The 100,531-nt window shown below is 37.8% G+C and carries 85 protein-coding genes and 3 riboswitches; of the genes, 65 read left to right on the top strand and 20 right to left on the bottom strand.

What is annotated here, in order from left to right; translation table 11 throughout:
• Positions 1 to 1,036: IS110 family RNA-guided transposase (locus tag BANA01_RS14100; protein WP_082799526.1), on the bottom strand; the 1,036-nt coding region annotated here is incomplete at its 3' end.
• 670 nt (positions 1,037 to 1,706) lie between these two features.
• Here BANA01_RS14100 and BANA01_RS14095 point away from each other — a divergent pair.
• The 10 genes from BANA01_RS14095 to BANA01_RS14050 all read left to right on the top strand — a co-directional run bounded on the left by BANA01_RS14095 (position 1,707) and on the right by BANA01_RS14050 (position 19,324).
• Complete coding sequence (locus tag BANA01_RS14095; RefSeq protein ID WP_063253575.1) at positions 1,707 to 5,147, top strand: glycoside hydrolase family 3 C-terminal domain-containing protein; 3,441 nt, start codon at positions 1,707 to 1,709, stop codon at positions 5,145 to 5,147.
• A gap of 193 nt (positions 5,148 to 5,340) precedes the next feature.
• On the top strand, positions 5,341 to 7,104 hold the full coding sequence (locus tag BANA01_RS14090) for a sensor histidine kinase (protein ID WP_063253574.1): 1,764 nt from the start codon (positions 5,341 to 5,343) through the stop codon (positions 7,102 to 7,104).
• A gap of 1 nt (position 7,105) precedes the next feature.
• Positions 7,106 to 8,593 (top strand): response regulator, encoded by a 1,488-nt coding sequence (locus tag BANA01_RS14085; RefSeq protein ID WP_063253573.1) that lies wholly within the window; start codon positions 7,106 to 7,108, stop codon positions 8,591 to 8,593.
• A 27-nt stretch (positions 8,594 to 8,620) separates the two neighbouring features.
• Positions 8,621 to 9,958 (top strand): ABC transporter substrate-binding protein, encoded by a 1,338-nt coding sequence (locus BANA01_RS14080; protein WP_235847141.1) that lies wholly within the window; start codon positions 8,621 to 8,623, stop codon positions 9,956 to 9,958.
• A gap of 192 nt (positions 9,959 to 10,150) precedes the next feature.
• Positions 10,151 to 11,470 carry an ABC transporter substrate-binding protein gene (locus tag BANA01_RS14075; protein WP_063253571.1) on the top strand — a complete coding sequence of 440 codons (1,320 nt, stop codon included), beginning with the start codon at positions 10,151 to 10,153 and terminating at the stop codon, positions 11,468 to 11,470.
• Between the two features lie 87 nt (positions 11,471 to 11,557).
• Positions 11,558 to 12,424, top strand: coding sequence for a carbohydrate ABC transporter permease (locus BANA01_RS14070; protein WP_063253570.1), 867 nt, complete (start codon positions 11,558 to 11,560; stop codon positions 12,422 to 12,424).
• Positions 12,424 to 13,317 carry a carbohydrate ABC transporter permease gene (locus tag BANA01_RS14065; RefSeq protein ID WP_082799525.1) on the top strand — a complete coding sequence of 298 codons (894 nt, stop codon included), beginning with the start codon at positions 12,424 to 12,426 and terminating at the stop codon, positions 13,315 to 13,317. The genes BANA01_RS14070 and BANA01_RS14065 overlap by 1 nt, the downstream gene beginning before the upstream one ends.
• 508 nt (positions 13,318 to 13,825) lie before the next feature.
• Positions 13,826 to 16,666, top strand: coding sequence for a family 78 glycoside hydrolase catalytic domain (locus BANA01_RS14060; RefSeq protein WP_063253569.1), 2,841 nt, complete (start codon positions 13,826 to 13,828; stop codon positions 16,664 to 16,666).
• Positions 16,667 to 16,951: 285 nt separating this feature from the next.
• Positions 16,952 to 18,169 carry an MFS transporter gene (locus BANA01_RS14055; protein WP_063253568.1) on the top strand — a complete coding sequence of 406 codons (1,218 nt, stop codon included), beginning with the start codon at positions 16,952 to 16,954 and terminating at the stop codon, positions 18,167 to 18,169.
• 195 nt (positions 18,170 to 18,364) lie between these two features.
• Complete coding sequence (locus BANA01_RS14050; protein ID WP_063253567.1) at positions 18,365 to 19,324, top strand: aldolase catalytic domain-containing protein; 960 nt, start codon at positions 18,365 to 18,367, stop codon at positions 19,322 to 19,324.
• Positions 19,325 to 19,388: 64 nt separating this feature from the next.
• Here BANA01_RS14050 and BANA01_RS14045 read toward each other — a convergent pair whose 3' ends face one another.
• Both BANA01_RS14045 and BANA01_RS14040 read right to left on the bottom strand, forming a co-directional pair.
• Positions 19,389 to 20,129: a metallophosphoesterase family protein gene (locus tag BANA01_RS14045; RefSeq protein WP_063253566.1), complete on the bottom strand. Its 741-nt coding sequence runs from the start codon at positions 20,127 to 20,129 to the stop codon at positions 19,389 to 19,391.
• A 12-nt stretch (positions 20,130 to 20,141) separates the two neighbouring features.
• On the bottom strand, positions 20,142 to 20,873 hold the full coding sequence (locus BANA01_RS14040; RefSeq protein WP_063253565.1) for a hypothetical protein: 732 nt from the start codon (positions 20,871 to 20,873) through the stop codon (positions 20,142 to 20,144).
• 296 nt (positions 20,874 to 21,169) lie between these two features.
• On the opposite strand from BANA01_RS14040, the gene BANA01_RS29920 reads away from it, so the two are divergent.
• Together BANA01_RS29920 and BANA01_RS14035 are read left to right on the top strand one after the other, a co-directional pair.
• Positions 21,170 to 21,319 carry a hypothetical protein gene (locus tag BANA01_RS29920; RefSeq protein ID WP_169803694.1) on the top strand — a complete coding sequence of 50 codons (150 nt, stop codon included), beginning with the start codon at positions 21,170 to 21,172 and terminating at the stop codon, positions 21,317 to 21,319.
• Between the two features lie 138 nt (positions 21,320 to 21,457).
• A riboswitch (cyclic di-AMP (ydaO/yuaA leader) is annotated at positions 21,458 to 21,598 on the top strand.
• Between the two features lie 191 nt (positions 21,599 to 21,789).
• Positions 21,790 to 23,259: an amino acid permease gene (locus tag BANA01_RS14035; RefSeq protein ID WP_063253577.1), complete on the top strand. Its 1,470-nt coding sequence runs from the start codon at positions 21,790 to 21,792 to the stop codon at positions 23,257 to 23,259.
• A gap of 58 nt (positions 23,260 to 23,317) precedes the next feature.
• Here BANA01_RS14035 and metE read toward each other — a convergent pair whose 3' ends face one another.
• A complete protein-coding gene (gene metE / locus BANA01_RS14030; RefSeq protein ID WP_063253564.1) occupies positions 23,318 to 25,612 on the bottom strand; it encodes a 5-methyltetrahydropteroyltriglutamate--homocysteine S-methyltransferase in 2,295 nt (764 codons plus the stop codon).
• 164 nt (positions 25,613 to 25,776) lie between these two features.
• A riboswitch (cobalamin riboswitch) is annotated at positions 25,777 to 25,957 on the bottom strand.
• Positions 25,958 to 26,103: 146 nt separating this feature from the next.
• A riboswitch (cobalamin riboswitch) is annotated at positions 26,104 to 26,281 on the top strand.
• Between the two features lie 160 nt (positions 26,282 to 26,441).
• On the opposite strand from metE, the gene BANA01_RS14025 reads away from it, so the two are divergent.
• From BANA01_RS14025 to ypfJ, 5 genes are all read left to right on the top strand, one after another.
• The gene (locus BANA01_RS14025) at positions 26,442 to 28,727 is read left to right on the top strand and encodes a ribonucleoside-diphosphate reductase subunit alpha (protein ID WP_063253563.1); all 2,286 of its coding nucleotides are present in this window, start codon (positions 26,442 to 26,444) and stop codon (positions 28,725 to 28,727) included.
• 27 nt (positions 28,728 to 28,754) lie between these two features.
• Positions 28,755 to 29,798 (top strand): ribonucleotide-diphosphate reductase subunit beta, encoded by a 1,044-nt coding sequence (locus BANA01_RS14020; RefSeq protein ID WP_174524424.1) that lies wholly within the window; start codon positions 28,755 to 28,757, stop codon positions 29,796 to 29,798.
• On the top strand, positions 29,779 to 30,273 hold the full coding sequence (locus BANA01_RS14015) for a flavodoxin domain-containing protein (protein WP_235847140.1): 495 nt from the start codon (positions 29,779 to 29,781) through the stop codon (positions 30,271 to 30,273). Before BANA01_RS14020 ends, BANA01_RS14015 begins: the two co-directional genes overlap by 20 nt.
• A gap of 107 nt (positions 30,274 to 30,380) precedes the next feature.
• Entirely contained in the window at positions 30,381 to 31,178 is a 798-nt protein-coding gene (locus BANA01_RS14010; protein WP_063253560.1) for a DUF2935 domain-containing protein, read from the top strand.
• Positions 31,179 to 31,784: 606 nt separating this feature from the next.
• Positions 31,785 to 32,621, top strand: a complete 837-nt coding sequence (gene ypfJ / locus BANA01_RS14005; protein WP_034676450.1) for a KPN_02809 family neutral zinc metallopeptidase — start codon at positions 31,785 to 31,787, stop codon at positions 32,619 to 32,621.
• Between the two features lie 46 nt (positions 32,622 to 32,667).
• Here ypfJ and BANA01_RS14000 read toward each other — a convergent pair whose 3' ends face one another.
• The gene (locus BANA01_RS14000) at positions 32,668 to 33,216 is read right to left on the bottom strand and encodes a hypothetical protein (RefSeq protein WP_034676448.1); all 549 of its coding nucleotides are present in this window, start codon (positions 33,214 to 33,216) and stop codon (positions 32,668 to 32,670) included.
• Between the two features lie 102 nt (positions 33,217 to 33,318).
• A complete protein-coding gene (locus tag BANA01_RS13995; RefSeq protein ID WP_063253559.1) occupies positions 33,319 to 34,227 on the bottom strand; it encodes an AEC family transporter in 909 nt (302 codons plus the stop codon).
• 132 nt (positions 34,228 to 34,359) lie between these two features.
• Here BANA01_RS13995 and BANA01_RS29915 point away from each other — a divergent pair, with 132 nt between their 5' ends.
• Genes BANA01_RS29915 through BANA01_RS13985 form a run of 3 tightly spaced genes read left to right on the top strand, consistent with a single transcriptional unit; the run spans position 34,360 to position 35,468 of the window.
• Complete coding sequence (locus tag BANA01_RS29915) at positions 34,360 to 34,506, top strand: hypothetical protein (protein WP_169803693.1); 147 nt, start codon at positions 34,360 to 34,362, stop codon at positions 34,504 to 34,506.
• A 52-nt stretch (positions 34,507 to 34,558) separates the two neighbouring features.
• Positions 34,559 to 34,846 (top strand): hypothetical protein, encoded by a 288-nt coding sequence (locus BANA01_RS13990; RefSeq protein ID WP_034676457.1) that lies wholly within the window; start codon positions 34,559 to 34,561, stop codon positions 34,844 to 34,846.
• Positions 34,847 to 34,889: 43 nt separating this feature from the next.
• Positions 34,890 to 35,468: a uracil-DNA glycosylase gene (locus BANA01_RS13985; protein ID WP_034676455.1), complete on the top strand. Its 579-nt coding sequence runs from the start codon at positions 34,890 to 34,892 to the stop codon at positions 35,466 to 35,468.
• A 52-nt stretch (positions 35,469 to 35,520) separates the two neighbouring features.
• Here the strand turns inward: BANA01_RS13985 and BANA01_RS13980 are convergent, their stop codons facing one another.
• Both BANA01_RS13980 and BANA01_RS13975 read right to left on the bottom strand, forming a co-directional pair.
• The gene (locus BANA01_RS13980; protein WP_169803692.1) at positions 35,521 to 37,533 is read right to left on the bottom strand and encodes an alpha-galactosidase; all 2,013 of its coding nucleotides are present in this window, start codon (positions 37,531 to 37,533) and stop codon (positions 35,521 to 35,523) included.
• Between the two features lie 305 nt (positions 37,534 to 37,838).
• Entirely contained in the window at positions 37,839 to 38,537 is a 699-nt protein-coding gene (locus BANA01_RS13975; protein WP_157411792.1) for a hypothetical protein, read from the bottom strand.
• Between the two features lie 325 nt (positions 38,538 to 38,862).
• Here BANA01_RS13975 and BANA01_RS13970 point away from each other — a divergent pair, with 325 nt between their 5' ends.
• Genes BANA01_RS13970 through BANA01_RS13960 form a run of 3 tightly spaced genes read left to right on the top strand, consistent with a single transcriptional unit; the run spans position 38,863 to position 42,433 of the window.
• The gene (locus tag BANA01_RS13970; RefSeq protein ID WP_063253556.1) at positions 38,863 to 39,447 is read left to right on the top strand and encodes an ABC transporter transmembrane domain-containing protein; all 585 of its coding nucleotides are present in this window, start codon (positions 38,863 to 38,865) and stop codon (positions 39,445 to 39,447) included.
• Complete coding sequence (locus BANA01_RS30610; RefSeq protein WP_063253555.1) at positions 39,444 to 40,646, top strand: ABC transporter ATP-binding protein; 1,203 nt, start codon at positions 39,444 to 39,446, stop codon at positions 40,644 to 40,646. Before BANA01_RS13970 ends, BANA01_RS30610 begins: the two co-directional genes overlap by 4 nt.
• Positions 40,643 to 42,433, top strand: a complete 1,791-nt coding sequence (locus BANA01_RS13960) for an ABC transporter ATP-binding protein (protein ID WP_063253554.1) — start codon at positions 40,643 to 40,645, stop codon at positions 42,431 to 42,433. The genes BANA01_RS30610 and BANA01_RS13960 overlap by 4 nt, the downstream gene beginning before the upstream one ends.
• A gap of 44 nt (positions 42,434 to 42,477) precedes the next feature.
• On the opposite strand, the gene BANA01_RS13955 is transcribed toward BANA01_RS13960, so the two are convergent.
• From BANA01_RS13955 to BANA01_RS13945, 3 genes are read right to left on the bottom strand one after another with little or no spacing between them, the layout of a single operon-like run.
• On the bottom strand, positions 42,478 to 43,326 hold the full coding sequence (locus BANA01_RS13955) for an AraC family transcriptional regulator (protein WP_063253553.1): 849 nt from the start codon (positions 43,324 to 43,326) through the stop codon (positions 42,478 to 42,480).
• A gap of 12 nt (positions 43,327 to 43,338) precedes the next feature.
• Positions 43,339 to 43,908 carry a cysteine dioxygenase gene (locus tag BANA01_RS13950; protein WP_063253552.1) on the bottom strand — a complete coding sequence of 190 codons (570 nt, stop codon included), beginning with the start codon at positions 43,906 to 43,908 and terminating at the stop codon, positions 43,339 to 43,341.
• Positions 43,909 to 43,928: 20 nt separating this feature from the next.
• Positions 43,929 to 44,843 carry a DMT family transporter gene (locus BANA01_RS13945; RefSeq protein ID WP_063253551.1) on the bottom strand — a complete coding sequence of 305 codons (915 nt, stop codon included), beginning with the start codon at positions 44,841 to 44,843 and terminating at the stop codon, positions 43,929 to 43,931.
• Positions 44,844 to 44,999: 156 nt separating this feature from the next.
• Between BANA01_RS13945 and BANA01_RS13940 the strand changes: the two genes are divergently transcribed.
• The 18 genes from BANA01_RS13940 to BANA01_RS13855 all read left to right on the top strand — a co-directional run bounded on the left by BANA01_RS13940 (position 45,000) and on the right by BANA01_RS13855 (position 70,483).
• Positions 45,000 to 45,689: a hypothetical protein gene (locus tag BANA01_RS13940; protein ID WP_063253550.1), complete on the top strand. Its 690-nt coding sequence runs from the start codon at positions 45,000 to 45,002 to the stop codon at positions 45,687 to 45,689.
• Positions 45,690 to 45,802: 113 nt separating this feature from the next.
• Positions 45,803 to 46,156: a hypothetical protein gene (locus BANA01_RS13935; RefSeq protein WP_063253549.1), complete on the top strand. Its 354-nt coding sequence runs from the start codon at positions 45,803 to 45,805 to the stop codon at positions 46,154 to 46,156.
• Between the two features lie 196 nt (positions 46,157 to 46,352).
• Positions 46,353 to 46,820, top strand: coding sequence for a PTS sugar transporter subunit IIA (locus BANA01_RS13930; RefSeq protein WP_063253548.1), 468 nt, complete (start codon positions 46,353 to 46,355; stop codon positions 46,818 to 46,820).
• 152 nt (positions 46,821 to 46,972) lie between these two features.
• Entirely contained in the window at positions 46,973 to 47,689 is a 717-nt protein-coding gene (locus BANA01_RS13925) for a (Fe-S)-binding protein (RefSeq protein ID WP_063253547.1), read from the top strand.
• 287 nt (positions 47,690 to 47,976) lie between these two features.
• Positions 47,977 to 49,401: a LutB/LldF family L-lactate oxidation iron-sulfur protein gene (locus tag BANA01_RS13920; RefSeq protein WP_063253546.1), complete on the top strand. Its 1,425-nt coding sequence runs from the start codon at positions 47,977 to 47,979 to the stop codon at positions 49,399 to 49,401.
• Between the two features lies 1 nt (position 49,402).
• The gene (locus BANA01_RS13915; protein WP_063253545.1) at positions 49,403 to 50,122 is read left to right on the top strand and encodes a LutC/YkgG family protein; all 720 of its coding nucleotides are present in this window, start codon (positions 49,403 to 49,405) and stop codon (positions 50,120 to 50,122) included.
• Between the two features lie 24 nt (positions 50,123 to 50,146).
• The gene (locus BANA01_RS13910; protein ID WP_326160899.1) at positions 50,147 to 51,112 is read left to right on the top strand and encodes a Gfo/Idh/MocA family protein; all 966 of its coding nucleotides are present in this window, start codon (positions 50,147 to 50,149) and stop codon (positions 51,110 to 51,112) included.
• A gap of 662 nt (positions 51,113 to 51,774) precedes the next feature.
• Positions 51,775 to 53,844, top strand: a complete 2,070-nt coding sequence (locus tag BANA01_RS13905; protein ID WP_063253543.1) for a bifunctional aldolase/short-chain dehydrogenase — start codon at positions 51,775 to 51,777, stop codon at positions 53,842 to 53,844.
• A gap of 296 nt (positions 53,845 to 54,140) precedes the next feature.
• Complete coding sequence (locus BANA01_RS30725) at positions 54,141 to 59,234, top strand: rhamnogalacturonan lyase family protein (RefSeq protein WP_082799527.1); 5,094 nt, start codon at positions 54,141 to 54,143, stop codon at positions 59,232 to 59,234.
• Between the two features lie 327 nt (positions 59,235 to 59,561).
• Positions 59,562 to 60,716, top strand: a complete 1,155-nt coding sequence (locus tag BANA01_RS13895) for a family 8 glycosyl hydrolase (RefSeq protein WP_063253542.1) — start codon at positions 59,562 to 59,564, stop codon at positions 60,714 to 60,716.
• A 128-nt stretch (positions 60,717 to 60,844) separates the two neighbouring features.
• Positions 60,845 to 62,425 carry a response regulator transcription factor gene (locus BANA01_RS13890; RefSeq protein ID WP_063253541.1) on the top strand — a complete coding sequence of 527 codons (1,581 nt, stop codon included), beginning with the start codon at positions 60,845 to 60,847 and terminating at the stop codon, positions 62,423 to 62,425.
• Positions 62,422 to 64,209 carry a sensor histidine kinase gene (locus BANA01_RS13885; RefSeq protein ID WP_063253540.1) on the top strand — a complete coding sequence of 596 codons (1,788 nt, stop codon included), beginning with the start codon at positions 62,422 to 62,424 and terminating at the stop codon, positions 64,207 to 64,209. The genes BANA01_RS13890 and BANA01_RS13885 overlap by 4 nt, the downstream gene beginning before the upstream one ends.
• 83 nt (positions 64,210 to 64,292) lie before the next feature.
• Complete coding sequence (locus tag BANA01_RS13880; RefSeq protein WP_063253539.1) at positions 64,293 to 65,951, top strand: ABC transporter substrate-binding protein; 1,659 nt, start codon at positions 64,293 to 64,295, stop codon at positions 65,949 to 65,951.
• Between the two features lie 185 nt (positions 65,952 to 66,136).
• Positions 66,137 to 67,111, top strand: coding sequence for an ABC transporter permease (locus tag BANA01_RS13875; RefSeq protein WP_169803696.1), 975 nt, complete (start codon positions 66,137 to 66,139; stop codon positions 67,109 to 67,111).
• A gap of 11 nt (positions 67,112 to 67,122) precedes the next feature.
• The gene (locus BANA01_RS13870; protein WP_063253537.1) at positions 67,123 to 68,052 is read left to right on the top strand and encodes a carbohydrate ABC transporter permease; all 930 of its coding nucleotides are present in this window, start codon (positions 67,123 to 67,125) and stop codon (positions 68,050 to 68,052) included.
• Between the two features lie 69 nt (positions 68,053 to 68,121).
• Positions 68,122 to 69,111 (top strand): endo-1,4-beta-xylanase, encoded by a 990-nt coding sequence (locus BANA01_RS13865; RefSeq protein ID WP_063253536.1) that lies wholly within the window; start codon positions 68,122 to 68,124, stop codon positions 69,109 to 69,111.
• A gap of 146 nt (positions 69,112 to 69,257) precedes the next feature.
• Positions 69,258 to 69,716 (top strand): VOC family protein, encoded by a 459-nt coding sequence (locus tag BANA01_RS13860; RefSeq protein WP_063253535.1) that lies wholly within the window; start codon positions 69,258 to 69,260, stop codon positions 69,714 to 69,716.
• A gap of 71 nt (positions 69,717 to 69,787) precedes the next feature.
• Positions 69,788 to 70,483, top strand: a complete 696-nt coding sequence (locus tag BANA01_RS13855) for an SDR family oxidoreductase (RefSeq protein ID WP_063253534.1) — start codon at positions 69,788 to 69,790, stop codon at positions 70,481 to 70,483.
• Positions 70,484 to 70,510: 27 nt separating this feature from the next.
• Here BANA01_RS13855 and BANA01_RS13850 read toward each other — a convergent pair whose 3' ends face one another.
• Positions 70,511 to 70,954: a cell wall hydrolase gene (locus tag BANA01_RS13850; protein ID WP_063253533.1), complete on the bottom strand. Its 444-nt coding sequence runs from the start codon at positions 70,952 to 70,954 to the stop codon at positions 70,511 to 70,513.
• Between the two features lie 202 nt (positions 70,955 to 71,156).
• On the opposite strand from BANA01_RS13850, the gene BANA01_RS13845 reads away from it, so the two are divergent.
• From BANA01_RS13845 to rhaA, 3 genes are all read left to right on the top strand, one after another.
• Positions 71,157 to 71,765 (top strand): hypothetical protein, encoded by a 609-nt coding sequence (locus BANA01_RS13845; RefSeq protein WP_063253532.1) that lies wholly within the window; start codon positions 71,157 to 71,159, stop codon positions 71,763 to 71,765.
• 167 nt (positions 71,766 to 71,932) lie between these two features.
• Positions 71,933 to 73,351, top strand: a complete 1,419-nt coding sequence (rhaB, locus tag BANA01_RS13840) for a rhamnulokinase (protein WP_063253531.1) — start codon at positions 71,933 to 71,935, stop codon at positions 73,349 to 73,351.
• Positions 73,352 to 73,372: 21 nt separating this feature from the next.
• Complete coding sequence (gene rhaA, locus BANA01_RS13835; RefSeq protein ID WP_063253530.1) at positions 73,373 to 74,626, top strand: L-rhamnose isomerase; 1,254 nt, start codon at positions 73,373 to 73,375, stop codon at positions 74,624 to 74,626.
• Between the two features lie 99 nt (positions 74,627 to 74,725).
• On the opposite strand, the gene BANA01_RS29540 is transcribed toward rhaA, so the two are convergent.
• From BANA01_RS29540 to BANA01_RS13825, 3 genes are read right to left on the bottom strand one after another with little or no spacing between them, the layout of a single operon-like run.
• Complete coding sequence (locus tag BANA01_RS29540; RefSeq protein ID WP_157411790.1) at positions 74,726 to 74,866, bottom strand: hypothetical protein; 141 nt, start codon at positions 74,864 to 74,866, stop codon at positions 74,726 to 74,728.
• Between the two features lie 26 nt (positions 74,867 to 74,892).
• On the bottom strand, positions 74,893 to 75,237 hold the full coding sequence (locus BANA01_RS13830; protein WP_063253529.1) for a spore coat protein: 345 nt from the start codon (positions 75,235 to 75,237) through the stop codon (positions 74,893 to 74,895).
• Between the two features lie 27 nt (positions 75,238 to 75,264).
• Complete coding sequence (locus BANA01_RS13825; RefSeq protein ID WP_063253528.1) at positions 75,265 to 75,540, bottom strand: hypothetical protein; 276 nt, start codon at positions 75,538 to 75,540, stop codon at positions 75,265 to 75,267.
• Positions 75,541 to 75,725: 185 nt separating this feature from the next.
• Here BANA01_RS13825 and BANA01_RS13820 point away from each other — a divergent pair, with 185 nt between their 5' ends.
• From BANA01_RS13820 to BANA01_RS13765, 13 genes are all read left to right on the top strand, one after another.
• Entirely contained in the window at positions 75,726 to 76,487 is a 762-nt protein-coding gene (locus tag BANA01_RS13820) for a DeoR/GlpR family DNA-binding transcription regulator (protein WP_063253527.1), read from the top strand.
• Positions 76,488 to 76,595: 108 nt separating this feature from the next.
• Positions 76,596 to 77,429, top strand: coding sequence for an SPL family radical SAM protein (locus BANA01_RS13815; RefSeq protein ID WP_063253526.1), 834 nt, complete (start codon positions 76,596 to 76,598; stop codon positions 77,427 to 77,429).
• Positions 77,430 to 77,677: 248 nt separating this feature from the next.
• Entirely contained in the window at positions 77,678 to 78,514 is an 837-nt protein-coding gene (gene rhaD, locus BANA01_RS13810; RefSeq protein WP_411834410.1) for a rhamnulose-1-phosphate aldolase, read from the top strand.
• A gap of 129 nt (positions 78,515 to 78,643) precedes the next feature.
• Entirely contained in the window at positions 78,644 to 79,603 is a 960-nt protein-coding gene (locus tag BANA01_RS13805) for an AraC family transcriptional regulator (RefSeq protein ID WP_063253525.1), read from the top strand.
• Positions 79,604 to 79,646: 43 nt separating this feature from the next.
• Entirely contained in the window at positions 79,647 to 80,972 is a 1,326-nt protein-coding gene (brnQ, locus tag BANA01_RS13800) for a branched-chain amino acid transport system II carrier protein (RefSeq protein ID WP_063253524.1), read from the top strand.
• A 236-nt stretch (positions 80,973 to 81,208) separates the two neighbouring features.
• Entirely contained in the window at positions 81,209 to 81,340 is a 132-nt protein-coding gene (locus BANA01_RS30605; RefSeq protein ID WP_268875087.1) for a hypothetical protein, read from the top strand.
• Positions 81,341 to 81,362: 22 nt separating this feature from the next.
• Positions 81,363 to 82,658 (top strand): MFS transporter, encoded by a 1,296-nt coding sequence (locus BANA01_RS13795; RefSeq protein ID WP_063253523.1) that lies wholly within the window; start codon positions 81,363 to 81,365, stop codon positions 82,656 to 82,658.
• Between the two features lie 95 nt (positions 82,659 to 82,753).
• Positions 82,754 to 83,962: a hypothetical protein gene (locus BANA01_RS13790; protein WP_063253522.1), complete on the top strand. Its 1,209-nt coding sequence runs from the start codon at positions 82,754 to 82,756 to the stop codon at positions 83,960 to 83,962.
• 56 nt (positions 83,963 to 84,018) lie between these two features.
• Positions 84,019 to 84,264, top strand: a complete 246-nt coding sequence (locus BANA01_RS13785) for a hypothetical protein (protein ID WP_063253521.1) — start codon at positions 84,019 to 84,021, stop codon at positions 84,262 to 84,264.
• Between the two features lie 244 nt (positions 84,265 to 84,508).
• Positions 84,509 to 85,291 carry a coiled-coil domain-containing protein gene (locus BANA01_RS13780; protein ID WP_063253520.1) on the top strand — a complete coding sequence of 261 codons (783 nt, stop codon included), beginning with the start codon at positions 84,509 to 84,511 and terminating at the stop codon, positions 85,289 to 85,291.
• 113 nt (positions 85,292 to 85,404) lie between these two features.
• Complete coding sequence (gene kynU / locus BANA01_RS13775) at positions 85,405 to 86,676, top strand: kynureninase (RefSeq protein ID WP_063253519.1); 1,272 nt, start codon at positions 85,405 to 85,407, stop codon at positions 86,674 to 86,676.
• Between the two features lie 97 nt (positions 86,677 to 86,773).
• Positions 86,774 to 87,622 carry a tryptophan 2,3-dioxygenase gene (gene kynA / locus BANA01_RS13770; RefSeq protein WP_063253518.1) on the top strand — a complete coding sequence of 283 codons (849 nt, stop codon included), beginning with the start codon at positions 86,774 to 86,776 and terminating at the stop codon, positions 87,620 to 87,622.
• A gap of 154 nt (positions 87,623 to 87,776) precedes the next feature.
• A complete protein-coding gene (locus BANA01_RS13765) occupies positions 87,777 to 88,592 on the top strand; it encodes an alpha/beta hydrolase (RefSeq protein ID WP_063253517.1) in 816 nt (271 codons plus the stop codon).
• Positions 88,593 to 88,608: 16 nt separating this feature from the next.
• Here the strand turns inward: BANA01_RS13765 and BANA01_RS13760 are convergent, their stop codons facing one another.
• The 4 genes from BANA01_RS13760 to BANA01_RS13745 all read right to left on the bottom strand — a co-directional run bounded on the left by BANA01_RS13760 (position 88,609) and on the right by BANA01_RS13745 (position 91,371).
• Positions 88,609 to 88,902, bottom strand: a complete 294-nt coding sequence (locus tag BANA01_RS13760; protein WP_063253516.1) for a hypothetical protein — start codon at positions 88,900 to 88,902, stop codon at positions 88,609 to 88,611.
• A 93-nt stretch (positions 88,903 to 88,995) separates the two neighbouring features.
• Complete coding sequence (locus tag BANA01_RS13755) at positions 88,996 to 90,258, bottom strand: cation:proton antiporter (protein WP_034674309.1); 1,263 nt, start codon at positions 90,256 to 90,258, stop codon at positions 88,996 to 88,998.
• A gap of 5 nt (positions 90,259 to 90,263) precedes the next feature.
• Positions 90,264 to 90,764, bottom strand: a complete 501-nt coding sequence (locus BANA01_RS13750; protein ID WP_034674274.1) for a cation:proton antiporter regulatory subunit — start codon at positions 90,762 to 90,764, stop codon at positions 90,264 to 90,266.
• 46 nt (positions 90,765 to 90,810) lie between these two features.
• Positions 90,811 to 91,371, bottom strand: coding sequence for a tyrosine-type recombinase/integrase (locus BANA01_RS13745; RefSeq protein WP_034674272.1), 561 nt, complete (start codon positions 91,369 to 91,371; stop codon positions 90,811 to 90,813).
• Between the two features lie 199 nt (positions 91,372 to 91,570).
• Here BANA01_RS13745 and BANA01_RS13740 point away from each other — a divergent pair, with 199 nt between their 5' ends.
• Positions 91,571 to 92,533: a 2-hydroxyacid dehydrogenase gene (locus BANA01_RS13740; RefSeq protein WP_034674282.1), complete on the top strand. Its 963-nt coding sequence runs from the start codon at positions 91,571 to 91,573 to the stop codon at positions 92,531 to 92,533.
• A 21-nt stretch (positions 92,534 to 92,554) separates the two neighbouring features.
• On the opposite strand, the gene BANA01_RS13735 is transcribed toward BANA01_RS13740, so the two are convergent.
• Positions 92,555 to 93,340 carry an alpha/beta hydrolase gene (locus tag BANA01_RS13735; protein WP_034674313.1) on the bottom strand — a complete coding sequence of 262 codons (786 nt, stop codon included), beginning with the start codon at positions 93,338 to 93,340 and terminating at the stop codon, positions 92,555 to 92,557.
• A gap of 377 nt (positions 93,341 to 93,717) precedes the next feature.
• On the opposite strand from BANA01_RS13735, the gene BANA01_RS13730 reads away from it, so the two are divergent.
• The 7 genes from BANA01_RS13730 (at position 93,718) to BANA01_RS13700 (ending at position 100,049) form a co-directional block, all read left to right on the top strand.
• A complete protein-coding gene (locus tag BANA01_RS13730) occupies positions 93,718 to 93,921 on the top strand; it encodes a Fur-regulated basic protein FbpA (RefSeq protein ID WP_034674280.1) in 204 nt (67 codons plus the stop codon).
• Between the two features lie 149 nt (positions 93,922 to 94,070).
• Entirely contained in the window at positions 94,071 to 95,696 is a 1,626-nt protein-coding gene (locus BANA01_RS13725) for an FAD-dependent oxidoreductase (protein WP_082799521.1), read from the top strand.
• Between the two features lie 12 nt (positions 95,697 to 95,708).
• Entirely contained in the window at positions 95,709 to 96,032 is a 324-nt protein-coding gene (locus BANA01_RS13720) for a 4Fe-4S binding protein (RefSeq protein WP_063253515.1), read from the top strand.
• Between the two features lie 17 nt (positions 96,033 to 96,049).
• On the top strand, positions 96,050 to 97,096 hold the full coding sequence (locus BANA01_RS13715; RefSeq protein WP_052106329.1) for an ABC transporter substrate-binding protein: 1,047 nt from the start codon (positions 96,050 to 96,052) through the stop codon (positions 97,094 to 97,096).
• Positions 97,097 to 97,131: 35 nt separating this feature from the next.
• Positions 97,132 to 97,899 (top strand): ABC transporter permease, encoded by a 768-nt coding sequence (locus BANA01_RS13710; protein WP_052106328.1) that lies wholly within the window; start codon positions 97,132 to 97,134, stop codon positions 97,897 to 97,899.
• Between the two features lie 12 nt (positions 97,900 to 97,911).
• On the top strand, positions 97,912 to 98,721 hold the full coding sequence (locus BANA01_RS13705) for an ABC transporter ATP-binding protein (RefSeq protein WP_052106327.1): 810 nt from the start codon (positions 97,912 to 97,914) through the stop codon (positions 98,719 to 98,721).
• Between the two features lie 116 nt (positions 98,722 to 98,837).
• A complete protein-coding gene (locus BANA01_RS13700; RefSeq protein WP_034674293.1) occupies positions 98,838 to 100,049 on the top strand; it encodes a GNAT family N-acetyltransferase in 1,212 nt (403 codons plus the stop codon).
• Positions 100,050 to 100,531: the final 482 nt, after the last annotated feature.

Genomic DNA, 100,531 nt, shown 5'->3' with positions numbered 1-100,531 from the left:
TCATCGTACAAATCATAAAAAATAAAATCTTCCTTAGTTTCTTATTTCCACGTTTATTAATACGATCACGGTATTGTGTATTGCCAGATTGATAGCGCATAATATCGATGCCAACGTAAGCGTTCAGTTGTTTCGCGTTCTTAAATCGGCGAATATCACCTAGTTCGCCAATAAGTCTGCACGCTGTTGTATCACCAATCCCTGGAAAAGAGCGTAATACGGTATATTCCTTTCTTCCTTCAGACAACATAACCATTTGTTTCACAAGCTGGTCTTTCTTTTCTATTAAATCCGCAATACGTTGGGCATAATCGCGTACTTGATTACAACGAATATCCGTTGGTTCAATGGCAGGATATGAATTTTTCGCAGCTTTTAATAACACGATGGCTATTTTCTCTGCACGTTCTGGTGAAAGTTTTTTACGTGTATTGCTTTTTAAACGATTTTTAATAATTGTCTTTGAATGAGCTAATAATAGTGCTGGATGTGGATACAATTGCACAAAATTTAAAAATAGCGCTGAACTCGGTGTAATAAGTTGTTCCAACTCTGGAAATGCAATATGTAAAATGGCATGCATACGATTGCGTAATAGAAAAAGTTCTTCATCAATCTCTTCATAATAACGAGTAATCGCCCGCATCTGTTCATAATAATCATTCTGCACGTACGTCGTTTCACGTTCCAATTTAAAGTGGGTTTTCGCTAACTCATGGGCATCGCTAATATCGGTTTTGTGTCGACGCATTGAAGCCATTTGTAGGTTCGCTTCAAGCGGGTTCATGCGACAGTATGTATGTCCGTGATCCCGTAGAAACTTTTCAACTGATTTTGAATAGACACCCGTCGCCTCAAATACGATTTCGGGGGCTTGTTCATCAAGAGCTGTTATTTCCTTAATACGAAGGTGTAGCTGCTCAAAATCAATGCGTGTATGATACAATTCCCCTTCAAATTCACATTGTCTATAGCCATTATAGATGGCAATGGTACTTATCCCTTTACTTACATCAAGAGCGATGACATGTTTCATATAGATACTCTCCTTTTATAACCAATCATAGAAGTCTTCACAGTGCCTTATCGATTCCATTTTCTTATACACGGTCTCTAGGACCCAACATACTAAACTGATTCAAACAAGGGTGTGAAGTTGGTCTGTTTAAGATACGGACTCTTACATGGTCCCATAGACGGATCGACCTTCCTTCACTTCTACTATAAAAAAATAGTAGCACAAACCATGGCCTTGGTTTGTGCTACTAATGTTAGTATGTTTAAGCTATTTTCAGAGCTAATTCCTAAATAAGAGAAATTTCTCCGCTTATTTTTCAAACTAGCTTTAGCGGCTAATAAACTTGTCCAACTTACGGGTGCTCTAGTAAAAAAAGTGAATTTAAAAAAGGCTTAGAGATATTTGCATCTCTAGGCCTTTTGACTGTGAAATATTCTGTAAGTTATTTGATATGGTCTGCGGTTTTCCGTTTTGCACCTCAAAAGTAAACCCGTAAAAATTTTTGCAGGGTTGTTCTTTTTTTGTTAATCCTTTTTTCGATTGTCCTAAAAAATACATACATAATCAAAAAAATAGTACACTTCTGTCCTGATATGGGATAGGCTATGATGTTTATATAGGAGACCGGTCCCTATCGAAAAAACAGAATTTTGAAAACGTTTTATATTTGGGGGAGGAAGTGAAAGGAATGAAGAAATCCCACCTCTTTAAGTTGGGAAAAAGAACACTATCAGTCATGCTTATTACTACGCTAACAGCAGGGTTGGTTAACTTCCATGCACCGGCGAAACAGGCAGAGGAGACCATTGTCTTTAAAAAACAAGTCGGCGGTGTATTTGATGGAATGCCGCTATTTGACGGTGTGCCTGAGCATTTAGATGAGTTTGTTGACACTTACTTTGAATACACAGGCTTAGAAGGACCAGCAGTTTATGCAACTGGTTCGAGAAATCATTACACGTTACAGCGTGGTGCAAATGCCGGAAAAGTTATTCCGGGTGCTCTTTCAGCAGCTGATAACGTTCAAGGAATTTCTACAGACTTTCCGGCATTAGTAGGAATGGGCCAAACCTGGAACAAAGATCTACTTTCTGATATCGGAAAAGTAATGGGAAGCGAAAAAATCAGTACTCTTAAAGTAAAACAAGGCGAATCGAACATTCATGGCGGTGCCAATGCTTCAGCGACCGTTGCATTTACGGTTGTAAGCGATATGCGGGTTAATCCATTGAGTGGGAGATTTGACGAGGGATTCTCGGAAGATGCTCATATGGCAGCTGAGATGATTGACGGTATGGCAGCAGGTCTTAGTGGAACGGACCAAGAAAAGAGTGACGATGGGTTCTGGATGCGCGCAGCAGTCGGAACAAAACACTTCTCTGTATATAACGCACAGTGGTTCCGCCAAAGTGCGAATAATAGTGCAGGTGCCCGTTCGATTTTTGAATATCAAACGCGCAGTCCTTTGAAAGCGCTTAGCACCGGTTCAGTTGCGGGAGTAATGACATCATTTGGCCGTACTAACGGTATACCTAACATTCTTTCCCCATATCAAATTCATGCTAATGATTTTTCTAAGTATGGAGTTTATAGTTCTCCGGACTTTAATGGTGACCAACTGGTCTTCCAAGGTGCACAAGGGAATGGCTACGACACGCAATATGCTACAGATCGAACAAATGCAACGATTTTAATGATTTTGGCTAAGGCGAACGCTGGTCGTCCGGGACCTAATGTGCAGAATGCATTGGACGATGTTGCAGCTTTAGTTGATGCTGTTGAGCAAGGCAAATATGATCTTACGAAAGAAGATTTAATAGAGGCTGCTCGTCCCCATGTAAACCAATTGGTTCGTGTTGGTGTCTTTAATGAAGTAGATGAAAATGGCATTCCAAAGAACTATCCTTTCGCACAAGAAGCGAAGGATGTAAGAGCAGTACCTGCAACGTTCAATGCACCTGAACATCAGGAAGTAGCTTTACGTGCAGCTCAGGAAAGTATCGTGCTGCTTAAGAATGATGGCACACTGCCTCTTGAAAAAAATAAGAAAGCTGCAGTTTCCGGTGTCTATGCAGATTCTAGATTCAAAACTACCTATTCGGTTGGAACAACACCAAGTATCGAAAACTCTGGTATCTCTCCGTTGTCGGCGATTATTAAAGCCAACGGGGCAAGCAATGTTTCTTACGACCCGGCAGTTAAAGTTGTTGCATTGAAATCCAAACTGAACGGACAAACCGTTTCAGCGGACGTTAACGCACTAGATGTAACAAAAGGTTCCCAGCTTGTTACGACTTCCGAAGCTTTAGATGTGACCAACCCTGCCCATTTGTTCGAGGTTTACAATTGGGGACAAGAAGGATATAGCTTGCGTTCAGTAAAGAACGGACGCTGGGTAACATCTCCGACAACCGCTAATGCAGCTGTCGAGAATTCAAATAATACACCATTAAATCTTACCAATAACGACTGGGATCTTGCACAGATGGTCGGACAAACGAGTGCAATCCCGCCAACCATTCGTGTGGAGAAGAATGAAGATCAATCGGTTTCACTGATCGCAAGCGGATTCCGCACTGGTTTCTCAGGGGATTTCACCAATTGGTATTATTCAAATGGACGATTTATAACAACAGGTTCTGATGGGAAATTGAAAACAGCTGCCTCAATCCTTGGTAATAAAGCAAATGCCGCTAACCGAAATGATGAGGTGAAATTTGAAGAAACCGTTGTTAAAGAAGTAGGCGCAGAAGCTGTCAAACGTGCAGAAACGGACGACTATGCGGTTGTTTTTGTCGGAGCAATTCCACGCCACAGTGCAGGGGAAGGAAATGACCGTTCTGACTTAAATATGAGTAATGCAGACTACGAACTAGTTGATAAAGTCTCTGCTGCTTTTGCTGCAAAAGGGAAAAAGACCGTTGTCGTGGTAAAAACAAGCTTCCCTGTTGGCATGGAAAAAATCCAAAACAATCCGAATGTATCTGCTATTGTATACCAGCCATATGGCGGACAGTATGAAAGCAAAGCGTTAACTCAAGTTCTATATGGTGACTATGCACCAACTGGCCGTTTGTCTTCTACCTGGTATGCAGATATGTCGTCATTCCCAGCTATTAGTAAATACTCTATCCCTGAGGGGAACACAACAATCAGTCTAGCAGATATCGACCCACGATTTGAGATAGATATGACGAATGCAGACCCTATTGAACAGAAGCTGACATATATGTACACAGAGGCAAAGGTTACATATCCGTTCGGATATGGTCTTTCATACAGCAGCTTCTCCTACAGTGATTTCACTGCACCGGTAAGTGCTGACGAAAAGGGTCCATTTGAAGTCAGTGTAAAAGTCAAAAATAACGGTAATGTAAACACCTCCGAAGTTGTTCAGTTATATGCAAAAAATAATAAATCAGTATATGGAGATTATGCTCCTCAAAAACAGCTAGTTGCATTTGAAAAAGTTTCCCTGGATGCAGGTGAAACAAAAACAGTGACCCTTTCTGTTGATCCTAAAGATTTAGCTATCTGGGATGTCAATAAAGGTGATTTCATTGTAGAAGAAGGAAACTATACGCTAATGGTAGGAAGTTCATCAAAAGATATTAAAGCAGAGAAGGAAGTCAAGGTAGCTGGCGAATCTCTTGCAGCACTGCCTGCAAATAAGCCGTTTAATGTGTTTGACCATGCCTTTGCTTCTAACGAAGTGGTTTATCATGAAGTATCTAAACAAAGAACCGCAGAAAATTTAAAAGCAGAGAAAGTGGTTGGCGGATATCATGCTGTCCGTTCGAAACAGAATGGATCTTGGATAGCATTGCCGAAAGTAGTTCTGACAGGCTCAAATAAGGTAACAGCCTCTGTTGCAAGTGATGTGGCTGGCGGTAAAATTACTTTGCATGCTGACTCTGTAAACAGCGTTCCTTTTGCAGAAATCAATGTTCCAACTACGGGCAAGAACACATATACCATTCAAAATGCCGGGGTAACGGTAAACGAGTTAGGCTATAAGGAGGTAACGGTCGATTTGGGTAAAAATGCACCAAAAGGACAGCATACGATCTATATAAAATTCCATGCACCGGACCTTCGAATTGATAGCCTCTCTTTTAAGGTTAAGTAAAAAGTATAACCTGTTTTAAATAATAGAAATACAGCCCTTGTCAATGGCAGGGGCTATGCTCTATTTTTCTATGAGACTCATTTAAAGTAAAAAATCATATAGTAAAACTCTAAATTTCAGTTTATGATGACAGTATAATAGTTACGTGCGGAGAATCTTAGGTGAATACATATTTTTGAAAAGGTGGACAATCATGAGAGAAAGATTCAGAAGAGTCAGAAACCATTTTCACAGTGATAAAATTAGATATAAATATTTTTTCATCATGATCTGTTTATCTATTTTTCCACTCATTTTACTAGGTTTTATTTCTTTTAATATTGCCAAGAATACACTAGTTCAAAATCAGTTGGAAACCACAGGAAATAATCTTCAGTCATATAGTGAGGTGACTGATCTATTATTTCGAAACATCATCAATATGGAACGTGTCATTTCATGGAGCACGAGTGTACGCCAGGAGTTAGTGGACAGTGCGGCTTTTTCAGAAATAGGAAAGAATGTCTTAGACGAGAATACAACAAAACGGATGCAAGATTTAATATCTAGCTATTTTATTGATACAGAAGATATTGATTCCGTTTGTCTTTTTGATGTTTATTTCCGTCCTGTTTGTTACGGCAATCATAATAGTATTGGAAGTTATGATACAAGCCACATCTATAAGGATATCGCAGATTCAGATTGGTATAAAGAAAGTGTACATGCACAAGGAAGACCGATATTCTACAGTTATAATGTCCTCGCACTTTCAGAAGATGATACCACTTTTTCATCGGTAAAGCTGTTACGTGACCCGCAAAATGTCTTTAATCCAAAGCAAATTGGCTTATTGGTTGTTAATATTAAAAAATCAATGTTTTCTAGAGTCATAAATGATGATAGTGAGAGTGTGATTGCTGTTATTGATTCTTCAAAGAATGAAGTAAATACCGTTTTTAGTAATCCATCCACGTTGGATTCCGATTTTGGTAGTGGGAAAGACATTCAGGCAACTTTTCAAAAATTGAAACAGCAAGGGTATCTAATTAGCAGCTACACAAATCAAACCACTGGTTGGACTTTCGCCAATATTACGAAAGAAAAGGACCTGCTTAAGCAGTCCAACAAAATTGGAATCATAACAGCGGGTATTTCTTCTATTATCGCTTTTATGGCGCTATTAATCTCTTTCATTCTATCAGGAAAAGTTGCAAAGCCATGGGTGCAGTTAAAGAGAATGACGATTGACTGGGCCAAAGGATTGTGGGGGTCTGGTGAAGACCATGAGACTGATACTATAGGAGCAATCGGAGAAACATTTCAACGAATAACGGTTGAAAACAAAGAGTTAAATGAGCGGCTTGTTCATTCACAGTTAAAAGAGCGGGAGGCTGAACTCCGCGCTTTACAAGCTCAAATAAAACCACATTTTTTATACAATACTTTGGACTCTATCTATTGGATGGCAATCTTGCAAAATAACCGTGAAATAGCAGAAATCGCAGTGGCCTTATCAGAAAGCTTTAAATTAAGCTTAAATAATGGAGAAGATAAGATTCCTATTGCAAAGGAACTGGAACATATCCACCACTATTTAACCATCCAAAATCTCCGTTACAAGGACCGCTTCCGGTATATCGAAGATGTAGATCCAGAATTACTAAATAAACCTATTCTTAAGCTTTTGCTGCAGCCGTTTGTAGAAAATGCCATTTATCACGGCTTAGAGCCAAAATTCGGGGAAGGCACAATTGAGTTAAAAGGAAGAATCTCTGGTGAATGGATACTATTCACGATCTGTGACGATGGTGTAGGAATAGAGGATCTGAACATTACAGAAAGTGGTTATGGACTTAAAAATGTCCGTGAAAGACTCCTATTGTTTTATGGAGAAGATAGTTCGCTTAACGTAACGAGTAAGGTAAATGAAGGAACATGTATAGAAATTAAATTTCGCGATGTTCGGGGGGATTAGATTGTTAAAAGCTGTTATTTTTGATGATGAATACATCGTTCTTCAAGGCTTACAAATGATGATCGACTGGTCAAAATACGGAATAGAATTAGTCGGAACCGCTAGTAATGGGTATGCTGCTATTGATCTTGTTGAAACCCACTCACCGGACATTATTTTTACTGATATTCGAATGCCTGGGATGGACGGCTTACAGGTTGTAGAGAAAATCCTCGCAGCAGCACCCGAGATTATATGTATCGTTTTTAGCGGTTTTAATGAATTTGAATATGTAAAAAAAGCGATAAAGCTTGGTGTTTCAGATTATTTAGAAAAACCAATTACCATTCCCATGATGGAGGAAACACTAAAAAAAATTCAAGAAAAAGTACAACAGCAGAAAAGCGTGTTATCTCTCGAAGAAAAATGGGAGAATAGCCGTATTGAACTGATAGAAAAAGCAACCCTGGGTTTACTCCTTGAAGGTGTGGAGGCATTACCTAAGTGGAGGAACAGCTTTGGTGAAGGGTCAAAGGATATTGTAGGGGTAACGGTCCTTGCGCTATCGGAGAAAATTCAAGAGTTGCCAAATGACTCATCGTATCTTCCAGTCTATGTTCGGAATGGAGCAGAACATTTGCTTGTCATCTTTCATTATCATGAGGATACAACAGAACTATGGAAGCGATTATTATATTGGCCGGGTGAAAATGGGATATCGATAGGATCTGGCCGTACCTATCAAAACCTAATTGATGCACCCAAAGGGTACAAAGAAGCACTGCAGGCATTAAGATATGGTCACTTTCTAGAACAGGGAGGATGGACACGATTTGAAGAGATTGGAGAGAATCCAAATATCCCTGGTGATTTATCTGAACTAGAAGAATCTATCATTTTCTATTTGCGTACTGGTGATAAAACAGGGCTATTTAAACAGCTTAGTGAATTTATTAGTAAAATTCAATCCCAGCGCTTAAATCCAGATTTGATCGAGAGGGAAATATTAAAGTTGATTTATCTAGGAATGGAAGTGGCAAAAGAAACAGGGGAAGATATATCAAAAATAAGTCAGGGAAATTACTTGCCCCATATCGAAATTAGGATGCTAAATACAAAGGAAAAAATGTTTAATTGGCTCAAGAATCAAATGGAAATGATTATGGATTGGTTCCTTTTGATTCGCAGGGATAAGAAGCATGAAGCAGTAGAAAAAGCCTGCGTTTATATTCAAAAAAACTTTTCTAAGGATTTGACTTTACAGGATGTAGCAGACTATGTGGGGATGAATCCTACCTACTTCAGTCTTCTCTTTAAGGAGGAGATGAAGATTTCGTATATTAAATATTTAACGAAGTTTCGGATTGAGCGTGCGAAGGAGCTTTTACTGGAAGGGTATAAAGTAGCAGATGTTAGTGAAAAAGTTGGATACCATACGTACCGCCATTTTTCTGAATTATTCAAGAAACAGGTTGGAGTAAATCCTGGACAATATCGAGATTCCTTTTAATACTCATTAAATAATAATCTACTACTAATGAAGAAAGAAGCGGGAATGAGTATGTTAATTGTTAGAAAAGTTATGACACCATTGTTAATCCTAGCGCTATTTATTGGCGTATTGACAGGCTGCAGGAGTAACGAAGGTAGTATATTAAATACAACCGATCCAAAAGAGAGCACCATTAGTATCTTAATTGATAATCAAATCGAACAGGATGGCATCAGGGCGGTTGCTGCAAAGATTGAAGAGAAATACCATATTAAAACAGAAATAGAAACACGCCCGAGCGGTGTTGAAGGTCATGAGGTCATCAAAACCCGATTAGCGACAGGTGATATGGCTGATTTGGTATTTTATAATTCCGGATCGCTTTTACAGGCGCTTAACCCAGAGCAATACTTTGTTGATTTAACACAGGAGCCTTTTATAAACAATGTAGAATACTCCTTTAAAAAGTCAGTAACCGTGAATGACAAAGTATTTGGACTTCCATTTGGGAATGCATTAGCTGGCGGATGGTTTTATAACAAAAAGGTTTATCGTGAGCTCGGACTTTCAGTTCCAAAAACTTGGAATGAATTGATAGCAAACAGTGAAAAAATTAAGGCTGCTGGTAAAACAGCAGTGATCGGTACATACAAGGATGATTGGACCTCTCAGCTAATCGTTCTTGCCGATAACCACAATGTCATTTCTCAAAACCCGACCTTTGCTGAGGATTTAGCTGCCAATAAAGCTAAATTTGCTACTTCACCTGCAGCATTAAGAAGCTTTGAGAAATTATCAGAAGTATATCAAAAAGGTTACTTAAATAGTGACTATAAAACAGCCACTTATAAGGATGGAATAGAAATGCTTGTAGATGGGACTGGTGTTCAATATCCAATTGTCTCAGGTGTTTTGTCAGTAATTAAACGGGATTTTCCAGATAGAATTAATGATATTGGATTTTTCCCTCAACCTGGCGACAGTTCTGATACAAATGGAATGACTGTCTTTATGCCTGCTGCGATTTATGTTAACAAGAATACTCAGAAATTAGAGGCTGCAAAAAAGTGGTTAACTTATTTTGCATCTTCCGAGGGAGTAAAAACCTTTCTTTCTAATAAAATTATTGTTGGTCCTTTAGCGATAAAGGGTAGGGAGGTTCCAAATAATATCATACCTGCAGTGAAGGATATGTTACCTTATTTTGAATCCGAAGACACCACTCCGGCACTCGAAAACCTTATCCCATTAAAGGGGCCAAATTTACCACAAATAACAGCACAAGTAGGCAGCGGTCAGCTATCTGCAAAAGCCGGTGCAGCATTATACGACCAGGATGTAGAGAAACAAGCAAAGGAACTAGGTCTCACAGGCTGGGAATAGCTAAATTATTTGATCAGACTTCTTTCTATTAACAAAGAAAGAAGTCTTTTTTTATGTACCTAATCCAAAAAAATCAGACGTATATCAAAAAAAAGCATCACTTAAAAACTCAGTTGAAAGCGCTTAAAATTAAAGTATCACCAAGTAAGAGCCAGTAATTTTAGAAGAGACACTTTATAAGGGGGAAAAAAGATGTTCAATACTCAAAGAAAAAAGTTAGTACCATTATTACTTAGCAGCGCACTAATGGCAGGAATAATAGCAGGCTGTAACAGCAAAGAGGAAACCACTTCAGGTGGGGGGAAGAGTTCAGAAACAGAAACGGTAACATTTTTAATTGATAACCAAACACAACTAGATGGAATTCAAGGGATCATTGATGAATTTGAAAAGAAAAATAATATAAAAGTAGAAATAGAGACTCGTCCGGGCGGCTCTGAAGGTGATAATATTATCAAAACTCGTTTAGCAACCGGGGATATGACTGATTTGGCTTGGATTAATTCAGGATCCTCGCTGCAGGCAGTTAATCCAGAGCAAAATTTCGTTGACCTAAGTAACGAACCTTTCATGGAAACTATCATGGACGATTACAAAGCAGCAGTTTCTGCAAATGGGAAAGTGTTTGGAATTCCGGGTACTCCAACGAATGCTGGCGGCTGGTTATATAACAAAAAGGTTTACTCCGACCTTGGCCTTTCTGTTCCAAAAACTTGGGACGAATTAATGGCTAATAACGAAAAAATTAAACAAGCTGGTAAAACAGCTGTTATTGGAACATTCAAGGATACATGGACATCACAAGTAATTGTACTCGCGGATAACTACAATGTCCTTCAAGAAAATCCGACTTTTGCCGAAGATTTTACTGCAAACAAGGCAAAAATCGCTACTACTCCTGCAGCACTCCGCAGTTTTGAGAAATTAGAAGAAGTATTTAAAGCAGGTTACATGAATAAAGAATTCCTAGCTACTGGCTATGATGCAGGGTTAAAAATGTTAGCGGACGGTGAGGGAGCTCATTATCCAATGATTACGTTCGCATTAGCAAATCTTGCAACAACCTTCCCAGACAAAATGCAAGATATCGGAGTTTTCGCTCAGCCAAGTGACAGTGCAGACAAAAATGGTTTAACGGTGTGGATGCCAGCAGGTATCTTTATTAACAAAAATAGTGAGCATATTGATGCAGCAAAGAAATTTTTAGAATTTTACGTTTCTCAAGAAGGTGTGACAATCTATTCATCTAAAATTCCGCCGACTGGACCGTTTGCCATTGAAGGTGTAGAACTTCCAGATGATGTTTACCCAGCCGTAAAAGACATGATTCAGTACTTTGATGCGGGTAATAATGCTCCAGCTCTTGAATTCTTGAGCCCTGTCAAAGGTCCAAGCTTGGAGCAAATTACAACACAAGTTGGAAGTGGAATTAGTTCTGCAAAAGAGGGCGCAGAGCTATACGATAAAGATGTTGAAAAACAAGCAAAACAACTAGGTCTTGAAGGTTGGTAAACAATCATTTTCGTCAATAATTCAGTGGCCCTGACTAGATTCTAGCAGGGCCACTATTTTCAAAAGGGTTGAAGGGAGGAACAGCAGGTGAATAAGTTAGCAAATAAAACGTATACGTACTACTTCTTATTACCAGCAGGAATTGTTTATTTTGTCTTTTTCTTGTTGCCAACGATTATGTCCCTGTTTTTCAGTATGACATGGTGGACATTAACAGATTGGGAATTTATAGGTCTAGAAAACTTTAAAACTTTTTTATCAGAACCATCTTTAAATATTGGTTTTAAAAACACATTAATATATGCAGTATTAACAAGTGGTTTGAAAGTTATTTTAGGCTTATTGCTCGGAGTGTACTTAAGTTCAAAGTTAAAAACAGTAGGATTTATTCGTTCCATGATCTTTTTTCCGACACTGTTAAGTACGATTGCAGTTGGTATTGCCTTTACGATGATGATGCACCCATCACAAGGAATTATCAATATCGTCCTTCAAGGATTAGGAATTGCCGGTCCTGACTGGTTAGGGGATACCGATATTGCGCTTTTATCTGTCGCATTGGTGGATGTGTGGAAAGGAGTCGGGATGGCAACCGTTATTTTTATTGCAGGTATTATGTCAATTCCACAAGATTATTATGAGGCACTTAAAATTGATGGCGGAAATGCGTGGCATAATTTTAAAAGTATTATAATACCGCTTAGCCGTCCTGCCATGAACACAGTTATTATTCTCTCTTTTATTGGCGGGTTACGTTCTTTTGATTTAATCTGGACGATGACAAAAGGAGGACCAGGATTCAGTACGGACTTGATTGCATCTATTATATATAAGCAGTATCAAGCTGGCTTTTTCGGCCTATCAACAGCAGGTAATGTTATTTTATTCATACTGGTTTCTGCCTTAGCATTCCCTCTATATTCGTATCTCAATAAAAAAGAGGTGGATTTGTAATGAGCAAGGTTGTACTTGGGGATCTGGAAACAAAACCTATTATAAATCGGAAAAATAAGACAAAAATAGGCAAGAAGCTATGGAACATTTTCATTGAAAGTTTCGGGGTCGTGGCAACATTAGCGATCTTTGGAATTCCCTTTTATTTTGTCATTATTAATGCGTTTAAAAATACACAGGAATCTTCTTTATTGAATATGAATTGGCCTAGTTCTTTTCATTTGATGGAGAATATCCAAGAGGTAATAACCGCGCGAGATGGAATGATTATTCGGGCATTTTTTAATAGTGTTATGATTACTGGATTGTCTATCATTCTTTTAATCGTCCTGGGTGCTGCTGCTGGATATGTTTTACAGCGAAAAGTGACGAAAGTGACTCCTTTTTTTAACTTTCTGATTCTAGCTGGGCTGATTATTCCCCCAGCTGTGGTTCCGACCATATGGGTACTGCAAGAAATAGGTTTGTTTAAAACACTGCCAGGAATCGTCCTAATAGAGGTGGCACTAAACTTGCCATTTACGATTATTTTGTATCGAGGATTCATGGTTACGATCCCAAGGTCACTGGACGAGATGGCACTAATTGATGGATGTGGAAGGTTTCGGTTATTCTTTAATATCATTTTACCGTTGTTAAAACCAGTTTCTGCCACTGTCATCGTATTGACTGCCGTTAGCGTCTACAATGATTTCGTAAATCCTTTATACTTTTTTCCTGGTGCAGAAAACGCCACATTACAGTTAACACTTTATAATTTCATGAGTATGTACATTACAAAGTGGAATTTATTGTTCACGAATGTCCTATTAATATCCATTCCACCGCTCATCTTGTTTATTATCTTCAACAAGAAGATCGTAGCAGGAATGACAGCGGGGTCAGTTAAGTAACAGGACTATCATATTATTGGTATTAACTATATATACAAAGGGTTGTGTTAATTTAGACTGTTGATTTCCGCCCAAGGCACTTCGCTTTCCGCGGGCGTGCCGGGGAGCCTTGGAATATCGACACTATATTGTTACCGTAATTTGAAGAGCCTGGGTTTATCGTCACTATCCTGGTCTGATTGTTCCAATAAATGGGAGAACCTAGGATTATGGGCACAATACCGGCCAGATTGTTCCGGTAAATGGGGGAGCTTTGGATTATAGGCACAATAACGGTCAGATTGTTCCGATAAATGGGGGAGCTTTGGGATTATGGGCACAAAGCCGGTCAGATTGTTACCGTAATTTGGAGACCGTGGATTTTTCGAGGAGTCTTCGTGCCTTATGCCTCCAATCAACAGGTGCAAAATTAACAATTTCCGTTAACACAGCCATAAAAAAATAGAATGAAGACCCAGTTTTGCAGTTCTTCTGTATGAATCGGGTCTTTTCCAATGGGGGGAACAAAATGGAATGGAAGGCAAAATGGATTTGGGATCAGAGCGGTGAACATCCAAGAAATCAGTGGTCATGTTTTAGAAAAACATTCACCGTTCCTTCTAATACTGGAATGACAACATTGTCACTATCCGCAGACACAAAGTATACGGTTTATATCAATGGTGAGCTAGTAGGATCGGGGCCAGTTCGTGGCTGGACAAACGAATGGTATTATGACCAGTACGAATTAAGCGGCTTAAAAGAAGGAGAAAATGTCATTGCGGTTTTAGTAAACCATTACGGAATGGGAACCATGCATTATATAGAAGGACGGAGTGGATTAATCGCTCAAATTGATTTCTATCAAAATAATCAGGTCCTTGATCAAATCCTAACGGATGAAAGTTGGAAGACCTCCAATCATGATGGTTTTGTTAAAGAATCGGTGAAAATGTCTAATTGTTTATCCTGGGCAGAAATTTATAATGCAGAACGATTTAATAATAACTGGGAACAGCTTCATTTTGATGACTCTTCTTGGCACAATGCTGAAATTATTGGTGCTTATGGGATGAGTCCTTGGAAAAATCTCGTCCCTAGGGACATACCCCATTTAACCAATGAACCTATTTATCCAAAAAGTGTTATAGCAAGAAAAGAAGTAAAACCGATTTCTCAGCACTTTTCTATTGATTTAAAACCGTCCTTTTTTCCCGGACAATTTGATAATAACTCTGGAAAAATCATGCAAGGTTATGTAGTCACTGAAATCCATGTGAACGACGATGTTGAAGGAGTTATGACCCTTACCTACGATGCACATGCAGAAGCCAAATGGGAGTTTAAACTAAACGGGTTAGAATATAAAACACAAAATGGAAAATATGAAACTGTTAATTTAAGAAAAGGTGCAAACTTATTAATAGTAGATGTAGGAGGGTCTTTTCATGAACCAACTATACATTTAGCTTTTGATTTTCCTGAAAAAGTACATTTCAAAGCACCTTTTTCCCAAAACGATACAAGATTTTCAGTCATTGGACCTTTCTACACTGAAACCCGGTTGCAAATAGGTAACCTTGTGCAAAATTTTGTCCCACAAAAAGAGGATTATTTACAGGTAAATACAGTTTCATCGCTTAGTGAATTAGAATTATTTAGAAAGTGGATTAAGGATATTCCCGAAACCCAAGTTTGTACGGATAATGTAAGCCTCCTTTCCATATTTAAAAAAGACATTAAAACACATTCTCTGAACTTCCAGCATCAAAATATGATACTAGCCAATCAAAGTTTTACAAATGTTCAGCCAATGGAACAAGGAGATACAGAATACCTAATTGATTTTGGTAAGGAATATTTAGGATATATCGAATTTGAACTAGAAGCTGCCAAAGGAACGATTTTCGATATTTTCTTGTTTGAAAGTATCCATCAGGATGGGAGAATTGAGCATACTTTTTCTTTGAATAATTCCTTGCGTTATATTTCGAAATACGGCAGGCAGCGTTATCGATCCTATATCCCGAGGGGTTTTCGGTATATGCTGCTTACGATTCGAAATCAAAAAAGTCCTTGTAAAATCTATCAAATCAAAGTAGATGTAACAACATTCCCAACAGGAAATGTAGGAACCTTTAGCAGTTCTGATTATCAATTAAACCAAATATGGGAAATTTCAAAGCACACGATTCGTATGTGTGCTCAGGATACGATTATTGATTGCCCAGCCTATGAACAGGCTCTATGGACAGGTGATTCGTATAACATTTCCCTGATGAATTACTATTCCTTTGGTAACTATGATCTTGTTCGGCGATGTTTAAGGTTAATTTCTAAATCTGTTTATCGTTCTCCGCTGCCAGAATCCCATGTCCCAAGTGGATGGCAAAATGTATTAACGGCATGGTCGATTTTATGGATGATGGCCTGCAGGGAATATTATCGATATTCTGGCGACTTAGAATTTATTAAAGAAGTCTACCCTGAACTTAAGTTGACCGTTCAACGTTTTCAAGAATTAATGAATGAAGATGGATTAGTGGAAATTTATGCCTGGAACATGTTAGATTGGGCCCCGATGGATACTGGACATAACATTATAACCCATCAAAATGCTCTCTTAGTCGAAGCTTTAAGACAAACAGCTTATCTAGCTATGACCATTGGAGAACACGAAGATGAAGCCAACTTTATAAAGCTAGCCAATAGCTTAAAACAGGCGATAAACAAACATTTATGGGATGAAGAGGAAAAATATTTTATTGATAGCATTCATGAGGATGGAGAAAAATCTAAAGCTCCCAGTATTCAAACCAATTTAATCGTTTATTTATCTGAATGCGCAGAAGGACAACGCAGGCAAATAATAGAGGAATATTTAACAAAACCGCCAAAAGATTTTGTGCAAATAAAAAGTCCTTTTGTTCTTTTTTTCTATTACCAGGCTTTAATGGGTTTAGGTGAAAACGAGATGATACTAGATAATATCCGGGAAATCTATGGTTTTATGCTGGAACATGACGCGACAACATGCTGGGAAGGCTGGGAATTGATTGACGGTGACTTTAGCCGCAGTCATTGCCATGCCTGGTCTGCTGCCCCAACCTATATTTTTGGTGTACTGTTTTTAGGCGTGAAGCCACTAGAACCAGGTTTTAAAAAAGTAGCGATATCTCCGAATTTAAATGGCTTAAAGTGGATGAAGGGGTCTGTGCCGATTCCACAGGGGAAGATTGATATCTACTGTAAAGATTTAGGGGAGTATATTGATTTGCAAATAACGATGCCAGACGAAGTAGAGGCGGAGATTGTCACAGGTACAAACACCAAAGTTCTAGTGAATGGTAAAGATTACTTATACGTATGAACTTATTAATCCGCACGCACAGTGATAATGACTTGTGCGTTTTTTTTGTTATGGAAATAATTTTTTATTTTTTAATATATTGTCACCAGATTATTATCATGTTACTATTAGTTGAAATTAAATCCCTTTAAATCTGGTCCAGAGAGGCCAAAAAGGCGAAAATAAAATTCATACATAATTTATTATGTCTATGAATGCCTTTTTGTCCTTTGGATGAAAGGGCATTTTTTTCGCTCAAAATCTTTTAATCGGAGTCCTGTGAGGCTCGAAAGGAGAACAACAAGAATGGATTATCGTAAAAAAACAGTAGTCGCGTCAGTAGCAGGTTTAACATTAGAAGGCATGGATATTATGTTTATATCCTTTGCGATGTCGATGATTATTGCGGAGTTTCATATCGATATGGCAGCAGGCGGACTTATTTCTTCCATTACTAATTTAGGAATGCTAGCTGGGGGAGTTATTTTCGGTATTTTAGCAGATAAATTTGGGAGAGTTAAAATATTTACCTATACGATTCTATTATTTGCGGTCGGAACAGCATTAACTGGTCTTGCACAAAATATTGAACAAGTATATTTATTTAGATTTATTGCCGGCTTAGGTGCAGGTGGAGAATACGGAATTGGGATGGCTCTAGTAGCTGAGGCTTGGCCAAAAAATAAACAAGGGCGCGCTTCCTCCTATGTAAGTGTTGGTGCCCAATACGGTGTTATTCTAGCAGCACTTCTTAGTGCGATGATTCTTCCGTCATGGGGATGGAGAGGGTTGTTCTTCGTTGGATTGGCACCGGTTATTTTCGCCTTTATCGTTCGAAAGAAACTAGACGAATCACCAGCATGGCTGGAATCACAAAAGAAAAAGCAACTCGTTCAGAAGCAGGGAAAACTTAAGCAATTATTTGCTACACCTAGAACTACAGTAACAACACTTGCTTTAGCAATCATGGCAACTGTACAAATTGCAGGTTATAATGGATTGATGATTTGGCTTCCATCCATGCTCCAACAATCTCAAGGCTTATCCGTTTCAAGCTCGGCGCTTTGGACGATTAGTACAGCAGCAGGGATGATTGCAGGTATGTTAACTTTTGGACAATTCATGGATCGGTTTGGAATGAAGCGTTCGTACGGAATCTTCTTATCCGCTTCTGCTATTGCAGTCTTCCTATATTCCTATGCTTCAGGCAGTACAGGACTTCTGATTGGCGGTGCAATTGTTGGGTTCTTCTCGAATGGAATGTTTGCAGGTTACGGAGCTTTAATTAGCAAATATTACTCTGTTGAAATTCGTAGTACAGCAACCAATACCATTTTTAACTTCGGTAGAGCCTTAGGGGGATTATCTCCTATATTAGTAGGATATATCCTGCAAAACGCAAATGTAACAGTAGCTATGGGATATCTTGCGGCACTTTATTGTATCTCCTTCCTAGCAATGATTACTTTGCAAAAAGGAAAAGGTAAACAGGAAGAAATCCATACTTTAACTGAAGCAGTGTGATGTTATAAAAAAGCCAATCTTTCCGACATACATGTTGGAAGATTGGCTTTTAATTTGTAAAAAAAAAGAATTTTTGGAAAATAGCATTGACTCGCTTGAATGAAACATGATATAAACACAGTAAGAATTTTAGTACTTTAAAGCAAAAGGCTTACAAATAATGACAAAAAAGGATATACAGGAGGAATTACTTTCATGGGACATCGTAGTAAAATTTTAGATTGCACCATTCGAGATGGAGGCTTAGTTAACAATTGGGATTTCAGTGTTGAATTTGTTCAAGACTTATATAATAGCTTAAGTGCTGCTGGTGTAGAGTACATGGAGATTGGTTACAAAAACTCCCCAAAACTACTGAACGCGACTGAGCCAAATCCATGGAGATTTCTAGACGATAATTTCTTAAAGGAAATCTTCCCTGAAAAAAAATCCACTAAGTTTTCTGCTCTTGTGGATATTGGCCGTGTAGATCCAAATGATATTTTACCACGTGATCAAAGTGTTTTAGATATGATTCGAGTCGCATGCTATATCCGAGAAGTTGATAAAGGATTAGAGCTCGTACAAATGTTCCATGATTTGGGTTATGAGACTTCACTAAATATTATGGCGTTATCGAGTGTACCTGAAAAGCAGCTTACCAAAGCATTTGATATGGTGAGAGAAAGTCCTGTAGATGTTGTTTATATTGTGGATTCTTTCGGAAGCTTAGATCCTGCGGATATCGAACACCAAGTGAAAAGATTCCAAGAATTAATCCCAAACAAAGAGCTTGGAATCCATACGCATAACAATATGCAGTTAGCATTCGCCAATACATTAGCTGCCATGCAAAATGGGGTTACATACTTGGATTCATCTGTTTATGGCATGGGCCGTGCTGCAGGTAACTGTAACACAGAACTACTTGTAAGCTACATCCAAAAGCCAAGCTATGAATTGAAACCAGTACTAGAAATGATTGAAAGGCACATGCTCGACATGCGCCAGAAGTGGGAGTGGGGTTACATCATTCCGTATATGATTTCTGGAGTATTGAATGAACATCCACGTGTCGCAATGGCTTATCGTGACAGCGCCGATCGTGATAAATTTGCAGACTTTTACGATAAGGTAACATCACCAGAAGTTTCTGTTTCACCAGCGACAAAATAATTTAGACTGAAAACAAGTACCTCTCATCTCAGAGGTACTTGTTTTGTGTTTACACATAAAATCTCTACTTTTTTAACCCTCGATATTTTGCTGTTGTTAATTCTTGAATATATTCCTCAAGCTCAGGCATTTCCATTTCTTTCGCTATCTGTATGGATGCCTCAATATCATATGGAACTCGAACAAGCTGTATCGAAAAAACTCCATTTTCACTTTGGTTATATTCTCCCTCAAGAATGGCGTAGGAGGCTTGCGTGAGGTCAAGCGGATTTCCTACACTGCCCACGTTGCATAATGTTTTCCCTTTAATATTTTGCTGGTAGGCATTATGAATATCTCCATAAAATACAACATCTGGCTCTCTTTTTCCTGCTATATTTTCTGTGTGGTCTGTGTTTTCGAACATACTTAAGCGACGTTCAAGTGCATCCCACGGTTGAATTCTTTCGTACACACTCCGCGGTGAAGCATGAAACATTCTGACTAGCTTACCGCTCATTATAAATTCTATTGAAAACGGCAGTTCTTTTAAATCATTCATTTGTACTTTCGTTAATTGGTTTTGGTGCCACTTGATGGTGTCGGACTCTTGAGGTTTAGGAAAGAAATCATCCCAATTGCCTCTCACCACCGTTTCACAATGCTTTTGAATCATTTGTATGGCCACGCTTGATTGTGGCCCTTTACCCACTAAGTCACCTAAGCAAATAATTCTCTGAATTTGTCTAGAATAGATGTCAGTCAGTACCGATTCTAGTGCAGGGATATTTCCATGAATATCTGAAATAATCGCGATTTTTTCCATTTAAAAAAACTCCTAACCATTTATATGAAAATAATTCTCCACTTGTCTCTTCATTTCCTGTAGATTTTCCTGAAATTGTTTATGCCGATGACCATTACTCCCTGAGGGGTGAGGGAATCCCTTCAAAGTATGTTTATTTTTATAACAGTGGTCAAGCACTTTGCTTACATTTACCCCTAAAGGGATCATCAATGGATGTTTGATTCTAGAGATATCCTTAATAAAATTATTTTTTACAAATTCCAATAGCATTTCCGTTTTTAATATATCTGGTCTTGAACCGTTAAAATTTTTATGATTGAAAAAGACTGCATGTGGAAGGATGGAGGTAGTGTAGACAAGATGACTAGCTGTTCCAAATAAATCGCTTGTTGAAGAAATGCCCAGGTATCTTGGCAAGTCAAGTTCATCCAACATCGTTATAAGGTTTTTTCTCATCGGTCCCTCGAAACTAGCACTTTTTTTAACCTGATGAAGGAGCTCCTCATCATGTAAATGTCTATTCTCAATCACAGTTGTATACGCTTTTTTCATCTGGTGTAGTCCAGGTGTAATCCCTGCAATAACAACACGAGCTTTCTCATTTATGTAGTCAAATGGGGTGTAATAAACTTCAAGTTTTTTCTTTTCATCTTTTTTCAATAAGAATGTGGAATTTAAAAGATCGTGATCCGATAAGGGCAAATCTAGAGAAACAATTTTTTCTTTATATAAATGGAATTTTGCTTCCGTAACCATTCCCATGAAAACTACCTCCAGTCAATACAAAGGTCACCTTTGTAGGCACAATATAAACATCATTACGCAAAAAAATCTGGCATAGCAAAAAAATTTTGCAGTAATAGCTTGTTAAGAATACTAAAATGTAGATTCCTACTAGGAAAAACATTTGGCACACTTATTGCATTATAAAAATACAAGATATAAAACATCTCTATGTTGCTAATGGTGAGAACCAGGGCATAGAAAACCTGATTTGATTTTACTGAAATATTAGGAAGGCTCGGTCTAAAAAAATCATTGAATAGGAGGGCATTAGTATGTGGGTCATTACGGTGTATTCAGAATCAAGTATTCGTATGTTTGAATTTGATAATAAAGAGGAAGCAACTGCCACTTACAAGAGTATAGAAGGATGTAAATTCCTCAGTGAAGTGATCTACTATAATGATTTTGATGTAGTTGAATAAGATTTTGGAAGAAAATTTCCTTTATAAAGAAGCATAGACAGTGTTTTAAAGGAATTTAAGATATTTTTTATATTTTTGTAAAAAATTATTTTACTTTTCTTAAAATAGTAACTATTATAATATTGAAAATAGTTTCAAATTTCTAAATCGCTGAAACCTATTAGGCACGGGGGAACCATATGGATGTAAACAATCCAAGGGGTGAATCCTTTTTAAGGTAGGGCTACTCAGGAGGCCCGAATCCGACAGCTAACCTCGTAAGCGTTATTGAGAAGGAAGGTGGAACTTGTGACCCGATTATTTAGTGTCTACAAGTTTATTTCCCGTGACTTGTAGACACTTTTTTGTCCATTTCTGGGTGTTCTATTATTAAGGGGTCCGTACATACGACAAGGTAATGCAATGATCTGTCTGTAATCGCTTTCTATTAAAAAATGAAAGGACTGAGGTACATGTTACCAGAACGTGAAATGGAAAAATTCCAGCATTCAGTGAATAAACAGCATGAACAAACATTAAAACGAGAGTTAAAATCCCGGCATTTAACGATGATTTCAATCGGAGGTGCGATTGGTACTGGACTGTTCTTGAGCAGCGGGGCAGCGATCAGTTCAGCCGGACCCGGTGGAGCATTGCTTGCATATGCAATAGTTGGCGCAATGGTCTTTTTTATCATGACTAGTTTAGGAGAAATGGCTGCTTTTATGCCTGTAAGCGGTTCCTTTAGCACATATGGCACAAAATTTGTCGATCCGGCATTTGGTTTTGCAATTGGATGGACGTACTGGTTTAGTTGGGCGATGACCATTGCAGCTGAGTTAGCCGCCTCAACGATGATTATGAAATTCTGGTTTCCGGATAGCCCTTCTTTGGTATGGAGTGGATCATTTTTAGCACTTATATTTCTATTAAATTATTTATCTGTTAAGGGTTATGGGGAAGGTGAATACTGGCTATCCTTAATTAAAGTATCAGCGATTGTTATCTTTATTATTGTTGGCTTACTGATGATTTTCGGCATTATGGGAGGAGAAGCAGTAGGGTTTAAAAATTTCACAGTGGATAAAGCTCCTTTTTCAGGCGGTATTTTAAGTGTATTTGTTGTTTTTATTGCAGCAGGTTTTTCATTCCAAGGTACAGAAATCGTAGGGGTTACCGCAGGAGAAAGTGAGGATCCAGCGAAAAATGTACCCAAGGCGATTAAAAATGTTTTCTGGAGAATCTTGATTTTTTATATTTTGGCGATTGCTGTAATCGGTCTTCTTATTCCTTATACCAATCCGAATTTACAAAATGATAGTGTGATGGTCAGTCCATTTACCCTCATATTTGAAAAGGCAGGGATTGCTTTTGCTGCATCACTTATGAATGCAGTAATCTTAACGGCCGTATTATCTGCTGGTAATTCTAGCTTGTATGCTTCGACACGGATGTTGTATTCGATGGCGAAAGCGGGACAAGCACCGCAGATTTTTGGGAAACTAAACGACCGTGGTGTTCCGGTTGCTGGTATGATTTTAACATGTGCAATAGGTGCGCTTGCCTTTTTAGCTTCATTTTTTGGAGATGGTACCGTTTATATTTGGTTAATGAATGCAATCAGTATAACAGGATTTATCTTTTGGCTGGGTATTTCCATCAGTCATTACCGGTTCCGTAAAGCTCTTATGGCTCAAGGGCATTCTTTAGATAAGTTGCCTTATAAGGCGAAATGGTTTCCGATTGGGCCGATCTTTGCGATTGCTTGTGGAATTATCGTCATCTTAGCTCAAAATTTCCAAGCCTTTCTTGCTGACCAAATTGATTGGGGCGGAGTGGTAGCAGCTTACTTAGGTATTCCATTTTTCCTAAGTTTATATGTTGGATATAAACTTATTAAGAAAACAAAAATGGTTAAACTTGAGGAAGTTGAGTTTGACTTTGACAAAAAATATAAATAATCAAGAAAAAACAGGCTCTTAGGAATACTCTAGGAGCCTGTTTTTTTCTAAGAAGCCTTTAGGAAACGGTTTGCTGTTGCTGTTGACGAAGTTTTCGAGCAGCTGTCACCATATTTTTTAATGAGGCAATGGTTTCGTTTTCATTTCGAGTTTTTAAACCACAGTCTGGGTTCACCCAAAATTGTTCTTTTGAAATAATCTCTAAACTGTCTTTTAAGATGGTGTCGATTTCTTCTACACTTGGGATCCGCGGGCTGTGTATATCATAGACACCTAATCCAATACCAAGTTCATAAGGATTTTGTTTTAGTGATTGAATCAATTCTCCATGACTTCTAGAGGTTTCAATTGAAATGACATCCGCATCAAGGGCACGAATCGGCTCTATAAAGTTATTAAACTCGCAATAACACATATGCGTATGAATTTGTGTTTCATTTCTGACACTAGAAGTCGCGAGTTTAAATGCATTTACTGCCCATGACAAATATTCGTTCCAATCCTCTTTTCTAAGCGGCAAGCCTTCACGTAAAGCAGGTTCATCTACCTGTATAATGGCAATGCCAGCACTTTCTAATGCTTGAATTTCTTCCTTTAACGCTAAGGCAATTTGATTGGCTACCTGTTCACGCGAAAGATCATCACGAACGAAAGACCAATTTAAGATGGTGACAGGGCCTGTTAACATTCCTTTCACATACTTAGACGTTAGCTCCTGTGCCTCCGCTACTTCCTCCACAGTCATTGGCGATGTCCACTCGACATCCCCATATATAATCGGCGGTTTCACACAACGTGACCCATAGGAAACCACCCAGGCTTTTTCTGTAAAAGCAAATCCTTTTAGCTTTTCACCAAAGTACTCCACCATATCGGTTCGTTCAAATTCACCGTGTACTAAGACATCAAGGCCAATTTCTTCCTGGATTTGAATCCAGCGTGCGGTTTCACTTTTCAAAAACTCAGCATATTCAGTATCTGTTATTTCACTTCTGCGCCATGCTGTACGAGTTCTTTTTACTTGTTCCGATTGAGGGAAGCTTCCGATTGTTGTTGTTGGAAATTCCGGTAATTGCAAAGCCTCTTGCTGTAATGGTTGGCGTTCTTTAAAGGGCATTGGACGTGTGAAATGCTCTTGTCTAACTTGTGATAAAAGCTCCTTCACACGTGGATTTTTCCTTGCCTCATGCTGCTCTAAGGCTTGAATGGCCACGATACTTTGTGACACACTTTTACTTCCAGACCAATTCTCATCTGAAACGAAGGATGTTATATGCGTTAACTCGATGACTTTCTCATCGGCAAAGGATAATGCGTTTAGTAATGTCTTATCCAGAGTCTTTTCAGATTTGGTTGTGACAGGTACATGCTGTAAACTGCAAGAAGATTGAACCCACGCTTCTTGTACACCGCTTAAGGATAAAATAGCTTTTGTCATCATTGCTTTTTCAGCTAAACTTGCACGCCAAATATCCCGACCATTTATGATACCAATTCCTAATACTTTATCTTGTGGGAACCCGTATTTACGGAGTGAAGCCATATTCTGATCAGCACCATGAATAAAATCAAGCCCAACTCCAGCGACAGGTAATTGTATGAGCTCTTCATACGCTGATAGTCCTTCAAAATAGGTTTGTAACATCAGTTTCGCTGCAGGTACTTCTTCAGCTAATTGTTTATATATTTGTTGAACTAGTTTGATATCTTCAGGTGCTAGTGAAAGGACTAATGCAGGTTCTTCCACTTGAATCCACTGAGCTCCAGCATCTACAAGTTGTTGGAGTACCTGAACATAAAGAGGTAAGAGTCTTAAAATAAATGAGGCTTTTGAAATTGAATCATACCCTTTAGAAAGTTGGACAAAGGTATAGGGGCCGATAATGGTCGGCTTTGTAATTAATCCTAGTTCGAATTTTGCTTCTAAAAAGTAATCTAAAAGGTAGTTTTGAGTTAATCTTAGTGGCTGGTCTTCATATTCAGGTACAATGTAGTGGTAGTTTGTATTAAACCACTTTGTCATCTCTGAAGCGACAACATCGTCAACTCCACGTGCCATCGAGTAATATGTCCTAAGATTTACCTTTTCGCCAGTCCACTTATAACGTGCTGGAATTAAACCGAACATAGTGGCAAGGTCCAGCATACGGTCATAAAAAGTAAAGTCTCCAACGGTAAGGATATCTAATCCTAATGATTGCTGATGCTTCAAATGATTCAAGCGAATGGTCTTCATCTCAAAGATAAACGCTTCCTCCGATTTCTCGCCCTTCCAAAAAGATTCCACACATCGTTTCCATTCTCGATTGCCGCCAATGTAGGGGTAACCAATAGCTGTACTAGCTAATTTCATTTACGATTCCTCCTTTATCTTTTCATATTTCCAAATACAAAAAAGCCATCTCCGACAACTGGAAATGGCTATACAATCAAGTTAAAAGTATGTAAAAAACAATACTGATCTTAACTCGTTTGTCGTACAAATGAATGTCACCACCTATTTCCACGTAGGTATCTGGTGTGTACTAGAGATTGGCAGGTCTCCTGGCTTATCATCAATGCTCCTCACACCTTCCCGTCAAAAGACAGTGGTTTGCGTGATTCACTCCGAATTACAGTTGCGGGACAGCGACGGAATTACACCGTTCTTCCCTTTTAAGCCAAGCATAAGCTTGGCACCAAATCTTACACGATATGTAATTGCAAATTAATATACCATATAAAAAAACTTTCGTACATCGTTTTCAGAGAATTAATTTTGTTATTGTCAAAGTGAAAATAGTATATTATAGTGGGAGCTATACAATATTTAGTGTTTGTTTTACTTGGAAACACTAAATATAGATAATGACCAATATAAATGGTGTCTATATAGACTTAATAGGGAATCTGGTGAGAATCCAGAACTGTACCCGCAACTGTAAGTGCTGACGAAATAATCATATCCACTGTCTACGGACGGGAAGGGATTTGAGTAGGGTGAAGCACAAGTCAGGAGACCTGCCATTTCTATTACGTATTATCTTCTTCGGGAGCTGGGAAGATATAACGAGGGTATCCTGCTATTACAGTGAATGAGCCTGTATACTAGATTATTCCACGTTATCAAACCCATCTTCATAGATGGGTTTTTTGTCGTTTCACTCACGAAGTTATTACCTAAAGAAATGAGGAACCTTCGCATGGCAATAAACAGTACTTATACAGAAAAGGCTTCAGTTTTAGCAGCTGTGAACAGTGCAACTGAAAAATATAATTTGGACTCCACTGAATTAGTTAAAAAGATTGCTGGTCTTGAAGACTCATCAATCTATGAACAATCTCTTTTCTATGCCTTAAATCAAATTTCAATGACCGACCCAAACTGGACCTTTCTAGCAGCAAATCTGTATTTACAGGAACTTTATCAAAATGCTTCAAGTAGCAGAGGGTACAAGGCTGAGAAAAAATACGGAGATTTTTACACTCTGGTTGCTGAATTAACTAGAATAGGAATTTATTCAGAGGAGTTAATACAAGATTATACAAAAGAAGAGATTGAATTATTAAGCGGAGAAATAACAGCTGAGCGGGACCATTTGTTTAATTACATAGGGTTGTTTTTACTGGCAGATCGTTACTTGGCAAGAGATTACGAGGGAAATCTATACGAGCTGCCTCAAGAACGGTTTATGATCATCGCCATGACATTAATGAGAAAGGAACAAAAAAGAACCAGGTTAAATCTTGTAAAAGAAGCATACTGGGCACTGAGTAACTTATATATGACTGTTGCTACTCCAACTCTATCAAATGCCGGAAAAAGTTTTGGCCAGCTTTCTTCTTGTTTTATTGATACCGTAGACGATTCTTTAGATGGTATTTATTTGAATAATTGGGATATTGCTAGATTAAGTAAGGACGGTGGCGGTCTGGGTGTTTATCTAGGAAAGGTACGTGCATTAGGTTCAGATATTAAAAAGTTTAAAGGTAATTCCTCTGGGGTGGTACCATGGATTCGCCTTATTAATGATACGGCTGTGAGTGTCGATCAACTAGGGCAAAGGCAGGGAGCCATCGCCGTTTATTTAGATGTTTTTCATAAAGATATTATGAATGGCTTTTTAGACTTAAAAACCAATAACGGAGACGAGAGACGAAAGGCTCATGATATTTTTACGGGAGTTTCGATACCTGACTTGTTTATGAAGAAACTAGAAGAGGTAGATGAGAACGGTCGAAGTGTTGGAGAATGGCATACCTTTTGTCCTCATCAAGTTAAACAAATTATGGGGTGGAAGGATCAAGATGGAAACCCACTAGGCTTAGAGGATTTTTATGATGAGAGTGATGAAAAGCTCTTTACAGAAAGTTATGAGGAAGCTGTAAATCATCCTCTTCTTCCAAGAAAAACATACCGAGCAATGGATATTATGGCAAGGATTATGATTTCTCAATTAGAAACCGGTACTCCATATATGTTTTATCGGGATGAGGTAAATCGTCAAAATCCAAACAAACATGTAAGAGGAAAGGGACTTGCGTCTATTTATTGCAGCAATTTGTGTACAGAGATTACGCAAAATATGTCGGCAACAACGATTGTGAGAGAATATAAGGATGAAGATGGAAATATTGTCATTGTTCGAAAACCTGGGGATTTTGTTGTCTGCAATCTATCGTCTATTAATCTCCCAAAAGCAGTAAAAGGGAATGTACTGGAAAGATTAATTCCGATTCAAATGAGAATGCTGGACAATGTCATTGATCTCAATACCATTTCAGTTGGACAAGCCGAGGTAACAAATAAGCAATATCGCCCTGTAGGTTTAGGTACATTTGGCTGGCATCACCTTCTTGCGTTAGAAGGCATCTTTTGGGAGTCTGAACAAGCGGTTGAATACGCAGATCGACTATATGAGGATATTGCCTATCTTACGATTCGTGCTTCGATGGAATTGGCGAAGGAAAAAGGGTGCTATCCAAAATTTGAAGGTTCGGAATGGCAATCTGGTCAGTATTTTGACCGTAAAGGGTATAAATCTGAACGTTGGAAGCAATTGATGGAGGAGATTTCGGGGAATGGAGTTCGAAATGGCTGGATGATGGCGATTGCTCCAAACTCATCTACGGCAAAGATTGGCGGTTCCACCGATGGCATTGATCCTTTGTATGCGGTTGAATACGCAGAGGAGAAGAAAAACTTCAAATTTAAAGTAACGGCGCCTGATTTGAATCATAACAGTTACAACTTTTATCGACGAACTAGGCATGTCTTGGATCAGATATGGAGTATTAGGCAAAACGCCGCCAGGCAGCGCCATATCGACCAATCAATTAGTTTCAATCTTTATGTTCGTCATGATATTAAAGCGGTAGAGTTACTAAATCTTCATAGGGAAGCATGGAGACAGGGCTTAAAAACCACCTATTACATAAGAAGCACGTCACAAACTGAGATAGAAGAATGTGAAGCATGTCAAAGTTAAAAGAGAAGAATGGAGGAGGTTTATTTGATGATTCATACACCATTAACCAAAATACAATTACTAAATCCTGACTTTCCAAACAAATCCACTGGAATTATTAATGGTAAGTCATCCGGGATTCTTAACTGGAATGATATTGCCTATCCAAAAATGTACGACTTATATCAGACTCTATTAGCAAATTTTTGGAAAGCGCAGGAAATTAATATGCAGGATGATATAAAACAATGGGATCTCCTAAGTGATCAAGAAAAAGATGTGTTTCTGCGTATCAATACACAGCTTGCTTCACTTGATAGCTTGCAGACCCCAACCATGTGTCAAGTCATGGATTATGTGAGTGACTCCAGTTTTAAAGCAATATTTGCTGTAATTTCACAACAAGAAGCCGTTCATAATGAATCCTATTCTTATATTTTAAGCTCGCTAGTTCCCATTGGCGAACAAAATGAACGATTTAACCAAGCTAAAAGTGATCAAATTGTAAAGAAACGAAATCAACTTATTTTAGATGCCTATGAGGAATTTAGACAGTATCCAACACCACAATCTTTATTTAAGTTATGCGTAAATTCCATTAACCTAGAAGGCATATATTTTTACGCCGGTTTTGCTTTCTTCTATCATCTAGCACGTCAGCAAAAAATGCTGAAAACAAGTACGATGATTAGTTATATTCAACGGGATGAAATGCAGCATGCCTACTTTATTGCTCAATTTCTTCGAATCCTGTTAACAGAAAATCCTGAGCTTCATACAGATGAAAATATTAACTATATCTACCAAACGATTAATGAAGCGGTTACGCTTGAAAAAGAGTGGGCTCACTATATTTTAGCTGATATCAAAGGAATCGATTTAGAGGAATTTGAAGGGTATATAGAATACCTAGCCAATAAACGATTGAGACAGCTTGGCTTGAAAAATCTTTATGAAGAAAGAAGCAATCCGATGCCGTGGATTCAAATTTTTGGAGATGAAATGATGAATGAGACAAAGTCGGATTTCTTTGAACAAAAGTCCAGAACCTATTCAAAGGTCTCACAATCCAATGGATTCGACGAACTGTAAATTGTCCGTTGCGATTGTTTATACGTCAGTATCTGGAAACACGAAAGAATTGGCTGAAGTGATTTATAGAATCTTTTTAACAAGGTCAGTCGTGATAGCTATTTATAGTATAGAAGAGTTTTCTTTATCTGACTTAAGTCACTATGATGCAGTAGCGATCGGAACGTATACATGGGGAAATGGTGACATTCCAAAGGAAATGTTGGAACTCTATCAAGCGTTTGAATCGATTAGCAGAAAGGACATCACGACTGCTGTATTTGGAACAGGGGACAGCATTTATCCGATGTTTTGTGGTGGTGTTGATCAATTTCGTGACATGTTGTATGTTCATACAAACTTAGCTGCGACCTTGAAAGTTGAGCTTCGGCCGCAAAGTCAGGATGTACAGCGTTGTGAAAAGTTTGTTGAATCGTTGCTTTTGCGTGCTAGTATGCATAGATATCCGCCAGTAAATGCGGTTATGAGCCAGTAAATCCGGTTAAGCAAATGATTTATCCGCAGACCTAATGTTCATAAGACGTGCCGTAGGAGAATAAATATCAATTTAGTATGGGTATTTTTATCCTAGGAGGAATGGACATGAATGAAGTTTTTGAAAGGTCAGCCAGATTTGAACACCGTTTTTGGCTCCAGATACTAGGTGACCATTCTAGATTTATTTTTGAAGCTCTTGCCCCGATTCAAAAAATTGAGATTGAGCAGGCAGCAAATTTTATAAATATATTCGATACACTTCTAGAACGCGCAAAATCCGCACCACTAACACAACTAACAGCTCAAGTGGAACCAGAGGTACTAAAATTACGGGAATTCAAATTAGAATTATTAAGAAAACACCTTGTCGGTAAAATCAAAATTCATCTATCACCAACTTTTATTAATCATATGGTAAATGAGTTAGAAGAATATGTAAGGATTTTAAATCATTTAAAAGAGGGTAAAGTCCCTCCCGTTTACCACGAACTTCATCATCACCTTCTTTGGTTATTAGACGCTGCAGGTCATTCAGATGCTATTTATACAAATTTAGATGGTGTTGAAAAGAAACTAAGAGAGAAAAGTAAGTTATTTAAGAAGGATTTTGAAGGTTTTTATCTAAAAGCAGTTGAGCTGGCAGGATACTTAAGAACCAATTTAACAGAATTTCCGGCTTTAACAAAAATGACCAATGACGCTCAATTAGAAATTAAATTATTTCAAAATTTTTTAACGGAGATAGAAGAGTTAGAACTAAGTAACCAAGCATTGGGAACATTTGCCCCGTTAATGGCTGATCATATGTACCGGGAAGAATGTTATTATCTAATGAAATTAGCAGAATCGGCAAACGTCGAACCGCCAAATTGTGATCCTGCAAAACCTCGACTGAAGGAATAAGCTTTCTAAAAATTTTATTGTCGGTTTTTAAGGACAAGAGGATAAAAAGTTGATGAAGGACAAATCAAGAAAGTTTCGGATGAGATTAGTCCTTCATAAGGGTGATGAAGGACAAATCAAGAAGGTTTCGGAAGAGACTTGTCCTTCATAAGGGTGATGAAGGACAAATCAAGAAGGTTCTGGCTGAGATTCGTCCTTCATAAGGTTGATGAAGGACAAATCAAGAAGGTTCCGGATGAGATTCGTCTTTCATAAGGGTGATGAAGGACAAATCAAGAAAGTTCCGGGTGAGATTCGTCCTTCATAAGGTTGATGAAGGACAAATCAAGAAGATTCCGAATAAGATCCGTCCTTCATAAGGTTGATGAAGGACAAAACAAGAAGGTTCCGGATCCAGATTCGTCCTTCATAAAAATATTTATAAGAAAAATCATCAATATCAGTCTTAAACAAAGCTAAAAAAATAAAAAACATAATCACCGCTAAAGTGTTCAGGATAACGAATTCCTGAACACTTTTTTGCGTCAATAAACCATGATGATTGTTTAATAAACATCAGAAAAGGGGAAACACTATTCATCATTAATACTGTAGGGGGATAAAATAATGATTTGGAAAGGAAGACGGCAAAGTTCAAACGTAGAAGATCGCAGAGGTATGGGCATGGGTGGAAAAACGGTGATCGGAGGAGGGCTCGGCAGTATTGTAGTCATGCTTCTCTTTGTTCTGCTCGGGGGGAATCCGGGGGATTTATTGAACAATACGCAAACTTCGAATAGTTCATACTCAATCCCTCCTATGAATGGTTCTGCACAAGAGGAGGAGTTGGCAGATTTTGTTTCTGTAGTCCTTGCTGATACAGAAGATGTTTGGTCCGCTGAATTTGAGAAAAGAGGCATGGTATACGAAAATCCAAAGCTGGTTTTGTTTACAGATAGCGTTCAGTCAGCCTGTGGAGCGGCTAATTCGGCTGTGGGTCCTTTCTATTGTCCGGGTGACCACAAACTTTATATTGATTTAAGTTTTTATCAGGAACTAAAGCAAAGATTCCAAGCACCTGGTGATTTTGCGATGGCATACGTCATTGCCCATGAGGTAGGACACCACGTCCAGACGCTTTTACATAGTGGTGAAAACGTATTACCAGCCGAAAAAAGGACCAATGAGTATTCGGTTCGATTTGAATTGCAGGCGGACTACTTGGCTGGTGTTTGGGCCCACTATGCTGAAGGGAAGGGCTATCTGGAATCAGGTGACCTTGAAGAGGCGCTTAATGCAGCACATGCGGTCGGCGATGACACTATTCAGAAAAAAGCACAAGGTTATGTAGTACCCGATAGCTTTACACATGGAACCTCTAAGCAAAGGGAGCGATGGTTTAATAAAGGATTCAAAAACGGTACGATAGAGGATGGAGACACATTTAACGCAGCGAATCTTTAGGGACTGAGCTGATATTGGATGGACTCTTCGCAGGGTCCGTCCACACTTAATTTAAAGGCAAGACTTCTGTAATCAGCAAAGAGTCCTCCGAAAAAATGCAATACAAATCAGTAATCATATTATGTATCCGTGTCTTTCGTATTACTAAGCCTTCGTGGCCCTGTTTTATAAGGCTTTTTCGAAATTCTGTATTAGCTTCTTCTTTATTTAAAAGGATGGCATTATCTTTCCATGTAGGGTTTCTTTTTTTAGCGCCTAAGTAATCACAATATATGTCACGATCCCTCATAAACAAATCAAAAGATTCCTCTGTCGTAGATTCATAAATTTTTAAACTAGGTTCATCTATATACACTTTATAGATAAAGCCGCTAACCGGCCTGTCGTATTGGATGACCTTTGATTCTCCATTCTCCCAGAACTCACTCTTAGATTCTTCAATCACTGTCTCAAAACCAATTGCGAAAGGTTTTGCTGCATTCATATCAGAAGTAAACCAAAATCCCATCGTATCGATATCGTTATTTAAATTTTGAACGACGGTTTCTTTATTAAAATGTTGAAAATTACTAATGGATCCATGGTAAACAATCATTTTCATAACCTCCACTATTAATTTACCCAAATTTTGAAATTCAATTTTATCTGAACAAATTTCAACCCACTAAGTACATACCTAGTGGGTTTCGAGTCTTTACTAAATAAAGTTAGCAAAGATATATAAAATAACGATACTTACTAAAATCGTTATATTTGACATTGTGGCAATGAAACGAGTGCTGTTGGTGCTATATTTAAATTCAACTGCAAAAGTTAGAGCAGAAGCTGCAACCGGCAGTAACAGTCCAATTAGAAGGGTATATCGAAACATGGTATTGAAGGGTAGGATAAAGTATAACGCTGAACCAATGATAAGACCTAAACCATATCGGAAAGCTAAGAATTTTATCATAGGTTTAATAAATTGTTTATCGAATTTAAAATTTAAAAAGAGACCTAATAACAATAATGACAACGGCATATTGGCTCCAGAGATTTTGCTGGCAACATTGATGATTATCGCTGGTAATTGGATATGGATTAGATTTAAAATACTAGCAATTAGATAGGTCATTAATGGAATAGATTTGCCCAATTTCTTCAGAATTTCCACAGGATTAAGCTTGAGACCTTCTTCTGAAAAATAGCTTGCAAAAATAAAGCAAATTCCAAAAACAACAAATGACGCCCCAACATCAAACATACTAAAATAAGTTAAGCCATCTATTCCCCAGATTGCATAAACTAACGGGAATGCAAATAAGCCTACATTAAACCCGGAGGAAAGCATAAGAAGAGAACCCTTTAATTCTCTATCTTCATTTTTAAAAACTAATAATCCTAGTAATGCAGTTATAATTCCATAAACCAGTACAATCACCGGTAATACGATTAATGAAGTTTCTATCTTTACGGAATCGAATGTTACAAGAACCAAGGCGGGAAGGGTAATTTTAAAAATAAGTTTTGATATCACTTCTCCATCTTTTTCTTGTAAAATATTTAGACGTTTTAATAAATACCCAAATGCAATGATAATAATAATATAAAGAAATTCTTGATTCATCTAAAAGCTCCTCTATGTTAGTTCCTTCTAATTAAACCATAAAATCAATCTAAAATGATAGATTTAGCTCTTCTGTATATTTCTGTTACACGCTATAGATAATATAACTGATTAACGAAAGGAGATGACAGAATGAAGACGAAAGATGATGTTCAAACAGGTGCAAAAGTAACATCGGATAATCAAATTTACGGAACACCTAATAGCAAAAGCAAAAATGGTACCGGTGACTCACCGAATGATAATGTTGGTAAGACTAAAAAGGGACTTGATCGTTAAGGAAGCAGCCAATTTATTTTGGCTGTTTTTTTACATAAAAGGTGAGGGCTGGATGGATAAAAAAAATCTAAGCGAACAAGAGTGGGTTTACAATTATCTTCACAAATGTAATAAACCCTTGCCTCTAGTTTTAGGTTCAAGAGGTACTTGGGGGATTAATGGAAAAAAGGCGATTATCTTAGTGGCATTTACCCTCCCCGATATTTCAGTTATGAGAGTTCTGCACAATGTTAGAAAAAATCCTATACGAGAAATGAAGTATAAAGATATCGTGTATTACGCGGTAAATATAGTAGCTAATAAACAAGTTGAATATGTAATTGATTATTGGAAAGAATAAAAAACATTCATTGAATGAAATACGAGTTCAGGAGATAAAAGGTATGTCTACATTTTGTCCTGAATTATGGCCAGAGGAACCAACCCCCGTTGACCTTGAAAATTGCCGTGAATGCGGTCTTTATCACCACGGGTCACGTATGGTCTGGGGTGAGGGAAATCCTGAAGCTCCGATTATGGTTATTCTTGATAATCCTGGTGCAAGGGAAGACCGTGCAGGGGACCCAGTAGTTTGCGGGACAAGACAAACATTACAACAAGCAGCAAGTGAAGTGGGCTTAAACAAAGACGACATGTACGTGACTTATATCCTTAAAAGAAGACCAGTGCGTGCTTATGAAAAGGAACAGGTTCGCGAAACCTGTATGATACATTTAGAACAACAGATTATAGAAAAAAAGCCAAAACTTATCGTATGCTTAGGAAATGTGGCAGTACAGTCCTTTTTTCGAAATTCAGAAGCGGATGTAAAAACATTACGAGGAACTTGGCACAATGTACAAGGCTGTCAAACCACTGTTGCTTACCATCCGCTGGCTGTAAGGCGCCGCCCGAACTTATGGTCATATTTTTTAGAAGATTTGACGTTCGTTGCAGAGCACTATCATAATTTGAAATTTTAAAAAATACAAGGGCACCCTTCAGTTTTAAAAGGGTGCCCTCGTTTTTTTTGTTTTATGAAACACGCCTCTTAGATAATTCTGCTTGTTTAGTAGATTTGGATTTGATTCGAGCAATAATAAATATTATGGCCACTGCAGCTAAGGTGAAAGAAACAATCAGAAGAGCAGTCATTTGAACAGAGGATTGGTCGTCTGAATGTCCTTCTATCGATTTTTTACTTTCACCCATACTGTTGGTTGCTGTTACTTTATAAGAATAGGTGACGCCGCTTTTTAGCTTAGCACTATTATCGATATAGTTTGGATCTGATAGGTCTGTAGCAATCGGTTGGTAGTCACTGCTTATACCAAGGATATTCATTTCTTTCCGAAAGACCGTATAGGAATCTGCCCCAAATGTCGGATTCCAGGTGAGTGACACAGAATCATTACTTTTCCTGTCCGCCAGCACCCAGTCTGGCTGGTTCGGAGCTTTCGTTAATTCTGTATAAAACGAATAGATTCCAATCTGTTTTTCAGTTTCTCCTGATATTGAGGATAGTTTCCAGTAATAACGCGTATCGGTATCAAGGTTCTTTATATCTGCAGTTGGTATAGAGACGGTCTGATCAAAAACAATATTTTTTAAACTTGGATCTGTCGCTACCTGAATGTGATAACTGTCGGCCTCAGATACTGTTTCCCAGTTTAATGTGACCTTAGAAGGGTTCAATCCAGTTGCGCCACTTTCAGGAGAGACAGTAAGTGCTGAAGCTGGCACTACATTAATTACCCTTGAAGCATGGGTGGATAGCTTGGCAGAGAAGCCCTTTGTCTTACTTCCTAAATCTTGATGACGCCACAAATCACGCAAGAATGCAGACCCCTCAATCCCCATATCTGCCCATTTAACACTAACTTCATGTGTAGACGAGCCCGTATTAAATAGGGCTATATTAAAGGACCCGTCGGGTAGGCTCTGGTAAAACACCTGAGTGTCGTTCTTTTTGTATAGACGCTTCCCAGCCACACCACTTTGATTGACACCTAGAATCTCATCATTGGTTAATAAACTGACCCCGAAATCATCCAGCTTTGTCAGGTCATTTCCAATAACAAACTGAGAAGCAGCAATCGCCCACAGAGAAACATAGGAAGTTTTCTCATCGTTTGTTAAACCATCCTTGCGGCCATTTGCCACATTCAGTGAATCTAAATCATTCCAGCCGCCAGGACCAGCATGCGGCTGCCACTCTGCGACATCATCGAATCTTCTCGTTATTTTTTTCCAAGAAGCAAGGTAGGGGGTCCCGTAAGCCTCGACATCATGGTCGGTGCGCCAGCCATTGGATAATTGTTTCCAGGTAGAGATATGTTTTATATCGAGGTTATTAGACAACTCCACATGTATGGGTCTGCCTGTTTTCTCGAGCGCCTTTGCCCATGCCTCGACATCAGCTATATCTTGATTTCTAACACCATCAATTTTTAGATAATCGACCCCATAGGATGCAAACAGCCTTGCCCATGAATCAATAAACTCCTGTCCACCAGGTTTCGCTAAATCGATGGCATACATTTCTTCATAATTAAAGTTTTTCTTTTGCCCTTTGCTAAAGTCAACGATATCTTTCGCATGATATGGTGTGCCTTCAATAGGTGTGTTTTGGTCCACCGCTGCTTTTGGAATGCCCAAAGTTACATAGTGGCCGAACTTCAATCCCTTATTATGAATATAGTCACCAAGTGCTTTCATTCCGTTAGGGAACTTCTTTGGGTCAACGGCCCACCTGCCATATTCATCAACGGTTTCCCGCCAATCCAACATATAATAATCATCAAGATTTACATATTCATATCCGTGTGACTTAAATTTTGCCGCCATGACATCAGCAGCCGCTTTAATCTTTTCCTCAGTGGGCTTTTTACGAATCGAACTCCAGCTGCTCCAACCCATAAAAGGGAGCTCTGCCAAATCATTATACGAAGAAGCTTCTGCTTTGTTTGGAGTTAAAACAGAGGTTGAAAAAATACCAGTCAGCCCAATTGAGAAGGAAACAAAAGTTGTAATTATTTTCTTAAGCATAAAATCCTCCCCAAAATAGATGTCTATAAGTACTATATTAATATAGAAAACTCTAAATTTTAATGAACAATATGTTCCAACATTGAATTTCTCTTTAATAAACAACTTGGATATATTCAAAACAAAAAGACTTAACCCCATGGTTAAGTCTTTTAAATCCATTTGAATTTGCTGCATTTTTTTAAGAACTTTTTCCTTTCACTTTTATTTTATATCTATTCAATCGTAAAGGATTATCCTTTTAATCCTTCATTTCGATTATTTTTCTAGTATGAAATTGTCTTTTCCTTTGTGGAAAAACGGCTTTACCCTCCCCTCATAATAAAAATGGGTTGGTTCCGATCACCTGGACCGATAAAATCTAATGCGGCAGGAGAGAATACCATAACTTTTCTTTTAACGCCCTCAAAAAGCATTCGAATAGGATCTATAACTTCAGTATTGAGAAAGACATGGCCTCCATAGATTATCCTCTTTTTGGCCCTCATTCCGAAGACAATGATATTCTTCTTTTTAACGGCTTGAGCAATGACACTTTCTTTCGGCTCCTCAATAAATGTCAATGGTACTGTTTCTGTTTGTAAAACTTCTTCTTCAATGGAAGCGACCATGCCAATTTCACGTTTATTTAAAACTAAGACGAATTCATATCCTGCTGCTGTTTTCTTTTGCACAACAGTCACTTCATCAGTAATAAACGTGACAATATCATCGGATTCTTTTGTGTTTGAGTTTGGGGAGATTTCTTTTTTTTTGATGACTCGAAAAAACGCTTTTGCTCCAATTTCTTCATCAGAGAAGTCAAATGGTTTTATACTCTGTGTGGGTACAAGGTATAAACTATTAACCTTCTCTTTGCTATTTAATTGGATACATAAAGCAACGTCTTCGTTCACCACCTTTCCCTCATTGTTGGAGAGCGTAGGGACATTCATTTTCATTCCTGGAAATTGAACGAAGATGTAGCTAAAGTTTTTCTTAGGCTGTACATCCAGAAGTCTCATAAACTCACAACCTTTCCGATATGTTACAAGGTTACTTACCTTGTTAATGTATAAATTCCACATAAAATCCTTTGTCCCTTTTTGGGTATGAAGAGTTTTCATCGTCACTTTCTTATGAAATGTGATGAATCCGCCCTATAATTGAGTATTTATGAGCAAATGCCCTATCGAAAAACAAAGAATCAAAAGTATTTGTCGTTATTTCAGTTACTTTACAATCTGAGAATTTAGCACAATAATCCATGAAAGATGATGGGGAAATCCATTGTGATTGGTTGAAGGGTACGTTATTCTAAGCATATTCCTTTATGAAGGAGGGGGTATGATGAGAAATAAACCTATCTTTAAGGATCATTTTCTTCTACATAAATGGAGTTATTTGCTAGGTACTATCCTTTTAATCTTTTCCCTCGTTTTGCAATTATTTGTTCCCGTTTTATTAAAAAAGTTCACAGATGGTCTCCAAAATGAATCCATTCCCGTTTCTGATTTATGGGAGTTATCTCTATGGTTTGTGATTGTCGGACTCGGTGCTTTCCTATTTCGCTCGAGCGGCCGCATATATATATTCAAGATGTCAAGAATCCTAGAGCGGGATTTACGTAGTTCATTGTTTTCGCATTGGGAGAGGCTGCAGGCTGAATACTATCAAAATCAGCGAATTGGGAATCTGATGGCTCATGCCGTAAATGATGTTAATATCATGAGGCAGATTGTGATGCAGGGATATTTCCAGATGGTCGAAGCAGCCGTACTTATTTCGATATCAGTTTTTATGATGGCTAGTACGATAAATCTTTATTTAACGTTACTGGTCCTTTTGCCTTTACCAGGTTTAACGTATATTGCCTATCGGTTCCGGTCAAAGATTCAAAGGCATTACAAGTACAAGAAGCGATCGGGACATTGACAAGCCGAGTTCAAGAATTTTGTTCTGGTATAAGTGTTATTAAAACTTATATACAAGAGCAAGAAGAACGTAAGAAGTTCACAAACGATAATCAGGCAAATGTCGAGGTCAATAAACAGTTAATCCGTGCAAATTCACTTTTCACCTCATTAAGTCAGGGCATTGTGGGTCTAAGTTATTTAATTTCCATTGTATTTGGCTCTATTTTAGTAATGAAAAGTACCATTTCTCTTGGTGATTTTGTTGCTTTTAATACCTATTTATCTTTGTTGATTGCTCCGATTGAAAACATAGGGAAGGTCATCAATCTTCTGCAGCAGGGAAAAGCCGCAGATAATCGTATTCGTCATGTTTTATCAACGGAACCTACCATTCAGGATGAAGAAGGGGTGACTTCTATTACTTCGATTCAAGGTACTATTATGATTCGAAATTTATCGTTCAAGTATCAAAGGAGTAAAGAAAGCGCATTAAAAAATATTACCGTTTCGATTCCAAAAGGAACTAGTTTAGCCATTGTCGGGAAAGTAGGAAGCGGTAAATCAACCTTAGTCAATTTACTCTTACGTTTATACAATCCTCCTAAAAATTCAATATTTATCGATGACCATGATATCCGAGATGTTCCATTAAAAACCCTACGATCATCGGTTGCATACGTCCCACAAGACAATTTCTTATTTTCCTCATCTATAAAAGAAAACATTGCCTTTGACCCAAATCCTTATGAAAATGAACAGGTATTTCATGCAGCAAGGCAAGCACATGTTTATCAAGATATTATGGAACTTCCAGAGAAATTTGAGACAGAATTAGGCGAAAGAGGATTATCTTTATCAGGTGGACAACGACAACGTGTGAGTATCGCAAGAGCATTGATAAAACCTTCTCCTATCATCATATTTGATGACAGCCTCTCAGCAGTAGATTCTAAAACAGAAACCAATATTTTAAACACACTAAGAACACAAATGAAAAGTCGAACTTCCATCATTATCAGCCACCGAATTTCTACGATACAAGAAGCAGATCAAATTATTGTGTTAGATAAAGGGGAGATTGTCGAAAGGGGAACACATCACTCTCTTTTAAAACAGAATGGAATGTACAAAAAAATGTTTACGCAGCAAACAACAGAGTTTTTGAGTCCATCACTTAATGGAAGAAAGATCCTCATCAAAAAAAGGAGGAGATCATGATTCGACGATTAGAAAAAGGAAGCCATTCTCAAATGGGGGACCGCCAATTATTAAAAGGAATGATGATGTTCGCGAAACCCTATCGAAAGCTCCTATTCTTTTCATTGCTGCTGACAGGATTTATTGTCATTGCCAGTTTAGCGCAGCCATTTATCATTAAAGTGGCCATCGACACTTACATTAGGATGAATGATTATCAAGGGATGATGTACTTAGGCATCATCTATTTCTTATTAATCATGGTCTCTTCTATTTGTACTTATTTCCAAAATAATACCCTGCAATTTACAGGGCAGTATGTAATTTATGATTTCAGGCAAGCCCTTTTTAAGCACTTTTCTATCATGCAGATGGATTTCTTTAGGCAAAATCCGATTGGAAGGTTAGTGACAAGGATTACCCATGATGTTGAATCTCTGAACCAGCTCTACTCTCAAGTAATTGTTAATTTAGTAAAAGAAGTATTAATGCTGATTGGAATTATTGCCCTTATGTTATATATGAGTGTAAAACTGACCCTGATCTGTTTTTTAGTCATACCTGTCATAGCCACCGTCACTTTTTATTTTAAAAGGGTATTACGTGATACACAGAGGAAGCTGAGGAGCATTCTTTCATCATTACTTTCCTATCTAGCTGAAAATCTCTCCGGTATGAGTGTCATTCAACTATTTGCCCGTGAAGGAAAACAACTGGAACGCTTTAATGAATTAAATGAGGAGCATTATCGTGCTGGGATGCGTCAAACGGTAATCAATTCGATCTTTAATCCTTCTATCGGCTTATTTGGAAATATTTCGCTTGCGCTATTAGTTTGGTATGGGGGGAGAAGTGTAGTAGATGGAACGATTACTTTTGGCACTGTGTATGCGTTTACACATTATGTCAGGCAGTTTTTTGAACCGCTCAGAGGATTAGCAGACAGATTCAACCAAATACAAGCAGCACTAGCATCAGCTGAACGGATCTTTGAATCGTTAGAAACGAAGCCAACAATCATAAATCCTGTGCACCCTAAGGAACTGCCGGAAAAAGTGAAGGGTAACCTTGTTTTTCAACATGTATGGTTTGCTTACAAGAATGAAGAATGGGTATTAAAGGATGTCCATTTTAGAATCAATCATGGGGAAACAGTAGGTGTGGTCGGTGCAACCGGTGCCGGCAAAAGTTCAATCATACAACTGTTGAACCGATTTTATGATCATCAAAAGGGAACCATCAGTCTTGATGGTATCAACATAAAAGATGTTCAATTAAACGACCTTAGAAGGCATATCGGAATTATACAACAAGATGCGTTTGTCTTTTCAGGGACTGTCTTTGATAACATTCGTTTAAATCATAACCATGTTAGTAAGGAAGAAATCATAAAAGCGGCAAAGGCTGTAAATATTGATCCTTTTTTTAGCAAGCTGCCGGAAGGATATGACACCATGCTGGGAGAGGAAGGTACCGTACTGTCGGCGGGACAAAAACAGCTGCTCTCCTTTCTAAGGGCCATGATTGCGGATAATGATGTACTCATACTTGATGAAGCGACAGCCAATATTGATACAGAAACAGAACAAGCGGTTCAAGAAGCTTTAAGAGAAATATCCAAGAATCGAACTACCATTATCATTGCACATCGGCTATCCACCATACTGCATGCAGATAAAATTATTGTCTTAGATAAGGGTAGAATTGTAGAAATGGGAAATCATCAACAGCTGCTAAACAACCAATCGGTCTACTATCAATTATGCCAAAATCGGAATAAAGGGAAGCAGGTAAAAGTTAAAAATTAAGATGAAATGGTATTGGATGGTCTTGAATCAAAACCATCCTTTTTCTATTGGTCTAATGTCTTTTGTTCATCACTGAATTGAGTAGGGGAAACTCCAACTATTTTTTTGAAAATACGACTGAAATAGAGTTCATCCTCGTAACCGACATTCTGACTTACCTCTTTGACCCTTATATCAGAATGAGCAAGAAGCTCCTTTGCCCGATCAATCCGTAAATGGGTCAAATATTCAATTGGACTGTAGCCAGTATTCTTTTTGAAAAGTCTGGAAAAGTGACTATTACTTAAGTCTGCCATCTTAGCCAAATCTGTTAAGGTTATAGCCTGATGATAATGATGACCAATGTAGTCAATCGTTTCCTCAATCACCTGTCTTGTGTCTTTAGAAAACGTTTGAGTATGGAAGTCCTGTATCAAGGTTAGTAATAGTTCTTGAAAGAGAATTTTTTGTCTAAAAGCAATCGTTGAACTTCTGCGTTTAGATAAAGAATTGATTTCATCGAATAAAAGGGCAACTCCAGAGCTGTTTTTAATGGAATACACTCCATGTAATGGAAATGGTATATCCTGAGGCTGTTTGAAATGCCATTGCTCCTTTTTCTCAATAGCACCTGCATGAGTAAACCGAATAAAATAAAACTCTAGTGGATTTGAAGAAGAAGATTTTTTGTCGCATATCATCCCAGGTGTAAAAACGATAAGTTTCCCGGGAGAAAGTTCATTTTTCTTTTCATTTATAATGATTTCGCCAGATCCTTTCGTAATAAACCATAAGGAATGATAAAAGGGCTTTTTTCCTTTTTTAACCCAATTTTGAGGACAAGTTTTGTAACCTGCTAGCAATAAGGAAAAGGTTAACTCATTTAGTTTAGATGTTAGGTTTCCAAGATCCATACACAAAGAGCTTCATCCTTTACTTGTATTCGAATTTAATTTAATCTCTTTTAGTTTTTGATATTGTTCATCTGGCCACCATGCCCCGCAATCATCTGATACCACACAGGCTGCACATTTCTCGATGTCATAAACCATCATACCGGTAATGGGAGGGGAATAGAGATGGAGTGTTACCATGTCCATATTATTAGAGGCTTTCATTTTATGGACGGCCTTTTTTGGGGCATAAAAATATTGTCCTTTATGGTGGTACTGATGAAACAATTCTTTCGGTAAGCTATCACCTTTAACTTCATAAACAGAATTAAGAGACGTGCCAGAAATCACTTGAATCCAGCCGTGGGAATTGCCATGATCATGAGGAGCACACTCTAACTGAGACCAATTCATCACAAGCAGCTCGACTTCATCATTTTTATATAGAAGCTTTCGGTTGTAAGGCTTTCCGTCAGAAGGTACTGGCAATTGTGCAAGATCATCAAGTTTCATATCAATTTGTAACAATGCCTCCTTTAGATCGGCTTTCGATGGGCTATTTAAAGAGTCTAAGGCATTCTTAATCTTAGCTGTCAATGTCATAAAGTCTCCTCCTATTGCCGTTATTTCTTTAATAAGCGTAACAACATAGGCACCAGCTGACCGTTAACGATAATCACTCCTATAATAATTATGATTCCGCCTGTAATACTTATGAGTAAAACTTTCTCTTGTAAAAGCAGAACTGCCGCAATTAATGTTGCAATGGGCTCCAAATAGAGAAACATGGAAACCTTGGATGCCTCTAGGACCTCAAGTGCTTTTCCCCAATACCAATAAGCAATTCCCGATACAAAGACACCGAGAAATAACAAATGTGCCCACTCTGAATGGTTTAACAATGAAAGGTCTTCCCAGCCTCTATTCCGAATAAGGAAGGGTGTGGTAAGAATCAAGCCTAGTAAGCACATATAAAACGTAACCACGAGGGGGGGATAAGGAATTTTTAAACTTTTTAAAAGCACAGAATAAATAGCCCAATTTAACGTGCTCAGAATCATGAGAAGGAAGCCTATATTCATAGCAAGCTGAAAGGATTGTCCACTTCTTGACGATGATATAATCAGAACACCCGTTATCGCCATTACCATCCCAACAACTTTTGTTAAACTTAACTTTTCATGTAAAAAAAGAATCGAGAGAATGACGGTAAAAACGGGTGAAAACGATATGAGCCAACCAGCTGCAGAAGCATTTATAGTCAGCAATGCTGTTGCCTGGAGTATTTGATGAATAAAAACTCCTAGTATACCAAGTACGATTAAATGTGGAAGATATTTAATCGAGACTTTTAGTCGATTTCGTTGCAGAAGAAGGAGCAACAGCAAAAATAAAGCTCCAATCCCAAATCGAATCACTAATAATGAATAAGGATCCAGCTTTCCTAGTACAGCTTTTGTGGACACAAATGAAACGCCCCAAAAACTAATTGCCATTAATGCATACAGTGAAGCAGTCAACTTCGAATTATTAATCATGCTGAACAGTCCTTTCAGCAAAAAGATAGTTATTTCATCTTATGCTTGTCCGTATAGAACATGATTTTTCTTTTTACGGGAAAACTAACAATGTATGGAGATCCTATCATTTATCTAAATAAGAAACATAAAGTGGAAAATCAGGGAGGCTAAGGTATGAGAAGGATAAATCCTGGTTCCGTCAATTCTTACATCCGATATGGAAATTTAAAAATACCAAAGAGCATACAAAGTGAATGCCCTCAATGCCGAAATGTTACCGAATTTATGATTAATGCAAACTTTCAAAGCAGCAAGAATGGAATACTAACGGAGTCCAGCTGCCCGACTTGTAAAAAATCAACCGTATTTATTATGATGACCAAGGATGGTCAGGATGAGCAAAATGAGCATGCAGACACATATATCTATGACATCCAAGCTTCAAAAAATCTCATTAATCATATAGAAAGTCTTCCTACTATTCCAAAAGACCTTATAAGAGCTTACCGATCTGCGATAAATGTATTCGAATCTAGAGAAAATTCAGCTACTGCAGTTATGGCAAAACGTGTCATTGAGAGTATCCTAAAACATTTTCTTAAAGAAAAAAGTAAAGGACAACCTTTATCCCAGCAGCTTGAAATCCTGCCAAATCATGTTGAATTGGCAAAGCCGATTCAATCTCTTAGCCACCTGCTCGCAACTGATGGTTCCTTACATCGGATGCTGGAACTAGAAACGGAAATGGATTATGAGACAACTGCTTTATTAATGGATTTGCTTGAAAGCCTCATTGAATATCTTTTTGTCTTGCCTGGAAAAATTGAAGTGACACATAATAAAATTATTAAAAAATTTAATTAACAACCGCCTGTGAATCGGAGTGATTCGAAAGACATAATCTATGGGTGTCATCATATTCTCCCACAACATACACTTTCTATAGGATGAAACTTAGACCTATAGGAGGGGATGAAATGCAGTCCGAAATGCAAAAAGCGATCGTCCTGGCGGAAAATATTAATGGTTTTATTAAATTTGTTCAAAATCAAAGAAAAATAAACAATTTTAGAATTGAAAACAATAAATTATTGCAAATTAAATATCTGATTGAGGAGTATAAGTTTCAAATAGTAGCAGATGAACTCATAAGAATAAACCAGTTTGATTGGGATGAAAAATACACGCTTTACTTAGTGGACCAATTTCAAAAAGGAATTACAATTATAGACGAATATGTCGAAAATAACTACAATGAATTATTTATCATAACCGCTAGATTGTACACATTAAAAAACCTATGCAACAGCTTTAGTAAAATAGCTTCATAACCATACCATTTCCGCACATTCACTAGTGCGGTTTATTATTTTTTTTAAAGGGTATAATCAAAAGTAAAGAAAATTTTAAAAAATCTGTCCTAAGCGTATGTTTTGATAAAGGAATAAAATTAGGGGAAAATAATAAAAGTAAAAACTTGTGAATTAAAAGAGTTATGCAAAAGTATTTAAAAAGGCGGTATTCAATATGTTTAAAAACCTATTCAAAAGTAAAAAGGCAGAAGTTGATACTTCGATTTTACAGCCATTAGAAGGCGAAATTGTCCCTCTAGATGTAGTACCAGATCCAGTATTTTCTCAAAAAATGATCGGTGACGGTTTTGCTGTAAATCCAACAAACGGGACGGTTGTAGCTCCAGTAGATGGGGAAGTAATCAGTGTATTCCCGACCAAACATGCAGTAAGCATAAAGTCTTCAGATGGCAGAGAAATTTTGATTCATGTTGGTCTTGAAACCGTATCTCTAAATGGAGAAGGCTTTACTTCGTTTGTAAGTGACGGGCAGCGTGTCCAAAAAGGTCAAAAGCTGCTTGAAGCTGACTTTGAATTAATTAAAGAAAAAGTACCTTCCATTATTACACCCGTCATCTTTACCAACTTAGCAGAGGATGAAAAAGTAGTAATTGAAGGACAAGAAGTAAAAATAATTAAATAACCTATCATTCCTGAAAGAGTAAGCTTTAGAGCTTGCTCTTTTTTATTTTTAGGAAAATTTGTTTAACTAGATTCAAAAATAAACAAACATATATTATAATAAAACAAAAATAAATAAAAATATTTACCGATTTAGCAAGGGGATGAAACAAGATGAAAGTAAGTTTATTTGCAACATGCCTTGTCGATATGTTTCAAAGCAATGTTGGAAAAGCAACGGTCGAGCTCCTAGAGAAACTTGGTTGTGAAATTGAATTCCCAGAATCCCAGGTTTGCTGCGGTCAGCCAGCATATAATAGTGGCTATACAAAAGAGTCTAAAGAAGCGATGAAAAGGATGATTGATACCTTTTTAGAGGCGGAATATGTCGTTTCACCATCCGGTTCTTGTGCATTTATGTTTCATGAATATCCTCATGTTTTCAAAGGAGATCCTGTTTGGGAACCGAAAGCAAAGAAATTAGCAGAGAAAACCTACGAACTCACGCAATTTATTGTTGATGTATTAAAGGTTGAAGATGTTGGCGCTAAATTGGAAGGAAATGCAACTTTTCATACCTCCTGTCATATGACAAGACTGTTAGGAGTAAAAGAAGCTCCTATGATTTTATTGAAAAATGTAAAAGGACTTAACTTTACCGAACTGCCTGGAAAAGAACAGTGCTGCGGGTTTGGCGGCACCTTCTCGGTTAAAATGGCACAGATATCAGAACAAATGGTTGATGAAAAAGTTTGTCATGTCGAAGACACAGGTGCAGATTACCTGATTGGCGCTGATGCCGGCTGTCTGATGAATATTGGCGGTCGGATTGACCGAAAAGGTAAGCCGATAAAGGTTATGCATATTGCTGAGGTATTGAATAGTCGATGATAATTAACGAGTCTTCATGGAGCGATTATGACGCCAAAATGAAGGTGGAAAAAGAGAAAAGAGGTCTCATAAAGCGTTTATGAGACCCAAGTGAAGTTAGAACAAGAACATAGTGGTCGCATAGAGTGTTCATGAAGCCCGAATGTAAATGGAAAACGAAAAATGTGGTCTCATAGAGGTTTCATGAGACCCAAATGAAACTGGAAATTGAAAAAGTGGTCTCATAAAGTTTTCATGAGACCTACAGGAAACTGAAGGCGTTTTATATGAAGGATGGGGGATACCAAATGGCCATGAAAATAAGCAATGAACAATTTAAAGACCGTGTCGATAAAGGGATTCATGACGATTTTATGCGCGGGGCAGTTTCCGGTGCACAGGATGGAATGGGCATAAAAAGGCGACTTGTGACCGAGGAACTTGGAAACTGGGAAGACTGGCGATCACATGGAGAAGAAATCCGCCAGCATGTGCTTGAAAACTTGGATTATTATCTTGAGCAGCTTAGTGTAAATGTCGCCAAAAGAGGCGGGCATGTATTTTTTGCCCAAACAAAAGAAGAAGCAAACGAGTATATTCGTAGCGTTGTGAGGCAGAAAGATGCCAAGAAAATTGTAAAATCAAAATCCATGGTAACGGAGGAAATCAGCTTAAATACAGCTTTGGAACAAGAAGGCTGTGAGGTGATTGAAACGGACCTTGGTGAATACATTCTTCAAGTTGATGATCATGATCCTCCATCACATATTGTGGTACCGGCGTTACATAAAAACAAGGAACAAATTCGAGACGTGTTTACAGAAAAACTTGGTTATAAAAAAACGTCAAAGCCAGAAGAATTAGCCTGGCATGCCCGGGAAATGCTTCGAGAAGAATATTTATCCGCCGATATTGGTATTACCGGATGTAACTTTGCGGTGGCAGAAACGGGTTCCTTTAGTTTAGTGACGAACGAAGGAAACGCTGATTTAGTTACAGCATTGCCAAAAACACAGATTACCGTAATGGGGATGGAACGGATAGTCCCTACTTTTGAAGAAATGGAAGTATTGGTTTCACTCTTAACAAGAAGTGCTGTGGGTCAAAAGTTAACCAGTTATATCACCGTCCTTACAGGACCAAGAGAAGAATTAGATGTGGATGGACCAGAGGAATTCCACCTTGTGATTGTTGATAATGGCCGCTCCAAGATTTTAGGGGGAGAATTCCAATCAGTCTTGCAATGTATTCGCTGTGCGGCGTGCGTAAATGTGTGTCCTGTCTATCGTCATGTTGGCGGCCATTCATACGGTTCTATTTATTCAGGACCTATAGGGGCCGTGCTTTCACCGCTTCTCGGCGGTTACAATGAATTTAAAGAGCTGCCGTATGCTTCCACCCTTTGCGGGGCATGTACGGAAGTTTGTCCGGTAAAAATCCCACTGCATAACCTCCTTCATAAACATCGAGAAGTGATCGTTGAGAAGGAAGGAAAGGCACCGATATCAGAAAAACTAGCAATGAAAGCGTTTGGATTGGGGGCAGCGTCACCAACATTATACAAGATTGGGTCCAAGATTGCTCCAACCGCATTGAATCCATTTACGTCTGGAGACAAGATTTCTAAAGGCCCTGGACCATTAAAAGCTTGGACGGAAATCCGTGAGTTTCCAGCACCAAATAAAGAGAGATTCAGAGATTGGTTTAAAAACCGCGAGAAAGAGGGCAAATAACATGACTGGTACAATACAAAATCGTGATTCATTCTTAAATCAAATTGCCAGCCAGCTTGGCCGTCCCCGTATTTCTACCAAAATCGAGCGGCCAGCATGGAGATTTAGACCGCAGGATGAGGTATTAAAAGGAGCAACGCAAGATGAGTTAGTAGAAGTGTTAGCAGAGCAGTGTAAAAAAATCCATACTAGCATGTATACCACGGACCTTAAAGACTTATCATCCACTCTTCATGAGGTTGTTACTAGTTATGGCGGGGGACCAATCGTCACGTGGAAGGATGAACGGTTTTTACAATGGGGGCTTGATCCTTTACTGAAAACACAATGGCCAAGCCAGGATTTCGATGTGTATGAATGGGATTATATAAAGGGTCCAGAGAATATTACAAAAGCAGAAAAAGCGAATGTTGGAATTACGATTAGTGAAATCACATTGGCCGAGTCAGGAACAGTAGTATTATTCAGTGATCAGGATAAAGGCAGAACAGTAAGCTTTTTACCTGCGACTTATATCGCGCTGATTCCAAAAAGTACGCTAGTACCAAGAATGACACAAGCTGCACAAAAAATGAGAGAAGTTCATGAAAAAACAGGACATGTGGCTTCTTGTATCAATTTTATAACTGGACCTAGTAATTCAGCAGATATCGAATTAAATTTGGTGGTTGGCGTTCATGGGCCAGTAAAGGCTTCTTATATCGTGATTAATGATTTATAACCGAATTACAAAGGAGCGATTTCCTTGAAAGTAGGATTTATTGGAACTGGATGGTTTGCCAAAACACATGCAGCTATATTAGCAGGCATAGATGGAATAGAGGTAACAGCATTTTGTGGTACAAGTATGGAAAAGGCTGAAAAAGAAGCAAGAAACTGGTCAAATGCAAAGGGTTTTACAAATGTTGACGAGATGCTAGATAAACAAAAACTCGACGCTGTTTATATTTGTGTACCACCAATGGCGCATAGCGAGATAGAGTATGCTTTGATAGATAGGAACATTCCCTTTTTTGTAGAAAAGCCACTAGGTATAGATGAACAACCGTTTGAAATTGCAAAGAAAATAGATGAAACAGGTCTCATTACATCGGTTGGCTACCACTGGCGTTATAAAGAAACCACAAAGAAAGCCTTATCCTTACTTGATAACCGTAAAGTTGGGATTGCCCTTGGCTATTGGATGGGAGATATGCCCATGGTTCCTTGGTGGAGAGATGTAAATAAATCTGGGGGACAATTTGTTGAGCAGACTACACATATTGTAGATCTTTTACGTTTCCTGTGCGGTGAAATTACGGAAGTTTATGCTGCCTATGGCAGTGCAATCATGCAGGAAAAGGTTGACGGAACCACTGTGTCAGATGTGGGCAGTGTCACAATGAAGCTGCAGAATGGCATGGTTGCAACGATATCAAATACCTGTATCCTGAATCATTCAAATAAGGTAGGTTTGGATTTATTTACAGAAGAAGGAATCATCGAGCTGCGAAATGAGCTCTTAAGAGAAATCAAAGGTAAACAAATACTAGAACATAAAGACCAAGGAAATCCATATATTGAAGAAAATAAGATATTTCTTGAAGCAGTTAAAACCGGTAACATAGAAAAAATATTATCAGACTACAAAGATTCTCTAAAAACGTACCAAGTTACTCTTGCAGCCAATCAATCAGCAATGAGCGGGCAGCCAATAAGATTGGAATTATAATAAAAGAACGAAAGTCGACAAGTCTATTTGCTTGTCGACTTTTTATATAGGCAGGTGTTGATTTTTTTCACAAAAACCTGATGAAGGACAAATCTTATTGGGAACTCTTCAGATTTGTCTCTCATCAACCTAATGAAGGACAAATCTCAATGGGAACTCTCCAGATTTGTCTCTCATCAACCTTATGAAGGACAAATCTCAATAGGAGCTCTCCAGATTTGTCTCTCATCAACCTTATGAAGGACAAATCACATTGGGAACTCTCCAGATTTGTCTTTCATCAACCTTATGAAGGACAAATCTCATTGGGAACTCTTCAGATTTGTCTCTCATCAACCTTATGAAGGACAAATCACATTGGGAACTTTCCAGATTTGTCTCTCACCAACCTTATGAAGGACAAAACTCATTGGGAACTCTTCAGATTTGTCTCTCATCAACCTATGACGGAAAAATCCCGCTCAGAACTCTCCAGATTTGTCCTTCGTTGACCTTTTATACAGTTGTACTAGAAATCAACAATCAAAATTTAACAAAGCTTTTCATATAAAAATCAAAAAAATAAAAGATTTATAAGTTTACTATTCAAAAACAAACAAACATATAATATAATAAAACACAAGATAACAAACATAATTACAAACAAACGGGGGAACTAATCAATGGTTAAGAATTTATGGGAAAGTGAAAAAGCTTCACAAGTAGCAAAAGGGGTAGAAGAATTAGTGTATCGTTCCAATTTGATTGGAACCGATCGTGCCGTATGTAACTGGGGTGGCGGCAATACTTCCATGAAGACAACGGAAAAAGATTTCCGTGGACGTGATATTGAGGTTATGTGGGTTAAGGGAAGCGGCTCTGATTTAGCAACGATGAAGGCTCAAAACTTTACGGGTCTTAATTTAGAGGATATTCGTCCATTATTCGAACGTGATGAAATGACAGATGAAGATATGGTGGCATATCTTTCACATTGTATGATTGACAGCAAGCATCCAAGAGCTTCAATCGAAACGTTATTACACGCTTTCTTACCATTCAAGCATGTTGACCATACACACCCAGACGCCATTATCAGCCTTTGCTGTGCAGACAACGGCAAGCAGATTGCAGAAGAGATTTTTGGAAATCGTTTTGTTTGGGTACCCTATGTACGCCCTGGCTTCGCACTTTCAAAAATGATCGCAGAAGGCGTAAGAAACAATCCAAATGCTGAATTAGTATTAATGGAAAAACACGGACTGGTTACTTGGGGAGAAACTTCAGAAGAGTCTTATGCAAAAACAATCGAAATTATCAATGAAGCGGAAAGCTTTATCAATGCAAAATCAAATGAAGAAACTGCTTTTGGCGGTCAAAAATATCAATCTCTTTCCGATGAAGAAGCAACTAGTATCCTAGCAAAGGTTATGCCAATCATCCGTGGTGAAGTAAGTGAAGAAAAGAAAATGCTCTTAACGTATGATCGCGGGGAAGATGTGCTTCAATTTGTTAACAGCTATCAGGCTCCTGAACTTTCACAAATCGGAGCAGCATGTCCAGACCATTTAGTTCACACAAAAATGGTTCCACTCTACATCAATTGGGATCCGCAAACAAAAGATGTTGAAAGCTTAATCGCAAGCATTAAGGAAGGAGTTGCAAGTTTCAAAGAAGGCTACAAAGCTTACTTCGAACGCAACAAAAATGAAGGCGACAAAATGTTTGAACCAGCTCCACGTGTTATTTTAATTCCTGGAGTAGGTATGGTAAATTCCGGTAAGGATGTAAATAACTCAAGAGTAAGCGGTGCACTGTACCACCGTGCGATTGCGGTGATGAAGGGTTCTACCACTCTAGGAAACTTTGTTTCTTTAAGTGAAAACGAATCTTATAATGTGGAATACTGGCCATTAGAATTATACAAATTGACCCTTGCTCCTGCTGAAGCTGAATTTTCTCGTAAAGTAGCCTTCATCACTGGTGGTGCAGGCGGTATCGGCAGTGCAACTGCCCGTCGTTTAGTATCTGAAGGAGCTCATGTTGTGCTGGCAGATTTAAATCTTGAAGGTGCAGAAAAAGTAGCAGCCGAAATTAACGAGCAATACGGTGCTAATCGTGCCCTTGCGGTTAAGATGGACGTTACAAGTGAAGAGCAAGTACAAGCTGCATTTGATCAAACAGCTCTTACTTTTGGCGGCGCAGACATTATCGTTAACAATGCAGGTCTTGCTACATCTAGTCCATTTGACGAAACTACTCTTAAAGAGTGGAACTTAAATATGAATGTTTTAGGAACTGGCTATTTCTTAGTGGCACGTGAAGCATTCAAGCAAATGAAGGGTCAAGGAATCGGCGGTAACATGGTATTTATCGGATCTAAAAACTCTGTGTACGCTGGTAAAAATGCTGCAGCATACAGCTCTGTTAAAGCACTTGAAACACACTTAGCAAGATGTATCGCAGCAGAAGGCGGCGAGTTTGGAATACGTGTTAACTCTGTTCTGCCAGATGCAGTCCTTCAAGGTTCAGCCATTTGGGGATCAAGCTGGCGTGAGGAACGTGCGGCAGCGTACGGAATCCACCCAGATCAATTAGAAGAACACTATCGTAAACGAACGACATTACTAGTAAATATCTATCCAGCAGACATTGCTGAATCCATCGCATTCTTTGCTTCATCAAAATCTGATCGAACAACAGGATGTATGTTAACGGTTGATGGCGGGGTTCCAGCTGCGTTTACAAGATAAGAGATTTAAGCCAACAAAAAGAAATGAAGTGGATTTGCTCACTTCATTTCTTTTTTATTTTCCATATCTCATATAGGAATTAGTTCCTAGTGTGTAATAGGAATTTATATTCAATTTTGTTGAAGCACTGAATTTTAAACATTATTAACTGTTTTTCTTATAACTGAAAATCAAGCTATGGCGCTAATATAAGTATGAAAACGCTGTCAATATAACGCAAAAGGGGATGGTTTCAGAGAAATCAAAGCTAGGTTAGTAGATAAAAATACAGGGTATAGGGAGGAAAGTTTTTGAAAATGAAGCGGAGAAATTCAAGAAAGTATGTTGCCGTTTTTCTTAGTTTATTATTACTACTAGCCTTGGTTCCCGCTGGGCCAATACAAGTATCGGCGGAAGAACCAGCACTTTCAAAAAAGTTTGACTTTGGAACACCAACAAGTTCCGTCAAAGATGGCTATACAAAAGTTTCTTCAGAAACAGCTTATTCAGCAGAAACAGGCTACGGTTTTGCTGATATCTCCAAGGTAACCTCACAAGATCGATCAACATCAGACTCCTTGAAATCAGATTTTATTACAACAACAGAGACTTCCTTTAACGTTGACCTGCCAAATGGTGATTATTTGGTCACTGTCATTGCTGGCGACAATAACGATACGACAAATGTAGGCATTAAGGCTGAAAATATCCAAAAGGTTCAAAATACTGATGTGAAAAATGGTGAATTTATTGAACGTAAGTTTGAAATTGCCCTAATAGACGGACAATTAAATGTTGAATTTACTGGTGCAAACCCAAAAGTAAACGGATTAACCATTGAGAAACTTCCGGAAAGAACAGCAGGAGAACTTCCCATCGTTTATATTGCTGGAGACTCAACGGTTCAGACTTATGATGAATATTGGCGACCAGAAGCTGGCTGGGGTCAAATGATTCCTCGCTTTTTTAGCTCGGATGTAACCTTTAAGAACCACGCTATTGGCGGAAGAAGTACAAAGTCTTTTATCAATGAAGGCCGCTTAGATAACGTGTTAAGAGAAATAAAACCAAACGACTTTTTCTTAATCCAATTTGGTCATAACGATGCAACCATCAGTATTCCTGAACGATATGCATCTGTCCCAGATTATAAAAATTATTTAAAAACGTATATTAATGGTGCTCGTCAGCGGGGAGCGGTTCCCATTCTAGTGACCCCGGTTGGCAGACGTGATTTTAATGCAGCAACAGGAAAGTTTAATGTCAGCTTCCCTGAGTATGTGCAGGGTATGAAAGACGTAGCGGCAGAAATGAATGTAAATGTGGTTGACTTAAGTGCACGAAGTGTTGCCTACTACGATACCATTGGGCCTGAGGGAAGTCTATCTGTATTTTTACATACAGACCCGGGTGTTTATGCTGCATTTCCAAATGGTTCACAGGATAATACACACTTCCAAGAATACGGAGCAATCCAGCTCGCTCGTCTGGTTTCAGATGAAATTAAAAATCTGAATATTTCGCTTTCTCAGTATGTTACGGGTATCGAACCTCCAGCTATCTTTCCAGCGAAACCAGCTGACGTGGCGGTAAGCAGCATTAGTAACGCAGGTGCGCTTGTCACGTGGAAAGTTGTTGAAGGTGCAGACATCTATAGGGTTTACCGTAAATTATCAACTGACAGCGAATATAAATTGATCGGAACTTCTACTATTTCTCAACTGAATATCACAGGAATGGAAGAAGGAAAAACATATGATGTAGTGGTTTCTGCTATAAATGGTAAAGGAGAATCAGAATTATCGGATGCAAAACAATTCACAACGAAGAAAGCTACGTTAAAATTTGACTTTGGTTTAGCAGGTAATCCAATTGCCGAAGGTTATACAGGTGTCAATTTATCCACCATATACACCGCTGAAAGAGGTTATGGAATCGTTGATTCAAAAGGGATGATTGGCCGTGACCGCGGTACCGGTGGAGATCTTCTTCGCGACTGGCTGGGCTATTTTAATGTTGGCTGGAAATTTAATGTCGATTTACCAAACGGGCTTTATGCATTAAAAGTCTATGTTGGTGATTTCACAGGAAGTGCCAGAACAACTCTAGCGGTGGAAGGTCAGGATTATGGTACAATTTCTGCACCTAAAAATAACTATACAACTAAAGTTGTATCACAGGTATCCGTTAAAGATGGTCAAATGAATTTTAATTTTGCTGGTTCAACAGCCATTGTAAACGGTGTTGAAATAACCCCCATTTTGATAGCCCCGTCCGAACTTAAATTGGATGAGAAATCGTTGGATGCGGAAAATCCGCTTGTGACTCTATCTTGGAAAGCAGTTGAGGATGCGGTTAAATATAATGTTTACCGTAAAGTGGCAGGCACAAGTGAGTTTACCCTAGCCGGCAGCAGCACAACAACATCCTACACGGATAAAAGTGTAGATGTAGGCATGGAATATGAGTATGTGGCAACAACCGTTGACAATGCTAATGTGGAAACCGATCCTTCACTGTCTTTAAAGGTAGTAATGGTGGATCCAACACACCCAGTTCCAGCAGCACCAGACCACTTAAAGGTAGGCGAAGTAAACAAGAATGACCTTACAATAAGCTGGGATAAGGTAGTAGGAGCGATAACGTACAATGTATATCGTTCTAATAAGGAAAAAGGAACGTATGAACTCATTGGTAAAACCAAAACAACATCCTACAAAGATGAAAGTGTGTTAACAACGATTCCTTATTTTTATAAGGTTGCAGCTGTTAATGCTGGCGGTATTTCAAAACAGTCTGAAATTTTGAAAACACCAGCAGTAACCAAACTTAAAAGACAAATGGAAGAGCTTGACCGGGCACCAGTTGCCATGAAATCAGAAGAAGGTGTTTTTGTCAGCTGGAGAATGCTTGGAACAGATCCTGAAAGCATTAGCTTTAACATTTACCGTGATGGTGAAAAGATTAATGCTAAACCAATTGCAGCCAGCACCAACTACGTTGATAAGGATGGGAAAGCTGAATCCATTTATGAGGTTCGTGCGATCCTTGACGGCAAAGAAAGAAAAACAAAGGATACTACGAAGGTATTGAATCAAAATTACTTTGATATTCCGCTTAACAAACCAGCAGAAGGCGTGACACCACTTGGTGATCCATATTCCTACCGTGCGAATGATTCAAGTGTTGGTGACCTAGATGGAGATGGAGAGTATGAATTGGTGATAAAGTGGGATCCAACCAATTCCAAGGATAACTCTCAAGCAGGCTATACAGGCAATGTATATGTAGATGCCTATGAAATGGATGGTACCTTAAAGTGGCGAATTGATTTAGGAAAAAATATTCGTGCAGGTGCACACTACTCACCATTCCTTGTTTATGATTTTGATGGAGATGGTAAAGCTGAGATTGTTTTCAAAACGGCAGATGGAACGAAAGACGGGCAAGGTACAGTTATCGGCAGAGCAGAAACGGACCACCGTAACAGTACAGGTTACGTTCTCCAGGGTGCAGAGTACTTGACTGTATTTGACGGAGTTACTGGAAAAGCACTGGATACAACGGATTATGAACCAGCCCGAGGAGACGTAGGTGCCTGGGGTGACACATACGGTAACCGAGTTGACCGATTCCTGGCAGCTGTTGCTTATCTAAATGGTGAGACACCAAGCATTATTATGGCACGTGGATACTATACGCGATCAGTTCTTGCTGCATACACCTTTAAAAATGGCAAATTGACAAAACAGTGGATCTTTGACTCTAACGATGAAGGTCAAAGAGATTATGCTGGTCAAGGGTATCATAATTTAAGCGTGGCGGATGTCGACACAGACGGTAAAGACGAAATTGTGTATGGCCAAGCAGTAATTGATGATAATGGAAAAGGGCTGTATACAACAGGTTTAGGACATGGGGATGCTCAGCATGTAAGTGATCTTGATCCTACAAGACCAGGACTTGAAGTATTTGCTGTTCAAGAGCATAAAGAAGGTCCATACGGATATGACATGCGCGACGCGGAAACGGGTGAAATCCTCTGGGGTGTGAAAACAGGCCAAGATACTGGTCGAGGAGTGTCAGCGGACATTGACCCTAGGTACGAGGGTGCAGAAGCGTGGGCAATCTCAGGTGCTTGGAACAGTAAAGTCGGCGGAATTCATACGGCAAAAGGTGAAAAAATCTCCGAGAACATTCCTTCGAGTAATTTTGCGATTTGGTGGGACGGTGACTTGTCTCGCGAGTTAGTCGATCATAAATGGGATGACGCAGCATTAACAGGCGTTGGAACGATTGATAAGTGGGACTATGAAAATAGTAAGTTGGTAAATATCCTTACCGCTGATGGAACACAATCTAATAACGGCACAAAAGGAAATCCTGTGCTGCAGGCAGATTTGTTTGGTGACTGGAGAGAAGAAATCATTTGGAGAACCGATGATAGCAGTGCTTTAAGGGTATACATGACTACGGAGGAAACCGACAATAGAATATACACCTTAATGCATGATTCTCAATATCGTTTATCGATTGCGTGGCAAAACGTCGGCTATAACCAGCCGCCGCATACCAGTTTCTTCCTTGGAACAGGGATGGAGAAACCTCCTGCACCGAGCATCGATGTAGTAGAAATACCAGATGTAAATGCACCAGAAACAGAAAGTGAAGTTATCGGGGAAGTACAGAAAGGATGGTATCATAACTCGGTTACAGTGAACTTGAATGGATATGACTATCAGTCTGGTATGAAAGCAACCTATTATTCATTAAATGGATCCGTAGAACAGGAAGGCAATACGGTAACGATAACAGAAGATGGCAAACATGTTCTTGAATATTGGAGTGAGGACCAGGCAGGTAATATTGAACAAAAAAAATCAGTTGCTATTAACATTGATAAAACTGCTCCGGAAATCATCTTCTCGGTCGAGGACGGTACACAATTCACAGTAGACCAACAAATTAGCATTACTTGTAAAGCAACAGATGCTCTATCAGGAGTCGCTTCATCAACATGTGAAGATGTTTCTGTACCGGCATACGAGCTTGGTCTAGGAGGCCATACGTATACGGCAGAAGGGGAAGATGTTGCTGGCAACCATTCTGTGAAATCTGTTACGGTCAATGTTATTGTTAACTTTGACAGTCTTGGAGAACTTACAAAAATGTTCCTAACTGGATATGGCATTGAAAATTCTCAAGCAAATTCTTTAGAAATAAGTAATAAAGGAAACTCTTACATTGCTAAACTAGAAGCAGCCAAAGAAGCTGATGAACGAGGTAATAATAGTGCTAGAGACGGACAACTAAAAGCCTTTATCAATGAGGTTAAAGCTAAAACGAATACTGACTTCACAGATAATCAGGCACAAATATTAATTGAATTTGCAGAAGTATTAATGAAATAATAAGCAGGTCCCAAAGTGGTCTCCATTTTGGGATCTGTTTTATTTAAAATTCCGAATGATTTTGTAATAAACTTAGTTTATGCGATAGACAAACTAAGTTTCTCTAGCTATAATAAAAATAAAATTAACGTATTTATTTTACAAGATTACTAAAATCATTACCTATTATTTATTTAACTGAAAGCGTTAACATGGGGCGAAAAGTATACAAATTAAAATGTGCTGGCAGTTTATGACTACCAGCACATTTTAAATATTTGATGATACACACAATTAAATAACTTCAGATGATAGCTTAATTAATTCATATTAATTGGAGGGGAATATATGTCAAGATTAGTGGAAATGCAGGAAGGTTCATTTTATACAGGGCAATATCGCAACCTATTTAAAGAAATTGGAAAAACAGATGAAGAAATCTCAACTAGAATTCAACAAAATTGGGAAGAGTTATTTAATGGAAATGAAGATACAAGAATCTACTATCCTGTTGGCGAAGATTTAGGGTACATGTTGGATACAGGAAACCTGGATGTACGGACTGAGGGCATGTCATATGGAATGATGATGGCTGTACAAATGGACAATAAAGATGTTTTCGACCGCTTGTGGAAGTGGACGATGATGAACATGTATATGACAAGCGGAGAAAACGCCGGCTATTTTGCCTGGTCCTGTAACCCAGACGGTTCAAAGAGAGCTTATGGTCCTGCACCTGATGGGGAAGAATTTTTTGCAATGGCATTGTTTTTTGCCTCACACCGCTGGGGAGATGGTGCTGCGCCTTTTGATTACAGCATTCAAGCAAGAGACTTACTTAGGACTTGTATACATAAAGGTGAAAATGGTGAAGGATATCCAATGTGGAATCCTGAGAATAAACTCATTAAATTCATACCTAACTGTGAGTATTCCGATCCATCTTATCATTTACCTCACTTTTATGAACTATTTGCACTTTGGTCTTACGAGGAAGATCAGCCATTTTGGAAGGAAGCAGCTGTTGCCAGCAGGGAGTATTTAAAAATTGCTTGTCATCCAATAACAGGCTTGGCGCCGGAGTATGCGTATTATGATGGAACGCCACACAATGTAAATGGTTATGGGCATTTCTTCAGCGACTCCTATCGTGTTGCAGCAAACATCGGGCTGGATTTTGAGTGGTTTAGAGGAGATGAGTGGGAGCGGCAAGAAGCAAATAAAATTCAAGCCTTCTTTGCGGACAAAGCCCCTGCTGACTATCGTAGATACACGATTGCCGGTGAACCATTCGAAGAAAAATCTCTTCATCCTGTTGGTTTGCTTGCAACCAACGCCATGGCTTCTCTAGCGGCTGATGATATTGAGGGTAAAAAATGGGTGGAATTGTTGTGGAATACTCCGGTTAGAACTGGGGTTAGAAGATACTATGATAACTGCTTATACTTCTTTAGTATTTTAGCTTTGAGTGGCAACTATAAAATTTGGATGCCAAATGAATAGATTAATAAAAAGAAAGGTCCGCAAGGTTTTATTTTGCGGGCCTTCTCTATAAATGGAATAGTATTAATTATTCTTTGATAAATTCCTAAATACATATTAAGCGTGTAAAAAATAGGAGAGTGACGGAAATGAACAAAGTTTTATTAGTAGATGATGAAATGTATTTCCGCAAAGGATTAAGAAATTTAATAAATTGGGAAGATTGTGGCTTTAAGGTAGTCGGAGAAGCCGCAAACGGCGAAGATGCCCTTAAGATGATCCATGATTTAAACCCGGACCTTGTGATTACAGATATCCGTATGCCTGTACTTGATGGAATTGGACTCATTAAACAAGCCATAGAAATAGAGGGAATTCAAACTAAATATATTGTTATCAGTGGATATAGTGATTTTAAATATGCACAACAAGCATTAAGGTACGGAGTTCACGATTTTGTATTAAAGCCAATTGAACAAGATGAAATTGAACAAACACTTAGAGTACTATCAAAAACGTTAAACGAGGAAAAAAAGCTTCAGGAACAAAGGCTGGAAGATCAAGTAAAAATAGTGTTTCATCATCTTTTGTCTGGAGAGGTAGAGGAGTATGATTCCAAAGACCTTTTAAAACTCCTTTCCCTTGGAAACCCAAGCGAGTTTTTTTACCTAATGGTTGAAGTAAATGGAGTGTATGAGTCTAGCAAGATAAGACAAGTAAAATCTACATTAGCCGATGTAATTCGAAATGTTTGTGAACGCAAAGAAAGAATCTGTATTCAAGAGATATCAAATGGTGTATTGGGTGTGTTAATTACCTCCAATCACTTATCAAGGTTTCAAATGAGCCTAAAGAAATTGATTACTTGGGTAAGGAAAGAACTGACGAACAGGATCCCCAAGAATTTTACATTTTATGTTGGTGAAGGAGTATCAAGCCTTTCTTTGTTAAAAGATTCCTACGAAACGGTGGAAAAGGTACAGCAGCATAAATATGCAAATAACGAAGATGGACTCCTTTTCTTTGAAAAGATTGTAGATAAACCAATTACCTTTGCGGAGCTGGACGAAACAGTATATCATCCATTAATTGAACAAATTGAAGAAGAATCTACATCTATGATTCTGCATTCAATAGACGTACTTTTTCAGTCTCTTGTCTCAAAGAAACTATCTCAAACTGCAGTTCTTGCTACACTTACTAGTTTTATACAAAATGTTCATAAAATTATTACGAAGATGGGAGGAGATCCTTCAAGTTTACAATCGTATCGGGTTATTTTTTACCTGCAAAATTACCCATTGACCATAACTCAAATAAAGGAATTGATTATTGGTTTTGTAGTTGAGTGTAAAGATGAAATTTCTAATTTGAGGAAGCAGACTGCAAATGGTGAAGTTCACAAAATAAAACAATATATTGACTTACATTACCATGAGAATATTAGCTTAAAAACCATTGCTTCTAAGTTTTTTATGAATCCAGTATATTTGGGGCAATTGTTTAAGAAAACATATGGAATCTACTTTAAGGATTATCTCCTGCAAGTAAGAATTAACGAGGCAAAAAAGCAGCTGCGCCAATCCGAAAAAAGAATTTATGAAATAGCAGAAAGCGTTGGATTCAATAATACGGATTATTTTGTCACTATTTTCGGAAAGTTAGAGAAAATCACACCATCTGAGTATCGGAATAAATTAATAAACCATAGAAAAGTGATAAAAAAATGAGTAGGTCAACCCGAAGTTTTCATAATATTCGTTTAAAAAACAAAATGTTGATCATGTACTTTTTTGCTGTATTCATTCCAATCGTATTAACAAATGTAATCTTTTATATTGTTACAATTGAAAATGTTAAAAAACAGCAAATGGATGATAGCACATTGGCATTGCAGCAGATTAATAATGAATTTAAAAGGATTATTGACGAGGCTGTAGGAATATCTTCTTCCTATTATACTAACTTAAATTTAAATCTATTTTTAGAAACGGATTATATGTCAGATATAGAATATATCGAAAGACATTATAGTTTTTTAAGGAATCTCAATCAGACTAACCCATTAAATCCATCTATTAACAGCATTCGCTTTTATACGGATAACCAAACAGTGATCTATTCTGGCGGGGTTTATCCAATTGACAGCCTTGAACAATCAATACACTTCAAGGATGAGCTTACTAAAAGTAATGGCTCGCAAATACTGATTGATACACCTTCAAATAAAAATTTAGAAACCTTTAGTATTATCCGTAATTTGGATTACTTTTATAAAGATAAACAAAAATTTGTGAAGGTTGAACTAAATTCCTCAGCGATAAGAGGCATCTTTAACAACGTAACTTTTAAAGGGGATGTATACTTACTAAATGAAAGAGGAGAGATTGAATACACAACCAATCGTTTCTTAACACATTCGGATAAGTCTGTTAATTTTAATCAAATAAATAAAGAGAAGAATCAGGTTACCATCCGTACGAAACTAAATAGCGGTTCTTATTTAAACGACTGGACAATTGTAGGTACCATATCGGAAGAAACAATGCTTACAACGGTTAATAAATCTAAACTCTTTATTTTCTTGCTGGCATGCATAAACTTCTTAGCACCAACTATTATTATTGTGATTATTTCTAGATCATTTTTGATTCGATTACATCGGATTTTACGCCATGTAAAGAGGATGGAAAACCAAAACTTTGAGCTAATTGATGACCAGGAATTTGAAGATGAAATTGGTCAATTAACAAGTGAATTTAATCGAATGACTAAAAAAATCAAGGATTTAATCAACGATGTGTTATTAGTTAATATTCAAAACAAGGATTTAGAAATTAAACGAAACCGGGCACAGTTAAGTGCACTGCAAAGCCAAATCAATCCTCATTTTTTATTTAACGCTTTAGAAACCATTCGAATGAGAAGCTTAATGAAGGAGGAAAAAGAAACCGCGAAAATCATTCATAATATGGCTAAAATTTTTAGAAACTCCCTGACGTGGGGGAGGGACTTTGTACCAATTAGGGATGAAATAAATTTAATTATTAGTTTTTTAGAAATTCAAAGATATAGATTCGGAGATAAATTGGATTATGAAATTCATGTGGATGAATCTACAGAAGAATATAAAATTCCCAATATGGCCATTTTACCATTTATAGAAAACGCAAGCATTCATGGAATTGAACCATTGAAGGAAAATGGCAAAATTAATCTATCAATTTCTTTAAAAGATAATCTCCTAACCTGTGTTATTAAAGATAATGGGGTTGGAATGACGGGAGGGAAGAGAAAGCAATTATTAGCATCATTAAAAAATGAGGAAGATATAGGGGAGAATGTTGGAATTAAAAATGTTTATTATCGCTTGAATCTATACTATCCGGATCAGTTCTATTTTAATATTGATAGTCATCTAGACTATGGAACAATCATCACCATTCAATTGCCACTTCAGATAGATAGCCAAATACACGGCAATTTAGAAAAAAACCTATACTTTATTAAATAACATCTATAGTTTTTAGGTAGTGAGAAAAAGCTATTCCATTCTATAATGAAAGTGCTTTCATAAAAGAAATGGGGGGTAAGCAAATGTTTAAGAGTAAGATTTTTATGGTGCTTCTAATGTTTGTGCTGCTAGTGTCTGTAGCAGGATGCACAAAAGACGAAAGTTCAAGTGGTAAAGCAAGTAAATCAGGTGACTCAAAGGAACCAGTAACATTCAGTTATTACAATGCAGCAAGCCCTGGTAAAGATATGAATACGAACGAAACAGTGATTGGGAAAGAGCTCGAAAAACAAACTGGGGTAAACTTTAAGGTAGAATATGCTGTCGGTGATATTAACACTAAAATTGGTACAATGATTGCAAGCGGTAAGTATCCAGATCTATTAGTTCCAGATGCTGCTTTACCCAAAGTATTAGATGCAGGTGCTTTTATTGAGCTTAATGATTTAATCGACAAACATGCCCCAAATATTAAAAAACTATATGGTCCATATTTAAATAGAATGAAAGATAAAGATGGAAAAATTTTCTTTATTCCTATGGAAGCTAGCCAAGGATTTATTGCTAACCCTAATATTGACCAAGGTGCATTTTGGGTTCAACGTGCAGTATTAAAAGAAGCTGGCTATCCTAAAATTAAAACTCTTGATGAATATTTTAAGTTAATTGAAGATTACCAAAAGAAGCATCCAGAGGTAGAAGGAAAATCAACAATTGGGTTTACAGCTTTAACTTATGACTGGAGATTCTTTGCTCTATCAAATACTCCTAACCATCTAGCGGGTTACCCAAATGATGGCGGCGTACAGGTTGATATGAAAACACATGAAGCTAAGGTTTACGGAAACAATGATGACACAAAACGTTATTTAAAAGAATTAAATGAGTTAAATAGCAAAGGATTGTTTGACAAGGAAGCGTTTGTTGGTAACTATGATGAATACCTTGCAAAGTTAACATCTGGACGTGTACTAGGGTTCTTTGACTACGGATGGCAAATTGGACAAGCAGAAGATAATCTTAAAAATGCCGGTGTTGATGATAAGCGTTATATGGCTTTACCAATTACATTTGATGAAAATACAAAAGATCAATATTTAGATCCACCATCATTTGTATCTAACCGTGGTGTTGGTATTACTGTTAGTGCAAAGGATCCTGTTCGTATCATTAAGTATTTGGACAATATGGTCAAAGAAGAAAACCAAAAACTAATTCTGTGGGGAATTAAAGGCGAAACTTATGAAGTAAATGATGAAGGTCGTTTCCATCGTACAGAAGAACAAATTGCTAAAACATCTGATGAGAAATTTAGAGAAGATTTTGGTTCTAAGATTTATGAATGGGGCTGGCCTCGTGGAAATGGACTTTACGCCGATGGTAATGCTTGGGAGCCAAGAAGGCAAGCAGAAGTTGCTCAAATGTCCTACACAGACGGAGATAAAAAATTGCTAGAAGCATATGGAGTTCAAGTGTTCTCTGACCTTTTTGCCAAGCCGGAGGATCGTCCTTGGTATCCAGCTTGGAGTGTACAACTTGAAGAGGGATCAAAGGAACAAATATTCTCTCAAAGACAAACAGATTTGCAAAAGAAATATTATCCTAAATTAGTTTTAGCGAAACCTTCAGAATTCGAATCCATTTGGACAGAGTATAAGAAAGAATATAATGCTCTGGATGTAAAGGTTTACGAGGAGACGATGACCAAGGAAATCAAAAAGCTAATTGACCTAGCTAAGTAATAGAAAAAGAGGAGAAGGCCGATATTGCCAAATTGGCTTTTCGGCTTTCTCCTTTATATAACATTAATCCTCAAGATCATAAGCCGCACCTTGGCGTCAGGTGTGTGAATGATTATTCTGAGGTGTGGCTTATGATGATGATTTTATAATGTTTGCTTACTAAAGAGGAGGGGGTAAATATGCAAATGGAGTCAAGAGTAACAGAGGAGGGAATCGATACCTCCATATTGGTTCAGCCAAAAAAATCTAAGGAAATATTTATTAAGAAAATGATGACACAAAAAGCATTGATTGCAATGAGTTTTCCATTTTTGATATGGTTATTCATTTTCAAATACATTCCATTGTGGGGTTGGTCAATTGCTTTCCAGGATTTTAAACCTGCTAAAAGTCTGCTTGACCAGGAATGGATTGGGCTTGAACATTTTAAATTTTTATTTACTGACCCTAATTTTTACCGCGTGCTGCGTAACACACTTGGTATGAGCACCATTAACCTAGTTTTAGGTTTTGTCACTGCAATTGGTCTTGCCCTCCTATTAAATGAAATTAGACATGCTAAGTTTAAAAAATTGGTCCAAACGATTAGTTATATGCCCCATTTTATTTCGTGGGTAGTTGCAGCTAGTATCATCTCTTACTCTCTTTCCCTTGATAACGGTATCGTCAATATCGTCTTATTAAAATTAGGGATCGTCGATGAACCCATTCTATGGCTTGGTAAGGAAACGTGGTTTTGGGGAATCAATGGGGTATCCGATATTTGGAAAAATGTGGGATGGAATACCATCATTTATTTAGCTGCTATTACAATGATTGACCCTGAGCAATATGAGGCAGCTGATATTGACGGTGCTACTAGGTTACAGCGTATCCGATATATCACATTGCCTTCTTTAAAACCAACTATCATTATTTTGATGATCATGAATTTAGGATATATCTTAGAATCAGGCTTTGAGGCTCAATATCTATTAGGAAATCCATTAAATCTCGCCTATTCGGAAAACTTGGATATTTATGTATTAAAATACGGGATTTCATTAGGTAACTTCTCGCTTGCCACTGCTGCAGGAATATTTAAGACGGTCGTTAGTTTCATTTTCTTATTTACAGCAAACCATATTGCCAAACGCTTTGATCAGCCAAGGCTTTTCTAGGAGGGATTTTTATGGGGAAAAAACGACTTTTTAAAGCAACCAGGTATCATTCAGGACCAGGTGATTATATTTTTGATGTTTTTAATTACACGTTTATGGTTTTCCTTTGTGTTGTAATGTTGTATCCGTTTCTAAACCAAATGGCGGTTTCTTTAAATGATGCAAATGATTCCATAAAAGGCGGAATTTTTCTCTGGCCTAGAGAATTTACTTGGGCAAATTATCAACATGTATTTGGTGAGGCTAGCATCATACAATCATTCGTGATTTCAGTTTTACGAACGCTCATCGGAACATTGACTTCCGTCCTTGGTACTGCAATGGTTGCTTATACCATTAGCCGCAAGGATTTCGTGTTTAAAAAATTTGTGACCATCGCCTTTGTTCTAACGATGTATTTCAATGGAGGACTAATTCCAAACTATTTGCTAATCAAGGAACTAAATTTATTAGATAGCTTTTGGGTATATATTTTACCTGGTATCATTGGAGTATTTAATCTTATTGTTATTCGGTCATTTATTGAGGGAATTCCTGAGAGTTTATTCGAATCAGCAAAAATTGATGGGGCAGGAGATTTTACTATTTTCATTAAAATTGTACTCCCATTATCAATGCCGGTCTTAGCTACTGTTTCATTATTTGTTGCCGTTTATCAATGGAATTCATGGTTTGATGTTTTCTTGTATAATTCTTCTGTTCCAGAATTAAGTACTTTGCAATATGAACTTATGAAAATTCTACAGAACTCAAACGCGTCAATGTCAGGTAAAACTGCCGCAGATGCTTTTGCGAGTAGTAATTCTTCTGCAAACTCAGTAACACCTACTTCCATTAGAGCAACCATGACCATTATTGCGAGTTTACCAATCATCATGGTTTATCCATTCCTGCAAAAATATTTCGTAAAAGGATTAACATTAGGCGGAGTAAAAGGTTGAAAAAAGAATCAGGTGAGTTCTCTCATCTGATTTTTTTAATAAAATTATCGAATTAAGGAGAGATACATAATGGTGAAAACGACAGTAGAAGTTCCTTCTTTATCAAAGGTGTATGAAGCATCTTTTCATATTGGTGCCGCAGTGAATGTAAGAACGATAGAGTCACAAAAAGATTTACTAAGAAAACATTTTAATAGTATTACAGCCGAAAATGATATGAAATTCATTGAAATTCAACCTGTTGAGGGACAGTTTACGTTTGAAAAAGCTGATCAATTGGCTGCCTTTGCGAAGGAAAATGGAATGAAGATGCGCGGGCATACATTAGTCTGGCATAATCAGACGCCTGAATGGGTATTTGAAGGCGCTGATAGAGAAACACTTTTACAACGAATGAAGGAACATATTACTGCGGTAATGAACAGATATAAAGGGACAATTTTCTGCTGGGATGTGGTAAATGAAGCGGTAACGGATGAGGGTCCAGAATTATTACGTTCTACAAAATGGTTAGAAATAATCGGAGAAGATTATATCGAAAAAGCATTTGAATTTGCACATGAGGCAGACCCGGACGCCCTGCTTTTTTACAATGACTATAATGAATCCAATCCAGAAAAACGCGAAAAAATCTATAAGCTTGTGAAATCATTGGTAGATAAAGGTGTTCCCATTCATGGAGTTGGTCTCCAAGCGCATTGGAATCTTGTAAATCCAAGACTAGAAGATATCCGTATAGCGATTGAACGATACGCCTCTCTGGGCTTGAAGCTTCACCTGACAGAATTGGATGTATCCGTTTTCAACTTTGAAGATAAGCGAACTGATCTCACGGAACCAACCCATAAAATGCTAGATTTGCAGGCTGAAAGATACCAGCAAATATTTCAATTGCTGAGAGAATATCGAAATCATATTACTTCGGTAACCTTTTGGGGAGCAGCCGATGATTATACCTGGTTAAGCGATTTTCCTGTTAAAGGCAGAAAAAATTGGCCGTTTTTATTTGACGAAAATCATCAGGCAAAAGAATCTTTTTGGAAGGTTGTACAATATTAAACATGGATAAATAGAGATCTCGGGCAGGAAAGGGATAATAGAAGATATTACCTTTGAATCCTAATACGAGTAAGGATTAGCCGTTTTGTCACTAATCGTAAATCCCTTACTTATCCTAAACGAAAATAATAGGAGGTTTTAATCAAATGACAGGAAAAAATGCTCTTGGAACTAACGTGATTGCTCAAATAGGTATTCTCGTTCATGATATTGAGAATACGAGCCAGAACTATGCTGATTTTTTTGGTATCGAAAAACCTGAATGGAGTTTAACAGATACATTAGAACTTGCGGAAACAGAGTTTGAGGGGAACCCGACTGAGGCTCGTGCGAAACTAGCATTCTTTGACATGGGCTCTCTTCAATTAGAATTAATCGAACCGGATCATCATCCAAGTACTTGGCGGAAGCATCTGGATGAGCACGGTGAAGGCCCGCACCATATTGCTTTCTTTATAGAAGGAATGAAAGAAAAAATTGCCATAATGGAAAATAAACAAATGCCGTTACTTCAAAAAGGTGAATACACCGGTGGAAGATATGCGTACATGGACACATTCAAAGACCTTAAAATTATCATGGAATTGTTGGAAAACGATAGATAAATAGGTTCTGGAGGAGATGCCTAAAAAGCTACTCCTCTCCTTTTATATTAAATAATAGGTGGGATAATAGAATGCGAATTTTGATAACGGGTGCCAATAGAGGTCTTGGATTGGCTTTAGCACAGGTTGGGGCAGAAAGAGGTCATCAAATTATTGCTGGTGTGAGAGATCTCCGGAAAAGTACAGAAAGTTTAACACAAACTGAAATGTATAAATCAATTTCACTGCTGCCTTTAGATGTAACAGATGAAGAGTCAGTGTCATCCGCAGCTAGTACAGTGAAAGAAACCTTCGGAACGATTGATGCAATTATTAATAATGCAGGGGTATTGTTAGAACGTGATAAACAAATTGAGGACTTAGATCTTGACCAAGTGAAGATTACATTCGATGTTAATTTCTTTGGTCCGATGAGAGTGGTAAAACATTTTCTGCCTCTCTTAATGATGGGAGATCGTTCATCCATCATTAACATTTCCTCAGAAGCAGGGAGTATGTCCAACGCTTATGGTGGTGATTATGCATATGCTTCTTCAAAAACAGCATTGAACATGTTCTCACAGCAATTAAATCAGCATGTAAAGCATAATAATATTAACGTTTACTCGATACATCCTGGATGGATTAAGACAGATATGGGCGGGGAAAGAGCACCAGGGAACCCAATTGTTACTGCCAAAGGTATCTTTGATATTATGGAAGGAAAACGAGAGATTGACGGTAAGAATGTTTTTATCACCTATGAAGGGCAGCCAATGCCGTTATAATGGAAAAAGCTTACTCAATGAGTAAGCTTAAGCTCCCTGATATACACTATCGCATGTGCCGGCTTTTGGTTCATAATAACAATGCTGCTTAAATTGACCAGAATGTGGTTGACCGTACCATGTTGGAGGACATGGAGCATACGGATTAAAATACCAAAGGGCATATTTTGATGGGTGTTCTCTCCAATATTCTAAATTCTGTTTTGCTAATCTTTTTTCAGCAGATCTCGCTCGTTGATAAAATACATTCCCTTTTTGCACTGCTTCAAAAGAAAAATTTCCTCCTTGAACATGAAAAATGACATCGTTAACGTTTCTTAGATCTTTAAAGTCAGAACAATCTGCTTTCACACGATTAACAATAACATTTCCAACCATTAACATTCCCTGTTTTCCTTCACCCTCGGCTTCTGCCCGCATCATCCTTGCCATTAAGTCAACGTCTGAACTCCGGTAATTAATTCTTGGCATTTTCTCACCCCAGAGATATAGTATGAAAAACAGCCTGTATTGATGTCATTGTTTATTAAATTACATATGGAACGTTCTACAAGAGTCTTTACTGAATTATGGCGCTTTATTTTTTCTCTATTGTAGTATTATTAGATTCTATATACTAAAATTAAATTAAAGCTATATTTGAAAGCCCAGTCATGGAAGGGAGAAACTACTATTGAAACAAAACATCAAAGCAATCCTTACACCGATGAGTCCTAAAGAAAGAATTGCATATATATGGGATTATTACAAGTTTCATATTATTGGGACACTTGCGGTCATCGTCCTATTAGTCTCTTTTATTAGCAGTATTGGCGAGAAAAAAGAAGTGGTCCTAAATATGACCATTATTGGACAAGGGGTAAACTCAGATGGTGTCGTTCAATTACAAGATCAATTAACCAAAAAGCTGGTCCAAGACAAAGCGGATGAAGAAGTTTTTGTTCAATATTTAAATTATAATAAAGGTAGTATGGATCAGGCTTCGCAAGCAGCAATACAAAAAATGACTGCAGAGATTACGCTTGGCGGAATTGATTTAATGATCGTTGAGAAAGAACTATTTGACAAAATTTCATCACAACCATCATCATTACTAGCATTAAATGATATTAAGGGAACGGATAAACTGTTAAACTCTGATGACAAAGTTTACGGTATCCCTACATCTGAAATTCCTCTTTTGGCTCCACTCAAATTGGATGAAAACAAGGTGTTATGTGTCCCAAGTACAGCAAAAAACTTGAAGAATATCAATAAGTTTTTCTCAATAGTTTCCCAGTAGAATTAAAAGGAGATTCTTTCAACCTGAAAGAATCTTCTTTTGTCGTTATGGACCATGCTTGGGTGCAAATAAGGACAATAAATTAGTCGAATCACGTTATAGGAAAAATGAGATTTTTTAGTAAGATAGAGTTATTAGTAAGCGTTTCCAACAGAAAGGTGATGTTAATGCAAAAATACAGTATAGCCGTCGACATCGGAGCATCAAGTGGAAGACTAATATTGGGGTATCTTGAGGATGGACGATTAAAACTAGATGAAATTCATCGCTTTGAAAACAAGATTGTGAAAAAAAGGGATTCCTTTTGCTGGGTAGTAGATAAACTTTTTCAAGAAATCAAAAATGGACTAAAAAAATGCAAGGAGCTGGGCATAAAGCCAGACAGCATTGGAATTGATACATGGGCGGTTGACTTTTTGTTATTAGATGAAAAAGATCAACCATTAACCAATGCGGTTTCGTATCGTGACCCTCGGACGGATGGGATGATGGAAGCGGTCTTCAAGCTCTTTTCTAAAGAGCGGCTTTACCTTGAAACAGGCATACAGTTTCAGAAGTTTAATACAATCTATCAATTATTCTCTATCAAAAAAAACAATCCCGAAATCCTAGAAAAAGCAAAATCATTCTTAATGATACCCGATTATTTTAATTACTTACTTACAGGCAAGAAAGCCAATGAATACACCAATGCAACCTCTACACAGCTTGTAAATGCATTCACGAAACACTGGGATCATCAGATATTAGATGTGCTTGGGATAAATAAAGAAATGTTTCATGAAATTAAAGCTCCCAAAACAATTCTTGGTACACTTACAGAAAATCTCGTATCAGAACTTGGTTTTGACCTTCAAGTTATCCTTCCAGCCACACATGATACAGGTTCAGCGGTGATTGCCGTACCAGAAGAAGCTGAATCTATTTATATCAGTTCTGGAACTTGGTCACTAATTGGGGTGGAAAACTATTTTCCTATCTGTGTAACGAAGGCATTGGATTATAATTTTACCAATGAAGGCGGAATCGATTACCAATACCGCTTCTTGAAAAATATCATGGGTCTTTGGATGATCCAAGAAGTGAAGCGAAACTACAATGACGAATACTCCTTTGCACAGTTTGTGGATTTAGCAAGGGTGGCAGGGGATTATAAGGCGACGGTAAATGTAAACGATGACCGTTTTCTAAAGCCGGATAGCATGATTGAGGCCATCATGAACTATTGTATTGAAACGCAGCAGCCTGTACCAAGTACACCTGGTGAAGTGGCGAAATGTGTGTTTGATAGTTTAGCAGCAAGCTACCAAGAAGCTGTTGCAGAGATTGAAGAGATTTTTGAAAAGAAGTTTACCAAGATTAATGTTATTGGCGGCGGCTGTCAAAATGAAATGCTTAACCAGCTGATTGCTGATGTCACCCATAAAGAAGTCTATGCTGGACCTGTTGAAGCAACCGCAATTGGTAACATCGCGGCCCAATTAATGGCACTTGGAGAAATCAATGATATTAAAGAAGCGCGTTCGATTATTAAGGAGTCATTTGAAGTCAAAAAATATCTGCCAGCTCAACAAGTAATCAGCTAATTAAAGGAAGGAAGAATAAATATGACTATTAAAGAAAATTTTGAACTTGCGAAACAAACATATGCTAAATGGGGAGTAGACGTTGAAGAAGTAGTGGAAAAGCTAAAAAGCGTTCCCATTTCTATACATTGCTGGCAAGGCGATGATGTTGCCGGCTTCGAAGTAAACCAAAACGAATTATCAGGTGGTATTGATGTTACTGGGAATTATCCTGGTAAAGCGACCAATGCAGAAGAATTAAGAAGTGATTTAGAGAAGGCATTATCATTAATCCCTGGTAAACACCGAGTCAACCTTCATGCTATTTATGCAGAAACAAACGGTGAGGTGGTGGAACGTGATCAGCTGGAACCAAAGCATTTTGAAAACTGGATAAAGTGGGCAAAGGACAATGGACTAGGCTTGGATTATAATCCAACATTATTCTCACATCCAAAAGCGGATGATGGTTTAACTCTATCTCATCCAAGCGAAGAAATTCGTGAGTTCTGGATTAATCACTGTATTGGCAGCCGTAAAATTGGTGAATATTTCGGAAGGGAACTCGGTACACCTGCATTAACAAACATTTGGATTCCAGATGGCTACAAAGATATTCCAAGTGACCGTCTAACTCCGAGAAAAAGATTAAAAGAGTCATTGGATAAAATCTTTGCAGTGGAAACGGATGAAAGATATAATCTTGACGCTGTTGAAAGTAAAGTATTTGGAATTGGTTCGGAATCTTACGTTGTTGGCTCTCATGAATTTTATCTAAACTATGCCATGAAAAACAATAAATTGTGCTTACTAGATACTGGTCACTACCATCCAACAGAAACGGTATCAAACAAAATCTCCTCTATGCTTTTATTTAGCGAAAAACTTGCGTTGCACGTCTCAAGACCCGTTCGCTGGGACAGTGACCATGTTGTGATTTTCGATGATGAATTAAGAGAAATCGCATTAGAGATTGTGCGTAACGATGCCCTAGACCGCGTGATCATTGGACTAGATTTCTTTGACGCAAGTATTAACCGTGTTGCTGCTTGGACTATTGGTACACGCAACATGATTAAAGCGCTCCTTAATGCAATGTTAGTACCAAATGAATATTTAAAGCAGCTTCAAGAAGAAGGTAACTTTACAGAAAGACTAGCATTAATGGAAGAATTCAAAACATATCCATTTGGGGCAGTTTGGGATTACTATTGCGAAAAAATGGGTGTTCCAGTGAGGGAAGCGTGGCTAGAGGAAATTAGATCCTATGAAGCAGAGGTACTATCAAAGCGATAAAGTAATAATGTGAAAAAACAGACTCTATTGCACTGGACCCACTCATGTCGCATGAAGCTGACAAGTGTGACAGTTCTACAAAAGTCTGTTTTTTAATTTCTAGAGACGGTCATCTTCCCATGCTCTATCATAGTCTTTTATATTATCAGTTCCAGTTGTTCTATTAAGGCTATCTGCAGAGCGATTTGATTTATTTGGTTTCATAAGCCTTGTTACTTTAACTCTTTCGTCCTTTTTCAAAATCGCATGACCCCCAAAGGCTGACTTTAATATGGAAATTGCGAAGAATAGTTATTGAATTGTTGATAAGCTTGGTCTAATTTTTGCTGTTCTTCTGCCTCTAGTTTGTACCATCCATGCTGGAACATAAGGTTATAGAGTTCCCTGCAGCTTTGATGTGTTTCAGTCAGAATTTGTAATACATCCGTATGAAGCTGTTCGTGGCTCGCTTCTCTTACGGCAATGTTGAGGCTGTCCGTTAAATACTTACATGTACTAAGTGCGTCATTAACAAAATCTCGATCATTCATATCTGGAGTTTTAACTTTAGGCAATTCTCCAGTCTGAGGGTTCGCAATTTGGTTGCTGTTTTGACTTTGCTGATTTGACATTATTCTTCCTCCGTTCCTTAATAATCGTTACTGCTGCTGCATCTGCTGTGTATTAGGAAGATTGGCTAATGCAGTATTGTTATCCACCTGAAGGTGAGTAAGTAGTCGTTGATAATGATTTTGATGCATTTGTCCCGCCTTATTTAGTGCATCCTTTAATTGAGGGTTTTGGATCTGATTCGCCATAAAATGAAATTTCTTAAATGCTAAAAGCTCCCATGATAAGGCATCCTTTAGATAAAGCACATCCTTTGTCGTAATAGCCCTAGGAGGGTTTGGAATCGGTGGTTGATTATTTTGCATAAGTAAACTCCTTTCATTTAACTTCCAACAAATTTATATTTTGCGAAATGTAACCAAAATATGCTTTTTATTTATTTAACTTATTTTTGTTTTTCAAAAATTATGTTATATTGAATATAGAAAACAAACATAAACAAAGGATAAAACAATATAAATAAAAGCAGAAGTATGGAAGGGTGCAGGGCATGCTGGTAGCGGAAAGGCAGAGAAAAATTGTTGATTTAGTGAATGAACGACTAAGTGTAAGGGTTACGGAACTAAGCAAAATTTTTTCTGTTACAGAAGAAACGATTCGCAGGGATCTTGAAAAACTTGAAAAAGAGAATCTATTAATGAGAAGTCATGGCGGGGCAGTAAGTATTGAAAAGGACCAAAGTGAAACCTCTTATATAGAAAGGGAAATTACCAACGCTACTGAAAAGAATGCCATTGCGGTTGAGGCCGTCCGTTCTATTGAGCCTGGAGACCAAATTGTTTTGGATGCCAGTACAACCGCATGGTATGTGGCAAAGGAATTAGAGGACATGCCATTAACGGTACTAACAAACTCAATTAAAGTAGCGATTGAGCTTAGCAAAAAGGAACAAATCAAAGTCATCTCCACAGGCGGGACGTTATTGGCACAATCCTTATCATATGTCGGCCCACTTGCCGAAAGGTCCCTTGAAATGTACCATGTCAATAAAGCTTTTATATCCTGCAAAGGAGTGCACCTTGAAAAAGGACTAAGTGATTTTAATGAATTACAAGCACTGTTGAAGAAGCAAATGATTGACATTGCCGATGAAACAATTCTAATGGTGGACTCAAGTAAATTTGGAACACGAGCTTTTTCACAAATTGCTCCTATAACAAAGATTGACTGCATTATTACCGATTCAAATATTCAAGAAAAAACGAAAAAACAGTTAAAGGAAAGAAACATAGACGTGACAATTGCAAAATAAATAGAAACAGACCAAATTTTGGTCTGTTTTTCCTTTTCATTGCACCTAGTTTTCAATCATGTTAAATTGCTAGATAAGGCAAATTCATTTGAGAAAGGGGGAGCATTGATGAGCATTGAAGTAAAAGAAAGTGTCTCTAAGAAGATTCTAACTGAAGCAAAGGGATATTTAGATGTTGGATTTACCCATTCATTGAATCCTTACAGTGGTTGTGCCTTTTCTTGTCGGTATTGCTATGTAAGAGAAATGCCGATTCAAAGATTCAGAGAAATCCCTTGGGGAGAATGGGTAGAAATAAAAATAAACGCAGCTGAAAATTACCGAAATGAAATATTAAAGCTTCGAAAAAAAGACAAACCGATTAATATTTTTATGTCATCTGCAACCGATCCCTACCAACCGATAGAGCGGAAAGCCAACATTGTCCGCGGGATATTACAGGTAATGATTGAATATCCACCGGATTTTCTTTGGATTCAAACACGTTCCCCGTTCATCACAAAAGATATTGATTTGTTGACGGTATTGAAAGATAAATGCAAAGTTCTTGTGTCGATGACAGTTGAGACAGACAGGGAAGATATCAAGCAAATTTTTGCTCCTTCTGCACCTGGAATTCAATTAAGGTTAAGGGCTTTAAAAGAAATTCATGCCGCGGGAATAACCACACAAGCTTCGCTATCACCAGTATTGCCATTTACACCTGATTTTCCAAAAGTATTGGACGGAGTCGTCGATCACATTTGGATTGATACGTTAACCATTGGGGATGGTGCAAATGGAAAACGTTCTGAAAGGTTAGGTATGCCTCTGTTATTTGAGGAACATGATTTATCAAAGTGGTATAGAAAAGATATACATGTCAAGGTAGAAAAGTATTTTAATAAATTTTTCCCTAGTGAAATGATACGGGTTTCTAAACAAGAAGCATTTTTAGAATAACATGTGAATGCAGACCGAATTAGGTCTGTTTTTTTGTTTAACAAAAACATTGTCGTTTCCCATACTATAAATTATCCAAAAGTAAACGGGTACAATTGTGACATAAATGGTAATAAACAAATATAAACAGAAGTAAATTATTGTTTTTATGTTGATTTATGTTTGTTTTAGAAGTATGATTACGGTGTAGAGAATAAATATAACTAAAATAAAAAATCAAAAGGTTTTATATAAGGAGAGAGTGGAAAATGAGCATGACCATGATCAAAGATGGAATATACTCCGCAGCATTTTTACATGAAATGTTAGAAACAACCTCGAATTTATATCGTTTAGGCTGGGATGAACGAAATGGCGGTAATATCAGTTATTTAATACATGAGTACGAAGTTCTTCCCTTTTTGAATGTAGACGATGTTAAAAGAACAGTAGCAATGAACTTTGACGCCTCACCCCTAGCTGGACGTTACTTCATCGTTACAGGTTCCGGAAAATATTTTAAAAATGTAAAAAAAGATCCAGCCAATAACCTTGGTATTATCCGTATTTCTGCAGAGGGTAAAAGCTATGAAATTCTTTGGGGATTTGAAGATGGCGGGATTGCAACAAGTGAATTACCAACACATCTTATGAACCATATGAAGCGCTTAGCCGTTGATAAAAACCATCGAGTAATTATGCATTGCCACGCAACAAACCTAATTGCGATGTCCTTTACACATAGTTTAAACGAAATAGAATTTACAAAAACCTTATGGGAGATGTGTACAGAATGTCTTGTTGTTTTCCCTGAAGGAGTAGGGATTATTCCGTGGATTGTTCCCGGAACAAATGCCATAGGTGAAGCAACTGCAGAGAAAATGGAAGAAGTCCGCCTTGTACTCTGGCCGCATCATGGAATATTCGGTGCAGGCAGCACATTGGATGAAACTTTTGGCTTGATTGAGACAGCGGAAAAAGCAGCAGAAGTATATACTATAGTTTGTGCCCAAGGTGGTAAAAAACAAACGTTAACAGACCAGCAGCTATTGGAACTAGCACATGCTTTTAATGTGGTACCACGAAAGGGAATTCTTAAACTATAGGAATATAATGAATTATGGTATGTTTCTTACAAAGAAGCATACTTTTTTTGTTCTAATCGGTGCAGGGAAATGGTATCATTATAACTTATAAAAAGCACTTTTAGGTCCAATAGGAAATAGGTGAATAGAGTGAACCAGGAACTTCTTAACGAACTTTTACAACTGACAGATGAAGAGAAAGAGATTATTGAACAACAAAGTAATGTGAGCAAAGATTTATATACAAGTAAGACAAATTTTATTATTGAAAGTGAGAAATTCTTAAGTAAAGATAAGATGATCATGGTTCGAAAACATACAAGATTTGTGGATTTTCCTTTACATAAACATGATTACATTGAGGTCAATTATGTTTTTAATGGGGAATTGCAGCAGATTGTTGGGGGGAGACAGATTACCTTAAAGGAAGGTGAACTGTTGCTCTTAAACCAACATATTGAACATGAAATTAAAGCTTGTGCGAAAGAAGACATTATCATCAACTTCATTATTCGTCCTGCTTTCTTTGACTTCATTTTTTCCTATTTAAGTTCTGAAAATTTTGTCAGCGATTTTTTGTTGAGCAGCCTTTACAATAATACTCAGGATGGGCAATTTCTTTATTTTAAAGTTTCTGAAGTGGAGGCCATACAAGAATTAATTAAAAAAATAATCCATGAAATTATGTATCCGACCACTTTTTCAGAGTCTGCCATCAAGCTTTATATGGGTCTCTTTATGATTGAGTTAATAAAGAATTCTGATAGGGTAGAGAGAAAAGAAGAAGCGTCCATCACTCATTATTTGGTGGTGGAATCACTTAAATATATTGAGGAACACTACAAGGAAGCCTCTTTATATGAATTAGCAGATCAATTAAACCAATCATATTATGGTCTTAGTAAAACGATTAAAAAGGCAACTTCTCGGACCTTTAAGGAGCTTCTTCAGGAAAGAAGACTAGAAAAAGCAAAAGAATTATTACAAGGAAGTGATTTGCCGATCGCTTTAATTGTTGAGCAAGTCGGCTATGATAATATTAGTTATTTTTATCGGATTTTTAAAGAGAAATATGGAAGAACTCCTAATGAATTCAGAATGATTAAGTGATATAATACAATAATATTTTTACATCATAAGGAGATACAACATCATGAATTTTTCTGCAAAACAAGTGGTCTTTATTAGTTTTATGTTATTTTCTATGTTTTTTGGAGCAGGTAATTTAATTTTTCCACCCTTTCTTGGTCAATCAGCTGGTGATCATTTATGGGCTGCTCTTGCTGGTTTTATCGTGTCTGCAGTTGGACTGCCGATATTAGGGGTCATTGCGGTGGCTAAGGCAGGTAGTTTAAATGAACTGAATCTTAGAGTTCATCCTATTTTTGCGCTCGTTTTTCCATTTTTAATCTACATTGCCATTGGTCCTGGACTGGCGATACCACGTGCAGGAAGCCTTGCATTTGAAATGGGCGCAGCGCCTTTCTTGCCAGAAAATTTTGTTGGAAGCCCAGTTTCTTTACTCATCTATACTGTCGTCTTTTTTGGCCTAGCGGCATGGTTAAGTATGTATCCTTCAAAACTGATTAGTCTTTTTGGGAAGTTATTGACCCCAATACTTTTAGCTCTAATTGCAGTTATTTTTATAAAGAGCTTAATGGATCCGATTGGGTCATTTGAATCACCGATGGGGAATTACCGTGAGAATCCTCTTTTTCAAGGGATTTTAGAAGGGTATTTAACAATGGATGCATTGGCAGCCCTGGCATTCGGAATTGTCATTGCTAACACGTTGACAGCACAAGGAGTGCAAGATCCCAAAAAGAAATCACGCTATATGATGTACGCGGGTTTGGGTGCTGGGTTGTTATTAGCAGTAATTTATCTAATTTTAGGATATTTAGGGGCTTCGAGCTCTTCTTTAGGACAAGCAGAAAATGGGGCCATTATTTTGTCTAACATTATGACATACCTGTTTGGACAAAGCGGAACACTCATTTTAGGTATCGTTTTTACATTAGCATGTTTTTGTGTTTCCATTGGTTTGATTACATCATGCAGTCAATTCTTCTCTACTGCCATTCCAAAAGTTGCTTATAAAGTATGGGTCGTGATCTTAGCTGTTCTTAGTACCGCTATTGCGAATTTAGGATTAACGCAAATCCTGCAGATTTCAGTACCTATTCTCGGGATGATCTACCCGATTGCCATCGTACTGATCTTCTTAGGGCTATTTGATGATATGATAAAAAGAAATCCATATATTTATATCACTGTTATAGGCTTTGTAACTATATTCAGTATATTGGACACGATTAATAGAACATTCCTAAATAACATATGGGGCGGGGGATTTGAAATTCTTCCTTTTTACATCGAAGGAATTGGGTGGCTAACCCCTGCAGTTGTTGGCTTAATCGTTGGTTATCTGTTAGGAAAGTTAAGAGGTCCATCACCTGTAACAAGAACAAATCCATAATATTGTTAAAAAACGAGAAACCAATTAGATTGGAGGTTTCTCGTTTTTTTTGCGCTTCAAAAATTGGTTATGAAGGGTTTCATGCTTCCCAAAAGCGCGTTGGATATGAAAAACCAGTCCTCATTAGGGTTTCATGAAGCCCAAAATAGAGTTGGAAAAGTAAAAATGGTCCTCAGAAGGGTTTATGAAGCCCAAAGTAGAGTTGGATAAGAAAAACCAATCCTCATGGAGGGGGCATGAAGCCCAAAACAGAGCAGGAAAAGAAAAAACGGACTTTATTATGGGTGCTTGAAATCCAGTATGACAGCAGATATAAATATGTTTTCGTTACTAACCCAAGATGGTATGATTTAGTAATCAGGCCTTGATTAATAGCAGGGAGGTGTAGTGGTGTCACATAACAAACATCAGTCAAAAAGTAATTTACTGCTTTACATTAACTCCCCAGAAAAGCAGCGTGCACTATATCGTCGAACTTTGATTATTGTAGTATTATCACAAATTTTCGGCGGTGCAGGACTGGCAGCTGGTATTACAGTTGGTGCACTTCTGGCACAAGATATGCTGGGAACAGATAGCTTTACAGGAGTTCCAACTGCGTTATTCACACTTGGATCTGCAGGAGCGGCTCTTCTTGTTGGGCGGTTATCCCAGCGTTATGGCCGCCGGTTGGGGCTGGCAGCTGGTTTTCTTGCCGGAGGGATAGGTGCAATAGGAGTAGTGGTTTCAGCCATCACAAGTAATATTTTACTTCTTTTTGTCTCCCTTCTAATCTACGGCTCAGGGGGCGCTACAAACTTACAAGCCCGCTATGCAGGAACTGACTTGGCAAGTCCAAAGCAGCGTGCTACAGCGATTAGTATTGCCATGGTTTCAACTACCTTTGGTGCGGTCGCAGGTCCGAACTTAGTGGATTTTATGGGCGAATTTGCAACAAGAATTGGTATCCCGGCACTATCAGGACCGTTTATCCTAGCAGCAGCCACCTATATTCTCGCTGGTTTGGTGCTTCTAGTGCTACGTCGTCCTGACCCGCTCATCGTTGCTAAAGCTATTGCCGATGAGAAGAGAAACAACAAGAACATCCTTATAGATAGTCATACACACTCACTAACGTTTAACAAAAGAGGAATTGTTGCCGCAGCAATATTAATGGTATTAACCCAATTGGTGATGGTTGCCATCATGACGATGACACCTGTACATATGGGAGAGCATGGTCATGGTTTACGTGAGGTTGGAATGATCATTGGATTCCATGTTGGTGCTATGTATCTACCATCTTTGCTGACAGGAGTCCTCGTTGATCGAATTGGACGTCTGTATATGGCAATCGCAGCAGGTATCACCTTACTTGCAGCAGGACTGCTCGCTGCCATCGCTCCCGGTGAATCAATGACATTACTTACCTTGGCACTCATATTGCTTGGTATAGGCTGGAACTTCGGATTAATAAGCGGAACTGCGATTCTTGTTGATTCAACGAATACGGCCAATCGTGCAAAAACGCAAGGAACCGTAGATGTTATGGTTGCCTTATCCGGAGCAACTGGAGGTGTACTTTCTGGAGTTGTGGCTGCGAATACTAGTTACGCAACACTATCCATTGCAGGAGGAATTCTGTCACTCTTCCTCATACCAGTATTAATCTGGTCAAGTTCTAAAAGAGTTAAAGTTACTGCGTGAATTGCAACTTTTATTTGAAAATAATGTGCAACCTTCTGGCATAGTGGACCGTCCACTTATGCTAGAAGGTTTTTATTATTTAAGGGGGAAATAGGATGAAGGGTATAGGTATGTGGGGTATTTTACTAGTATGCGTTCTCCTGACAGGTTGTAACAGTAACAGTGAGCAAACGAAAGGAGAACCTAAAAAAGAACAAACTCCACCTTCTGAACCAAATAAAAATAAGCAAGTGGAAGAACCTGAAGTTAAGAAGGGTACACCGGAGTGGGATATGCTGCAAATAGAACAAGCGGTTGAAAACAATGATGAAGCTGTTTTTATGAGTTATCAAAACAGTGAGAATCACCTCTTCTTTAAAGAACAAAAAAGATGGATAGAAGAAGCGAAATTTAAAAAAGAACAAGGCTATACACTATCTGTGGACATTAGTTTTATGAAAGAAAATGATACGAAAGGGAAGGTTTATTTTAGAGTCAAGATGAGTCATCCTAATTTCGAAAGCACAAACAACTTAGTCATCTACCAAGCAATTAAGGTTAATGAAAAGTGGATTCTAAATGATGTGCCATTTGAAACTCTAACTTCCGAATCTGGATCAATCACAGTTTATTATAAAAAAGGACAAGAAGATACAGCTCAAAAAACATTAAAGGATGCCACAGATATAGTAGCCTTCTATTCAAAAATGTTTAATTGGAAACCAGAACCGATCTCCATAAAAGTATATTCCAATATTAATGAAGTGTCGGCCACAGTCCCATGGGTCATGTTGAGCGGATGGAATGAGATTGGAGAATCACTAAAAATTAACTCAGGCGTCATGTCGCAAATTTTTAAATATCTGGCCCATGAATTAACACATAAGATGGTAGGAGATATAACCAACGATAATGCATCCATCTATATACAAGAAGGATTTGCTACTTATTTACAGGCTGCCATAAACCGAGACGGTAACGGAATGGTCTCATTTGATCCTCAAAAACCGATTGAAAACGCGCAAAAAGCAATGGAAATCTCGAATACTTTAAAAACAATCGAAGAGCTTGGGCAAATTGATTACACTGATCCTGAAGGTTCCATGTACCGTGATGGAGCACTACTAAGCACGTACCTAATCGAAACAAAAGGGATAAATATATTTTTTGATATGCTTAAGTCTTTATCTGCGTTTGAATATATAGATAAGCGCATTGAACATAAATTGGAAATGGTAAATTCACGAACAGTGGAGGCTATCGAGAAGGTTTATGGTCCTGATGAACAAGTTTCTGCGGATTTAAAAAACTATTACCTCAAATAGAACGAACTGATGAATGAAGCATAGACTATTGTATCAAACTGTAAGGGTGTCAAACCATGAAATGGATGAGACAAGTACAACCAATGATTGGGCAGGCTTGGACTGGGAGACACGTGGTCTTACTTCATTGTTCAACGAATAATCAACTTATACATTTATATAAAAGCTACCACGCACCAATTGAACCTCCCCGCGAAAACTGTGCTGAAACATTATCACAATTATTAAGTATCGGCTATCGTATTCATGCTATTACAGCTATTTCACCAAATCAAATTCAATACTTTTTGGTCCTTGAATAAAGTTTTCACTTTTCAACCAAATAAACAGCCGCTTCAGTCCTAAAAAAAGCGGCTGTTTTCATTTGCTCAAGTTTAGTAAAACAATCTGATTAGTGCTAATTTACTAAAGTGAAAAGGATAGTCTTTTTTATCCATTCACATAAATTCTAAACTTATTTATTATTATTTATATTACGTACCGAGTTCGTCTGATAAAGTATGTTTCAACATCTGATAGATTTTTATGGAGGGAAGGTGGAAAATAGTGAACACAGATCAAGCTTATGAATTGTTAACTGACGCTGGAGTAAATGAAGAACTCAGTATTCAAACAGTTAGACGATGGCTGCGTGAAAGAAAAATAAAATACGTGGGCACAGTTCCTCAAAATTCTAGATACATAATTGATGATACAGACAAAGCCTTGAACATGTTAAAGGATGCAGGTGTTTCCGAACGTATTGGAATCCAAATTGTACGACGATGGCTTAGGGAGGGAAAGATTCAAAACGTGGGGAATGGGAGAAGTGAATATTTTCCAAATGAAACTCTCTCAAAGGTGTATTTAACTAACGATACAGATCAGGAAAAGATTTTAGTTCAATTAAAAGTAAAACTTAATACACAGGATGAACTTATAAAAGGAATGGAACAACTACATAAGTCATCTATCGATACTTTAATTCAACAAAGAGAAAATTTAAATAATGAAATCATCGAACTAGAGCATGAAAATAGTGACCTACAAAAGGAAATGAAGAAGCTGCTAAAAGAGAATATTGAATTACGAAATCAATTGTTAAAATTAAAGGAAGAACTTTCTAAAGGAAACAAAAAAGAACCTGATAAGGTTCCAGAAACAATACTTACTAAAATGAATGATGTCCGTCGGAAATTAGGACTCTCAAAAACGTCCAGTCATAAAGACGTTTCTTCAGGGTATAAAAAATTATTAAAAGTCACGCATCCAGATCAGGGCGGCAACGCAGCAGCCTTTCATTATATTAAAACAGATTACGATTATTTTAGAGCTAGTATTAAAGAATAATTGACATCGCTATCGTACACACTTAACCATTCTAGTGCCTAACAACAAAGTTAGGCACCTTTTTATAAAAGATTTGAATATAAATAGAAATAAATGTAGAGGAGAGGATACATATGGAATTAACCTTAGAGTATGCCAAACAATTAGACCAAGCTGATAGCTTGAACAAATTTAGAGAAGAATTTTACATAAAACCAAATTCCATTTATATGGACGGAAATTCATTAGGACTCCTTTCAAAACGAGCAGAACGAACTCTTTTAGAATCCTTAAATGATTGGAAAGAACATGGAATTGATGGCTGGACAAAAGGAAAACACCCGTGGTTTTTTTTATCAGAAAAGTTAGGAGAGATGATGGCTCCGTTAGTCGGAGCTTCCTCTGATGAGGTAATTGTCACGGGTTCAACTACGGTAAATTTGCATCAGCTTGTAGCTACTTTTTATCATCCGGTAGGAGAGAAATCAAAAATTCTAGCGGATGAATTAACCTTTCCATCTGATATTTATGCTCTTCAAAGTCAGCTTCGCATTCATGGATTTGAACCGGATACACACCTTATTCGTGTAAAAAGCCGGGATGGACGTTTCTTAGATGAAGAGGATATTATTGACGCCATGACCGATGAAATTGCGCTTATCATTTTGCCTACGGTACTTTATAGAAGCGGCCAAATCTTGGACATGAAGCGTCTAACGGCTGAAGCGAATAAAAGAGGAATATTAATCGGTTTTGACGGCTGCCATTCCATCGGTGCCATACCACATTTGTTTAGTGAATGGGGTGTTGACTTTTCCTATTGGTGCAATTATAAACATTTAAATGGCGGACCAGGAAGTGTGGGAGGTTTGTATGTAAATAAGAAGCACTTTGGAAAAGCTCCTGGTCTTGCGGGCTGGTTTGGTTCTAAAAAAGAGAAACAATTTGATATGGAACATATTTTAACACATGCTGAATCAGCCGGTGCCTATCAAATTGGCACACCTCATGTTTTAAGTCTTGCTCCTTTACTTGGTGCTTTAGAGATTTTTGCAGAAGCAGGAATTGAAAATATTCGGGAAAAGTCATTGAAAATAAATCGGTTCTTAATGGATTTGTTGGACCAAGAATTATCCGAAATGGGATTCACCATAGGGAACCCAGTAGACGATGTTCGCCGAGGCGGTCATGTGAGCCTAGAGCATAAAGAAGCAGCACGGATTTGCAAATCATTAAAAGAAAATGGTATTATTCCTGATTTCCGGGCACCTAATATTATTCGTCTCGCTCCAGTAGCACTATACACTTCTTATAGTGAGGTATGGGAAGTAGTTCAAATTCTTAAGAATATTATGGAAGAAAGACAATATGAAAAATTCGCAAATGAACGAGAGGTCGTAGCATAAAATTACGAATAGTAGGCAATATGTGGAACAAAATTACTCATCTAAATAAAGGAAATGAATATGGAAGGGGATTGAACATAGTGGGGGAGAGTTTTACATGAATACACCAGAAAAAAATACTAGCCAAGGATTAGAAAAATCAATTCAAACAGATTTCCAAAAAGCAATGTCATATGGTGATTATCTGCGTCTTGATAAGATTTTAGATAGTCAGCACCGCTTATCTGACCACCATGATGAAATGTTATTTATCATAATCCATCAAACTAGTGAACTATGGATGAAATTAATTATTCATGAATTATCAGAAGCGATTACGTATATTCGCCAGAATGATTTAGAACCATCTTTTAAAATTCTTTCTCGTGTTTCGAGAATCCAGCAGCAGTTGATTCAGTCATGGAGTGTTCTTTCAACTTTGACTCCTTCAGAGTATCTAGAGTTTAGGGATAAACTCGGTCAATCCTCAGGGTTCCAATCATACCAGAATCGGATGATTGAATTTGCATTAGGCAGCAAAAATGCTCATACCCTAGCAGTCTATCAGCATCAAACAGAACTATATGAAAAAATGCAGGAGGCTCTTCACAAACCTAGTATTTATGATGCAGCGATCCATGCACTTGTTGCCCGCGGAATACCTGTTGATGACGAGGTCCTAAATCGCGATTTATCTAAAAACTATGAACTGAATGAAAGTGTTGAAGAAGCATGGCTGAAAGTTTACCGTAATGTCGACCAATATTGGGATTTATACGAGCTGGCTGAGAAATTAGTCGATATTGGAAATCAACAGCAGTTATGGCGGTTCAATCATATGAGTACAGTAGAACGAATTATTGGACATAAGCAGGGAACAGGGGGATCATCAGGAGTAACCTATTTAAAAAGAGTCCTAGACCAGCATTTTTTTCCTGAGCTTTGGAGCTTAAGAACGAAATTATAGAAAAAGTTTTAGATAAAAACTAACGCAAAAAAGCACCGCTAATGGTGCTTTTTGTGTTGGTTCGATTTTTATTAATTATTTAGAAAATAATACAAATATACGGTAAGTTCAGATAGAATTAATAATGTAAAAATATAGAAAAAGGTGGGATCATATGCTACATGAAAAATTAGAGATAAAACATGAACAGGATACCGCAACATTGTATACTTACATATTAGATAATTCCCCAGAAATAGATTTAAACCGAAAAAGACCCATGATTGTCATATGCCCGGGAGGAGGATATCAATTTACATCTGAAAGAGAGGCAGAACCGGTTGCTATCAGGTTGAACGGTATGGGATTTCATTCATGTGTCCTAAAATACAGTGTGCAGCCAGCGGTATTTCCATCAGCACTTTGTCAATTGGCAAAAGCAGTAGGTAAGGTACGTGACCATGCAGACGAGTGGAATGTAGATACTAATAAAATAATTGTTCTTGGCTTTTCCGCTGGAGGTCATTTGGCAGCAAGTCTTGGCGTATTCTGGGATAAGGAGTTCCTGGCCGAAATGCTGGAATATTCGAAAGACCAAATTACTCCAAACGGTTTAGTCCTTTGTTATCCAGTCATAACATCAGGGCAACATGCACATCGCGGCAGTTTTGAAGCATTATTAGGGGACAAGTGTCAAGATGATGAAAATCTAAACTTGGTATCTTTGGAGAAACAGGTTACGGCTAATACTCCTCCAACTTTCTTATGGCACACTTTTACGGATATAGCCGTTCCTGTTGAAAATAGCTTTATGTTTGCAGAAGCACTTTTAAAAGATAAAGTTCCTTTGGAAATGCACATATATCCGAATGGAGTTCATGGATTATCCCTTGGAACGGAGGAGACGAAAAGAGTAGATAACGACATGCACATCCAGACAGAAGTTACCAATTGGATTGAGATGGCAGCCCGTTGGATTAAAGGACTTTAAATATTTTCGTTTTAGGTTACTTTTTACTTAAGAGAAATATACTTACTGCTAATGTAATCACTGAAATATACTTACTACCAAGAATTAGATAACTAATCGTTTGTGACTCCAAATGAACATTTGGATGTTTTATTAATGTGTAAATGATAAGAATCCCAAAAAACAGGATTGTATAGGCATGTTTGTAGGAAGTGTTAATAATTAGGAATCCTTTATGGTCTTCTTTTTTATTTATAAGAAAAATGATCTGATAGGACAAGACTAATAATAATAGATAGGTTAATAGGATGATACCCAACTCAATGGTCAATGGAGATCCTCCTTAACGTATTTTACTTGAAAAATTCAGTCGAAAAAGCTAACAAAATGGTACTTTAGTCCATTTTGTTAGCTTTTTCACATTTCACAGACCAGGACTATCTTCTTTTTCAGTTTGATGTGCAGGGATTGGTATTTTCTTTTTTGCTAATTTACCCTTTTCCCATTTGAAAATTTTATTTAAGAATAGATAGATATTTTTGGATTCTTTTGTTAACAGTGGCCCAATTATAGCCAATATCAATACATATACAGCTGTAAATGGTTTGAGAATTGGCAGTAATCCTCCGGCAAGTCCTAAGTTAGCAACAATGATTGAAAATTCACCTCTAGAAACGATTGTTAATCCAATATTGGAGGAAGCTTTATAAGACAATCCCGCTTTTCTCCCGGAAATCATTCCAGCTACAAAGTTACTAATAATCGTTAGTAGTACTGCACCGACAGCAAGCCAAACCGCTCCTCCTAAACTAAAGGGGTCAATGCTTAATCCGAAGCTAAAGAAAAAGATGGCTCCAAAGAAATCTCTAAAAGGAATGACTAAATGTTCTATGCGCTCGCGGTGTTCTGTTTCAGAGAAAACTAAACCTAATAATAGTGCACCAATGGCCTCGGCAACATGTAGTTTTTCTGAAAATCCTGCGATAAAAAAGAGTGAAGCAAAAATGACGAGGATAAATATTTCGTTAGATTTAATGTTTAATAGTTTATTGAGAATAGGTGCCCCTTTTCGAGCAATAACAAAGAATAGTATCATATAACCCAGTGAAATGAGGACGGAAAGGATTGTTCCTCCAATCGTGGTCGATCCGCCAAGCAAAAGACCAGACATGATGGAGAGAAATAAAGCTAGGAAAATATCATCAAAAAGAATAATTCCTAGGATTAATTCTGTTTCAGAATTGGCCGTTCTTTTTAAATCGACAAGAACTTTTGCCACAATGGCACTAGAGGAAACACTTAGAAGACCTGCAATGATTAAGGTTTCCATAATAGGAAAACCTGTAGCGAAGCCATAAGCTAAACCTAAAGTGAAATTAAGTGCGACGTAAATAGAACCGCCAACTACAATCGAACGTCCTGAACGAACTAATTTTCCAACTGAGAATTCAAGACCTAAATAAAATAGTAAAAATAAAACGCCAATCCGGCCGAAAAACTCAATAATTTCTGAGCTTTCAATGAAGGTAAGATCAATAATACCGATTTGAGGAGCATGCGGACCAACTGCCATCCCTAAGAGGATTAGAAACGGGATGATTGAAAATTTCAACTTTCCTGCTAATACTGCTGTAAGAGCAACTAATACTAATGCGGTTCCGACTTCAAAAACTAAATGATTCGTCACAAGTATCACCCGTCCCTTCTTGAGAGTACTTCTTTAACTATCTTTTTTACTTGATTGCGTTCACCAGACACAATAACGGTATCGCCTTCTTCTAGTAGGGTTTCAGGACCTGGAGTATGAATTTTTTTATGATTTTGACGTTTAATAATCGCAATAATATTTACTTCATAAGATTGACGGATATTAAGTTGTCCGATGGTTTGATTTACCGCTGCAGCATTCGTTTCTACATTAAACCACTCAATCACTAAATCATCAAATGCCATTTCTATCGTTTCTAATGCTTTTGGCGCGTAAGTCATTCCGCCAATGATTGCTGCAATCTGTCTTGCTTCCTGATCATTGAAGGTAGCGCTAGCAATTGCTTCCTCATAATCCTCCTGATCGAAATGATAAATGTCTCTTCTGCCATCATCGTGAATGATAATCACAAGCTTATCCTTACTATTGGTGATGGCCTCAAATTTCTTCCCGATACCTGGGAGTTCAATTTCGCGAATATTCATGTTTACTTCCTCCTCAAATAATTTGTACACGGATAGAGTGCTTCTCCTATAAGTTGACATCAATTTCCGTCTTAATTTTTTCATCTTTGGAAATTCCAAGGTACTTTAGCGTCTCTGAAGGGGTTGAGTGGTTGAAATGCTTTTGCAGAATGGAAATGGCGATTCCACGTTTATAGGCGTGAAATCCAAAGGTCTTACGCATGGAATTGGTTCCAATTTTACCTTGTATCCCAATCGCTTCTGCAGCTTGATGAATGATTCGATAGGCTTGCTGGCGAGTAATCGGTTTGTCGGTTTTGGCTGACTTGAACAAATAATTTTCAAACGTTAATTGTTGCTTTTGGACGTAGTGGAGAATAGCTTGCTTTACTTTAGCATTCAAGTAGATTTCCTTCATCGTGTCATGATGTGGGTAGGAATAAAAATTCTTAACACTGTCTACTTTTTCTAATACATCGCCAACCTTGATATCGAGCATTTCGGTAATTTTCAACCCCGTGTTAATACCAAAAACAAAAAGTAAATAATCTCGCTCGGAATGCTTTTTTAAATACTTTTTAATTAAATTGATTTGCTTGATGTCCCTTAGAGCTTCAACATACTCCATAAAAGATCTCCTTTATCCATGTTACATAATAATATTGTAACACGGTATTATGTAACATTCAAATTTTCTGCATAACTATACAAGTCTTTGCTTTAAATCAGATTCTAAAATGGTGAATTCATTTCAGTTTTTGTTTATCCAAAGGTTTTATTACTATATAATCGAATACAAGATCGTTTTACGAAATGGAGATTTTACTATGAAGCCAAAAGTAATTGTTTATAAAAAGTTGGATAAGAGAATTTTGGATGATATTGCAGACAGTTGTGAGGTTATTTATTTTGAAAAACTTGATTCTGAAACCTATCCTGTTTTTCTTGAGGCATTAAAGGATGCCCAAGGTTTATTGGGTTCGGGGCTAAAAGTAGACAATGAGCTATTGGAGCAAGCACCACAATTAAAAATAGTCTCCAATATATCTGTAGGATACGACAATCTGGATATGGAGGCTTTAAAAGAGCGGGGGATTATGGCAACCAATACCCCAGATGTTTTAAATGATACGGTAGCAGATACAATAATGGGATTAATCCTATCGACAGCTAGAAGAATTCCTGAATTAGATCAATGGGTTAAATCGGGGCAGTGGGAATCAGGTCTTGGAGAAAAATGGTTTGGAGTTGATGTGCATCATAAAGTATTGGGAATCATTGGGATGGGCGGCATTGGGTCCGCTGTGGCCAAAAGAGCACATTTTGGATTTGATATGGAGATTTTATATCATAATCGTTCTCGGAACCAAGGGGCGGAAGAAAAATATGGAGCTGCATACTATTCAATGGAGGAATTGTTAAGGAAGTCTGATTTTGTATGCTTAATGACACCGTTAACTCCAGAGACCGTAAATTTGATTGGTAAAAGAGAATTCGAGCTTATGAAAGAGTCGGCGATCTTCATAAATGCTTCAAGAGGGAAGACAGTCGACGAAGAAGCGTTGATTCAAGCGTTACACAAGGGGCAAATACACGGTGCAGGACTAGATGTTTTTGTTCAAGAGCCAGTGAACAAGGATAACCCGCTGCTTTCGATGAAGAATGTTGTTACGCTGCCCCATATTGGCTCGGCCACCAATGAAACGCGATTCAAAATGGCCTTAACAGCAGCAGAAAATTTAGTGTCAGGGTTAAAAGGGGAAATACCGCCAAACTTAATAAGGAAATAGGGAATTAAACCTCGCCTATATTCAAGGCGAGGTTGTTTTTATTGTTGTTCTATAAACATTACTTGAAAGTTTATGAATAAATAAGCTGCATTGTTCAGCAATTAGATCTTTATCATTGTCCAAGCTGGCAACATGATAAGAATGATATAACGGAACCACTTCTTTAATTTCTGATTGAATCGATGACAAAATATAATTCGTGTTTTCAGGCGGAACAACGTGGTCTTCTTCCGAACGAAATGCCAGAACAGGGCAATTAACACTTGGAAGTTTATCCTTTGTTTCAGCCATTAATGCAAATAACTGATTAATCGATCGTATAGGTGCTTTTGTATAAGTAATTTCTTGAACATTTTTTGCTTTTATATCTGGTTCACCTTCATCAACAAAACGGGGGATGTGTTTGTTTTTATACCTTTCCATTGGAGGAATGGAGTTGATTGCGGCATTGATTAACATGATTCCTTTAATATTGCTATACTTTTGAGAGAGATTGAGTGTTAAAGTACCACCCATCGACTGTCCTATGACAAAGATGTTGGAGCAATGTTGTTGTAAAAAAGTGAAACCATCTTCTATACTTTTAATCCAATCATGATAATTGCACTTTTCCATATCCTCAAAATGTGTTCCGTGACCTTTTAATCTAATTCCGTAGACGGTGAATCCTTTATTTGCAAGATATTCTCCCAAGTACTTGACGCTTTGTGGAGTTCCAACAAAACCATGCGATATTAAGATCCCAATTTCATTTCCTTTAAAGAAAAATGATTCAGCTCCTGGTAACACGGGGTATTGTTCAATCATGTGTAAAACTCCTTCCTTTATCATTAGTATAAGTAAATATTAAAAAAACACCTCCTGATTAAAGAGAGGTGCCTTTTGCTGTCAAATCGGCAAATTACTATTAAGTATCTTTAAGATATACCTATAATTCCGATGTGTCAAGTTGGTTTTAGGGTGAAGTCAAAAAATTTAAAAAAGTCATTGACAATAACTAGGTTACAAAGTATATTTTAGACTATAGTTTTAATCCCAAGTAAACAAGTGGGTAATGTGAGAAAAGGAATAGTATAATAGTAAGCCTATTGGTCAACCAATGGCTCCTCTAAATTTTGCTGAATGGGCAAAATAGAGGAGCTTTTTTTATTCCTTTTTATGCTAATCATAAAGGAGAGTTGAAAATGGGAAAAATTCTTCGACAAGCGGTGGAAAAACGGCGTTTGGAATTAATTAACAAACTCATTGCCTTTGGTATTTATAAAAAAGAGGAACAACATCTATTTGAGCTATCCCTAACAGATCTAGAAAACGAATTTAAGAAATTTATTGGAGATCAACATCCTCATAGCGAATTAGAATCCTTACATTGGATTAATAAAAATTAATACATTAAGTTGACCAGACAGCTGGAGACTTCCTTATTTAAGGGGGGTCTCCTTTTTTATTGACGAAAGGAGGTGGTGCGATCGGTGGTGGACCGATAGAACATCTTTATACGATTAAAATTTACAAAAATAGTAAGGGGATGATGTAAATGGCGATTGAGTTAACTCAATCTTATAAATTGGCAACTCAATTGTATGATGTGAGTCTTAAAGCTGATGTTCTTGTCATTGGCGGGGGACCAGCTGGTGCATGGACTGCCATAACAGCAACTCAAAATGGTGCTTCCGTTATTTTAGTTGATAAAGGTTATTGTGGCACAAGTGGAGCCACTGCTCCTTCAGGCACTGGTGTTTGGTACATTCAGCCTGATAAAGAGAAAAGAGAAGAGGCAATGAAAAGCCGTGAAGCCTTAGGCGGGTATCTTTCAGAACGAAAATGGATGAAACGAGTGCTTGATCGTACCTATGCAAATATGAATCAATTAGAAAATTGGGGCTATCCTTTTCCAATAGATGAAAAGGGGGTAGCACATAAAAGAAGTCTTCAAGGACCCGAATACATGAGATTAATGCGAAGGAAATTGAATAAAGCAAAGATTACGATACTAGACCATAGTCCTGCTTTAGAGCTGTTGTACGATAGTCATGGCGTGGCAGGTGCTGCTGGCATTAACGAACAAACCAATCAAACATGGTCTGTCCAGGCAAGTTCAATTGTTATTGCTTCTGGCGGATGCGCATTCCTTAGCAAGGCATTAGGATGCAACGTCTTAACAGGAGATGGTTACTTGCTGGCAGCTGAAGCTGGAGCTGATTTTTCGGGAATGGAGTTTTCAAATGCATATGCGATTACGCCCAAATTCTCTTCAATTACAAAAACAGCATTCTATAATTGGGCTTCATTCACCTATGAGGATGGATCCATTATCGAAGGTGCAGGCTCCCAAAGAGGGCGTTCAGTTATTGCAAAAAAATTGCAGGAAGGTCAAAAAGTGTTTGCCCAATTAGTTAAGGCGAAGGATGATCTCGACCTGCAAAAATGGATGAGAATTGCGCAACCAAACTTCTTTGTACAATTTGATCGAATGGGGATTAATCCGTTTGAGGACCGATTTGAAGTGACGTTACGGCTAGAAGGGACGGTACGCGGAACGGGCGGCATTCGTATTGTGGATGAGACATGTGCCACATCAGTACCAGGTCTGTTTGCAGCAGGTGACGCAGCAACCCGGGAATTGATATGCGGCGGCTTTACAGGAGGAGGAAGCTATAACGCTGCTTGGGCGATCTCTTCCGGTTACTGGTCAGGGGAAGCTGCTGCAAAGTATGCTTCCAGTTTCAACCGAGATAAACGAGACAGAGCGTTAACAAGAAAACAGGTAATCGGAATTAATGAACACTCTAGTGGTAAAGATTTCCTCGATGCCACCGAAGTGACCAAGAGGGTCCAAGCAGAAGTTACACCTTTTGACAAAAACCTGTTCAGAACAGAAGAAATTTTAACACCTGCCTTATTAAGGCTTAACACTTTATGGAATGAGACTAAGACGAGTCTACAGGAAAATCAGGGGAATCTTTTACGGGTTCGAGAATCAGCCGCTATGTTAGCAACATCAAGATGGATGTACACAACGGCACTAGAACGAAAAGAAACACGTGGGATGCACAAAAGACTAGACTACCCTGTTCTGGATGAAAATCAACATTATCGTCTAATTACTAGTGGATTAGATGAGATAAAAGTGAAACCAACTACCATATTGCAAAACACGTAAGGAGGAAAAAACTTGATTGAAATTTTACTAGAAGACCAGTGTGTGGAATGTAATTTATGTGTAAAAGTATGTCCGACGAACGTTTTTGAAAGAAGAGATGGAAAAGCACCTAAAATTGCACGACAGGATGACTGTCAGACTTGCTATATGTGTGAACTTTATTGTCCTGTTAAAGCTTTGTATGTGGCACCAAACGCCGATGAGGTTATGGGTATAACGGAGCAAGATTTAAACGAAACAGATTTAATAGGAAGTTATCGTTCTAGTATTGGCTGGGAGAAGGGTCAAAAATCCACAGCCAAACAGGACTTGGCATATAAATTTTATTTAAAATAATTGGAGTGTGGAGAGAATTGAAGAATATTATTGAGAAAAAATACTTATTTTTTGTCGTCTTACTATTTACCCTGCTTTTAACGGCATGCAACTCAAATGGTGCTGCTACTAGCGCGGAAACTAAAAAAGTGAATAGCACAGAGTCAAATAAAGAAGTAAATGGTGGAAAGACGCTTCGGCTTGGTTATATTAATTCCACGGGATCGTCGAGTGAAGGGAAACCAGCAATATCAGGTGCTGAAGGCTGGGCCATTGAAAAGGGATTTCTAGAAGATGAGTTGAAAAAAATCGGTATTACCGAAATTGAATATTACTCTTTTCCCAATGGACCTAATTTAAATGAAGCCATGGCCTCTGGAGAAATAGATTTAGGCATTTTCGGTGACACACCAGCGTTATTGGCTAGGGGTGCAGGGCAAAAAACAAGATTAATTGGCTTGGCAAATATATATCAGGACATCTGGCTTGTAACCAATAAGAAAAATGGAATTTCTAAACTGGAAGATTTAAAAGGAAAAACAGTTGCTACATCTAATGGTTCTTATATGTTTCGCTATATTCAAGGATTATTAAAAGAGGAGGGTTTACTAGATGAGGTCAAATTTGTTTCTTTATTCCCGCCAGAAGCACTGGCCTCACTAGAACGTGGTGACATACAAGCCTATGCATTCCCGACTTATATGGGTCCAAAACATGTGAAACTCGGTTTCCCACTTGTATTACAGGCAAGCAAAACAACTCCAGAATTAACAGGCACTTCTGTCATTGTAGCGACTGAAAAATATCTGGATGAAAATCCAAAATTCTTATCCGTCTGGGATGCTACACGTACAAATGCAGTAAAAGATTTAAAGGAACATGCGGAAGAGTATTTCCAATATGCTGCTGTTGTATCGCAGCAGGATTTAGATGTTGTGAAGGAAAGCATTCCATTAGATAACATTAGGGAAGAGAGTTTTCCTGATGAAGGGATCAAATTATTAGAGGGAACGAAAGAATTTTTGGTAGAACAAAAATTGATTAAAAAAGACTTTGATTTAGACGAGTGGATAATACGAGAATAATAGCGGTCAATGGCCATGAGATAAGAGGTGTTAATATGAACAAGACATTTGTAAGATATATTTTACCAATTGTTCTCCCTATATTGATTGTTTTAATGTGGATCTATTTAACTGAAAAAGAAGTCATTGCGGCCTATTTAATTCCATCACCTTTAGTGGTTATCGATACATTTATTCAATTTTTAGGAGATGGGACTCTTTTGGATGATACTTGGACCAGTGTTAGCAGGATGCTGCAAGGTTATTCCTTGGCAGTGGTCACCGGACTAATATTCGGAATTATTATGGGATTGTTCGCTCGTATTGACCAATTTTTTGCCGGTGTATTTAATGCCGTAAGGGTAATACCGCCATTAGCTTGGATCCCAATCATTATCCTTTGGTTTGGAATTGGTGAGACTTCTAAAGTAATCATTATTTTTAAGGGAGCATTTTTCCCAATTCTTCTAAATACGATTCAAGGCATTGAAGGGGTGCCTAAAGGTTATTTAGAAGTTTCTAAGCTGATGGGGGTAAGTAAGAGGAAAGGGTTATTCCAGGTGATTTTACCTGCTGCGCTGCCTTCCATATTTGTTGGTCTCAGATTAGGACTTGGTACTGCATGGATGGCTGTTGTAGCAGCTGAGTTAATTGCTTCTGAATCGGGATTGGGATTTAGGATAACCCAAGGACGAGAACTTTCACAGCCGGATGTCATGGTTATTGGAATGGTGATGATTGGACTGATTGGAGTATCAATGGATGCATTAATAAAGTTGATTCAAAAGCGTGTCCTTTCCTGGCAGCCGGGGATTAAATCTTAGGAGGTTACGTAAATGCTTACCCAAGCTAGAGTTCAATATGGAACATATAAACCAAAAATCAAAATATCTAATTTATCAAAATCGTACATTCAAAGACACATGAAACTAGAGGTATTAAATAACGTTGATTTAGAAATTCAGGAAGGAGAGTTTTTGACCATTGTCGGTTCAAGCGGTTGTGGAAAAAGTACTCTACTGCGCATAATTGCCGGTCTTGATGGGTCATTCGACGGCTCCATTACAATTGATGATCAATTAATTTCAGGCATTGGCCGGGATAGAGGGATGGTATTTCAGGATCATCGTCTGTTTCCGTGGATGAATGTTAAACAAAATATCAGTTTCGGTCTGGAGCACCTTACTGCAAAGGAGCGTAATAGAATAGTCCAAGAGCATATTGAATTAGTCGGATTAAAAGGTTTTGAAAAAGCGAAGCCCGGAGAACTATCAGGAGGTATGTCACAGCGTGTTGCAATAGCACGTACTTTAGTAAAAAAACCAGATATTATTTTGCTGGATGAACCGTTTGGTGCTCTCGATGCACTTACAAGGATTCAAATGCAACATGAAATTCTGAGAATTAGAGAACAATCGAATATTACAATGATCCTCGTTACCCATGATATAGACGAAGCTGTATTATTAGGTGACAGAGTCATTGTCATGTCAAAAAAACCAGGACGCATTCAAAAGACAATACCGGTTTATTTACCAAGACCACGCGATCGAAATAGTTATGATTTTATCAAAATTCGTGAACAAATATTTAACCTATTCTTCGAAAATGAAAAAGTAAAAATACCAGAAGACTATTCAATATAAATTTTTTAAACAAAGTTGCCTCAAAGATGGGCAGCTTCTTTTTTGGGGAATTCTAATCCACCGTTAAGCAAACACTATAATTTAGATGTATTAAGTTGATTTTTGGAGGTAGAAGTATGAGTCGACTAGACAGGCTCAAAATGGGGACAGTGGAAACAAGGCACTTCCAACAGTTTAATGAGTTATTACGGTATGTGTTCCAAGTGACCAAGAAAGATTTACAAATGGTAGGCTGGGAAGAACGCGAAATCGCTTTAGCAAAGAAGCCGGTACTCGATCAGGCGGATGTGATTGGATGGTTTGATGGTGAGAAACTTGTCTCACAGTTGGCTGTATATCCTTTTCAAGTAAATATTTTTGGGCGGACATTTGAAATGGGTGGATTGACCGGAGTCGGTACCTATCCAGAATACGCGAATATGGGACTAATGTATAAGTTAATGCGGCAAGCTCTATCGGATATGCAGCAAAGAAAACAATCTATTTCCTATTTATTTCCCTATTCTATTCCATACTACCGCCGCAGAGGCTGGGAAATCATTTCGGATAAAATGACCTTTGAAGTGAGAGATGTCCAATTACCAAAGATAAAGAAAGTTCCAGGTTATGTGGAAAGGTTGGATATTGAGCATTCAGATGTAAGAACCGTATATAAACTTTTTTCTGATACCATGCATGCAGCCATGATACGAAATGATTTAGCATGGGATGAATATTGGAGATGGGATGTAGATGAGTTAACAGCTGCTGTTTACTATGATCACACACACAATCCACATGGGTACCTTTTGTACTGGATTTCTGAAGATATCCTCCATATTAAAGAAATGGTCTATATGGATCAAGAGGCGCGTATCGGACTCTGGAATTTCATTGGTGCTCATTTTTCCATGGTATCAAAGGTGGTCGGAAATATTTTTATGAATGAGCCATTAGCCTTTTGGCTAGAAGACGGGGATATCAAAGAAACTATTTCTCCTTATTTTATGGCACGAATTGTAGATGTCAAACAGTTTGTAGAGCAGTATCCATTTATAGCGACAGGATCAGAAAAGAAAATAACCTTTAAGCTTGAGGATCCCATGCTGGAATGGAATAAAGGGACCTTCACACTATGTGTTTCCGGTGATGGTCACGGTAATCTTATTGAAAGTAATGCTACACCTGCTCTTTCATTTGATATACAGACACTTACAACAATGTTACTAGGTTATAAGAGACCTGCTTACTTAGCAGCTATTTCTCGTATTAAGGGAGATGAACAGGTTGTTGAGGAATTAGAGAATATAATTGGGCGGCAAACACCATATTTTTCTGACTACTACTAAGCTTGGTTATTCTGAGTGGGGGCTGTGTAAATTCCACTATTGGTTATTTACAAAGATATGAAGTTCAATGAAGGACAAATCAAGCAAGTTCCGAGTGAGATTTGTCCTTCAAATCGTCGATGAAAGGCAAATCAGGAGAGATCCCAATGAGATTTGTCCTTCATAAGGTTGGTGAAAGACAAATCAGGAGAGTTGCGAATGAGATTTGTCCTTCATAAGGTTGATGAAAGACAAATCAGGAGAGAACCCAATGAGATTTGTCCTTAATAAGGTCGATGAAAGACAAATCCGGAGATTTTTCAATGAGATTAGTCCTTCATAAGATTGATGAAGGACAAATCATGCAAGCCCCGAGTGAGATTCGTCCTTCATAAAGTCGATGAAAGACAAATCAGGAGAGATCCCAATGAGATTAGTCCTTCATAAGGTTGATGAAGGACGACTCAGGAGAGTTCTCAATGGGATTCGTCCTTCATAAGGTC

Source organism: Neobacillus niacini NBRC 15566, assembly GCF_001591505.1.
In the GTDB taxonomy this organism is placed as follows: Bacteria; Bacillota; Bacilli; order Bacillales; family Cytobacillaceae; genus Neobacillus; species Neobacillus niacini.
The sequence above is the reverse complement of the archived record's forward strand: the minus strand, read 5'-3'. Positions and strand labels throughout refer to the sequence as shown.

Excerpts from the sequence above, each read along its gene's own strand:
- BANA01_RS14095 (WP_063253575.1), top strand. The coding sequence starts at position 1,707 with ATGAAGAAATCCCACCTCTTTAAGTTGGGAAAAAGAACACTATCAGTC.
- BANA01_RS14090 (WP_063253574.1), top strand. The coding sequence starts at position 5,341 with ATGAGAGAAAGATTCAGAAGAGTCAGAAACCATTTTCACAGTGATAAA.
- BANA01_RS14080 (WP_235847141.1), top strand. The coding sequence starts at position 8,621 with ATGAAGAAAGAAGCGGGAATGAGTATGTTAATTGTTAGAAAAGTTATG.
- BANA01_RS14075 (WP_063253571.1), top strand. The coding sequence starts at position 10,151 with ATGTTCAATACTCAAAGAAAAAAGTTAGTACCATTATTACTTAGCAGC.
- BANA01_RS14065 (WP_082799525.1), top strand. The coding sequence starts at position 12,424 with ATGAGCAAGGTTGTACTTGGGGATCTGGAAACAAAACCTATTATAAAT.
- BANA01_RS14060 (WP_063253569.1), top strand. The coding sequence starts at position 13,826 with ATGGAATGGAAGGCAAAATGGATTTGGGATCAGAGCGGTGAACATCCA.
- BANA01_RS14055 (WP_063253568.1), top strand. The coding sequence starts at position 16,952 with ATGGATTATCGTAAAAAAACAGTAGTCGCGTCAGTAGCAGGTTTAACA.
- BANA01_RS14050 (WP_063253567.1), top strand. The coding sequence starts at position 18,365 with ATGGGACATCGTAGTAAAATTTTAGATTGCACCATTCGAGATGGAGGC.
- BANA01_RS14045 (WP_063253566.1), bottom strand. The coding sequence starts at position 20,129 with ATGGAAAAAATCGCGATTATTTCAGATATTCATGGAAATATCCCTGCA.
- BANA01_RS14040 (WP_063253565.1), bottom strand. The coding sequence starts at position 20,873 with ATGGGAATGGTTACGGAAGCAAAATTCCATTTATATAAAGAAAAAATT.
- BANA01_RS29920 (WP_169803694.1), top strand. The coding sequence starts at position 21,170 with ATGTGGGTCATTACGGTGTATTCAGAATCAAGTATTCGTATGTTTGAA.
- BANA01_RS14035 (WP_063253577.1), top strand. The coding sequence starts at position 21,790 with ATGGAAAAATTCCAGCATTCAGTGAATAAACAGCATGAACAAACATTA.
- metE (WP_063253564.1), bottom strand. The coding sequence starts at position 25,612 with ATGAAATTAGCTAGTACAGCTATTGGTTACCCCTACATTGGCGGCAAT.
- BANA01_RS14025 (WP_063253563.1), top strand. The coding sequence starts at position 26,442 with ATGGCAATAAACAGTACTTATACAGAAAAGGCTTCAGTTTTAGCAGCT.
- BANA01_RS14020 (WP_174524424.1), top strand. The coding sequence starts at position 28,755 with ATGATTCATACACCATTAACCAAAATACAATTACTAAATCCTGACTTT.
- BANA01_RS14015 (WP_235847140.1), top strand. The coding sequence starts at position 29,779 with ATGGATTCGACGAACTGTAAATTGTCCGTTGCGATTGTTTATACGTCA.
- BANA01_RS14010 (WP_063253560.1), top strand. The coding sequence starts at position 30,381 with ATGAATGAAGTTTTTGAAAGGTCAGCCAGATTTGAACACCGTTTTTGG.
- ypfJ (WP_034676450.1), top strand. The coding sequence starts at position 31,785 with ATGATTTGGAAAGGAAGACGGCAAAGTTCAAACGTAGAAGATCGCAGA.
- BANA01_RS14000 (WP_034676448.1), bottom strand. The coding sequence starts at position 33,216 with ATGATTGTTTACCATGGATCCATTAGTAATTTTCAACATTTTAATAAA.
- BANA01_RS13995 (WP_063253559.1), bottom strand. The coding sequence starts at position 34,227 with ATGAATCAAGAATTTCTTTATATTATTATTATCATTGCATTTGGGTAT.
- BANA01_RS29915 (WP_169803693.1), top strand. The coding sequence starts at position 34,360 with ATGAAGACGAAAGATGATGTTCAAACAGGTGCAAAAGTAACATCGGAT.
- BANA01_RS13990 (WP_034676457.1), top strand. The coding sequence starts at position 34,559 with ATGGATAAAAAAAATCTAAGCGAACAAGAGTGGGTTTACAATTATCTT.
- BANA01_RS13985 (WP_034676455.1), top strand. The coding sequence starts at position 34,890 with ATGTCTACATTTTGTCCTGAATTATGGCCAGAGGAACCAACCCCCGTT.
- BANA01_RS13980 (WP_169803692.1), bottom strand. The coding sequence starts at position 37,533 with ATGCTTAAGAAAATAATTACAACTTTTGTTTCCTTCTCAATTGGGCTG.
- BANA01_RS13975 (WP_157411792.1), bottom strand. The coding sequence starts at position 38,537 with ATGAGACTTCTGGATGTACAGCCTAAGAAAAACTTTAGCTACATCTTC.
- BANA01_RS13970 (WP_063253556.1), top strand. The coding sequence starts at position 38,863 with ATGAGAAATAAACCTATCTTTAAGGATCATTTTCTTCTACATAAATGG.
- BANA01_RS13960 (WP_063253554.1), top strand. The coding sequence starts at position 40,643 with ATGATTCGACGATTAGAAAAAGGAAGCCATTCTCAAATGGGGGACCGC.
- BANA01_RS13955 (WP_063253553.1), bottom strand. The coding sequence starts at position 43,326 with ATGGATCTTGGAAACCTAACATCTAAACTAAATGAGTTAACCTTTTCC.
- BANA01_RS13950 (WP_063253552.1), bottom strand. The coding sequence starts at position 43,908 with ATGACATTGACAGCTAAGATTAAGAATGCCTTAGACTCTTTAAATAGC.
- BANA01_RS13945 (WP_063253551.1), bottom strand. The coding sequence starts at position 44,843 with ATGATTAATAATTCGAAGTTGACTGCTTCACTGTATGCATTAATGGCA.
- BANA01_RS13940 (WP_063253550.1), top strand. The coding sequence starts at position 45,000 with ATGAGAAGGATAAATCCTGGTTCCGTCAATTCTTACATCCGATATGGA.
- BANA01_RS13935 (WP_063253549.1), top strand. The coding sequence starts at position 45,803 with ATGCAGTCCGAAATGCAAAAAGCGATCGTCCTGGCGGAAAATATTAAT.
- BANA01_RS13930 (WP_063253548.1), top strand. The coding sequence starts at position 46,353 with ATGTTTAAAAACCTATTCAAAAGTAAAAAGGCAGAAGTTGATACTTCG.
- BANA01_RS13925 (WP_063253547.1), top strand. The coding sequence starts at position 46,973 with ATGAAAGTAAGTTTATTTGCAACATGCCTTGTCGATATGTTTCAAAGC.
- BANA01_RS13920 (WP_063253546.1), top strand. The coding sequence starts at position 47,977 with ATGGCCATGAAAATAAGCAATGAACAATTTAAAGACCGTGTCGATAAA.
- BANA01_RS13915 (WP_063253545.1), top strand. The coding sequence starts at position 49,403 with ATGACTGGTACAATACAAAATCGTGATTCATTCTTAAATCAAATTGCC.
- BANA01_RS13905 (WP_063253543.1), top strand. The coding sequence starts at position 51,775 with ATGGTTAAGAATTTATGGGAAAGTGAAAAAGCTTCACAAGTAGCAAAA.
- BANA01_RS30725 (WP_082799527.1), top strand. The coding sequence starts at position 54,141 with ATGAAGCGGAGAAATTCAAGAAAGTATGTTGCCGTTTTTCTTAGTTTA.
- BANA01_RS13895 (WP_063253542.1), top strand. The coding sequence starts at position 59,562 with ATGTCAAGATTAGTGGAAATGCAGGAAGGTTCATTTTATACAGGGCAA.
- BANA01_RS13890 (WP_063253541.1), top strand. The coding sequence starts at position 60,845 with ATGAACAAAGTTTTATTAGTAGATGATGAAATGTATTTCCGCAAAGGA.
- BANA01_RS13885 (WP_063253540.1), top strand. The coding sequence starts at position 62,422 with ATGAGTAGGTCAACCCGAAGTTTTCATAATATTCGTTTAAAAAACAAA.
- BANA01_RS13880 (WP_063253539.1), top strand. The coding sequence starts at position 64,293 with ATGTTTAAGAGTAAGATTTTTATGGTGCTTCTAATGTTTGTGCTGCTA.
- BANA01_RS13875 (WP_169803696.1), top strand. The coding sequence starts at position 66,137 with ATGGAGTCAAGAGTAACAGAGGAGGGAATCGATACCTCCATATTGGTT.
- BANA01_RS13870 (WP_063253537.1), top strand. The coding sequence starts at position 67,123 with ATGGGGAAAAAACGACTTTTTAAAGCAACCAGGTATCATTCAGGACCA.
- BANA01_RS13865 (WP_063253536.1), top strand. The coding sequence starts at position 68,122 with ATGGTGAAAACGACAGTAGAAGTTCCTTCTTTATCAAAGGTGTATGAA.
- BANA01_RS13860 (WP_063253535.1), top strand. The coding sequence starts at position 69,258 with ATGACAGGAAAAAATGCTCTTGGAACTAACGTGATTGCTCAAATAGGT.
- BANA01_RS13855 (WP_063253534.1), top strand. The coding sequence starts at position 69,788 with ATGCGAATTTTGATAACGGGTGCCAATAGAGGTCTTGGATTGGCTTTA.
- BANA01_RS13850 (WP_063253533.1), bottom strand. The coding sequence starts at position 70,954 with ATGCCAAGAATTAATTACCGGAGTTCAGACGTTGACTTAATGGCAAGG.
- rhaB (WP_063253531.1), top strand. The coding sequence starts at position 71,933 with ATGCAAAAATACAGTATAGCCGTCGACATCGGAGCATCAAGTGGAAGA.
- rhaA (WP_063253530.1), top strand. The coding sequence starts at position 73,373 with ATGACTATTAAAGAAAATTTTGAACTTGCGAAACAAACATATGCTAAA.
- BANA01_RS13830 (WP_063253529.1), bottom strand. The coding sequence starts at position 75,237 with ATGTCAAATCAGCAAAGTCAAAACAGCAACCAAATTGCGAACCCTCAG.
- BANA01_RS13825 (WP_063253528.1), bottom strand. The coding sequence starts at position 75,540 with ATGCAAAATAATCAACCACCGATTCCAAACCCTCCTAGGGCTATTACG.
- BANA01_RS13820 (WP_063253527.1), top strand. The coding sequence starts at position 75,726 with ATGCTGGTAGCGGAAAGGCAGAGAAAAATTGTTGATTTAGTGAATGAA.
- BANA01_RS13815 (WP_063253526.1), top strand. The coding sequence starts at position 76,596 with ATGAGCATTGAAGTAAAAGAAAGTGTCTCTAAGAAGATTCTAACTGAA.
- rhaD (WP_411834410.1), top strand. The coding sequence starts at position 77,678 with ATGAGCATGACCATGATCAAAGATGGAATATACTCCGCAGCATTTTTA.
- brnQ (WP_063253524.1), top strand. The coding sequence starts at position 79,647 with ATGAATTTTTCTGCAAAACAAGTGGTCTTTATTAGTTTTATGTTATTT.
- BANA01_RS30605 (WP_268875087.1), top strand. The coding sequence starts at position 81,209 with ATGAAGCCCAAAACAGAGCAGGAAAAGAAAAAACGGACTTTATTATGG.
- BANA01_RS13790 (WP_063253522.1), top strand. The coding sequence starts at position 82,754 with ATGAAGGGTATAGGTATGTGGGGTATTTTACTAGTATGCGTTCTCCTG.
- BANA01_RS13785 (WP_063253521.1), top strand. The coding sequence starts at position 84,019 with ATGAAATGGATGAGACAAGTACAACCAATGATTGGGCAGGCTTGGACT.
- kynU (WP_063253519.1), top strand. The coding sequence starts at position 85,405 with ATGGAATTAACCTTAGAGTATGCCAAACAATTAGACCAAGCTGATAGC.
- kynA (WP_063253518.1), top strand. The coding sequence starts at position 86,774 with ATGAATACACCAGAAAAAAATACTAGCCAAGGATTAGAAAAATCAATT.
- BANA01_RS13765 (WP_063253517.1), top strand. The coding sequence starts at position 87,777 with ATGCTACATGAAAAATTAGAGATAAAACATGAACAGGATACCGCAACA.
- BANA01_RS13750 (WP_034674274.1), bottom strand. The coding sequence starts at position 90,764 with ATGAATATTCGCGAAATTGAACTCCCAGGTATCGGGAAGAAATTTGAG.
- BANA01_RS13745 (WP_034674272.1), bottom strand. The coding sequence starts at position 91,371 with ATGGAGTATGTTGAAGCTCTAAGGGACATCAAGCAAATCAATTTAATT.
- BANA01_RS13740 (WP_034674282.1), top strand. The coding sequence starts at position 91,571 with ATGAAGCCAAAAGTAATTGTTTATAAAAAGTTGGATAAGAGAATTTTG.
- BANA01_RS13735 (WP_034674313.1), bottom strand. The coding sequence starts at position 93,340 with ATGATTGAACAATACCCCGTGTTACCAGGAGCTGAATCATTTTTCTTT.
- BANA01_RS13730 (WP_034674280.1), top strand. The coding sequence starts at position 93,718 with ATGGGAAAAATTCTTCGACAAGCGGTGGAAAAACGGCGTTTGGAATTA.
- BANA01_RS13725 (WP_082799521.1), top strand. The coding sequence starts at position 94,071 with ATGGCGATTGAGTTAACTCAATCTTATAAATTGGCAACTCAATTGTAT.
- BANA01_RS13710 (WP_052106328.1), top strand. The coding sequence starts at position 97,132 with ATGAACAAGACATTTGTAAGATATATTTTACCAATTGTTCTCCCTATA.
- BANA01_RS13705 (WP_052106327.1), top strand. The coding sequence starts at position 97,912 with ATGCTTACCCAAGCTAGAGTTCAATATGGAACATATAAACCAAAAATC.
- BANA01_RS13700 (WP_034674293.1), top strand. The coding sequence starts at position 98,838 with ATGAGTCGACTAGACAGGCTCAAAATGGGGACAGTGGAAACAAGGCAC.